99 protein-coding genes, 3 tRNA genes and 1 pseudogene (2 of these 103 only partly in view) are annotated in these 115,343 nt (G+C 72.8%); 59 read left to right on the top strand and 44 right to left on the bottom strand.

The features are described 5' to 3' along the window. Positions 1–151, bottom strand: partial view of a helix-turn-helix domain-containing protein gene (locus tag IE180_RS11645; RefSeq protein WP_190156733.1) — the 5' end (the start) only. Its footprint begins 581 nt before the window's first position; 151 of the gene's 732 nt are visible here — the first part of the coding sequence; its start codon is at positions 149–151; its stop codon lies off the left edge, out of view. A gap of 281 nt (positions 152–432) precedes the next feature. On the opposite strand from IE180_RS11645, the gene IE180_RS11640 reads away from it, so the two are divergent. From IE180_RS11640 to IE180_RS11625, 4 genes are all read left to right on the top strand, one after another. Next, positions 433–1,686: a YfbK domain-containing protein gene (locus IE180_RS11640; RefSeq protein WP_229860452.1), complete on the top strand. Its 1,254-nt coding sequence runs from the start codon at positions 433–435 to the stop codon at positions 1,684–1,686. Positions 1,687–1,719: 33 nt separating this feature from the next. Continuing rightward, the gene (locus IE180_RS11635) at positions 1,720–2,202 is read left to right on the top strand and encodes an anthrone oxygenase family protein (protein WP_190156732.1); all 483 of its coding nucleotides are present in this window, start codon (positions 1,720–1,722) and stop codon (positions 2,200–2,202) included. A gap of 300 nt (positions 2,203–2,502) precedes the next feature. Beyond that, positions 2,503–3,444, top strand: a complete 942-nt coding sequence (locus IE180_RS11630) for an AfsR/SARP family transcriptional regulator (RefSeq protein ID WP_190156731.1) — start codon at positions 2,503–2,505, stop codon at positions 3,442–3,444. Positions 3,445–3,750: 306 nt separating this feature from the next. Next, positions 3,751–5,778: a helix-turn-helix domain-containing protein gene (locus IE180_RS11625; RefSeq protein ID WP_190156730.1), complete on the top strand. Its 2,028-nt coding sequence runs from the start codon at positions 3,751–3,753 to the stop codon at positions 5,776–5,778. A gap of 100 nt (positions 5,779–5,878) precedes the next feature. On the opposite strand, the gene IE180_RS11620 is transcribed toward IE180_RS11625, so the two are convergent. Then, complete coding sequence (locus tag IE180_RS11620) at positions 5,879–7,141, bottom strand: IS701 family transposase (RefSeq protein WP_190156729.1); 1,263 nt, start codon at positions 7,139–7,141, stop codon at positions 5,879–5,881. Between the two features lie 478 nt (positions 7,142–7,619). Here IE180_RS11620 and crcB (IE180_RS11615) point away from each other — a divergent pair, with 478 nt between their 5' ends. Together crcB (IE180_RS11615) and crcB (IE180_RS11610) are read left to right on the top strand one after the other, a co-directional pair. Then, positions 7,620–8,036 carry a fluoride efflux transporter CrcB gene (gene crcB / locus IE180_RS11615; protein WP_190156728.1) on the top strand — a complete coding sequence of 139 codons (417 nt, stop codon included), beginning with the start codon at positions 7,620–7,622 and terminating at the stop codon, positions 8,034–8,036. Beyond that, positions 8,033–8,389, top strand: coding sequence for a fluoride efflux transporter CrcB (gene crcB, locus IE180_RS11610; protein WP_190156727.1), 357 nt, complete (start codon positions 8,033–8,035; stop codon positions 8,387–8,389). The genes crcB (IE180_RS11615) and crcB (IE180_RS11610) overlap by 4 nt, the downstream gene beginning before the upstream one ends. 9 nt (positions 8,390–8,398) lie before the next feature. Here the strand turns inward: crcB (IE180_RS11610) and pucL are convergent, their stop codons facing one another. Both pucL and IE180_RS11600 read right to left on the bottom strand, forming a co-directional pair. Beyond that, on the bottom strand, positions 8,399–9,316 hold the full coding sequence (gene pucL, locus IE180_RS11605) for a factor-independent urate hydroxylase (RefSeq protein WP_190156726.1): 918 nt from the start codon (positions 9,314–9,316) through the stop codon (positions 8,399–8,401). A gap of 202 nt (positions 9,317–9,518) precedes the next feature. Further along, on the bottom strand, positions 9,519–10,664 hold the full coding sequence (locus tag IE180_RS11600) for a winged helix DNA-binding domain-containing protein (RefSeq protein WP_190156725.1): 1,146 nt from the start codon (positions 10,662–10,664) through the stop codon (positions 9,519–9,521). Positions 10,665–10,884: 220 nt separating this feature from the next. Between IE180_RS11600 and IE180_RS11595 the strand changes: the two genes are divergently transcribed. Next, complete coding sequence (locus IE180_RS11595) at positions 10,885–11,751, top strand: hypothetical protein (protein ID WP_190156724.1); 867 nt, start codon at positions 10,885–10,887, stop codon at positions 11,749–11,751. 151 nt (positions 11,752–11,902) lie between these two features. Next, on the top strand, positions 11,903–13,243 hold the full coding sequence (locus IE180_RS11590; protein ID WP_190156723.1) for an esterase-like activity of phytase family protein: 1,341 nt from the start codon (positions 11,903–11,905) through the stop codon (positions 13,241–13,243). Here the strand turns inward: IE180_RS11590 and IE180_RS11585 are convergent. Further along, the gene (locus tag IE180_RS11585) at positions 13,218–14,831 is read right to left on the bottom strand and encodes an IucA/IucC family protein (protein WP_229860432.1); all 1,614 of its coding nucleotides are present in this window, start codon (positions 14,829–14,831) and stop codon (positions 13,218–13,220) included. The genes IE180_RS11590 and IE180_RS11585 overlap by 26 nt on opposite strands. 79 nt (positions 14,832–14,910) lie before the next feature. Between IE180_RS11585 and IE180_RS11580 the strand changes: the two genes are divergently transcribed. Then, on the top strand, positions 14,911–16,872 hold the full coding sequence (locus IE180_RS11580) for an IucA/IucC family protein (RefSeq protein WP_190156721.1): 1,962 nt from the start codon (positions 14,911–14,913) through the stop codon (positions 16,870–16,872). 107 nt (positions 16,873–16,979) lie between these two features. On the opposite strand, the pseudogene IE180_RS36370 reads toward IE180_RS11580, so the two are convergent. Further along, a pseudogene (locus tag IE180_RS36370) lies at positions 16,980–17,279 on the bottom strand (cupin domain-containing protein); the annotation flags it as partial. Between the two features lie 5 nt (positions 17,280–17,284). Between IE180_RS36370 and IE180_RS11570 the strand changes: the two are divergent. Further along, positions 17,285–18,007 carry a LysR substrate-binding domain-containing protein gene (locus tag IE180_RS11570; RefSeq protein ID WP_190156720.1) on the top strand — a complete coding sequence of 241 codons (723 nt, stop codon included), beginning with the start codon at positions 17,285–17,287 and terminating at the stop codon, positions 18,005–18,007. Between the two features lie 12 nt (positions 18,008–18,019). Here IE180_RS11570 and IE180_RS11565 read toward each other — a convergent pair whose 3' ends face one another. Then, a complete protein-coding gene (locus IE180_RS11565) occupies positions 18,020–18,586 on the bottom strand; it encodes a carboxymuconolactone decarboxylase family protein (protein ID WP_190156719.1) in 567 nt (188 codons plus the stop codon). A gap of 206 nt (positions 18,587–18,792) precedes the next feature. On the opposite strand from IE180_RS11565, the gene IE180_RS11560 reads away from it, so the two are divergent. Beyond that, the gene (locus IE180_RS11560; RefSeq protein ID WP_190156864.1) at positions 18,793–19,089 is read left to right on the top strand and encodes a winged helix-turn-helix transcriptional regulator; all 297 of its coding nucleotides are present in this window, start codon (positions 18,793–18,795) and stop codon (positions 19,087–19,089) included. Between the two features lie 112 nt (positions 19,090–19,201). On the opposite strand, the gene IE180_RS37715 is transcribed toward IE180_RS11560, so the two are convergent. The 5 genes from IE180_RS37715 to IE180_RS11540 all read right to left on the bottom strand — a co-directional run bounded on the left by IE180_RS37715 (position 19,202) and on the right by IE180_RS11540 (position 22,438). Then, positions 19,202–19,525: a DUF7919 family protein gene (locus IE180_RS37715; protein WP_229860431.1), complete on the bottom strand. Its 324-nt coding sequence runs from the start codon at positions 19,523–19,525 to the stop codon at positions 19,202–19,204. Beyond that, the gene (locus IE180_RS37710; protein WP_229860430.1) at positions 19,522–19,737 is read right to left on the bottom strand and encodes a DUF7919 family protein; all 216 of its coding nucleotides are present in this window, start codon (positions 19,735–19,737) and stop codon (positions 19,522–19,524) included. The genes IE180_RS37715 and IE180_RS37710 overlap by 4 nt, the downstream gene beginning before the upstream one ends. A gap of 40 nt (positions 19,738–19,777) precedes the next feature. Continuing rightward, complete coding sequence (locus tag IE180_RS11550) at positions 19,778–20,206, bottom strand: Imm21 family immunity protein (protein WP_190156718.1); 429 nt, start codon at positions 20,204–20,206, stop codon at positions 19,778–19,780. Positions 20,207–20,267: 61 nt separating this feature from the next. After that, positions 20,268–22,115, bottom strand: coding sequence for a TerD family protein (locus tag IE180_RS11545; RefSeq protein ID WP_190156717.1), 1,848 nt, complete (start codon positions 22,113–22,115; stop codon positions 20,268–20,270). Between the two features lie 250 nt (positions 22,116–22,365). Then, positions 22,366–22,438, bottom strand: a tRNA-Arg gene (locus IE180_RS11540). Between the two features lie 292 nt (positions 22,439–22,730). Between IE180_RS11540 and IE180_RS11535 the strand changes: the two genes are divergently transcribed. The 8 genes from IE180_RS11535 to IE180_RS11500 all read left to right on the top strand — a co-directional run bounded on the left by IE180_RS11535 (position 22,731) and on the right by IE180_RS11500 (position 31,891). Then, positions 22,731–24,380 (top strand): dynamin family protein, encoded by a 1,650-nt coding sequence (locus IE180_RS11535; RefSeq protein ID WP_190156716.1) that lies wholly within the window; start codon positions 22,731–22,733, stop codon positions 24,378–24,380. Position 24,381: 1 nt separating this feature from the next. Continuing rightward, entirely contained in the window at positions 24,382–26,262 is a 1,881-nt protein-coding gene (locus IE180_RS11530; protein WP_190156715.1) for a GTPase, read from the top strand. Between the two features lie 171 nt (positions 26,263–26,433). Beyond that, positions 26,434–26,883, top strand: coding sequence for a single-stranded DNA-binding protein (locus tag IE180_RS11525; RefSeq protein WP_190156714.1), 450 nt, complete (start codon positions 26,434–26,436; stop codon positions 26,881–26,883). Positions 26,884–27,108: 225 nt separating this feature from the next. After that, complete coding sequence (locus IE180_RS11520) at positions 27,109–28,530, top strand: Cys-Gln thioester bond-forming surface protein (RefSeq protein WP_190156713.1); 1,422 nt, start codon at positions 27,109–27,111, stop codon at positions 28,528–28,530. A gap of 231 nt (positions 28,531–28,761) precedes the next feature. Beyond that, positions 28,762–28,956, top strand: coding sequence for a hypothetical protein (locus IE180_RS11515; protein WP_190156712.1), 195 nt, complete (start codon positions 28,762–28,764; stop codon positions 28,954–28,956). A 178-nt stretch (positions 28,957–29,134) separates the two neighbouring features. Further along, positions 29,135–30,799: an energy-dependent translational throttle protein EttA gene (gene ettA / locus IE180_RS11510; protein ID WP_190156711.1), complete on the top strand. Its 1,665-nt coding sequence runs from the start codon at positions 29,135–29,137 to the stop codon at positions 30,797–30,799. Positions 30,800–30,806: 7 nt separating this feature from the next. Further along, a complete protein-coding gene (locus IE180_RS11505) occupies positions 30,807–31,232 on the top strand; it encodes an acyl-CoA thioesterase (protein ID WP_123452396.1) in 426 nt (141 codons plus the stop codon). Continuing rightward, on the top strand, positions 31,229–31,891 hold the full coding sequence (locus tag IE180_RS11500) for a DUF8010 domain-containing protein (RefSeq protein ID WP_190156710.1): 663 nt from the start codon (positions 31,229–31,231) through the stop codon (positions 31,889–31,891). Before IE180_RS11505 ends, IE180_RS11500 begins: the two co-directional genes overlap by 4 nt. 378 nt (positions 31,892–32,269) lie before the next feature. Here IE180_RS11500 and IE180_RS11495 read toward each other — a convergent pair whose 3' ends face one another. Next, complete coding sequence (locus tag IE180_RS11495; protein WP_190156709.1) at positions 32,270–33,112, bottom strand: hypothetical protein; 843 nt, start codon at positions 33,110–33,112, stop codon at positions 32,270–32,272. 230 nt (positions 33,113–33,342) lie between these two features. Then, entirely contained in the window at positions 33,343–33,747 is a 405-nt protein-coding gene (locus IE180_RS11490; protein WP_190156708.1) for a globin, read from the bottom strand. A 118-nt stretch (positions 33,748–33,865) separates the two neighbouring features. On the opposite strand from IE180_RS11490, the gene IE180_RS11485 reads away from it, so the two are divergent. After that, on the top strand, positions 33,866–34,828 hold the full coding sequence (locus tag IE180_RS11485; RefSeq protein ID WP_190156707.1) for a methyltransferase domain-containing protein: 963 nt from the start codon (positions 33,866–33,868) through the stop codon (positions 34,826–34,828). 3 nt (positions 34,829–34,831) lie between these two features. Here IE180_RS11485 and IE180_RS11480 read toward each other — a convergent pair whose 3' ends face one another. From IE180_RS11480 to IE180_RS11415, 14 genes are all read right to left on the bottom strand, one after another. Continuing rightward, positions 34,832–36,199 carry an FHA domain-containing protein gene (locus IE180_RS11480; RefSeq protein ID WP_190156706.1) on the bottom strand — a complete coding sequence of 456 codons (1,368 nt, stop codon included), beginning with the start codon at positions 36,197–36,199 and terminating at the stop codon, positions 34,832–34,834. 41 nt (positions 36,200–36,240) lie between these two features. Next, the gene (locus tag IE180_RS11475) at positions 36,241–37,569 is read right to left on the bottom strand and encodes a vWA domain-containing protein (protein ID WP_190156705.1); all 1,329 of its coding nucleotides are present in this window, start codon (positions 37,567–37,569) and stop codon (positions 36,241–36,243) included. A gap of 64 nt (positions 37,570–37,633) precedes the next feature. Then, positions 37,634–39,019 carry a PP2C family protein-serine/threonine phosphatase gene (locus IE180_RS11470; protein ID WP_190156704.1) on the bottom strand — a complete coding sequence of 462 codons (1,386 nt, stop codon included), beginning with the start codon at positions 39,017–39,019 and terminating at the stop codon, positions 37,634–37,636. Between the two features lie 2 nt (positions 39,020–39,021). Beyond that, on the bottom strand, positions 39,022–41,589 hold the full coding sequence (locus tag IE180_RS11465; RefSeq protein ID WP_190156863.1) for a serine/threonine-protein kinase: 2,568 nt from the start codon (positions 41,587–41,589) through the stop codon (positions 39,022–39,024). 59 nt (positions 41,590–41,648) lie between these two features. Beyond that, positions 41,649–42,926 (bottom strand): coiled-coil domain-containing protein, encoded by a 1,278-nt coding sequence (locus IE180_RS11460; protein ID WP_190156703.1) that lies wholly within the window; start codon positions 42,924–42,926, stop codon positions 41,649–41,651. 56 nt (positions 42,927–42,982) lie between these two features. Beyond that, positions 42,983–44,095 (bottom strand): glutamate ABC transporter substrate-binding protein, encoded by a 1,113-nt coding sequence (locus IE180_RS11455; RefSeq protein WP_229860429.1) that lies wholly within the window; start codon positions 44,093–44,095, stop codon positions 42,983–42,985. Beyond that, positions 44,092–45,519 (bottom strand): GlnX family signal transduction membrane protein, encoded by a 1,428-nt coding sequence (locus IE180_RS11450; RefSeq protein ID WP_190156702.1) that lies wholly within the window; start codon positions 45,517–45,519, stop codon positions 44,092–44,094. The genes IE180_RS11455 and IE180_RS11450 overlap by 4 nt, the downstream gene beginning before the upstream one ends. 290 nt (positions 45,520–45,809) lie before the next feature. Next, a complete protein-coding gene (locus tag IE180_RS11445; protein WP_190156861.1) occupies positions 45,810–46,784 on the bottom strand; it encodes an N-acetylglucosamine kinase in 975 nt (324 codons plus the stop codon). After that, a complete protein-coding gene (locus tag IE180_RS11440; protein ID WP_190156701.1) occupies positions 46,781–48,046 on the bottom strand; it encodes a 6-phospho-beta-glucosidase in 1,266 nt (421 codons plus the stop codon). Before IE180_RS11440 ends, IE180_RS11445 begins: the two co-directional genes overlap by 4 nt. A 6-nt stretch (positions 48,047–48,052) precedes the next feature. Next, entirely contained in the window at positions 48,053–48,949 is an 897-nt protein-coding gene (locus tag IE180_RS11435; protein WP_190156700.1) for a carbohydrate ABC transporter permease, read from the bottom strand. A 3-nt stretch (positions 48,950–48,952) separates the two neighbouring features. Next, positions 48,953–49,894, bottom strand: a complete 942-nt coding sequence (locus IE180_RS11430; protein WP_190156699.1) for a carbohydrate ABC transporter permease — start codon at positions 49,892–49,894, stop codon at positions 48,953–48,955. A 6-nt stretch (positions 49,895–49,900) separates the two neighbouring features. Next, complete coding sequence (locus IE180_RS11425; RefSeq protein ID WP_190156698.1) at positions 49,901–51,244, bottom strand: ABC transporter substrate-binding protein; 1,344 nt, start codon at positions 51,242–51,244, stop codon at positions 49,901–49,903. Positions 51,245–51,296: 52 nt separating this feature from the next. Beyond that, positions 51,297–52,511: an ROK family transcriptional regulator gene (locus tag IE180_RS11420; protein ID WP_190156697.1), complete on the bottom strand. Its 1,215-nt coding sequence runs from the start codon at positions 52,509–52,511 to the stop codon at positions 51,297–51,299. A 173-nt stretch (positions 52,512–52,684) separates the two neighbouring features. Continuing rightward, positions 52,685–53,761 (bottom strand): mechanosensitive ion channel family protein, encoded by a 1,077-nt coding sequence (locus IE180_RS11415; protein WP_373302728.1) that lies wholly within the window; start codon positions 53,759–53,761, stop codon positions 52,685–52,687. A gap of 238 nt (positions 53,762–53,999) precedes the next feature. On the opposite strand from IE180_RS11415, the gene IE180_RS11410 reads away from it, so the two are divergent. Beyond that, positions 54,000–54,563 carry an HNH endonuclease gene (locus IE180_RS11410; protein ID WP_190156696.1) on the top strand — a complete coding sequence of 188 codons (564 nt, stop codon included), beginning with the start codon at positions 54,000–54,002 and terminating at the stop codon, positions 54,561–54,563. A 58-nt stretch (positions 54,564–54,621) separates the two neighbouring features. On the opposite strand, the gene IE180_RS11405 is transcribed toward IE180_RS11410, so the two are convergent. Further along, positions 54,622–57,780 carry a glycoside hydrolase family 84 protein gene (locus tag IE180_RS11405; protein WP_190156695.1) on the bottom strand — a complete coding sequence of 1,053 codons (3,159 nt, stop codon included), beginning with the start codon at positions 57,778–57,780 and terminating at the stop codon, positions 54,622–54,624. Between the two features lie 318 nt (positions 57,781–58,098). Here IE180_RS11405 and IE180_RS11400 point away from each other — a divergent pair, with 318 nt between their 5' ends. The 3 genes from IE180_RS11400 to IE180_RS11390 all read left to right on the top strand — a co-directional run bounded on the left by IE180_RS11400 (position 58,099) and on the right by IE180_RS11390 (position 60,811). Then, positions 58,099–58,299, top strand: a complete 201-nt coding sequence (locus IE180_RS11400; protein ID WP_190156694.1) for a hypothetical protein — start codon at positions 58,099–58,101, stop codon at positions 58,297–58,299. 1 nt (position 58,300) lies between these two features. After that, on the top strand, positions 58,301–60,361 hold the full coding sequence (gene malQ / locus IE180_RS11395) for a 4-alpha-glucanotransferase (protein ID WP_190156693.1): 2,061 nt from the start codon (positions 58,301–58,303) through the stop codon (positions 60,359–60,361). 222 nt (positions 60,362–60,583) lie between these two features. After that, positions 60,584–60,811 carry a hypothetical protein gene (locus tag IE180_RS11390; RefSeq protein ID WP_030685064.1) on the top strand — a complete coding sequence of 76 codons (228 nt, stop codon included), beginning with the start codon at positions 60,584–60,586 and terminating at the stop codon, positions 60,809–60,811. Positions 60,812–60,936: 125 nt separating this feature from the next. On the opposite strand, the gene IE180_RS11385 is transcribed toward IE180_RS11390, so the two are convergent. Then, a complete protein-coding gene (locus IE180_RS11385) occupies positions 60,937–61,443 on the bottom strand; it encodes a MarR family winged helix-turn-helix transcriptional regulator (RefSeq protein ID WP_190156692.1) in 507 nt (168 codons plus the stop codon). 163 nt (positions 61,444–61,606) lie between these two features. On the opposite strand from IE180_RS11385, the gene IE180_RS11380 reads away from it, so the two are divergent. The 4 genes from IE180_RS11380 (at position 61,607) to alc (ending at position 65,696) form a co-directional block, all read left to right on the top strand. After that, positions 61,607–62,569 (top strand): EamA family transporter, encoded by a 963-nt coding sequence (locus tag IE180_RS11380; protein ID WP_190156691.1) that lies wholly within the window; start codon positions 61,607–61,609, stop codon positions 62,567–62,569. Positions 62,570–62,574: 5 nt separating this feature from the next. Further along, positions 62,575–63,516: a DMT family transporter gene (locus tag IE180_RS11375; protein ID WP_190156690.1), complete on the top strand. Its 942-nt coding sequence runs from the start codon at positions 62,575–62,577 to the stop codon at positions 63,514–63,516. Positions 63,517–63,561: 45 nt separating this feature from the next. Then, entirely contained in the window at positions 63,562–64,488 is a 927-nt protein-coding gene (locus tag IE180_RS11370) for a LysR family transcriptional regulator (protein WP_190156689.1), read from the top strand. 83 nt (positions 64,489–64,571) lie between these two features. Beyond that, positions 64,572–65,696 (top strand): allantoicase, encoded by a 1,125-nt coding sequence (gene alc, locus IE180_RS11365; RefSeq protein WP_190156688.1) that lies wholly within the window; start codon positions 64,572–64,574, stop codon positions 65,694–65,696. Between the two features lie 138 nt (positions 65,697–65,834). Here alc and pepN (IE180_RS11360) read toward each other — a convergent pair whose 3' ends face one another. From pepN (IE180_RS11360) to IE180_RS11350, 3 genes are all read right to left on the bottom strand, one after another. After that, complete coding sequence (gene pepN, locus IE180_RS11360; RefSeq protein WP_190156687.1) at positions 65,835–68,411, bottom strand: aminopeptidase N; 2,577 nt, start codon at positions 68,409–68,411, stop codon at positions 65,835–65,837. Between the two features lie 51 nt (positions 68,412–68,462). Next, on the bottom strand, positions 68,463–69,647 hold the full coding sequence (locus tag IE180_RS11355) for a TerD family protein (RefSeq protein ID WP_190156686.1): 1,185 nt from the start codon (positions 69,645–69,647) through the stop codon (positions 68,463–68,465). Between the two features lie 81 nt (positions 69,648–69,728). Continuing rightward, entirely contained in the window at positions 69,729–70,745 is a 1,017-nt protein-coding gene (locus IE180_RS11350; protein WP_190156685.1) for an aspartate-semialdehyde dehydrogenase, read from the bottom strand. Positions 70,746–70,894: 149 nt separating this feature from the next. Here IE180_RS11350 and IE180_RS11345 point away from each other — a divergent pair, with 149 nt between their 5' ends. The 5 genes from IE180_RS11345 (at position 70,895) to IE180_RS11325 (ending at position 74,008) form a co-directional block, all read left to right on the top strand. Beyond that, positions 70,895–71,422, top strand: a complete 528-nt coding sequence (locus IE180_RS11345; protein WP_190156684.1) for a sigma-70 family RNA polymerase sigma factor — start codon at positions 70,895–70,897, stop codon at positions 71,420–71,422. A 2-nt stretch (positions 71,423–71,424) separates the two neighbouring features. After that, on the top strand, positions 71,425–72,132 hold the full coding sequence (locus IE180_RS11340) for a hypothetical protein (RefSeq protein ID WP_190156683.1): 708 nt from the start codon (positions 71,425–71,427) through the stop codon (positions 72,130–72,132). Between the two features lie 115 nt (positions 72,133–72,247). Next, positions 72,248–73,018 carry a hypothetical protein gene (locus tag IE180_RS11335; protein WP_190156682.1) on the top strand — a complete coding sequence of 257 codons (771 nt, stop codon included), beginning with the start codon at positions 72,248–72,250 and terminating at the stop codon, positions 73,016–73,018. Positions 73,019–73,104: 86 nt separating this feature from the next. Beyond that, positions 73,105–73,629, top strand: a complete 525-nt coding sequence (locus IE180_RS11330; RefSeq protein ID WP_190156681.1) for a hypothetical protein — start codon at positions 73,105–73,107, stop codon at positions 73,627–73,629. Positions 73,630–73,633: 4 nt separating this feature from the next. Further along, the gene (locus IE180_RS11325; protein ID WP_190156680.1) at positions 73,634–74,008 is read left to right on the top strand and encodes a hypothetical protein; all 375 of its coding nucleotides are present in this window, start codon (positions 73,634–73,636) and stop codon (positions 74,006–74,008) included. A 68-nt stretch (positions 74,009–74,076) separates the two neighbouring features. Here IE180_RS11325 and IE180_RS11320 read toward each other — a convergent pair whose 3' ends face one another. Next, entirely contained in the window at positions 74,077–77,397 is a 3,321-nt protein-coding gene (locus IE180_RS11320; protein WP_190156679.1) for a S8 family serine peptidase, read from the bottom strand. A 194-nt stretch (positions 77,398–77,591) separates the two neighbouring features. After that, a complete protein-coding gene (locus tag IE180_RS11315; RefSeq protein WP_190156678.1) occupies positions 77,592–78,134 on the bottom strand; it encodes a CGNR zinc finger domain-containing protein in 543 nt (180 codons plus the stop codon). 129 nt (positions 78,135–78,263) lie between these two features. On the opposite strand from IE180_RS11315, the gene IE180_RS11310 reads away from it, so the two are divergent. The 5 genes from IE180_RS11310 (at position 78,264) to IE180_RS11290 (ending at position 82,096) form a co-directional block, all read left to right on the top strand. Continuing rightward, the gene (locus IE180_RS11310; RefSeq protein ID WP_190156677.1) at positions 78,264–78,719 is read left to right on the top strand and encodes a VOC family protein; all 456 of its coding nucleotides are present in this window, start codon (positions 78,264–78,266) and stop codon (positions 78,717–78,719) included. Positions 78,720–78,822: 103 nt separating this feature from the next. Next, positions 78,823–79,686: a pyridoxamine 5'-phosphate oxidase family protein gene (locus tag IE180_RS11305; protein ID WP_190156676.1), complete on the top strand. Its 864-nt coding sequence runs from the start codon at positions 78,823–78,825 to the stop codon at positions 79,684–79,686. Between the two features lie 176 nt (positions 79,687–79,862). Beyond that, positions 79,863–80,375, top strand: coding sequence for an HPP family protein (locus tag IE180_RS11300; protein WP_190156675.1), 513 nt, complete (start codon positions 79,863–79,865; stop codon positions 80,373–80,375). 9 nt (positions 80,376–80,384) lie between these two features. Then, on the top strand, positions 80,385–80,852 hold the full coding sequence (locus IE180_RS11295; RefSeq protein ID WP_190156674.1) for an NUDIX hydrolase: 468 nt from the start codon (positions 80,385–80,387) through the stop codon (positions 80,850–80,852). Between the two features lie 92 nt (positions 80,853–80,944). Continuing rightward, a complete protein-coding gene (locus tag IE180_RS11290) occupies positions 80,945–82,096 on the top strand; it encodes a serine hydrolase domain-containing protein (RefSeq protein WP_190156673.1) in 1,152 nt (383 codons plus the stop codon). A 10-nt stretch (positions 82,097–82,106) separates the two neighbouring features. Here the strand turns inward: IE180_RS11290 and IE180_RS11285 are convergent, their stop codons facing one another. Both IE180_RS11285 and pepN (IE180_RS11280) read right to left on the bottom strand, forming a co-directional pair. Beyond that, positions 82,107–83,111 carry a hypothetical protein gene (locus tag IE180_RS11285; protein WP_190156672.1) on the bottom strand — a complete coding sequence of 335 codons (1,005 nt, stop codon included), beginning with the start codon at positions 83,109–83,111 and terminating at the stop codon, positions 82,107–82,109. 146 nt (positions 83,112–83,257) lie between these two features. After that, positions 83,258–85,807 (bottom strand): aminopeptidase N, encoded by a 2,550-nt coding sequence (gene pepN, locus IE180_RS11280; protein ID WP_190156671.1) that lies wholly within the window; start codon positions 85,805–85,807, stop codon positions 83,258–83,260. A 159-nt stretch (positions 85,808–85,966) separates the two neighbouring features. On the opposite strand from pepN (IE180_RS11280), the gene IE180_RS11275 reads away from it, so the two are divergent. Further along, a complete protein-coding gene (locus IE180_RS11275; RefSeq protein ID WP_190156670.1) occupies positions 85,967–86,602 on the top strand; it encodes a mycothiol-dependent nitroreductase Rv2466c family protein in 636 nt (211 codons plus the stop codon). Positions 86,603–86,713: 111 nt separating this feature from the next. Here the strand turns inward: IE180_RS11275 and IE180_RS11270 are convergent, their stop codons facing one another. The 3 genes from IE180_RS11270 to IE180_RS11260 all read right to left on the bottom strand — a co-directional run bounded on the left by IE180_RS11270 (position 86,714) and on the right by IE180_RS11260 (position 90,452). Further along, on the bottom strand, positions 86,714–87,358 hold the full coding sequence (locus IE180_RS11270) for a superoxide dismutase (protein WP_190156669.1): 645 nt from the start codon (positions 87,356–87,358) through the stop codon (positions 86,714–86,716). Positions 87,359–87,549: 191 nt separating this feature from the next. Continuing rightward, complete coding sequence (locus IE180_RS11265; protein ID WP_190156668.1) at positions 87,550–88,962, bottom strand: amino acid permease; 1,413 nt, start codon at positions 88,960–88,962, stop codon at positions 87,550–87,552. 116 nt (positions 88,963–89,078) lie between these two features. After that, positions 89,079–90,452, bottom strand: coding sequence for an amino acid permease (locus IE180_RS11260; RefSeq protein WP_190156667.1), 1,374 nt, complete (start codon positions 90,450–90,452; stop codon positions 89,079–89,081). 256 nt (positions 90,453–90,708) lie between these two features. On the opposite strand from IE180_RS11260, the gene IE180_RS11255 reads away from it, so the two are divergent. Continuing rightward, positions 90,709–91,302: a biotin transporter BioY gene (locus IE180_RS11255; protein ID WP_190156666.1), complete on the top strand. Its 594-nt coding sequence runs from the start codon at positions 90,709–90,711 to the stop codon at positions 91,300–91,302. A gap of 80 nt (positions 91,303–91,382) precedes the next feature. On the opposite strand, the gene IE180_RS11250 is transcribed toward IE180_RS11255, so the two are convergent. Continuing rightward, positions 91,383–92,834 (bottom strand): amino acid permease, encoded by a 1,452-nt coding sequence (locus tag IE180_RS11250; RefSeq protein WP_190156665.1) that lies wholly within the window; start codon positions 92,832–92,834, stop codon positions 91,383–91,385. Between the two features lie 196 nt (positions 92,835–93,030). On the opposite strand from IE180_RS11250, the gene IE180_RS11245 reads away from it, so the two are divergent. Both IE180_RS11245 and IE180_RS11240 read left to right on the top strand, forming a co-directional pair. After that, positions 93,031–93,525, top strand: a complete 495-nt coding sequence (locus IE180_RS11245) for a ribose-5-phosphate isomerase (protein WP_123452310.1) — start codon at positions 93,031–93,033, stop codon at positions 93,523–93,525. Beyond that, positions 93,525–94,334, top strand: coding sequence for an Fpg/Nei family DNA glycosylase (locus IE180_RS11240; protein WP_190156664.1), 810 nt, complete (start codon positions 93,525–93,527; stop codon positions 94,332–94,334). The genes IE180_RS11245 and IE180_RS11240 overlap by 1 nt, the downstream gene beginning before the upstream one ends. A 66-nt stretch (positions 94,335–94,400) precedes the next feature. On the opposite strand, the gene IE180_RS11235 is transcribed toward IE180_RS11240, so the two are convergent. Then, on the bottom strand, positions 94,401–95,630 hold the full coding sequence (locus IE180_RS11235; RefSeq protein WP_190156663.1) for a GNAT family N-acetyltransferase: 1,230 nt from the start codon (positions 95,628–95,630) through the stop codon (positions 94,401–94,403). Positions 95,631–95,737: 107 nt separating this feature from the next. On the opposite strand from IE180_RS11235, the gene IE180_RS11230 reads away from it, so the two are divergent. Further along, entirely contained in the window at positions 95,738–96,883 is a 1,146-nt protein-coding gene (locus tag IE180_RS11230; RefSeq protein ID WP_190156662.1) for a PP2C family protein-serine/threonine phosphatase, read from the top strand. A gap of 242 nt (positions 96,884–97,125) precedes the next feature. Next, positions 97,126–97,320, top strand: a complete 195-nt coding sequence (locus IE180_RS11225; RefSeq protein WP_190156661.1) for a hypothetical protein — start codon at positions 97,126–97,128, stop codon at positions 97,318–97,320. 61 nt (positions 97,321–97,381) lie between these two features. On the opposite strand, the gene IE180_RS11220 is transcribed toward IE180_RS11225, so the two are convergent. Continuing rightward, a tRNA-Gly gene (locus IE180_RS11220) sits at positions 97,382–97,455 on the bottom strand. Between the two features lie 132 nt (positions 97,456–97,587). On the opposite strand from IE180_RS11220, the gene IE180_RS11215 reads away from it, so the two are divergent. From IE180_RS11215 to clpX, 5 genes are all read left to right on the top strand, one after another. Next, positions 97,588–97,664 (top strand) — tRNA-Pro (locus IE180_RS11215). 171 nt (positions 97,665–97,835) lie between these two features. Further along, entirely contained in the window at positions 97,836–99,221 is a 1,386-nt protein-coding gene (tig, locus tag IE180_RS11210; protein WP_190156660.1) for a trigger factor, read from the top strand. Positions 99,222–99,460: 239 nt separating this feature from the next. Further along, the gene (locus IE180_RS11205) at positions 99,461–100,078 is read left to right on the top strand and encodes an ATP-dependent Clp protease proteolytic subunit (RefSeq protein ID WP_190156659.1); all 618 of its coding nucleotides are present in this window, start codon (positions 99,461–99,463) and stop codon (positions 100,076–100,078) included. 65 nt (positions 100,079–100,143) lie between these two features. Then, a complete protein-coding gene (locus IE180_RS11200; RefSeq protein WP_190156658.1) occupies positions 100,144–100,806 on the top strand; it encodes an ATP-dependent Clp protease proteolytic subunit in 663 nt (220 codons plus the stop codon). A gap of 174 nt (positions 100,807–100,980) precedes the next feature. After that, a complete protein-coding gene (gene clpX, locus IE180_RS11195) occupies positions 100,981–102,264 on the top strand; it encodes an ATP-dependent Clp protease ATP-binding subunit ClpX (RefSeq protein ID WP_190156657.1) in 1,284 nt (427 codons plus the stop codon). Positions 102,265–102,333: 69 nt separating this feature from the next. Here the strand turns inward: clpX and IE180_RS11190 are convergent, their stop codons facing one another. Next, the gene (locus tag IE180_RS11190) at positions 102,334–103,287 is read right to left on the bottom strand and encodes a hypothetical protein (protein ID WP_190156656.1); all 954 of its coding nucleotides are present in this window, start codon (positions 103,285–103,287) and stop codon (positions 102,334–102,336) included. Between the two features lie 138 nt (positions 103,288–103,425). Here IE180_RS11190 and IE180_RS11185 point away from each other — a divergent pair, with 138 nt between their 5' ends. From IE180_RS11185 to IE180_RS11140, 10 genes are all read left to right on the top strand, one after another. Beyond that, positions 103,426–106,047, top strand: a complete 2,622-nt coding sequence (locus tag IE180_RS11185) for a valine--tRNA ligase (protein WP_190156655.1) — start codon at positions 103,426–103,428, stop codon at positions 106,045–106,047. Positions 106,048–106,331: 284 nt separating this feature from the next. Beyond that, complete coding sequence (gene folC / locus IE180_RS11180; protein WP_190156654.1) at positions 106,332–107,831, top strand: bifunctional tetrahydrofolate synthase/dihydrofolate synthase; 1,500 nt, start codon at positions 106,332–106,334, stop codon at positions 107,829–107,831. Between the two features lie 5 nt (positions 107,832–107,836). Further along, positions 107,837–108,193 (top strand): DUF4233 domain-containing protein, encoded by a 357-nt coding sequence (locus IE180_RS11175; protein ID WP_190156653.1) that lies wholly within the window; start codon positions 107,837–107,839, stop codon positions 108,191–108,193. A gap of 66 nt (positions 108,194–108,259) precedes the next feature. After that, positions 108,260–108,673, top strand: a complete 414-nt coding sequence (gene ndk / locus IE180_RS11170) for a nucleoside-diphosphate kinase (protein ID WP_093876112.1) — start codon at positions 108,260–108,262, stop codon at positions 108,671–108,673. Positions 108,674–108,897: 224 nt separating this feature from the next. Further along, positions 108,898–109,917 (top strand): rod shape-determining protein, encoded by a 1,020-nt coding sequence (locus tag IE180_RS11165; RefSeq protein WP_017239313.1) that lies wholly within the window; start codon positions 108,898–108,900, stop codon positions 109,915–109,917. Between the two features lie 62 nt (positions 109,918–109,979). Beyond that, on the top strand, positions 109,980–110,960 hold the full coding sequence (gene mreC / locus IE180_RS11160) for a rod shape-determining protein MreC (RefSeq protein ID WP_190156652.1): 981 nt from the start codon (positions 109,980–109,982) through the stop codon (positions 110,958–110,960). After that, the gene (mreD, locus tag IE180_RS11155) at positions 110,957–111,625 is read left to right on the top strand and encodes a rod shape-determining protein MreD (RefSeq protein WP_190156651.1); all 669 of its coding nucleotides are present in this window, start codon (positions 110,957–110,959) and stop codon (positions 111,623–111,625) included. The genes mreC and mreD overlap by 4 nt, the downstream gene beginning before the upstream one ends. Positions 111,626–111,682: 57 nt before the next feature. Further along, positions 111,683–113,938, top strand: coding sequence for a penicillin-binding protein 2 (gene mrdA, locus IE180_RS11150; RefSeq protein ID WP_190156650.1), 2,256 nt, complete (start codon positions 111,683–111,685; stop codon positions 113,936–113,938). Between the two features lie 4 nt (positions 113,939–113,942). Then, positions 113,943–115,142: a rod shape-determining protein RodA gene (gene rodA, locus IE180_RS11145; protein ID WP_190156649.1), complete on the top strand. Its 1,200-nt coding sequence runs from the start codon at positions 113,943–113,945 to the stop codon at positions 115,140–115,142. A gap of 36 nt (positions 115,143–115,178) precedes the next feature. Continuing rightward, positions 115,179–115,343 carry the 5' end (the start) of a CYTH and CHAD domain-containing protein gene (locus tag IE180_RS11140; protein ID WP_190156648.1) on the top strand. 1,350 nt of this gene lie beyond the right edge of the window, so 165 of the gene's 1,515 nt are visible here — the first part of the coding sequence; it begins with the start codon at positions 115,179–115,181; the stop codon falls past the right edge of the window.

Below are 115,343 nucleotides of genomic sequence, written 5' to 3'. Positions count from 1 at the left end.
GCTCGTGCCGGGTGGAGGCGGCCAGCCCGGCGAGTGCGGCACTGATCCGCCGCGCACCCCGGACCGGCCGCCCGGCGGGCCGCTGTCCCTCGGTCACGGCCCGGTTCATCGCCGAACGGGCGAGCATCACGGAGCCCGCGCTCTCTGCCACCGCTGACCACCCCCGCCCGATCGATGTCCACTCCATGTACGCATGTGACTGCACACGGTGACAACCCCTGTTGAAAAGGATGGCGAATCCATGCCACGTCACTCCCCCCGTGTCGCCGTTGCCGCATCGAGATCCCTCCGCAACCCCATCGACGGCTCCGCGCGCACCACCCGTTCGTCACATCCACAAGTGGCCGACGACGAGGGGGAGATGAGACGGAACGACAGGACGAGGGCCGGAGCCGGCGGCGGAGGACCCGGTTCCCCGCCGCGGTCGCGGCCCTGCTCGCGGCCGGACTCGCCGTCGGCGGATGCGGCGCGAGCGGCCCCGTCAGGACCGGCGCCCGGGACCTCGGGGAGGGCGGCACGGTCCCCGACGGCGGGCGCGCCGGGACCGCCGCGCCCCGGGAGGGCGAGCGGCGTTCCCCGGTGCCCGCCCCCGATCACCTGTCCACCTTCGCGCTGGACGTGGACACCGCCTCGTACGGCTACGCGCGCCGCACCCTCGCCGAGGGGCGGCTGCCCGCCCCCGCGACCGTGCGCCCCGAGGAGTTCGTCGACAGCTTCCGGCCCGACCACCCGCGCCCGAAGGACCGCGTCCACGAGGTCGTCGACTCGCTCGCGATGAGCTCCTCCACCAACGTGGAGGCGGGCGTCCGCACCGGCCACGACATCGCCGTCGAGGGCCACCGCAAGGGCGCCGCCAACCGGGTGGTGCTGCTCTCCGACGCGCTCGCCGACACCGGTGACACCGAGGCCGACGCGATCCTCGCGCGCGTCGACGAGGAGCGCCGGGAGTACGGCATCACGCTCTTCGGCGTCGGCGTCGGCGCCGGCGTCGGCAGCGAGTGCGGCGACGCGTTCATGGAGCGGCTCGCCGACGAGGGCGACGGGCAGACCGCGTACGTCTCCACCCCGGCGCAGGCCCGGAAGGTCTTCGTTGACCAGCTGCCCTCCCCCGTCGAGCTGCGCGCCCGGGACGCCGAGGCGCAGGTCGCCTTCGACCGGCGGACCGTCGAGGAGTTCCGGCTCGTCGGGTACGAGAACAGGGCGGTCGCCGACGACGACTTCCGGAACGACCGGGTGGACGGCGGCGAGATCGGGGCCGGTCACACGGTCACCGCGCTCTGCGCGGTGAAGACCCGCCCCGGGGCCGCCGGTCCGCTCGCCACCGCGACGGTCCGCCGGCTCGACCCGGCGACCCGGGCCCCGCACGAGCGGTCCGGCACCCTCGGGACGGCCGCGCCGACCGGGGACGTCCGGGACGACGGTCACGACAGCCTGCAGCTGACCGCGATCGCCGCCTGCTTCGCGGACGCCCTGCGCGGCGGCTGCCCGCGCGGCGACGCCCCGCCGGGCGCCCCCGGCCTTGCGGCCCTCGCGCGCCGTGCCGGGGCGATCGCCGGCCGGTCCGGTTCGGCGGTGGTCACCGAGCTGGCCGACGCCATCCGGGAGGCCTCCGGACTGCTCGATTCCGGGGAGGGTGAAGTCCCGTACGGGGAAGGGGGGTCGAAGTCCGGAGATCCCTACAGCTGACGCGCGCGGCGGGCGGCGGGACAGAATGGCCGCATGGCCACCCTGCTGCTCGCCCTCGCCGTCGGAAGCACCGGGCTCTACGCCGGTTTCCTGCTGATCTTCCAGACCGGGATCATGCCCGCGCTCGGCCGTCTGACGGACCCGGAGTTCGTCACGGCGATGCGCCGGATCAACGAGTGCGTGCCGAGGGCCGTGTTCCTCGCGGTCTTCCTCGGCGTGGTCGCCTTCCCCGCCGCCGCGTTCCTCGTCCCCGTCGACGGCCGGACGGACGCGCAGGGGCGGCTGCTCCTCGCGGGACTGGTGGCCGCGGTCCTCAACCACGCGGTGACCATCGGCGGGAACGTCCCGCTCAACACGGCCCTCGCGGCGTCGGAGCAGGCCCCGGCGGGCGGTCCGGCGGGCGATCCGTCCGCGGTCCGGGCCGCCTTCGAGAGGCGCTGGAACGGTTTCCACCGCGTCCGCACGGCTCTGATCACCCTCGCCTTCGGGCTGCTCACCGCCGCGGCGGTGCTCTAGGCGAACCGTACCCCCGTGCCGGTTTCTGGCGTGAACTCGCGGGTGGCGGCCCCCTCCGCATCCGCAGGGACCCTTCGAAAGCGTACCTCCGAGTCCGGAAACAGTCTTTCGGCATGCGCAAGATATGCGCCAGTGACGGAAACTTACTCTTAGATAACCGGACAAAAGTGGTGAATCACCCTGATATCCCAGAGCGTGATTCCGTACCCTCCGGTTTCTTATTGACATGACTACGGGGGTCTTTTCTAATCATCGGGAGTCATCTGCGCGCAGGCACCGCACAGACACTGAGGGGGCAAGGTGGACGTCCGGATTCTGGGGGGACTGTCGGTACGTGAGAACGGGGTGTCGATCACCCCGACGGCGGCCGCGCCCCGGCAGCTGCTCGCCCTGCTCACGGCCAGCGCCGACCAGGTCGTCCCCGTGACGGTCCTGACCGAGGAGCTCTGGCCGTCCGGCGCGCCCCGCGGCGCCCGCGCCGAACTGCAGGCGCACATAGCGGAGCTGCGGACCCTCATCGCGGGCGCCCTGCGCGCCGCCGACCCGGCGGAGCCCCGCCCCGGCTGGTCCGACCGGCGCAGCGCCGACGCGATCCTCGTCTCCCAGCCCGGCGGCTACCGCCTCGACACCGGCGGCGGCCCCAACGACGCCTGGCAGTTCGAGCGCGCGGCCGGCGCCGGCTACCGGGCCATGGAGGCCGGCGACCTGTCCCGGGCCGCCCTCCGCCTCGGCGAGGCACTCGCCCTGTGGCGCGGCGAACCCTACGCGGGCGTGGCCGCGGGCCCCCGCCTCCGCCGGGAGATCGAACGCCTGGAGACCTCCCGCCTCAGCGTCCTCGACCAGTGGCTCGAAGCCCAGCTCGGCCTGGGCCGGCACGCCGAACTCCTCTCCGAACTCACCGGACTCGTCGCCCGCTACCGCACCAACGAGCCCCTCCACGCCCACCTCATGGTCGCCCTGCTGCGCTGCGGCCAGCACGACGAGGCCCTCCTCGTGTACGAGCGGCTGCGCACGGCCCTCAAGAGCGAGAGCGGCATGGAACCCTCGGCACGGCTCCGCCGGCTCCAGCGCTCCGTCCTGGCCGTGCGGGACACGACCGGCCGCCCCGCGTACGGCCCCCGGATCCCCACGCAGTACGCCCCCAGCCGGCACGTCCCGGCCCCGTACGTCCCCGCCCAGTACGGCACGGCGCAGTACGGTCCCGTCCGCCCCCGGCTCGTCCCGGCGGGCTCCGTCGGCTGAGCGACGGGCGCCGCGGATCGGGCGACGACGGGCGCCGCGGATCGGGCGACGACGGGCGCCGCGGATCGGGCGACGACGGGCGCCGCGGATCGGGCGACGACGGGCATCGCGGATCGGGCGACGACGGGCGCCGCGGGCCGAGCAGCGGTGGCGACGCGGCCGCCGCCCGGCGGAGCAACCGCCCGTCAGCGGGAATGAAGTGCGGCAACTCACCGTTGACCGACTCCCGAAGCCGAATTATTTTCGGCGAGCAGTACGGGTTTCCTCCCAGGTGCCCGATTTCGCTCGACCACGGGGGCAGGGGCCATGACAGTGCACGGCGCGGACGGAGCCGGTGGTGCCGACGCGCTGCTCACGGTCCTCGAACTGCTCGCCCGGCAGGCCCCGCCCGCCCACTTCGACACCCTCCTCGACGAGGCCCGGCGGACCGGACTGGCCGGCGAGGAACTCCACCGCCTGGAGCGGGCCGTCGACCTCGCCGGCGCGGTCCACGCCGGACGCGCGCGCGACGCCCGCCGCGAGGCCGGACTCGCCGCCCTCACCGACACCGCCCGCGACCTCACCCTCTCCTACGACCTCGACAGCCTGCTGCGCGTCGTCGTCCGCCGCACCCGGCGCCTCCTCGGCCTCGACCTCGCCTACGTGACCCTGCGCGGCCCGCACGGCGCCAGCTACGTCCACACCTCCGAAGGCTCCCGCCCCGCGACCGGGCCCGGCGCGCGCCTCACCCCCGGGCTCCGGATCGCCGAGGGGTACGGACTCGGCGGCGCCGTCCAGCTCCACGGCGGCCCCGTCTGGACCGCCGACTACCTCGCCGACGAGCGCTTCGCCCCCTCCGGCTCCCTCGACGCGGGCGTCCACGCCCCCGCCTTCGACGAGGCCGCCGAATCCGCCCTGCGCGCCGAGGGCGTCCACGCCATCGTGGCCGCCCCGCTGCGCAGCGGGGACACCGTCGTCGGCACCCTCTACGGAGCGGACCGGCGCGTCCGCCACCACACCCCGGAGGAGATCGGGCTCCTCGCGGGCCTCGCCGACCTCGCCGCCCTCGCCGTCGAGAAGGCCGGCCTCCTCGACCGCACCCGCGCCGAGGTCTCCGAACTGGAACGCGACAGCTCCCGGGTGCGCACCAGCCTCACCCGGATGCGGCACGTCAGCGAGGCCCACGGCCGCATCATGAACCTCGTCCTCGCCGGCGGCGACCTGTGCCACGTGGCCAAGGCCGCCGCCGACGCCCTCGACGCGACCGTGCTGATCCGCGACCCCGGCGGCCGGCCCCTCGCCGCCGCCGGAGACATCCCCGGCCTGGACGAGGAGGCCGTCGCCAAGGCCTCCCTCGACGCCCACGCCCGGCGCCGCCCGGTCCTCACCGACGGCGACACCTGGGTCGCGCCGGTCATCGCGGGCTCCGAGGACCTCGGCGGCCTCGTCATCCGCGCCGCCGGCGGACTCACCGGCGAGGACGAACGCCTCCTCGAACTGGCCGCCCAGTGCGTCGCCTTCCTCCTCCTGATGCGCCGCTCCACCGCCGTCGCCGAAGGACCCGTCCGCGACGAACTCCTCGACGACCTCATCGCCGACCCGCCGCACGCCCCCCAGCAGATCGCCCAGCGGGCCCGCCGCCTCGGCGTCGACCTGGGCCGGCCGCACGTCCTCGTGCTCGCCCGCCCCGAGGGCGGCGAGCAGGGCCGGGCGGTGGTCTGGGCGTCCTCGTACGCGTACCGCCTCTCCGGCCTCAAGACCGTGCAGGGCGGCTGCATCGTGCTGCTGCTCCCCGGCATCGACGCCTCGGCCGCCGCCAAGGCCGTCGCCGCCGAACTGTCCCCGCTGCTCGGACACCCCGTCTCCGTCGCCGCCGCGGGACCCGCCCAGAGCCCGGACGGCGTCGGGCGAATACACCAGGAGGCCCACCGCTGCCTGGACGCGATGAGCGCGCTCGGCGGCACCGGCTCGGCCGCCTCCGCGCAGGACCTCGGCTTCCTGGGGCTGCTGCTCTCCGACGACAACGACGTCGACGGCTTCGTCGAGTCGGCGATCGGGCCCGTGCTGGACTACGACGCCGAGCGGTTCACCGACCTCACCCACACCCTGGAGGCGTACTTCGCCTCCGGCGGCAGCCCCTCGGCCGCGGCCGAGGCGCTCCACGTCCACCCCAACACGGTCTCCCGCCGCCTGGAACGGATCGGCGAACTCCTCGGCCCCGAGTGGCAGAAGCCCGGACAGGTCCTGGAGGTCCAGCTGGCGCTGCGCCTCCAGCGCACCCGGGAGGTCCTGGCCCGCGGACGCCCGACGGCGGACCCGGCCCGACAGCCGGGCCCGCCGGAACGGGGTGCGTGACACCGGGGACACCGTGCCCGCCCGGCCGGGGCCGCGGCGCGGAGGGACCGGGCCTCCCCGACGGAAGGACCCGGCTCCTCACGCGGAGGAACCGGCCCCCTCAGCTCGCCGAGCGCCGCGAGCCGTAGCCCGTGTCGTACCCCGCGTCCCAGCCGCCGGCCATGACCGTCGCCGCGTGGGCCGCCGACGCCAGCGTGATGTGCCGGTGCCAGCCGCGGAACGAACGGCCCACGAAGTCCCGCAGCCCCGCCCCCTCGCCGACCTCCGCGAAGTCCCGCTCCACCCGGCGGCCGAGCTTCGTGATCCGCACCAGCGAACCGACCGGGGAGTTCGTCAGATCGCTGATCCACACCCGGGCCGGGGCCCGGCGCGGGTCGTCCCACTCGCCCAGCAGCACCAGCGGACGCATCCGCTCCCCGCCGGGCGCGGGCAGCGCCACCCGGACGGCCGTCGCGAGCGAGGTCCGCGAGGTCCGCGCGCCCGCCACCGTGTCCACCCAGCTCACCGGCCGGCGCAGCCCCTTGAGCGACTCCAGGATCTGGACGGCGGACAGCGGGCCCGCGCCGAAGCCCGGCAGCGAGCGGTCGGCGATCGCGAGCCGCGAGCCCGGGTTGATCCGGGCCACCACCGGCACGCCCGCCCCGGCGAGCCGCGTCAGGGCGGCCCGCCCCGCACCGCCCCGGATGTCGAGCAGCACCGGCTTGCGGGTGACGTCGGACCAGCGGGCGGTGTCGAGCGCCGCGGCGACCGCGCACTCCTCCATGGTCTCCTCGCCGGCCTCCTGGGGGACCTCCGCGCGGTCGCGCCGCGTGCGGTCGTTCACCCAGGGGTCCGGCAGGAAGAGCCGCCAGTTGACCGGCACGCTCAGTTCGTCGCTCGCGAACCACACGCCGAACGCCTGCTGCCCGTGGAAGACCTGCCCGCGCTCCGGGTCGAAGCGCCGGTCCACGCCCACCGAGTGCTCCCCGGCCTTCGGGATCGGCATCGGCCGCACCACCCACGCCTGCGGGCAGCTGTGCCGCTCCAGGTACCGGGCGAGCGCGGCCCGCATGGGCTGCCAGTCCCAGGTGGAGCTGGACACGAAGTGGTGCAGGCTCTGCTCGGCCGCCGGCCCGCCGATCTGGGCGGCGATGTTGCGGATCGACTTGCGGCCCTGGGCGGTGAGCAGACCGTGCAGGTACTGCTCGGCCTTCAGACGCTGGTCGCGGCGCGGGAAGCCGGAGAACAGCGCGGCACACAGCTCGGCGTAGACGTCCTCGCGGGAGTCGGCCGCGCCGCCGGAGGACCTGACGACGCCCAGGGGCACGGCCGGGGCGAAGGCTCCGGTGGCGGCCCTGTGCTTGGTTGCGACGGATGTACTCACGACACTCCTGCCCTCAGGTTGAGCAGCTCCCTCCCGCTGCTCCACCACCCTCGCGCGGGCCCGCCCCCGGGGACGAGGTGTACCCGGCACCCGAATCGGCCGCCGGATGGTGACCCGGCCACCTCTCGTCGTGTCCCCGCAGGTCAGAGGCGGCGCCATCGCCCGGCCGGGCCCCCGTCCCGGTGCTCCGGAACGCCCCGCGGGGGATCTGACAGATTCGCCGGCCCGGCTTTGACCCGTAGCAGGGCGTGGCCGGACCATCGCAGAGCGAGGCCGCACGGGCCGGATCCCGGTTAATGCCCCAGGCCGGGATCCGGGCCCGTGCGCCTCGCCTTCATCCGCCGCCGTGGCCGTGGCCGCCGCCGTGGCCGTGGCCGCCGTCGTGGTCGTGGCCCCGTGGCCGTGGCCGTCGCCGTCGCCTCCGCCCGCCCCGGCCCCTCGCGGCCGTCCGCGCTCCCCGCTCTCGTAACCTGGGGGCATGGGGCTGCGCAAGGAACTGCCGGTCGTCGCGGTGGTCGCCGCCGGCGGCGCCCTCGGCGCGGCCGCGCGCTACGGCGCCGGACTCGCCCGGCCCACCCCCAGCGGCGCCTTCCCCTGGACGATCCTCACGGTCAACGTCACCGGCTGCCTGCTGCTCGGCGTCCTCATGGTCCTGCTCACCGAGACCACGAGCGCCCCGCACCCGCTGATCCGGCCCTTCCTCGGCACGGGCTTCTGCGGGGGTTTCACCACCTTCTCGACGTACGGCCTCGACACCCAGCGCCTGTTGAGCGCGGGCGACCCTGCGCGCGGTCTGCTCTACCTGGGCGGGACCCTGCTCGCCGCCCTCGCCGCCGTCGGGGCGGGCGTCGCCCTCGCCCGGGCGGTCGTACGGGGCCGGGGGAGGCGCGCGTGAACTGGCTGCTCGTCGTGGTGGGCGCCGCCGTCGGCGCCCCCCTGCGCCACCTCACCGACCGCGCGGTCCAGGCGCGCCACGACTCCGTCTTCCCGTGGGGCACCTTCACCGTCAACGTCGTGGGATCGTTCGTCCTCGGGCTCCTGACCGGCGTCGCCTCGGCGCAGGCGCAACTGCTGCTCGGCACGGGCCTGTGCGGGGCGCTGACGACGTACTCCACCTTCTCGTACGAGACGTTCCGGCTGTACGAGAACGGGGCGAAGGGCTACGCGGCGCTGAACGTGACGGGGAGCCTGGCCGCCGGACTCGGAGCCGTGTGGCTGGGAGTGGAGACGGCGGCCGGGCTCGGCTGATCCGCCGGGTCAGGCGGTGATCCAGTCACTGGTCGCGATCACCGGCTGGACGCCCTGGCGGTGGACGGTGCCCTCGATCAGGCCGTACATCCGGTCGGCCGCGAAGTACACCTCGTTGTCGTTCTTCAGCCCGAACGGCTCCAGGTCCACCAGGAAGTGGTGCTTGTTCGGCAGGTTGAGCCGGACCTCGTTGACCGTGAGGACGTGGTCCAGGACCCGGTCCGCCATCGCGTGCAGGGTCTGCTGGAGCGAGTAGCTGTACGTCTCCGCGAACGCCTCCAGCATGTGGCGCCGCACCTTCGCGTACGAGGCGTCCCAGTCGTGCCCCGCGTCCGCCGCCGCCGAGGCCGAGTTCGCCCAGCGGGCGGTGACCTTGGTGGCCAGGATGCGGTCGTACGCCTCCTGGAGCGTCGTGTACTCGTCCTTGATGAAGCCGTGGAACTCGGAGTTCGTCGAGTTCATCACCGTCAGCTCCTTGAGGCCCGACAGGACCTGCAGCCCGGTGGTGTCCGCATACGTGACCTGCGCCGTGCGGACCTCCTGCCCCTTGCGCGCGAAGGAGTGCTGCTCCTTGCGCGAGGGCACCGAAATCCGCTCCCAGGCGTACTCCTCGATCCTGATCTGCGCCTCGTGGACCACGGCCTGGGAGGACACGAAGTGCCGGGCGAGGAGGATGCCGAAGGCCTCGGGGGAGTCGACGCCGTGCTCCTTGGCGAAGGCGTAGACCGTGTTCTTCGTGGTGTCGGTCGGCAGGCAGTTGCCGTTGTCGCCGGTCAGGTGGACGTCACGGTACTCACCGCGCAGCGCCACCGACACGTTCAGGTCGCGGATCTCGTGCCACGCGCCGTCGTTGCCCTTGCGGGTGACCGTGACGATGCGGTTCTCGGCCTTGCCGTACTGGTTCTGGGCGAGGACGTGCTTGCTCATGTGCTGCTCAGCTCCTGCGGGTACGTGGATACGGATATCCCGTACGCCCGGCGTCCAGCGTCCCCGTCGTCCCCGAGGGTCCGCTCCCCGCCGTCCGGCCCGTGAACGGCGGACCGCCCCGGGACTGACGAGCATCCCGGTCCGTAGGTGTCGGCTCGAAGATATGTGCGTTCCGGGTGGCTGGCAATGGGCGGGGGAGTCCTCAGCAGGACAGCACCCGGGTCTCGGCCGCCGGGAGGCCCTTGACCCACCAGTGGTCGAAGCGGCGGTAGACGTGCGGGTCCCGGGCGGCGAGGAGACGGCCGAGCGCCCCGGCCTCGGCCGCGAGCCCCTCCCAGTCCGCGTCCGCCAGCGGACGGAAGGCGGTCGCCTCGATCCCGCCGTCGACCGGCCGCCACACCCCGGCCACGTACCCGTCGACGAGGAGCGTCGGGAGCGTGTCGCCGTTCACGCGGATGACGTGCCCGCGGTACGCGGGCGGGATGACCCGGCCGCGGTCCGCGTGGGCCAGCAGGACGTTGTCCCACATCGCCATCAGCCGCGGCGGCGCCGGGACGTCCTCGTCGGGCCGCACCGCCCCCGGCACGTCGTACAGCACCGTCCCGTCGGCCCCCTCCAGCCGGTCCAGCTCCCCCTCCAGGGACTCCACCGCCTCCCGCACCAGGCGGCGCGGGGCCGTCGTGAACTGCGCCATGTCCGGTACGGACGCGGGCCCGAAACCCTCCACGTAGCGCCGGACCAGGACGGCGAGACCGGCGGCGGACGCCTCCGGGTCGCCGAGCACCGGCAGTTCGGCGGCCGTGACGAAGGACTGCGCGGTGCCGAACGACCACGGCGGGCCCGTCGGCGCGTGCCACAGCGGCGCGTACTGCCGCACCATCCGCCAGACGACCGCCTCCACCGGCCCGCCCCGGCCCTCCTCGACGTGCCCCCGCAGCTCGGCCCCGGTCCGCGCGCTCCCGGCGTACGCCAGGAGACCGGGGAGCAGCGCGTCGGCGTCGGCGGCCGTGAACCCCGCCTTCGTGAACCGCGGATCGTGCAGCCGCGAACCGCGCAGCGTCGGCTCCATGCCCTCCCGGAAGGCCCGGTAGTCCTCGGCGTGCACCAGGTGCAGCGTGATCCGCATCAGCGTCGACCTGACCAACTCGTAGTCGTTCACGGCCTCGTCGAGACGGACCGGATCGAAGTCCGCGACCCGGTTCCACAGGGCCACGTAGGGCGATCCGGGATGCTGCGCCTGGATCCCCACCACCCGCCGGACGGCGTCCGCGACACCGAGGGGCGCGCGCTCCAGGAGCAACTGCCGGTGCAGGGTCGAGCGGTTGAGGGCGCGCGCGGAGATCACCATGGCGCGATTCTCCCTCCGGGCGCCCCGGGCACGCACCGTACGGTCGTGATCATGGGGAACGCGCCACCGCATCCGTCGATCCGTCCGTCCGGTGCGTCCGACGAGAACACCGGCCTCCTGACGCGTCCGGGGAGCGGCCGTCCGGTTCCGATGCCGCCGGTTCACCGGGGCCACGCCCACGGGTCACACGGTCCTCACCCGCGCTCGTGAGCATCGGCGCATGACCTTCCTGTCCCGGGCCGCGCGCCCCGCCACCGCCGGCCCGGCCGCCGCCCTCGCCGTCGCCGCCGTGCTCCTCGCCCCGACCTCGCCGGCGTACGCCGCGACCAACGCCGTCCCGACGTACGAGGTGAAGATCAACCTCACCACGGCGGCCCTCGACGCGAGCTTCGCGCCGAGCACGGCGGTCAGGTCGGCCTTCGGGATCACCGGCTCCGCCAAGGCCCGCTCGTACAGCTACTACGACACCGACGCGCTCGCGCTCGACGCCGAGGGCTGGAGCGTCCGCCTGCGCCACAAGAGCGGCTCGTCGTTCGAGGAGACGTACAAGAAGCGGTTCCCCGTCACGAACGGCGACATCGACGCGGCGCTCACCACGGCCAACGCCGCCGGCTTCGACAGCGGCGACACCCACTACAAGGCCGAGGTCGACTGGGGCTACGCCAAGCAGACCCTCAGCTTCTCCGACGAGAAGTCCCACAGCTCCAGCGGCTACTCGGGCACCGCGATGCCCACGAGCACGACCGGCCGCACCTGGCTCGTCAACGACGTCCCCGGCAAGCTGGAGAACTGGAACGGCGCCGGCTGGGGCAGGACCGCCCTCCAGGCCTCCCGCGCCCACGGGCCGGTGACCTCCAAGGTGTACGGCGGCGCCTGGGGCCCCTCCGACGACGCGAGCATCGAGGTGCTGCCGGTCGTCGGCGCGAACGGGACCGGCACGGAGTACGTCGTCGAACTGTCCTTCAAGACCGCCTCGTACGCCGACGCGGCCGACCTGCACGCGGACGCCGTCGCCGTCGCCGAGTCCCACGGCTGGCTCTACCACGGGGACATCCTCAAGACGCAGCTGATCCTCGACCGGTACTGACCGGTCCTCCACCGGTGGAGGGGGCGCACGGAGACGCGCGTTCACCCAGGGCTCGCCCCGTCGTCGCGAACACGTCGCCGCGCGTTGCGCGAAGGACTGGACCATGAGGCCGCCCTCACCGGCGACTTTCCATGTGCTCAAGGGAGTTCTGATGAATCCGCGCCTCCTGCGCCGGCCCGCCCTCGTGGTCCTGCCGCTGTCCGCCGCGCTCGCGTTCTCGGTGGTCGTGGGGACGGCCGACGCCACGCCGGCGCACCACGGCGGCCCCGCCGCCCGGGTCGTCTCCACCGCGACCCTGCCCGACCTCCCGCTGGCCGCCTTCAGCAACGGCCTGCTGCCGGGCAGCGTCGCCGACGACCGGGGCGTCGACCTCGGCGGCATCGGCAGCGACCTGTACCCGGCCGGGCGGCGCGGCGAGTACTGGACCGTCACCGACCGGGGCCCCAACGGTCAGATCGCCGTCGGCAAGGACAAGCGGCGCACCTTCCCCGTGCCCGGCTTCGACCCGGCCATGGTGAGGATCCGCGCCGTCGGCGACCGGATCCGGGTCCTGGAGTCGATCCCGCTCACCACCGCCTCCGGCGCCCCCGTCACCGGTCTGCCGAACCAGCCCGGCCGCGACGAGGCCCCGTACTCGTACGACGCCTCCACCCCGCTCGCGTACGACCCGAACGGCCTGGACACGGAGGGACTCGTCCGCGACCGGGACGGCAGCTTCTGGCTGGTCGACGAGTACGGGCCCTCGCTCGTCCACGTCTCCGCGAAGGGCCGGGTCCTCGCCCGCCACGTCCCCCGGGGCCTCGGCCTGACCGGCACCGACTACCCCGTCGTCGAGTCGCTGCCGTCGATCTTCCTCCAGCGCAAGGTCAACCGCGGCTTCGAGGGCCTCGCGCTGCTGCCCGACGGCGACCTCGTCCTCGGGCTGCAGAGCCCGCTGCTCAACCCCGACAAGGTCTCCGGCGAGAACTCCCGCACCACCAGGCTGCTGCGCTTCTCGCCCCGGGAGAACCGGGTCACCGCCGAGTACGCCTACCGCTTCGACGCCGTCGACGTCGTCGAGCCCGGCCAGACCAAGACCTCCGAGCTGAAGCTCTCCGCCCTCGTCGCCGTCGGCGGCGACCGCCTCCTCGTCCAGGAGCGCACCGACAAGGCGGCCCGCCTCTACGAGGTCCGCCTCCGCCGCGGCTCCGACATCCTCGGCACCTCCTGGGACACCGCCGCGGGCCCCACCCTGGAGCAGCTCGACGACACGGCCGCGGCCGGGGTCCCGGTCCTCGGCAAGCGCCTCGTGATCGACCTCAACACCGTCGGGGGCGTTCCCGGCAAGATCGAGGGCGTCGCCGTCGAAGGCTCCTCGACCCTCGTCCTGCTCAACGACAACGACTTCGGCATGACGGACGGCCCCGGGGCCTTCGACGCGAACGGCCGCCTCGTCGACAGCGGCGTGGAGACCACGCTCGTACGGGTCAGGCTGGGCCGCCCGGTGCGCTGAGGTCCCGACGGGAGGGCGGCCGCAGCGGATTGGCCATCGGCACGTAACGGGCGTCGGCGCCGTCCGCGTCGAGCCAGCGCAGCAGGAGGTTGGTCTTCGCGGGCACGTGCGGCGAGTCGAGCAGCGCGGAGACCTCCGCCGGACCGCCGTGCTCCGCCGCGTATCCGGCGAACACCGCCCGGGCCAGGGGCCACAGTGCGCCGGACAGCTCCGGGTGGCGGTCGGTGAGGGCGCCGGCGATCTCGTAGAGGTTGTTCGTCACCAGGCAGTACGCCAGCCGATCCCAGCCGTGCGCCGCGTCCAGGGCCGGCGCGGGCCCCCGCGGCCCGTGCCGGTCCAGGAGCCCCCGGTGCCGTTCGGCGACGATCCGCACCCCCTCGTGGTCGCGGAAGACCATCTGCGCCGGGAGGCCGGTGGCGTCCACGCCCACCAGGACGTTCTGCAGATGGCACTCCAGGACCAGGCCGTGCGCCCGCCAGGCGTGCAGCACCGGCGGCACGAGCAGGTCGAGGTAGCGCCGCCACCACGCGAGCGCCCGTTCCGGCGTCAGCCCGTCGATCGGGTTGCCGGGGAAGCCCTCGCCGATGCCCGCCGCGAGCAGCGGAGTCACCCCCGGCCGCAGATGCGGACGCAGGCCCTCGCGGGCGATCACCGCGAAGCCCTCGTAGGCGTGCTGCCCGCCGAGGTCGGCGGTGCGGTAACCCCGGTCGGCGAGGAACGTCGCGGCGGGGAAGGGGTCGAGGACGGGCGCGAGGAGGTCGGCGACCGTCCGCAGCCACAGCAGGTCGCGCAGCTCCAGACGGCGGTTCCCGTTGGTGATCCGCACGTCCAGGCCGAACTTGCAGAAGAGGTCGGCCTCCGGCAGGTAGACCGTCCGCACGGAGGACGTCGGCACGGCCAGGCCCGCCCGTGGCGCACCGCCGCCGAGCCGCAGCAGCCGCCCGTCACGGAACGCGGGCAGCGAGCTCTCGCGGAGCAGGTCCAGCTCCCAGGGGTGGATGGGCAGGACGACGTAGCCCTCGGGCGCCTCCGTGCCCAGGACGTCCAGGAGCGACGGGTCGCCGTCCTCCGCGACCACGTCGGCCCGGACGCCGAGGAGCTCCAGCGGGAACCGGGCGTACGCCTCCGGCGCGTACGGCAGCCAGCTCTCCGGGGCGCCCGCTCCGCGCGACTTCGGCGCCGGGTGGTACCGGTGCCCCGCGAGCAGCGCCTGCTCCGACCGCAGGTACGGGTCCTCCGGCGGGCACGCGGACGCGCGCGCGTCCTGCAGGGCCGCGACGACGTCCCTGCTGTCGGTCATCTCGCCGACGAGGGTCCTGTTGGTGACGCCGGTGCGCCGGACCAGCTCGTCGGCGGTCAGCGCCACGAGGGCCTCGAAGGTCAGCGGGAGCCAGCCGCCGTCGGTGCGGACGCAGGGGTCGGCGGGCCGTCGGCCGGCCCGCACCCGGAGCAGCCGGCCGGTCGCCGGGAGCCGGTGCACGGCGTGGTCCGGATCCGTGCGCGGCCCGGTCTCGGCCACCTCCCGGATCAGGCAGTTGAGGAGGGCGGTGGCGGAGAGGGCGTCGGCCCGGCCCTTGGCTTCCCTCACGACAGCGCCTTCCCCTTCCACCCGGTCCCCGGCGGACCGCCCGCCGATAAGGACATCCTGTGCGGGGTAGTGAGCCTTCATGCACTTCGCTCCGGATCACGATACGGGCGCAGGACACGCACCGCGCGCCCCCGAGACGGCCGCCGCCGCGCAGGACTCCGCCCCGGGGACGGCCTCCACCGACGGGACCGCCTTTGCGGGCGAGGGGGCTGGGACGGCCGAGGCCGCCGTCGCCGTCGAGCTGGCGGAGGTGGCTCCCCGGCTCCTCCCCGCCTACCGGCAGGAGCTGGCCCCGGCCCGGGCGGCGGTCCTCGCCCGGCTGTGGCGCGCGCTGTTGCACGAGCCGCTGCCGGGGATCGCGGCGCGCGACGGGGAGGCCGGCCGGGTGCGGCTCGCCGACGGGCGCGTCCTGAGCGGCCCGCCCCGGCTCCCGTACGACCTGGTCGTTCCGGGCGAGGACGCGACCGTACGGCTCGACGACCGCGCCCACGACCACCCGGCCGCCCTCCTCGCCGCCCTCGACCTGCCGGGCGCCGCCCCCCTGGTCGCGGACCTGGACCACGGCGTCGCCTCCTTGGCGCTGTCCCGGGCGGGGGCGGCCTCCGGCCGGGGCGGCGACGACCGGCCCGGCGGGACGGGCCCGGCCCCCGGGCGGGGCGGTGCCGGCCCGCCCGGGTGCGCGGCGGGCACGGTCTCCGGCCGGGGCGGCGACGACCGGCTCGACGCGGCGGGCGCGGTGGGCGCGGCCCCCGGCCCGGACGGCGCCGGCCCGTTCGCGGGCGCGGCCGGCCCGGCCCCCGGACCCGGCAGCGTCGACCCGCTCGCGCACGTCGAGCAGGGCATCGTCGACGGGCACCCGTACCACCCCTGCTGCCGCAGCCGCCCCGGACTCTCCGTGACCGAGCAGCTCGCGTACGCCCCCGAGCACCGCCCGGTCGTCCGCCTCGACCTGGTGGCGGTCCCCGTCGACCGGTGCCGGGTCGCGGGCGCGTGGCCGGACCGGCTGCGGGACGGCGACCGGCTGCTGCTGCCCGTGCACCCCTGGCAGAGCGAGCACGTCCTGGCGGGGCTCGGACACCGGCCGTTCGCCACCGGAGCGATCCCCGCCCGGCCGCTGATGAGCGTGCGGACCCTCGCGCCGCTCGACGGCGGACCGCACCTGAAGACGGCGCTGTCCACGCGGATGACCAGCGCGATCCGCGACATCTCGGCGAGCGGGGTCGAGAACAGCGCGCCGCTCTCGGACCTCCTCGCGCACGTCGTGGCCGATCTGGGGGACACGCTGCGGATCACCCGCAACCTCGCCGGCGCCTCCGCGCTCGTGCGCGGCGCGCCCAGCGGCGACCTCGCCGTGCTGCTCCGCGAGTCCCCGTCCGCCGCCGCGGGCCTGCGGGCGGGGGAGGCGGTCGTCCCGGTGGCGGCGCTCGCCGCCCGTCCCGCCGGCGACGGCCCGCCCCTGATCCGTACGCTCCTGGCGTCCGCCGGCGCTCCGGACGCGGGCGCCGACTGGCTGGCCGCCTTCGCCGGCCTCGCGGTCCCGCCGCTCGTCCGCCTCCTGAGCCGGGGCGTCGCCCCCGCCGCCCACGGGCAGAACCTCCTGGTCGTGCTCGACGCGCACGCCCGGCCCCGCCGGCTGGTCTACCGGGACCTCGCCGACGTCCGGCTGAGCCCGGCCCGTCTCGCCCGGCACGGTTTCGACGCCGCGCCGGTCGGCGGCCGGGTGGTCGACGACGACCCGGCCGTGCTCCGCACGATGCTTTTCGGCCACCTCTTCGGGACCACCTTCGGGACCCTGGTCTCCGCCCTCGCCGACCGCGACCGGGCTGTCGGGGCCCGGCTCTGGGCGGTCGTCGCCGCGGCGGCCGACCGCGCCTACGACGACCTGCCGGCGACCCCGGAGAACCGCGCCGACCGGGCGGCCCTCTTCGCCCCGGAGCTCCGGGTCAAGGCCCTCACCCTGATGCGCCTGCGGGGCGTGGACGGGGACGAGTGGGTCCCCCTCCCCAACCCCCTGGTGACTCGGAGGAAGTGCACGTCGTAGCGGTCCTGCGCGGACCGGAGGACGTCGAAGGCCTCCAGGCCGTGCTGGATGCGGCCGAGCGACCGGAAGCGGCCGAAGCGGTCGACGCCGGGGGTCAGGACCACGAGCAGCTCCGCCGTCGATCCGGGAGCCGCGCCGAAGGAGTGCGGCGTCCCGGGCGGCACGGAGACCAGCCCGCCGGCGGCCACGGTCGCCGTACGGCAGTCCAGGACGAACCGCATGACCCCGTCCAGTACGTGGAACAGCTCGGTCGACCGCGCGTGGAAGTGCGGCGGGGCCCCGGCCGCATCCTCGCCGGGGGAGAGACGGCCGGCGCCGAACGCGCCTCCGGTGTCGCGCGCGTCGGCGAGGAGGCGGAGACCGCCGCCGTGGGGGAGGCCGATCCGCTCGGCCTCCCCGGCGTGCACGACCAGTGCCTTCTGGACATCGGACAGGGAACACAGCTCCTCTTCGGGGGCGGGGCCGTGACATCGGAGTCCATTCGATCCGGGGAAGAGGGGCCGCACCACAGGCGGTTGCAGACGGCGGGATCCCGCGCCTGGGCGGCGTCCACGGCCCGGGGGACCGGCTCAACCGGGTCCTGGGCGAACTCGCCGTCGCGGCGCCCCGGTTGCAGGTGCGGCTGCACCGGCTGCCCGTCACCCGTCGCCCGGCGGCCGTACGCGACGGAGAGCTGGACGCGGCCCTCGTACGGGCGCTGCCGGACGAGCCGGGGGCGGCACCCGGCCCGGCGCTGCTCCCGCTGTGGAGCGATCCGCTGTACGCCGCCCTGCCCGAGGGGCACCCGCTCGCGGCCGAGCCGGAACCGCGCCTGGACCGGCTGGCCGGCCTCCCGCTGCGGCTCACTGCCCGGGAGGACAACCCGCCCTTCCCCTCGCTGGTCACCGGCGCGTTCGGGGCGGCCGGGGTCCGGCCGGTCCCGGGCCCGCCGTTCAGCGACCTGCAGGCCACGCTCACGGCGATCGGCACGGCCCGGGAGCCGTCGTGGACCCTCTTCTACGAGGCGCGGGGGCTGCCGAGGATCCCCAGGGTCGCGGTGCGCCCGCTGGCCGGCCTCACCGTCGCCACCTCGCTGGCCGTCCGGCCGGGACCGGCCCCGCGGCACCTGCTGGGGGCCCTGCGCGCCGTCGGCTGAGCCCGGCGCCGGTCACGGGGCGGCGGGGAACGGCTCGGCCCAGGGCTCCTGCTCCAGCAGGAGCCCGTTGGCCAGGTAACTGATGGTCCGGTACCAGCCGGCCAGGACGAGGAGCTCCAGCAGCTGGGCCTCCTCGTAGTGGGCGCGGAGGGCGTCCCAGGCGGGCTCGGAGAGGTGCGCGGTGTCGTGCAGTTCGTCGACGGCGGCGAGAAGGGCGGCATGACGCCCGCTCGGGGAGGCGGGGCCCGCACCCGTGTCCGGGTCCGTGGTGGCGCGGATCCGTTCGGGCCCGAGTCCTGCCTGCGGGGCGAGGGTCGCGGCGTGGACGCCCCACTCGTAGGCGCACCCGCTGCGGGCGGTCACCCGTGCGATGACGAGCTCGCGGTCTGCGGCGGGGAGCAGCCCGTGGCCGAGGAGCCCGGCGCCCAGGGCGAACATGCGGGAGGCCAGCTCGGGGTGGCGGTGCAGGACCCGGAAGAGCAGGAGCGGTTCGTGGGGCACGCCGGGCGGCATCCAGCGGCGCAGCGCCCGGTCGACGGCGGGGGAGTACGGGGGGACGAGGGGTTCGATGCGGGGCATCCGCTGCACCTCCTGCTTCGTTTTCAGAAGCGCCACTATGATGCTTCTGGAAACGAAGCGCAAGGAGGGCGAGGGACGGCGTGGAAGAGACCGGAGCGGCGACACCACGACCCGGCCGGCCCGCACGGCCCGCACAGGGGCGGTCGGCGGCCGGGCGGCCCGTACCCGGCCGGCCCGTACGGGGATCCGCGTCCGGCCGCCCGGTCATGGCCGCGCTCGACCTGCTCGGACGCCGCTGGACCCTGCGCGTCCTGTGGGAACTGAGCCAGGGCCCGGCCGGCTTCCGCGAACTCCAGCGCCGCTGCGAGCGCATGTCCTCCAGCGTGCTCAGCACCCGCCTCGACGAGCTGACCGGGGCCCGGCTGCTCACCCGCGCGGACGACGAGTACCGGCTCGCCCCCCTGGGCACGGAACTCGTCGAGGCGCTGGCCCCGTTGGAGGCGTGGAGCAGCCGGTGGGCGAGGGAGACCGAAGACCCCGCGGACGGTGACCCGGACGCCTGACGGGGACGCCTGACGGGGACGTCACCGCCCGGCCGCACCACCGGGCCGGTCGGACCGGCGCGCGCCGACCGCCGGCGGGCGTTCGCCCCGACGGGGCTCACCGGAGGGGGCGTCACTCGAACCTGGCGTCGTACAGTTCGGCGTCGTCGGGGATCCAGGGAAAGGCGATCGAGGGGTGCGCGGCCGATCTGTCCTGGAGGTCGAAGGCGAGGACGGCGTCGACGAACTCCCTCGGCGGCAGGTAGCCGTGGTCGAGTACGTAGTGCCCGATCAGAGAGGGGGCCGCGTAGGCGGTTCCCGGTTCCCCGGGTACCCGTATCTCTCCTGTGCCGGCGCTCGCGCGCCGATGCCCCGGCCGGGGTTCGTACCAGGGGCGGGCGTTGTCGAGCGGTTCGGGGCACAGGTCGCACTCGTGCACGCCGAGAGCCTGGTTCACGGCCTGCTCCTCCAGCACGTCAGCAGCGTGGACACGAACTCCGTGGGTGCCGGGCCTGCGGTCCAGGGCCGTCCGGCCTCCAGCCAGCCGATGTTGAGCCGGCGGTAGGCATCGCGCACGGTGACGAACCGCACGCAGCTGCCGACCTCGGTGAACACGTCGCCGCCCCCGGTGATGGGGTAGGCGTAGGGGCTGAGATCGGCGTAGTACATGACCGCATCCCACCAGAGGGAGGGCCCGTCGGCTGATCGATTATTCGGGCAGCAGGCGTTCCAGCATGAACTGCGTCTCGGGGTCGGGATCGACGACCAGTGACTGGACGCGATAGCGGCCCGGCGACAGTTCGACGCGGAGCGCCTCCGCCGGCTGCTGTGCATGTCGCAGGGAGCCGAGGATCCTGTCGGCCTCGTAGGCGGCGTCGGCCAGGACGTATCGTCCTCCGAGTCCGAGGGTGAGGACGTCCTTCCAGCCGCCGGATGATCCGGCTGCGTGGACGGCGGGCAGCAGTCCCGTGTCGTCGTCGGCGTAGCACCAGCGCGCGAACGTGAGGGGCTCGGCGAGCCAGGTGACGGACAGGGGCTCGGCGCCGAGCGTCAGGATGTCGCGGCCGGCCAGCCGCAGGGCCGAGACGTACTCGTCGATCACGTCGACGGAGGCGCCCCGTACGGGCAGCGCGACCACGAGCCCTCCCTCTTGCACCCGATGGACTGGGGCACCCCCGCCCTCTGGCAAGCGACGAGGGTTACTCCACGTCGACGCCGTATCCCCGTACGAGGGTCTCCAGACCATGGTCGTAGCCCTGGCCGACGGCGCGGAAGCGCCACCTCGGGCCCCGGCGGTAGATCTCGGCGAGGAGCAGGGTGCGCTCGCTGGTGGCGGCGTCCAGAGTGGCCTGGGCCGTGGCCGGAGCATCGACGCCTGGTGCGAGGGTCATCTGGACCGCTCCGATGTCGCCGAAGGTGGCGGCACCGTCGATGGCGGCGGCGATCGCGATCCTGTGGGCGGCGGGAGGCAGTGCCGCGAGGCCGACGGCGATGCTCTGCTCCGTCGGGCCGTCGCAGAGGAGACGGACGGCTCCGTCGGGGCTTTCCGGCGCGCTGTAGAAGACGAAGTCCCCGTCGCAGGAGACCTGCTCGTCCTCGTCGAGGACGAAGGCGACGACGTCGATCTCGCAGTTCGTCTGTTGCGCCCAGGAGGCACTCACGTGCCAGTGGCCGGCGGTGGAGAGTGTGGGGAGGTCGATGACTCCGCCGCGCGGCAGGACGTCGGTCATCGCACCGTCCTGGGCGGGGACGTCGGCAGGCTCGGAGGCGGGGGATCCGAGCCATCCGTGCGCGTGGACCGGAAGCCCCAACGCGGTGATGCGGGTCATGCGGCGGTCGAGTTCGCCCCCGGGGAAGAGGACGACGTCGGTGACGCCCGCCGAGAGGTTGATGGCGGCGGCCCCACCCAGTTCGACGACCCTGGCCCGGGCGGCGGACGCCTCCTCGTGGGTGCCGCCCAGGATCAGTACCCGCCGACGGCCGAACGGCTTGGCGGAATGCTTGGGCTCGGGTCGCCTGGGCGCCGGCACGTCGGCGACAGCTGCGGTCGCAGCGGGGGGCGGCGTCGGCGTAGTGGGCGGTGCGGCCGGGGCCGCCGCTTCCGGGGTCTTCTTCGGTGCCTGATTCTCGTGCGGTGTTCCGGGACGCACCTCTCCCAGCAGCTTGAGGAACGTGTGCTCGTCGATGACCGTGACGCCTTCGGCGATCGCGCGCCGTGCCTTCGCCGAGCCCGAGGCCGAGTCGTTGGTGACGAGAGCGCTGGTGTGCCGACTGACCGACGACATGATGTTCAGGCCGGCGGCGACGGCCCGGGCCACCAGCTCGGCCCGGGAGGTCGCGGTCTCGCCCGTGATGGCGATCTTCATGCCCTGGACGAGCGGATCGCCGGGTGTCAGACGACCAGGGTTCCGGTAGGTGCACGGGGTCTTCGGCGGATTCGGCGCGAACTGCGGATCCTGCCGGGGAGGACAGGGCACCAGCGGCAGCGGGACGTCCAGCCGTGCGGCTTCGGAGAGGGAGGACCGGAAGATCCCCGCGAGGACGCGCGTGTCGTCCAGCGCGTCATGAGCGCTGGTCTGCGGCACGCCGTAGTGGGCGGCCAGGGACGCCAGGCTGAGGTCGGCGGCGGGCGGTTCCACACGCCGGTTCAGGGCCAGGGTGCACAGGCGCTGGGTGACCGGGAGATGGAGCCGGGTGCGGGCGAACTCATGGGCCAGAAAGTCATAGTCGAACTGTGCGTTGTGGGCCACCATGACGCGGTCCTGCAGGAGCGCTCCGATCCGTCCGGCTACCTGCTCGAAGGCCGGGGCGCCACTCAGCCGCTCCGCGGTCAGGCCGTGGATGTGCACGGGGCCGGGGTCGCAGCCCGGGTTCAGCAGGGTGGAGTACTCGCCGGTCTGAGTCCCGTCCGGCCCGAAAGTCAGCACCGCGATCGAGAGGATTCGGTCACGCCGGGCGATCAGACCGGATGTCTCGACGTCGACCAGAGCCCAGTCGTACGCGTAGTCGGGCAGCTGTGACACGTCGAGCGCGGTGGCGAGGGACATGGCAGCAAGGATGATCCGGACGTGATCGCAGCTTCAACCCGAATGCCTATTTGTCCCCTCGACCCTACCGAGAGACGGTCCCGAAACTCCGGGCCTTTTTCGGGCCGAACGGCCGCCGGAGGCCGCCTCTGGCCGGTCTCGGCCGGACAGATCAAGCCATCCGGGGCCCTTGCTCCGACATGTCCGCCTCCGACCGAAAACCACCCCTGGCCAGCAAAAAGACCCCTCCCGAAGGAGGGGCCTCGCTGTGCGCCCCCGGCAGGACTCGAACCTGCGGCCAAGTGCTTAGAAGGCACCTGCTCTATCCACTGAGCTACGGGGGCCGGGTGGTGGCCGTGTGGCCAGGAGCCCCTGGTGGGTGGGGTGTGCCTGCCGGGACAAGGATAGGGCTCCGATCGCCTTGGCCCGGTTGCTTCACCTGCGTGGCACGATGTGGAGGTTCGGTGAAGCGAACCGATAATCGCAGGCAGGTGCGATTCGCGCAGCGCTTTTCGCGCCACTCGGGGCGGGTGTTGTGCACTCGTTATGCCCGACCTTCCGGTCGCGACCCTTCTCTTCGGCGCGCAGGGTCCTCATACGCTTCAAAAACACTCATAAATTGGGCATTCTTCGCATGTGGTGACCTTGGACGAACGGCCTCAGCTGATCGACGCACTCTCCGCCCTGCGCGACCGAGTCGCCGCCGTGCGTCTCCCACTGCCTCTCCCCGACACCCCCCGTGCCCGCCAGACCCGGACCGAGCTGCTCGCCCAGCTCGACGACTACCTGGTGCCCCGGCTGAAGGACCCCGACGCCCCGCTCCTCGCGGTCGTCGGCGGGTCCACCGGGGCCGGCAAGTCCACCCTCGTCAACTCCCTTGTCGGGCGCCGCGTCAGCGAGGCGGGAGTGCTCAGGCCCACCACCCGGACACCCGTGCTCGTCTGCCACCCCGAGGACCACCACTGGTTCGCCGGACTGCGGGTCCTTCCGCAGCTGACCCGCGTCTGGCTGCCCCAGGCCGACGAGGACCACCCCGTCGACGAACCCGCCCCCGAGGAGAACGCGCTGCGCGTCGAGACGGCCTCCTCGCTGCCCCGGGGGCTCGCCCTGCTCGACGCGCCCGACATCGACTCGCTCGTCGTCGAGAACCGGCTCCTCGCCGCCGAGTTGATCTGCGCCGCCGACGTCTGGGTCATGGTCACCACCGCCTCGCGGTACGCCGACGCCGTGCCGTGGCACCTGCTCCGTACCGCCAAGGAGTACGACGTCACCCTCGTCACCGTCCTCGACCGCGTCCCCCACCAGGTCATCGGCGAGGTCTCCCGGCAGTACGCGGCACTGCTCGACAAGGCCGGCCTCGGCCACGTGCCCCGGTTCACCATCCCCGAACTGCCCGAGTCCGCGTGCGGCGGCAGCGGACTGCTGCCCGAGAGCGCCGTCGCCGAGCTGCGCGGCTGGCTCGCCCACCGGGGCCAGGACCCGGCCGCCCGCCAGCAGGCCGCCGACCGGACCGCCTCCGGGATCATCGACTCCCTCGACACCCGGCTGCCCGAGTTGGCCGGCGCGGTCGCCGCCCAGTACGCCGCCGCCGTCCGCCTCGGCGGCGTCGTCGAGGCCGCGTACCGCGAGCAGGGCAAGCGGGTGCGCAGGGAACTCGGCCGCGGCGCCGTCCTCGCCGGCGACGCCCGCACCCGCTGGCGCGCCTACCCCCGCGACAGCACCTCCGAGGAGCTCCTGGACGCCCTCACCGAGTCCCTCGCCGCCCTCCTCCACTGCGCGGTCTCCGCGGCCGAGGAGCACGTCCGGGACGCCTGGCGCCGCGAACCCGCCTCCGAGCCCCTCGGCCCCCCGGGGGGAGGCGCCGACCGGGAGGCGGTGGAGCGGATCGGCATGGAGGCGCGCCGCTGGCGCCGCGAGCTGGAGGAGCTGGCCGAGGACGAGGTGCGGGGCATCGACCGCCCCTCGGGGTCCCGCCTCTCCGGCTCCCGCTCCTCCCGCTCCTCCGGCGCCGTCCCCGAGCCCGACACCGTCGCCGCGCTCCTCGCCACCTCCCTCCTCGGCGGCCGCCGCGCCCGCGCCGCCGGCGAACGCCTCGCCGAACTCCTCGGCGCCCAGACCGCCCTGCGGCTGCGCGACAAGGGCGGCGAACTCGTCCTCTCGTACGTCGACCGCGTCCTGCACGCCGAGCGCGACCGCCGCCTCGCCCCCCTCGACGCGCTCGACGTGACCCCCGAGCCGCAGGCGGAGCTGATCGCCGCGCTCTCCGTACTGCAGAAGGAGAAGTGACGTGGTGGACGACGACAGGGAGCGCGGCCGTACGCGCTGGAACGACGACGGGGAGCGCGGCCGTACGCGCTGGAACGACGACCGGGAGCGCGACCGTACGCGCTGGGACGACGGGCTGATCGCGCGGCGCGCGGCCGAGAAGGCCGCGGTCGCGGAGGAGAAGGCGCCGGCGGGACCGCGGGAGGAGGACGCCCTGCCGCCCCTCGGCGGCAGCTTCGGCGGACCCCTCCGCAACCGTCTCGACGCCCTCCACGAGCTCGTCGGGCTCTCCCGCACCCGGGTCGAGAGCGAGGCCCTCGCCGAGGCGGGACGCGTCCTCGACGAGGCCGCCGCCCGGCAGCGGCTCTCCTCCCGGCACACCGTGATCGCCGTCGCCGGAGCCACCGGGAGCGGGAAGTCCACCCTCTTCAACGCCCTCGCCGGTGTCCCCGTCTCCGAGACCGGCCTGCGCCGCCCCACCACCTCCGCGCCCATCGCGCTCAGCTGGTCCGACGGCTCCGCCGGACTGCTCGACCGGCTCGCGATCCCCAGCAGGCTGCGCCGCCGCCCCCTCGCGGGCGGTGCCGGCGACGCCGACCTCCAGGGGCTCGTCCTCGTCGACCTGCCCGACCACGACTCCGCCGTCACCGCCCACCGCGACCAGGTCGACCGGGTCCTCGGCCTCGTCGACGCCGTGATCTGGGTCGTCGACCCGGAGAAGTACGCCGACGCGGCCCTCCACGAGCGCTACCTGCGCCCCCTCGCCGGGCACGCCGAGGTCACCTTCGTCGTCCTCAACCAGATCGACCGGCTCGGCACCGAGGCCGCCGACCTCGTCCTCGACGACCTGCGCCGCCTCCTCGACGAGGACGGCGTGGCGCTCGGCGAGCACGGCGAACCCGGCGCGACCGTCCTCGCCGTCTCCGCCCTGACCGGCGAGGGCGTGCCCGAACTGCGCGAGACCGTCGCCCGGTTCGTCCAGGAACGCACCGCTCCCGAACGCCGCCTCGCCGCCGACGTCGACGCCGCCGCAGCCCGGCTGCGCCAGGCGTACGTCGCCGAAGGGCGGCACGGCCTCGACGAACGGGCCCGGGACGCCTTCACGGACCGGCTCGCCGTCGCCGTCGGCGCCCAGGCCGCGGGCGAGGCCGCCGAACGGGTCTGGCGCCGGGGCGCCATCCGTGCCTGCGGCACCCCCTGGCTGCGGCTCTACCGCTGGTACGAGCGGATGCGCGCGCACGGCGCCACCGATCCCCGCCTCGAAGTCCCCGTGGAGGACGAGCTGACGGCCCGCCAGCGCGTCGAGCAGGCCGTACGGATCGTCGCCGACGAGGCCTCCCGGGGCCTTCCGGTGCCCTGGGCCCAGGCGGTGCGCGAGGCGGCGGTGCGCGGGGCCGAGGGACTGCCGGAGGCCCTGGACGAGCTGACGGTCTCCCTGGGGGACCCTGCCGCCCGGCCGCCCCGGCCCGCCTGGTGGCCGGCGGCCGTCCTCGCCCAGGCGGTGATGACGCTCCTGCAGGTCTTCGGCGCGCTGTGGCTGGTGGGGCAGATCCTGGGCGTCGTCGAGCCGGGCCTGCTGCCGCCGGTCCTCGTGATGCTCGGCGGGATCATCGGCGGCCCGCTCGTCGAATGGGCCTGCGAGGGCGCCGTGAAGGGCCCGGCCCGCCGGTACGGGCAGGAGGCCGAACGCCGCCTGCGGGAGGCGGCCGCCGCCTGCGGCCGGGCTCGGGTCCTCGACCCGGTGGCGGCGGAGCTGATGCGCTACCGGGAGGTGCGCGAGCAGTACGCGACGGTGGTGGGCTCGCGTCCGCCGGCGTCCCGGATCATCATCGGCGGCGGAGGCGGCGGCCGCTCCGGTACGAGCCGGCTGGGCGCGACGCGGGCGGGGGCACGGGCGAGGTAGGCGGGGCGGGGACGGGGCGGGCCGGGTGCGGGGCGGTTCCCCCTCCCGGGTGAGGGCGTCGTCCCCAGGCGCGTGGTCGTCCACAGGCCCGAGCGCGGCGCGCGCGGCCGCCCCAGCATGGTTCCCACGGGGTGTCCACGCAGCGGGACACCGGAGGAGTGGGGGAGAACCATGAACGACACGACCGTGACGCTCGTCGGGAACGTGGCGACGGCGGTGGAGTACCGGGACACGGCGGCGGGCGGAGTGGCCCGCTTCCGGTTCGCGGTGACCGCGCGCCGCTGGGACCGGGAGCGGGGACTCTGGTCCGACGGGAACACCAGCTTCTACACGGTGTCGGCCTGGCGCTCGCTCGGTGCCAACCTCGCCGCCTCGGTCTCCGTGGGGGAACCGCTCGTCGTGCACGGGCGGTTGAAGGTCCGTGAGGAGGAGCGCGACGGGCAGCGCAAGACCTTCGTGGACGTGGACGCGACGGCCGTGGGGCACGACCTGAGCAGGGGGACGGCGGCCTTCCGGCGCGCCGTCAGGACGGAGCCCGCACCGCAGCCGGAGCAGGACCCGTGGACGGTGGCGGCGGAGGAGGGAACGGCGGTGCCGCCCCAGTTGGTAACCGCGTCCTGACCTTGTGTTGTGGGGATTTGTCGACCAACTCGCTCTGCCGATAACGATTCTGAGTCGGAATGGTTATCTGATCGCAGGGCAGGGCACCGAGGGGTTTCGCGTCCCTAGGATTCCCGAATACTCATGTGGCACGTGAGCCCATCGAGTCTGTGAGTCTTGCTGGCGTGCGCTCCCCCCACGCGAATCGACCAAGTTCGCGGAGTGTCTCGCCCGGAGGGGAATCCAATGTTTTCAGTTCGTGGGCGTGGCGTTGCCCGCCTCGCCGCCGCGGCCCTGGTCTCCGGCCTCGTCGCGACCGGCGCGATAGCGACCGCCGGTCCGGCCCTGGCCGATGACGCCGCCCCGGCCACCGGTGGTGTCACGGCGAAGCTCGGCCGCATCACCGACGGCGGCGACATCGAGGTCGTGGAGAAGGGCGGCAAGCCCCATACGGTCGGCGGCGGTCTCTTCACCATGCAGGTCGAGGGCGGGGGAACCCTCTCGACCTACTGCATCGACTTCCACACCAACGCGCAGCACGACTTCACCTACAAGGAGGTCGGCTGGGACCAGTCGTCCCTCCACGACAACGAGAACGCGGGCAAGATCCTCTGGATCCTGGAGAACGCCTACCCCAAGCTCTCCACCGAGGCCCTCGGCGAGAAGCTCGGCGTCGACCTCTCCAAGGGCGAGGCCGCCGCGGGCACGCAGGCCGCGATCTGGAAGTACTCGGACGGGGTCGAGGCCACGCCGAAGGACGCCGACGCCAAGAAGCTGACCGATTACCTGCTCGCGAACGTCGGCGAACTCGCGGAGCCCAAGGCCTCCCTGAGCCTCTCCCCGTCCACCGTGTCGGGCAAGGCCGGCGAGAAGTTCGGCCCGATCACCGTCACCACCAACGCCGAGACCGCCAAGCTCGCGACCGCCCCGGGCGCTTCCGCCGGCGTCCGGATCGTCGACAAGGACGGCAAGCCGGTCACCGACGCCAAGAACGGCGACCAGGTCTACGTCGACGTTCCCGCCGGGACCGCCGACGGCACCACCGAGCTGACCGCCGAGGCCACCACCAAGGTCTCCCTCGGCCGTGCCTTCGTCTCCGTCGACGGCCCGTCGCAGACCCTGATCCTGGCCGGCTCCAGCGACTCCACCGCCACCGCCAAGACCTCCGCCACGTGGGCCAAGAAGGGTGCCGTCCCGTCCGTCTCGGTCACCAAGGACTGCGCCAAGGGCGGCCTGGAGGTCATCGCCTCCAACAAGGGCGACGAGCCCTGGACCTTCGACCTGAAGGGCACCTCGTACACGGTCGGCGCCGGTGAGACGAAGAACATCGCCCTCCCGCTCGCCGAGGACGAGGCGTACAAGTTCACGATCACCGGCCCGAACGACTTCGAGGAGACCTTCGAGGGCGTCCTGGACTGCAAGACGGCCACCCCCGGCCCGAAGCCGTCGGAGACCCCCTCCACCCCCTCGGCCACGCCTTCCACCCCGTCGACCACCGGTGGCACGACCGGTGACACCACCGGCACCACCACGACCGGCGGCGGCGACCTCGCCGAGACCGGCAGCTCCAGCGCCACCCCGATGATCGCCGGCATCGCCGCCGCGCTCGTCGTGGTCGGCGGCGGCGCGGTGTTCTTCCTCCGCAAGAAGAAGACCGCCGGCCAGTGAGCCCGGGCCCCGGTGCCGGGCCCATGCCCGGCACCGGGCCGAAGCCCGTCCCCCACGGAGTGAGGCGCTGACGCCGCGGAGCGATCCGCCCCCCGCCCGCCCCGCCCCGTGACCCCGCACGACCCCGGCCGCGCCCGCGCCCGGGGTCGTCGCACGTCCGTCGCACGTCCGACGCACGTCCGACGTCCCCGCGGCCCCGACGAACCCGGGCCCCCGGGGGACGACGGCGGCATGACGTCGACGATCCGGATCGACGCCCGGCAGACACAGCGCTGCGGCGAGGGCTCCGCGCCGGGGGACGTCGCCTCGTGGACGCCGCTGGAGGCCGGTCCGGAGGACTGCGCCGACGCCGTCGGTGGCGAACGCGCGGACGAGACCGACTTCCGCTCTCCGGGAGCCGGTTTCAGGGCTGCACGGCGCAGGTGATCCGTGGGGCACGCCGCCCCTTCCGCTCGTGCGGCTACCGAAAGTCGCGGATCGGCTACGCGAGCGATCCGGGAACGCGCAGGTCAGGAGGGGCCCCGCCCACTGGTTCGCACCCAGGGGTGGCGGTCAGGCAAGATGGGGTGTATCTGCCCACTCACTCTTTGCCGGACGGTTTCTCTTGGCTGAGTACATCTACACGATGCGCAAGACGCGCAAGGCGCACGGCGACAAGGTCATCCTGGATGACGTGACGCTGAGCTTCCTGCCGGGTGCGAAGATCGGTGTGGTCGGCCCGAACGGTGCCGGTAAGTCCACCGTTCTGAAGATCATGGCGGGCCTTGAGCAGCCGTCCAACGGTGACGCGTTCCTGTCGCCCGGCTACTCCGTCGGCATCCTCATGCAGGAGCCGAAGCTCGACGAGTCCAAGACCGTCCTGGAGAACGTCGAGGACGGCGTCGCCGAGATCAAGGGCAAGCTCAACCGGTTCAACGCGATCGCCGAAGAGATGGCGACGAACTACACCGACGAGCTCATGGAGGAGATGGGCAAGCTCCAGGACGACCTGGACCACGCCAACGCGTGGGACCTCGACGCCCAGCTGGAGCAGGCCATGGACGCCCTGGGCTGCCCGCCCGGCGACTGGCCGGTGAACAACCTCTCCGGTGGCGAGAAGCGCCGCGTGGCGCTCTGCAAGCTGCTCCTGGAGGCCCCCGACCTGCTGCTCCTCGACGAGCCCACCAACCACCTCGACGCCGAGTCGGTGAACTGGCTGGAGCAGCACCTCGCCCAGTACAAGGGCACCGTCGTGGCCATCACCCACGACCGGTACTTCCTCGACAACGTCGCCGAGTGGATCCTGGAGCTCGACCGCGGTCGCGCCCACCCCTACGAGGGCAACTACTCGACCTACCTGACGAAGAAGTCCGAGCGCCTCAAGGTCGAGGGCCAGAAGGACGCCAAGCGCGCCAAGCGCCTCAGGGAAGAGCTCGAGTGGGTGCGGTCGAACGCCAAGGGGCGTCAGGCCAAGTCCAAGGCCCGTCTCGCCCGTTACGAGGAGATGGCGGCCGAGGCCGACAAGATGCGGAAGCTGGACTTCGAGGAGATCCAGATCCCGCCGGGCCCGCGTCTGGGCTCCATCGTCGTCGAGGTCGAGAACCTGTCGAAGGCCTTCGGCGACAAGGTCCTCATCGACGACCTGTCCTTCACCCTGCCGCGCAACGGCATCGTCGGCGTCATCGGCCCGAACGGCGCCGGCAAGACCACGCTCTTCAAGATGCTCCAGGGTCTGGAGACCCCGGACTCCGGCTCCGTCAAGGTCGGCGAGACCGTCAAGATCTCGTACGTCGACCAGAGCCGCGCCAACATCGACCCGAAGAAGACGCTGTGGGCCGTCGTCTCCGACGAGCTCGACTACATCAACGTCGGCCACGTCGAGATGCCCTCCCGCGCCTACGTCTCCGCGTTCGGCTTCAAGGGCCCGGACCAGCAGAAGCCAGCCGGCGTGCTCTCCGGCGGTGAGCGCAACCGTCTGAACCTCGCGCTCACCCTCAAGCAGGGCGGCAACCTGCTGCTCCTCGACGAGCCGACCAACGACCTCGACGTCGAGACGCTGTCCTCCCTGGAGAACGCGCTCCTGGAGTTCCCCGGTGCGGCCGTGGTCATCTCCCACGACCGCTGGTTCCTGGACCGGGTGGCCACCCACATCCTCGCGTACGAGGGCGACTCGAAGTGGTTCTGGTTCGAGGGCAACTTCGAGTCGTACGAGAAGAACAAGATCGAGCGCCTCGGTCCGGACGCGGCCCGTCCGCACCGCGCCACCTACAAGAAGCTGACCCGAGGCTGATCACTTCATGGCTCGGCACATCTACAGCTGTCCCCTGCGCTGGTCGGACATGGACGCCTTCGGGCACGTCAACAACGTCGTCTTCCTGCGGTACCTGGAAGAGGCGCGGATCGACTTCATGTTCCGGCTGGCGCCGGGGGACGGCTCCCCCTCGTTCTCCGGCGGGTCCGTCGTGGCCCGGCACGAGATCGACTACGTGCGGCCGCTGGTCCACCGGCACGAGCCGGTGACCATCGAGTCGTGGGTCACGAAGATAGGCGCGGCGTCGCTGACGATCGCGTACGAGATCAAGGACCCGGACGTCACGTACGTACGGGCCTCGACGGTCGTCGTGCCCTTCGACCTGGAGGCGCAGCGGCCCCGGCGGATCTCCGCCGAGGAGCGCGAGTTCCTCCAGGAGTACGTGGACGACGGGATGTCGTCCGCCGCATGACCGTGCTCGCTCCGCTGCACTTCGCCGACGCCAGGGAGGCGGCGGCCCTCGCCGCCTTCCTCACCCGGCTCGTCCACTACGACCGGGCCGCCGCCGTCCGCCTCCAGGCGGGCGGCGGGGCGCTGGCGGTCTTCGGGCGGCCGCCCTCGTTCGAGGTGCTCGCGATCCGCACCGCCCGGCTCGTCGACGCGGTGGACCTCGACGTCACCGTCTCCGCCGGTGAACTCCTCGACGGCATCGAGGAGTCGGCCGGCAAGGCGGTCGTCCCGGACTCCGTGACCGGCCCGCCGTGGACCGGGGTCCTCCCGCCGCGCGGCGGCTGGGAGCCGGTCCCCGGGCTGCCCGGCGTCACGGAGCTGCGGGGGGCGGTCGCCGCCGCCGTCGCCGAGTTCCGCGCGCGGGACGAGGAGCTGCCCGAGGAGCGGCGCACCCGGGCCGAGCGCGACGCCCTCGGCCGCGAGATCTGGTCCCGGACCCTCGGCGCCACCGGGCTGCCGCTGCGCGCCGTGCACGCCGCGCAGTCCCTCGGCTTCCTGCCCCCGGGGGAGGCGCCGACGGCCCTGTTCGCCTCCGGGCCGTGGCTGCGGCTGCGTACCCCGTACGGCTCGATCGCGCTGCGTACCGTGCCGCCGATCTCGCTGGGCGTCGCCCCCCGATGACCGGCGTCCGGGCCGACGGGCCCCTCGACGGGGACGAGCTCGACACCCTCTTCCACGCCGCCGGGCCCGTGGACCTGACCGCCGTCTGAGCCCTGGGCGGTGTCTTCGAACGCTCACCGCCGGCGGATCGTGGTGTCGTGATGCGTCGCCGCGAACTGCCGGATGCCGAGCGGGGATTCGTCCGGCCGCCGCTGCCCGGGTCGTTGCGGGGGACGAAGGAGGCCTTCAGTGCCTCGCTCGACGGCCCGCGGGAGCCCGGGGAGCCGATCGTGGGGCTTTTCGCGGACTCCGGGACCGGACGGTCTTCCGGAGGAGCTGACCGGGGTCCGTGCGACGGCGGTGAGCCCGGTCGGCTTCCTTCTCACCGCTTCGGGCCGGTCAGGGACGTTCGTCGTGCTGGAGGACGCCGCCCACGGAGAAACAGAGGGCACCGGTGAGGGTGCCCCAGTTGGCGATGTCGGCGTTGACCAGGCTGCCGGTGGCGGGGCGCGTGTAGGCGGCGAGCGCCGAGACCATGAAGAGGACGGAGCCCAGCTGGTTCACGGCGACGATCCACCAGCCGAGGTCGCGCTGCCGGACGCACGGCCGGCCGTGGCAGATCTCGACGAACGCGAGGTGTCCGGAGATCAGGAAGAGCGCGCAGCCGATCACGTCGGGTGCCCAGATCAGCCGGTTGACCTGCTGGACGGTCAGGCCTTGGAGGAAGGAGTCGAGCAGGTCGACGGCGAACACCAGGGTGCCGGCGAACAGGACGAAGGCGCTCAGCCAGTCGACCCGCATCGGTTCATAGCTCCACCAACGCCACCGTCGGGAGACCAGGACGCCTTCCCCTCCGGGCACGTGACGCGGGGCGTTGACGACCTGGAGCAGGGACACGTAGCCGCCGGTGTTGAAGAACAGGCCGCCGGCGAAGTAGATCGAGGCGCAGGTGGTGGCGTCGCCGGAGCCGAACTGGGCCACGGCGGCGCCGGCCGCGAAGAGCGCCCCGCCGATGACGAAGGCGGTGGCGGCCGCGGCGTTGAGCCCGCGCAGCCGGGCGAGGGCGGTGTCGTCGGCGTCGGCGCGACGGGCTCCGGCCGCGCCGGGCGGACGGACGGTGATGAGGCCTCGGCGCCGGGCGGGCCGGGATTCCCAGACAGCCGTGCCGCCGCCGGGCGGCTGCCAGGTGAGGCGGGTCGTGAACGGTCCCGCGCCTTCGACGCGCTGTTCGGGCTGTTCCACGGGCCGAGACTAGACGTCCCGCCGGTCGCCGGCCGGGCGCAACGCCGTCGGCGGGGCGGGCCGAGCCCCGGTCCGACGTTCCGGGTGACCCCGCCACCTGCCACGACGCCCGCTGCCGACCGGCGGGAACGGCCGCAGCCGTTCCCGCCCGGCGTCACCCGGAGCACCCCGCCCCGTGCCCACATCCACGGCCTCGACACGGAGTGGTCCCGTGATCGGCCGGACCGGTCCTAGTGCGCGCTGTTCACCATCGAGGCCGCCGCGTACGTCAGGTACCGCCACAGCTCGCTCTCGTGTTCCGGAGCCAGGCCGAGCGAGTCGAGGGCGTCGCGCATGTGGCGCAGCCAGGCGTCGTGGGCGGCCCGGTCCACGGTGAACGGCGCGTGGCGCATCCGGAGGCGGGGGTGGCCGCGGTGGTCGCTGTAGGTGCGGGGGCCGCCCCAGTACTGCATCAGGAAGAGGGCGAGCCGCTCCTCGGCCGGTCCGAGGTCCTCCTCGGGGTACATCGGGCGCAGCAGCGGGTCGGCCGCGACCCCCTCGTAGAAGCGGCGGACCAGGCGGCGGAACGTCTCCTCGCCCCCGACCTGCTCGTAGAAGGTCTGCTCCTGCGTCGTTTCCCCGGGAATCTCGTTCACCGTTCCATCGTCTCAGATGCCCGGCCGAGGACCGGAGGCTTAGGACCGTTCCCCCGGGACGTGACGACCGCCCGTACGGCCGCTCGCCCCGGGCCCCCGGGGGCGGGAGAGTGGACCCATGGACGAGTTCGCCCGGGCCGGCGCGCGGGAGCGGCGCGCGCTCGTGCGGGAGATCGAGGCGGACGGGCTGCTGACCGACCCTGCCTGGCGGGCGGCCTTCGCCGAGGTGCCGCGCCACCTCTTCGTCCCGTACTACTACGTCTCCTCGCCCGGCGGGTACGAGCGGCTCTGGGCCGGCGACCCCGAGCCGGAGCGCCGGGACCGCTGGCTGCGCGGGGCGTACGCCGACACCGCGATCGCCACCCGGGTACGGGACGGGGAGCTGGTCTCCTCCGCCAGCCAGCCCTCCCTGATGGCCCTGATGCTCGGCGCCCTGGACGTACGCGACGGGGACGACGTCCTGGAGATCGGCGCCGGGAGCGGCTACCACGCGGCCCTGCTCTGCCACCGCCTCGGCGAGGAGCACGTCACCACCGTCGACCTCGACGAGGAGATCGCCGAGTCCGCCCGGTCCCACCTCGCCGCCGTCGGGTACCGGCCCGCCGTGCTCGCCGCCGACGGCGCCCGCGGCTGTCCCGAGCACGCCCCGTACGACCGGATCGTGGCGACCTGCGCGGTGCCCTCCGTCCCGTACCCCTGGCTCGCCCAGTGCCGGCCCGGCGCGCTCGTCCTCGCGCCGCTCTCCACCGGGCTGATCCTGCTGCGGGTGCGCGACGCCGCGCACGCGGAGGGACGGTTCCTCGCGACCTCCGCGTACTTCGTGGCGCTCCGGGGCGTCGCCGCCGGGGCGCCGGAGCACGACAACCCGCGCCCCGGCCCGGCCGGGGACGAGCGCTTCCTCTTCCTGTGGGGTCTGGTCGGCGGGACCCTCGACCGGCGCGAAGCGCTCTCGCTCTGGCTGCGCGAGCGGCGGCCGGGGCGGGAGCGCTTCGGGGTGACGGTCAGCGGCGACCGGCAGTGGGCCTGGCTGGACGACCCCGGAGGGCCGTACGCCTGGCCCCTGCCGGGGGCCGCGTCCTGAGGGTCAGGCGAGCCGGATCGTGATCGTGGTCCAGGCGCCGACGTGCACCCGGTCGCCGTCCTGGAGCTGGACGGGGACGTAGGGCTGGATCGGCTCCTCGCCGCCGTTGACCGTGGTGCCGTTGGTGGAGTTCTGGTCCACCACCGCCCACGAGCCGTCCGGCTGCTGCACCAGCACGGCGTGCTGGTGCGAGACGCCCGGGTCCTCCGGCGGCACCGACAGGTCGATGTCGGGGGACTCGCCGGTCGAGTGCCGGCGGCGGCCGATGGAGACCTGGTTGCCCCGGAGCGGCAGGTGCTTGTCCGGCGAGTACGCGGGCAGGTTCAGGCCCGTCGCCTCCGGGCCGCTGCGCTGCATCATCGCCATGAAGTACTCACGGTCGGGGCCGATGACCGCGGTCCAGCTCAGGGGCTGCTGCGGCTGCCTCGGCGGCTGGAACTGCTGCGGAGGCTGCTGCCCCTGGTGCTGCTGTCCCTGGTGCTGCTGGGGAGGCTGCTGTCCCTGGTGTTGCTGTCCCTGGTGCTGCTGGGGAGGCTGCTGTCCCTGGTGCTGGGACGGGGGCCCCTGGTGCGGGGGCGCCTGCTGCGGAGGCCGCGGGGCCTGGTGCTGCGGCGCCTGGTGCTGCGACGGCGGCGACAGGACCCAGTCGTCGTCCGCGCGGGGCTGCGGCGGCGCGGGCGGGGCCGGAGCCTGGGCGGGCGCCTGGAGGTACGCGGGCGGGGCGGGCGGCTGCTGCTGCGCCGACGGGCGCTGCGGCGGGGCCTGGTGGTGCGTGGGCTCGGCGCCCAGCGGCTCGGCCGGCCGGTTCACCTGCGAGGGCCGCGAGCCCTGGTAGCCGAACGGGTCCGGCTGCTGCGGGGGCTGCTGCCGCGGCGGCGCGGGCGGCGAGGACTGGAAGCCCGGCGGCAGGTTCAGGCCGGGCGGCGGCCCGGGCTGCTGCGGCGGGGCGTTGTGGGGCGCGTGGTGCGGGGGCGGCGGCGTGTACGAGGTCGCCGTGTTCGTGAGGAAGTTCCAGCGGCACTCCTCGCAGAACGGCGCCATGTGCTCGCGCGGCGTGCGGCACTGCGGGCACAGCTCCGCCTGGGCCGTCGCGTTCGGGTCGCCGCCGGGGCCGAAGCCGCCGGGGGCCGGGGGCGGAGGCGTGCCGGGACCGCCGTGGCCTCCCGGACCGAAGCCGCCGGGAGCGCCCGGCGGCGGGCCGGGCGGGGCCTGACCGGGACCGGCCGGGCCGGGGTATCCGTAGGCGGGGGGCGGCGGCGGGGGAGGCGGCGGTACGGCACCCGTCGGCGCACCCGCCCCGGCCATGCGATGGCCGCAGACCTCGCACCAGTCGTCGGAGACCGACTGGTGTCCGTTCGGGCAGGTCGGCATGTCGGTGCTTCCCCCTCTCGTCGTCCAGCCCGCTGGCCGGGCTACCTCTTGACGCGAACGGTCTTGGTGGAACGGGTCTCGAGTGTCATCTCGTCCGCTTCCGCGACCTTCGCCTTCAAACGCACAGTACCGGTCGCCGCGTCGACCACGTCGACCACCTTCGAAAGCAGTTTCGCAGTGTCCGCGTTGCCGGAGGCCGCCGCGAGCTGCACGGCACGACCCAGCTTGGCCGTCGCACCGTCCCGATCGCCCGATTTGCGGGCATCCAGACCCTGCTGGATGACGTCCGCGAGCTCGGCCTGACCCGTGTAGTGCGCGACCTGCGGGTTGATCGACGTCGACATCGCGAGGTCGTCCGTCCACACCGCCCGTACCAGTCCTTGAGACAGCGGGCGCGGATCGCCGCCCGCCGGGTCCGGGGCGATCAGGGAGACCCGGGCGGCGAGCATCTCCTGGCCGACCGCCGCCTGCGGCACCCGCACGCTCACGTGGTAGTCGCGGGACTCGTCGCCCCACGAGCCCGTCGGGTAGTCCCCGGCGCGCGGCCCGGCCTCGGTGCGCCGCCCGGTCAGGTCCTCGACCGACGGCGCCACCTGCTTCACGAACACGATCTCGACCCCCACCGGGGTCCACAGGCGCAGCGCGACGTCCGCCACGCCCTTGCCCATCGCGTGCTCCATCATCGCCGTGAAGTCGGAGGCGAGCCCGGCCGGGTCGGCGACGATGTCGGCCGTGCCGAGGAGCGCCGAGGCGATCCCGGTGACCTCCTTGACCTCCCAGTCCGTGCCGACCCCGCGCGCGTCGCAGGTGAACCGGCCCGCGCAGGCGTCGAGCGCGGCCCGCAGCTCCTCCGGCGACTCGTGCTCGTTGCGGCCGTCGGTGAGCAGGATGCCGTGCCGGATGGTGAGCTCGGCGGAGGAGAGCAGCCGGTCGGCGAGGCGCAGCCAGGTGCCGATCGCCGTGCCGCCGCCCGCGGAGAGCCGGCGCAGCGCCTCCTTCGCCTCGGCGCGGGTCCGGGCGTCGGCGACCGCGAGGCCGCCGTTCCCCGGGTAGACCTCCTTCGCGACGTGCGTCCCGGCGACGACGGCGAAGTGCGTGCCGTCGCGCAGGGTGTCGACGGCGGCGGCGGTGGCCTCCCGCGCGCCGCGCATCTTGGTCGCGGGGTAGTCCATCGAGCCGGAGCAGTCGACCATGATCACGACACCGGCCGCGGCCGTGCCGCCGCCGTTCGCGAAGCCTCCGGTGGTGCCGCCCCCGGTCGAGGCGACCGTGACGATCGCGTTGACGTCCCGGCCGCCCTCGGGCAGGAATTCGTTCTGGTAGACGTCCACGGAGAACCGGGGCACGGTCGGCTTGGAGAAGTTCGCCATCTGTTTTCGGCTCCTACGGGACAGACGCAACAACGGTGAGGGGGACGGGGATCGGCGACCGCTCTCAGGCGGATCCTGCCCCTTGCGGCGCGGCGGTGAACGGGACGAGCGCGACCGTGATGTTGTCGTGGCCCCCGCCGTCCAGGGCGTGGCCGACGAGGACCTGCGCGGCGCCCAGCGGGCGGTCCGCGGCGTCCGCCGGGACGACCCGGGCCATGTCCTCCGCGGCCTCCGCGTAGTTCCACAGTCCGTCCGTGCAGACCACCACCACGCCGGAACGGTCCGGCTTGAACGCGGCGGTGTGCGGGTCCAGTTCGTACGAGTCGGCGCCGAGCCAGCCGGTGATCGCGTGGGCGCGCTCGTCCGCGTACGCCTCGGCCTCGTTCATCAGGCCCGCCGCGACCATCTGCGCGGCCCACGAGTCGTCCTCGGTGAGCCGGGCGGGCGGGGCGCTGCGGTCGTCCGGCACCCAGTAGACCCGGCTGTCGCCGACCCAGCCCACGACGAGCAGGCCGGAGGCGACGACGGAGCCCACGATGGTGCAGGCTGGGGCGTTGCGGCGGCGGTGCGGGTCCTGCTCCGCGCCGTCCTGACCGGTCTCCTCCGCCAGGGAGTTGACGGCCTCGGCGGCGGCGACGATCGCCTCGTGCATCGCCTGCTGCGGGTGCGTGCCCCGGGGCAGGGCGGCGAGCAGCGAGGCACCGGCCGCCTCGGCGGCGGCGGCGGAGGCCTCATCGGGGCGGGTGGCCGAGGAGACGCCGTCGCAGACGATCGCGAGGGTGGCGGGGGAGCCGTCGGGCAGGGTGGTCGACGAGACGGCGAACGCGTCCTCGTTGCGGTGGTGGCGCAGCCCGCGGTCACTGACGGCGGCGACGCCGGCGAGCTCCCGCTCCATGTGGTCGCGCTCGCGCGGCTGGGCGTGCCCGCAGTTCTCGCAGTACCCGTCGGCGTCCACCCGCCCGGCCCGGCAGGCCACGCAGATCGCGGCGGCGGGGGCGGCCCCGGGCGCGGGCGCGGGTGCGGGCACGGCCTCGGCGGCCGGGCCCGTGTCGACCCGCACGGCGGCCCGGGGATCGGGCGCGGCCAGTTCGAAGTCCCCACCGGGCGCGGCGGAGCCCCCGCCGGGCGCGGCGGGCGCGGGCTCGGGCGGCGTGGGGCCGTCCGTGCGGACCTCCGTCGTCGGGAGGTCGCGGCCGCCGGAGTCGGTGCCCGGCAGGTCGTTCGGGTGCTGGGTCATGGTCGAGAGCGAACCGGGTTCGCGGGGCGGGGCGTCCGGCCAGGTCACGGGGGTGCCGATCGCCACGGTCGGGCGGTCGGCACCGGCCTCGGCGGACGGCACCGCCGACAGGTCGTAGCCGCACGCCCCGCAGAACCGGTCACCCGACTCCAGCGGCTCCGCGCAGCCCGGGCAGGCGGCGAGTCCGTGCGACGGCTTCGGCTTCTGGGACATCCTCACACCCACGTCCTGGGGCGGAAGCGGTTGGCCCGCTCCACCAGTTCGATCCTCTCCTCGCCCCGCTGGGCGAGCCGGGCCAGCACCCGGTACGAGCGTTCGAGGCCGAAGCGCAGTCCGCGCTCGTCCAGTTCACTTCCGAGCAGCAGCGCGCCGCCGTCCGGTGCCGCACCGGGACTCCCGGAGAGTACCCAGTCGAGGGCCGTCCCGAGGACCTCCGTCGACAACCGCTCCCGGCGCACCGCGTCCAGACCGAAGCCCTGGAGCGCGGAGACCTGCGCCGCGGCCGCCGTGAGATCGGCGCCGAGCGGCTCGTGCGCCGGGCGCCGTCGCAGCCGCGCCCGCACGGCCGCGACCCGCGCCGCCGTGTAGTGGATCGACGCTTCCGGTACGGATTCCAGGGCCTGTACGGCTCCGGTGCGGTCGCCGGCCGCGAGCCGCACCCGGGCGAGTCCGAAGGCCGCGCTGACGAAGCTGGGGTCCGTGGCCCACACCAGGCGGTAGTACTCGGCGGCGTTGTCCAGCTGCCCGAGGACCTCGGCGCAGATCCCGAGGGCCAGCTTCGGCGCCGGCTCGCCCGGGAAGGCGTCGTAGACGGCGTCGAAGGCCAGCGCCGCGTGCTCGTGGTCGCCGGTCACCAGGGAGGCGACGCCCCGGTACCAGACGACCCGCCAGTCGTCCGGGTCCCGCTCCTCCAGGCCCGCGAGGGTCCGCGCGGCGGCGGGCAGGTCGCCCAGCTCCAACTGGGCCCGCAGGGTGCGCAGTCGCAGCTCGACGGAGGGGCCGGGCGCGCCCTGGAGCGCCCCGAGCAGCTCGGCCGGGGCGGCGGCCGCGAGACCGGCGAGGAAACCGGCGTTGGGGTCGCCCGTGTCGACGCGCGGCACGGGCAGCGCGAACGCGGTGGCGGGCGCGTCGAGCGGCGCGAGCAGCCCTCCGAGCCCGGGACCGGCGAACGCGTGCGTCCCGGTGCCCGGTGCCCGCCCCGGAGCGCCCCCGGGCACGGCGCCCGGCGCCTGTCCCGGAACCGCACCGGCCGGCAGCGCTCCCGCACCGGCACCGGCCGGCAGCGCCCCCGCCGCGGTCGTTCCGCGCCGCTTGCGGCCCCGGCGGGCGCCCAGCAGCGACACGTCCTCCGTCAGTTCGGCGAACAGCGTGGTGTCCGTGACCCGCACCTCCGTGCCGAACAGCGTCGAGAGCGCCGGCCGCGGCCGTCCCGACTGGAGCGCCACGACCTCGCGCAGCACGCCCGTCAGCTGCTCCGCCATCTCCTGCGCGGAGGCGAACCGGCGGGCCGGGTCCGGGTCGGTGGCGCGGACCAGGAAGCGGTAGTACGACTCGTACGTCCGGAAGACCTCGATGTGCTCCGGGTCGGGCAGCGAGTCCACGAAGACGTTCGTGTAGCCCTGGAAGTCGAAGGTCATCACGGCGAGCGTGCGCGCCACCGTGTACAGGTCGCTCGCCACCGACGGGCCGACCTCGGCCACCTCCGGGGCCTGGTAGCCGACCGTGCCGTAGATCGCGGACTCGTCGTCGTCCATCCGCCGGACCGCGCCCATGTCGATGAGCTTCAGCTGGTCCTCGGTCTGGATGGCGTTGTCGACCTTGAAGTCGCAGTACAGCAGGTTCCTGCTGTGCAGGTGGCCGAGCGCCTCCAGGGCCTCGATCCCGTACGCGCAGGCCTGCTCCACCGGCAGCGGATCGCGCCGGCCGTCGGGGGTGCGCCGGTCGTTGGCGATCTCCTTGAGCGACTTGCCGCCGACGTACTCCATGACGATGTAGCCGTCCAGGGAGCCGGTGCGCTGGTCGAGGTGCTCGACGAAGTTGTAGATGCGGACGATGTTGGAGTGCTCGATCTCGGCGAGGAAGCGGCGCTCGGAGATCGCCGCGGCCATGGCGTCCTGGTCGCCGGTGTCGAGGAGGCCCTTGAGGACCACCCACCGGTCGGAGACGGCCCGGTCGACGGCGAGGTAGATCCAGCCGAGCCCGCCGTGCGCGAGGCAGCCCGCGACCTCGTACTGGCCGTGGACGATGTCACCGGCGCGCAGCTTCGGCACGAAGGAGTACGGGTGGCCGCACTTGGTGCAGAAGCCCTCCGTGCGACCCGGCCGGTCGCCCCGCGCGCGGCCCACCGGGGCCCCGCAGTCCGAACGGGAGCAGAAACGCTTCCGCTCGGGGACCTCGGCGTTCTCCATCACCGCCGCCCGCGGGTCCGGACGCGGCACCTCGGGGATCGTCACCAGGCCCGCGCCCAGCCGGTTCCGGGCGGACTGACCGCTCGACGAGCCCGAGCTGCGCACCGACACCGAGCGGCCCGTGGAGGTGCCGGAGGCCCCGGAGAGCGAGCGCGAGAGCCGTCCGGAGACCGACCGGCGCGAGGTCGAGGACCGGGAGGAGGCGCGCGAGGAGGCCCGCGAACCGCTCCGCGAGGAGCCGGAGTCCGGCCCGCCGACACCGCCCGCCCCCTTGCCGGGCACGGCCATCCCGGTCGGCGTCGATCCGATCAGCCCCCCCGGCGCGACGACCGGGGCGAGCCCGCAGGTGTCGCAGTACAGCTCGCCGCCGCCCATGTCCTCGTACGAGCCCTCGCACGAAGGGCGCTGACAGCTCCCCACGCCCGTCTCCCCGCTCACCACTGTCGCCCTCCCGCGTCTCCCGGCCCGGACAGCACGTCCGCCGCCGCCTGCTGGTAGCGCAGCACCGCCTGCTCCGCGACCCGCAGGTCGCAGGGCGCGCTCCACAGCATCCGGCGCGCCGCGTCGTACCGCTCGACGAGCAGCGGGTCCTCCGCCGCGCCGAGCCGCGCCACCTTCGCCCTGTACGCGTCGAGCCGGCCGCGCAGCTCGGCCCGGACCGCCAGCGGTGCCGTGACCGCCGTCAACTGCTCGCGGGCCCGCAGCAGTTCGTCCTCCGCCTCCCGCTCCAGGGAGTCCAGGAGCGGGGAGAGCCGGTGCCACTGGGCGTGCCGACGGTACTCGGAGGCGACCGCGAGCCGCTCCTGGAGCACGATCGGCGGCCCGCTGACGGCCGGCACCTCGGAGGCGGCGATCTTCGCGAGGACCTCGCCGCGCGCCGACCGCGCCTCGGCCAGCGTCCGGTCCGCCCGCGAGAGCACGTCCCGCAGCCGGAGCAGCCGGTCCTCGGAGTCCTGCCGGACCGCGAGGACCGCCTCGATCTCGCGCCGGACGTCCTCCAGGGCCAGGGCGGCCCGGTCGTACCGCTCGGTGTCGGGACGGCCGCCGCCCGGCGCCGAACTCCCCGCCGCCGGGCGCCAGAACGCCAGCGGGTCGGTCACGACCTGGGAGCGCAGCGCGGACAGCTCGGCCGTGATCGCCTCCAGCTCGTCCCCCGCCGGGTGCTCCCCGGGCCGCACGCCGACCGAGTGCGCCAGCGAACGCGTCCGGCCCAGCTCGGCGGCGAGCAGGTCTATCCGCGCGGGCAGCGCCGACCAGACGGCGTCGGCGGTGACGACCAGGTCGAGCGAGGAGGCGTACAGCTCGTTCATCCGCCGGACCAGCCCCTCCAGGCTGAACCGCTCGGTGAGCAGGGCGCCCCCGGCGGCCCCGCCCGGGACGAGCACGGTGTCGCCGCGCAGCCGGTCGGTCAGCTCCACGAGCTCCTCCCGGCCGGGCCAGCGGCGCCGCGCGCGCACCTCACGGGCGTCCCGCAGGGCGCCGGTGTACACGTCGAAGCAGGTCCAGAGCAGGGTGATGGTCCGCTCGGCGGCCGCCCACCGGTCCCGGGTCGTCCCGGTCAGCTCGGCCCCCTCGAGCAGCCTGCGGCCCGCGTGGTCCTGGAGCGCGAGGAGCGAGTCCTCGATCGCCTTGTGCTCGGCGCCGAGCCGCGCCAGCGCACGGTCCACCTCGTCCCGGTCCATCACCGGCCCGGGGGGTCCCGTGACGCCCATCGGTCACCTCTTCCGCTTCGTGTACGGGGTTGCTCGTCGGGGCGCGGACAAGGCCGCTACTTGTACAACGGAGCGGGTGGCCCCGGTATCCCGGGGAGGTCCTTCTCCAGCCACTCCTTGTACGCGGCCTGCCAGGGGCCCTGCCGGTAGCCCACCAGGACCTGGTTGACCCGGCGCACCAGGTCGTCGTTGCCCAGCTTGGCCGCCACCCCGTAGTACTCCTTCGTGAACGGCCGGCCCTTGAGCTCGACCGCCGGGTCCTGCGCGGCCTGGCCGGCCGCGAGGGCGTTGTCGGTGACGACGGCGTCGACCTCGCCCATCTGGAGCCGGGCCAGGCAGTCCAGCTGGTTGGGGACGGTCAGCAGGTCCTTGTCGTCCTTGGTGCCGTCGGCCTCGTCCTCGAAGACCGCGCCGAAGGAGTTCTCCGCCAGGGCGTCGTAGGCCGTGGAGCCCTCGGCGGTGCAGATCCGCTTGCCGCGCAGCGAGGAGTCGTAACCGGTGATGCCCTTGTCGAGCTTGGGCGCCAGGACCTGCTGGCCGGCCTGGAAGTAGGCGGTGGAGAAGGCGACCTGCTCGATCCGCTTGCAGTTGATCGTCATGGTGCGCACGACGAGGTCGACCTTGCCGCTGTTCAGTGCGGCGATCCGCTGGTTGGTGGGGATCGCGCGGAAGATGATCGCCTCCGGGTCGCCGAGGAGGTCCTTGGCGACGGCCCGGGCCAGGTCGATGTCGAAGCCCTCCAGGACGCCCTTCTCCGGGTTCCGGTAGCCCCAGCGGTAGCTGGACTGGTCGACGCCGACGATCAGCTTCCCGCGGTCCTTGATCGCCCGGACCGACGGGCCGTCCGCCGACGAGGGCGTGAGGGAGGCCTCGGGGTGCTCGCAGGTGTCGGCCTTGATCTGGACGCCGGTGCCCACGCCGGGGCCGGGCGTCCGGGGTGCGGCCGCCGCACCGTTCCCGTCGTGCGCGAGGGGCAGCAGGGTCAGTGAGGCGGTGAGCCCGCAGGCCAGGGCCATGGTGGCCACCCCGCCCCAGCCCCGCAGCCGCCTGGCGGCCCGCGACACCAGCGGGACCGTGCCACCCGTCGTCCGCGACACCAGCGGGTCCGTGCCGTTCGCCGTCCGCCGCACCAGCGGGTCCGTGCCGTTCGGCATCCCGCCCCCTCTCACCGGTACTCCGACAGTCTGCGGTTGATGCCGAGCACGGCGCCCGCCGCACCCAGGATCCCGAGGGCCGCCGCCCCCAGCGGCAGCGCGGTCAGCGCGTCCCTGGCGGCCCCGGCGGAGCGGGTGAACTCGGACTGCTCGTGCGCGAGGGCCCGCTCCAGGGCCGCGTCGACCTGGTCGAAGGACCGGCCGGTGGAGTCCTCGGCGCCGACGACCCGGACGAGGGCGCCCTCGTAGTCGCCGGCCTCGTCCTTCGCGCGGGCGTCCTTGTGGCGCTCGCGCCAGTCGGCCGCGCGTGCGGCGGAGTCGTCCACCGGGGCGCGCCCGGCGTCGTCGTCGGCGAGCTCGCGCGCCGCGGCGAGCGCCGTCGTCAGGGCGCCCATGCTCGCCGTGTAGTCCGCCTCGTACTTGTCGTTCTTGCCGTCCTCGGTGAGGACCGCGCCCCGGGCGACCAGGGTCAGGTTCTCGTTGGCGCGGGCGGTGAGCGAGCTGATCCGGGCGGTGTTGAGGACCTGGAGGGACTCCTGCCCGTGCGCCCGCGCGCCGTTCAGCTCGGCACGCGTCACGGTGTGCGCGGCGACGAGCCACAGCAGGACGACCGCGGTGGCGGCGGTGGCGGCGAGCAGCCCGTGGTTGAAGACCCGGTGGGTGCGGGCGTAGTTGCGGCGCTGGGCCCAGAGGAGGGCGCCGAGCGCCAGCAGGCCGAGCGCGAGCGACAGGAACGGCCAGGCGCGGGCCGAGTCGTCGTCCCCGTGCAGCCGCGCCGTCTCCGCCGCGTACAGCCGCTCGGCGGCCGGAAGGAGCGCGCTGGTCATCTGCTGGTTGGCGTACCGCAGATAGGCGCCGCCGAGCGGCAGTCCCTGCCGGTTGGCGGCCCGGGCGCGCTCGACGAGGCCCGTGTAGCGGGGGAGCTGCTCGTTGAGGGTGGCGATCTCGCGGGCCGACGCGGACGAACCGTCCGTGTTCGCCGCGGCCTTGACGAGCAGCCGGGAAGCGGTGGTGATGTCCCGGGCGTAGCGCGCGCGGGACTGCGCGGGCTCCAGGGTGCCCGCCAGGAATCCGCTCGCGGCGGTGGTGTCGGCGTCGGCGAGGGAGCGGTAGAGGGCGGCCGCGTCGGCGCTCAGCGGCTGGCTGCGGCTGACGACGTCGTCGGCGGCGGAGGCCCGGCCGGTGACCTCCAGGGCGGTGACGGCCCCGAACGCGACGACGAGCAGCGCCAGTACGGCTCCGAGGATCTGGAGGCGACCGGGCTCGGTGGTCGCGGCCTCCCGCAGCCGCTCCCGTCCCACGGCCCAGGCGCCGCGTCCCGCGGGCGGGCCGGCGACGGGCGCGGGCGACGGCTGCGCGGGCAGGCCGGCGGGGCGCGCGGGCGCCTGGGCCGTGCCCCGCGCCGCCGAGGCGGCGGGCGCGTTCGGCGGGTGTGTCACTTGACCTCCCCCTCGGTCGCTGACGTCGGTCCCTCCGGCCGGCCGGTGAGTCCGGTTCCGGTGGTGGACCACCCGGCCAGCAGTATGGCCGCAGGGGGCCGTCCGCACACCGGGATTGACTGGATCTTGTGCCTACCGTGCCCCATGCCCCCCACGCATCAGCGGGCGAACCCCTCACTTCGAACACGTCACCCGGCCCGGATCGGTTCCGTATCGGCCATCGCTCGAACAGGTGAACATGCGTGCGGGGCGCCCCGCCGCATCCGACGGAACGCCCCGCACCCACCCCCTCAGCCCTCGTACCGCTCCCGCAGCCGGGCCTTCGCCTCCGGGCCCGCCGCCTCCTCGTCCAGGGCGAGGAGGCCCGCGCCGAGGACCGGCGGCGCGGTCACGAAGCCGATCACCGCCTTCGGCGCCCGCGCCGCGAGGAGTTCGCGGATCCGTTCCTCCAGCTGCGGGTGGCGCGCGGCGAGCACGCTGCCGCCCAGCACCACCGGGGCCTCCTCGCGGTGGAGACCGAGCCGGCGCAGCGCGACCGCCGCCATGGCGACGACCTCCTCGGCCTGCCGGTGCACGATCGACAGCGCCACCGGATCGCCCCCGGCCGCGACCGCGAACAGCACCGGTGCCAGCTCGTGCCGCCGCGCCATCGGGATCCCGCCCAGGTGCAGCGCCTCGATCAGCGCGTACATCGACTCCAGGCCGAAGTGCGCGGGCAGCGCGTCGGCGAGGACGGTGGACAGCCCCCGCCCGTCCTCGGCGCGCGCCGCGGACCACAGGGCCTCGTCGGCCAGTCCGCCGCCCCCGCCCCAGTCCCCGGAGATCTTCCCGATCGCGGGGAAGCGCGCGGTCCGCCCGTCCGGGGTCATCCCGACGCAGTTGATCCCGGCCCCGCACACCACGGCCACGCCCCGCGGCTCGTCGAGCCCGGCCCGCAGGATGGCGAAGGTGTCGTTGTGGACCCGGACGGAGCGGCTCAGGCCCCGGCCGAGCAGCTCCTCCCGGAGCGCGGCCTCCTCGACGGGCAGGTCGGCATTGGCGAGACAGGCCGTGACGTGCGCGAACTCCGCGGGGACCCCCGCCTCGGCGCAGGCCCTCCCGACGATCTCCACGAGTCCGTCGACCGCCGCTCCCACCCCCACCACGGGGGGCTGGAACCCGCCGCCGCGCGCCGCCCCCAGGACGGTCCCGTCCCGGGAGACCACCGCGACGTCGGTCTTGCTGTTCCCCGCGTCGACCGCGAGGAGGGCCCCGTTCAGGTTCACGCCCACGCGAGGTGCTCCCGGTTGTGCGCGATCAGCCGGTCGGTGAGCCCGTCGGCGTACGCGTACTGCCCCACCAGGGGGTGGGCGAGCAGCGCCTTGAAGACCCGGTCCCGGCCGCCGCGCAGCGCCGCCTCCAGGGCCAGGTCCTCGTAGGCCGTGACGTTCGCGACGAGACCGGCGTAGAGCGGGTCGACGGGCGCGACCGGCAGCGGCGTGGCGCCGTGGGGGCCGACCGCCGCCTGCGTCTCGATCACGGCGTCGTCCGGCAGGAACGGCAGCGTGCCGTTGTTGTACGCGTTCACCACCTGGTACGGCGAGCCCCCGCCGCCCAGCAGGGAGGCCGCCAGGTCGACGGCCGCCTCCGAGTAGAAGGCGCCGCCGCGCCGGGCGAGCAGGGCCGGCTTCTCGTCGAGCGCCGGGTCCCCGTACATCGCCAGGAGCTCCCGCTCCATCGCCGCGACCTCGGCGGCCCGCGAGGGCTTCGTGCCGAGCTCCCGCACCACCTCGTCGTGCGCGTAGAAGTACCGCAGGTAGTACGAGGGGACGACGCCGAGCCGGTCCAGGACCGCCCGCGGCAGGCGGAGGTCCCCGGCGATCGCGTCGCCGTGCGCGGCGAGCAGCCGGGGCAGCACGTCCTCGCCCTCGGGGCCCCCGAGCCGTACCGCCCGCTCCCAGGTCAGGTGGTTGAGCCCGACGTGGTCGAGGTGGACCTCGGACGGGGTCACGCCGAGGAGCCCCGCGAACTTCCGCTGGAAGCCGATGGCCACGTTGCACAGGCCGACGGCCTTGTGCCCGGCCTGCAGCAGCGCGCGCGTGACGATGCCGACGGGGTTGGTGAAGTCGATGATCCAGGCGTCGGGATTGGCCCGGCGGATCCGCTCGGCGATGTCGAGCACCACCGGCACCGTCCGCAGCGCCTTCGCCAGACCACCGGCACCCGTCGTCTCCTGGCCGACGCAGCCGCACTCCAGCGGCCAGGTCTCGTCCTGCTCGCGGGCGGCCTGGCCGCCGACCCGCAGCTGGAGCAGGACGGCGTCGGCGCCCTCGACCCCGGCGTCGAGGTCGCTCGTGGTGACGACCTCGCCGTCGTGGTCCAGCTTGGCGAAGATCCGCCGGGCCAGGCCGCCGACGAGCTCCAGGCGTTCGGCGGCGGGGTCGACGAGGACGAGTTCGGTGAGGGGCAGGGTGTCGCGCAGGCGCGCGAATCCGTCGATCAGTTCGGGGGTGTAGGTGGAACCGCCCCCCACGACAGCGAGCTTCATCTCGTATCAGCCCTTCACTCCGGTCAGGGTGACTCCCTCGACGAACGCCTTCTGCGCGAAGAAGAACACGAGGATCACGGGGGCCATGACCAGGACGGTCGCGGCCATGGTCAGATTCCAGTCGGTGTGGTGCGCGCCCTTGAAGGACTCCAGGCCGTAACTGAGCGTCCAGGCGGCCGCGTTCTCGGAGGCGTAGATCTGCGGCCCGAAGTAGTCGTTCCAGCAGTAGAAGAACTGGAAGAGGGCGACGGCGGCGATGCCGGGCCTCGCCATCGGGAGCACGACCCGCACCAGGGTGCGCAGTTCGCCGCAGCCGTCGATCCGGGCGGCCTCGACGTACTCGTTCGGGATGGTCAGCAGGAACTGGCGCAGCAGGAAGACGGCGAAGGCGTCGCCGAACGCCATCGGGACGATCAGCGGCCACAGCGTGCCGGAGAGGTCCATCTGCTTCGCCCAGAACAGGTACATGGGGATGATCACGACCTGCGGCGGCAGCATCATCGTGGCGATGACGAGCAGCAGCGACAGGTGCCGGCCCCGGAAGCGGAACTTCGCGAGCGCGTACGCCACGGGGATCGAGGACACCACGACGAGCACGGTGCCGAGTCCCGCGTACAGCAGGGAGTTCCTCCACCAGATCAGGAAGCCGTCCGTCTCGAAGACCCGGACGTAGTTGTCCCAGTGCCAGGAGTTCGGCGTCAGGTCCCGGGTGAGCGCCTGCTCGTCGCCCATCAGGGAGGTCAGGAAGACGAAGACGAACGGGAGGACGAAGAACAGGGCGGCGGCGATGCCGAGCGCGTGCACGGCGATCCAGTGCAGCAGCGCCCTGCGGCGGGCCCGTTTCCCGGCGGGGCTCGCCGCGCTCCGGACGGGGGAGGGGGCGGTGGCGGTTGCGGTCGTCATGGTTCAGTCACCCGAGCCGATCAGGCCGCCGCGCCGCCGCATCAGCAGCGCGGTGAAGGCCATGGAGAAGGCGAAGAGCACGAGCGCCACCACGCAGGCCGCGCCGTAGTTGAACTGGCTGAAGCCGAGGCTGTAGATCAGCTGCGGGAGGGTCAGCGTGGAGTCGTCCGGGTAGCCGGGCTGGAAGGGGGCGCCGGAGCCGCCCATCACCCCCGAGGCGACCTTGGCGGCCACGATCGGCTGGGTGTAGTACTGCATCGCGCCGATGACCCCGGTCACGACCGCGAAGAGCACGATCGGCGAGATGTTCGGCAGCGTGACGTACCGGAACCGCTGCCAGGGGGACGCGCCGTCCAGTTCCGCGGCCTCGTACTGCTCCTTCGGCACGTCGAGCAGGGCGGCCATGAAGATGACCATGAGGTCGCCGACGCCCCACACGGCGAGGACCGTGAGGGCCGGTTTGGCCCAGTCCGCGTCGTTGAACCAGGAGGGGGCGGGGACGCCGACCGCCTCCAGGAACGAGTTGACCGGTCCGGTGCCGGGGTTGAGCAGGAAGACGAAGGCGAGCGTGGCGGCCACCGGCGGCGCCAGGTACGGCAGGTAGAAGAGGGTGCGGTAGATCCCGGCGCCCTGCTTGATCTTGGTGATCAGCATGCCGACGCCGAGGCCGAAGACGACCCGGCAGGTCACCATGACGACCGCCAGCCAGAGGGTGTTCTGCATCGCCGGCCAGAACTTCGGCAGGTCGGAGAAGACGTACGCCCAGTTCTCCGTGCCGCGCCAGGTCGGCGGGTTGAGGCCGTCGTAGCGCATGAACGAGAAGTACACCGTGGAGATCAGCGGATAGGCGAAGAAGAAGCCGAATCCGATCAGCCAGGGCGACATGAACAGTGCGGCGCGCAGCGCGTTGCGCCGCCGCTTCGCGCGGAGCGTGTAGGTGGTCATGGCGGGTTACTTCGCGGCGGCGATGTCGCGGTCGATCTGGGCGGCGGCGTCCGCGAGGCCCTTCTTGAGGTCCGTGATCTTCCCGCTCTCGTACTTGTGGGCGAGGGCGGAGAGGGTCTCCTGGTAGGCGGGGCCGTTCACGGCGCCGTCCGGGGTGGTGGACTCCGGGTGCCGGGCGATGTCCAGGAAGACCTTGAAGCGGTCGTCGAACTTCAGGTCCGGGGACTTCAGGGCCTCGAAGGTGGAGGGCACGTTCCCGATGGCGTTCGCGAAGCCCACCACGGCGTCGGTGTCCGTGGTCATGTACTTGACCAGCTCCCAGGCCGCGTTCTGCTTCTTGCTCTGCGGCGCGATGCCCATGATCGTGCCGGAGAGGTAGCCCTTGCCGTACTCGGCGATCTCGTCGTCCGCGACCGGCAGCGGGGCGACGCCGACGTCGAACTTCACCCCGGCCTGCTCGATGAAGTTCAGCCGCCACTCGCCGTCGAGCTGCATGGCGACCTGACCGGTCTGGAACGGGTGCTTGGTGCCCCACTCGTCGCCGAAGGTGGTGCGGTACCTGTCGAGCTTCTCGAAGCCGCCGAGGGAGTCCACCAGGGACTTCTGGTACGTCATCATCTCGGCGAAGGCCGGGTCCTTGGCGACGTTCGACTTGCCGTTCTCGTCGAAGTACGCGTGGTCCCACTGCGACATGTAGTGCTCGACGACCGTCTCGTAGCCGAGGTAGGTCGGCATGAAGCCGAGCTGCTCGTAGGAGTCGCCCTTGGGCTTGGTGAGCTTCTCGGCGACCTGGGCGAACTGGGACCAGGTCTTCGGCGGGGCCTCGGGGTCGAGGCCGGCCTTCCTGAAGGCGTCCTTGTTGTAGTAGAGGCCGTACGCGTCGGAGAGCAGCGGCATCGCGCACCGCCTGCCCTCGAACTGGGTGTACTCCTGGAGGACCTTCGGGAAGGTCTTGTCCAGGTCCAGCTTCGACTTCGCTATGAAGGGCGCGAGGTCGGCGAGCGCGCCCGAGGAGCAGAACTTGCCGACGTTGGAGGTGGTGAACGAGGACACGACGTCCGGCCCGTTCGAGCCGCCCGCGCGCAGCGCCTGGCCGAGCTTCTCGTCGTTGATGTCGCCGACGACCTTCACCTTGATGTTCGGGTGGGCCTTCTCGAAGCGGGCGACGTCGTCCTCGATCGCCTTGACCTCGGAGGGCGCCGACCAGCCGTGCCAGAACGTGATCGTCGTCCGCGCGTTCGGGTCGTCGGTGGCCGCGTTGTTCGCGGAGCCGGTACAGGCGGAGGCGAAGAGGGCGATCGAGGCGGTGGCGGCGAGCGCGGCGGCGGCTCTGCGCGGACGTACGGGCATGGCGGGTCTCCCTGCGGGACGGGTGTCGGGCTTGGCGGAGAAGCGGGGACGGTCAGCGCGAGGTGTCGAAGACCTCGTCGCGCGTGGTGGCGAGGGCGCTTTCGAGGGCGCCGCGCAGCACGGGGCTCCGGCGCACGGCGGAGAGGACGAGCCGCGGCCGGGAAGGGGCGAGGTCGGCGAGTTCGGACTGCACGCGCGCGCGGAGGGGTTCTCCGCCGGTGACGAGGGCGTCTCCGGAGAGCACGATCAGTTCGGGGTCGAGGACGGCGACGAGGGAGGCGAGTCCGGTGGCGAGGCGTTCGGCGTAGCGGTCGAGCAGCTCCGCGTACCGGGGATCGTCCTCGTGGGTCTCGGCGGCCCGGGACAGCAGCCCGGTCACCACCGGTACGTAGGGGTGGTCGGGCGTCTCGATCCCGGCGGCGCGGGCGAGCCGGGGCACGGCCTGGATGCCCGCGAGCTCCTGGAAGCCGCCGGAGTTGGCCTTGGTGACCTGTCGGACGAGCGGGGTGCCGGGCACGGGCAGGAAGCCGAGCTCGCCGGCGCCCCCGGTGAAGCCGCGGTGCAGCCGTCCGCCGAGGACGAGGGCGGCGCCGAGCCCGCCCTCGTTCCACAGCAGGGCGAAGTCGGTGTGGCCCCGGGCGGCGCCGAGGCGCTGCTCGGCGACGGCGACGAGGTTGACGTCGTTCTCGTACTCGAACGGCATGGGGAGGGCGGCGGCCAGCTCCTCCAGGAGGGTGGGGGAGTGCCAGCCGGGCAGGTGGGAGGCGTACCGCAGGCGCCCGGTGGCGGGGTCGAAGGCGCCCGGGGTGCCGATGACCAGGCGCCGCACGTCCTCGAGGGCGACGCCGGCCTCCGCGACGGCCCCGGCGAGGGCGTCGGTGACCTGGCGGACGACGCCGGAGGCGGAGCGGCCGGGGGTGCGGAGCTCGTACGCGCCGACGATCTCGCCCGTGATGTCGGCGACGGCGGCGTGGACGCGGTGCTGGTCGACGTCGAGCCCGGCGGCGTACGCGGCCCGTGCGTTGACCGCGTAGAGCTGGGCGTTCGGCCCGGGCCGGCCCTCGGTGGTGCCGGTGGCGACGACGAGTCCGGCCGCTTCGAGGCGGCCGAGCAGCTGGGACGCGGTCGGTTTGGACAGGCCGGTGAGCTTGCCGATCCGGGTCCGCGAGAGGGGGCCGTGCTCCAGGAGCAGGTCCAGGGCGGCGCGGTCGTTCATGGCCCGCAGGACGCGGGGCGTGCCGGGGGTTCCCGGGGTCGTAGCGGCCATGGGACTCGCACCTGCCCTCGTACGGTGAAGCACACTGTTAGGAAAGTTTCCTGTCTGGTTGGGAGGAAGGTAAGGCGGCCGTCACCGAGCCGTCAATACCGGGGACGCGACACACCCCCGAAGGCGGCCGAAGCGTTGCCTGCGGGGGCGTGCGGGGCCGGAGCGGCCCGGGACTACTTGGCGAGGTCCTTCGGCAGCGGGGTCGCCGCCGTCGACTGCGGCGAGGTCGTCGAGGCGAACACCGACGGGGCCGCCATCCCGGCCGTCGGATCGGCCGCCGGCTCCTCGGTCTGCGGCGGGATCCCGCCCACGAGCCGGATGCCGGCCTCGTCCAGACCCCGCTTGATGCGCCAGCGCAGCTCACGCTCCACACCCAGCTTCTTGCCCGGCATCGTCTTCACCGAGACCCGGACCGTCATCGAGTCGAGCAGCACCTCGTTCAGGCCGAGCACCTCCACCGGACCCCACAGGCGCTCGTTCCAGGGCTCCTCCTTCGCCATGGCGTCGCCCGCCTCGGCGATCACGGCGCGCACCTTCTCCAGGTCCTCCGTCGGCCGGACGGTCACGTCCACGCCGGCCGTCGCCCAGCCCTGGCTGAGGTTCCCTATCCGCTTGATCTCGCCGTTGCGCACGTACCAGATCTCGCCGTCCACCCCCCGCAGCTTCGTCACCCGCAGGCCCACCTCCACGACCTCGCCGGAGGCCACGCCCGCGTCGATCGAGTCCCCGACGCCGTACTGGTCCTCCAGGATCATGAAGACGCCGGACAGGAAGTCCGTCACCAGGTTCCGCGCGCCGAAACCGATCGCCACACCGGCCACACCCGCCGAGGCGAGCAGCGGTGCCAGGTCGATCTTGAAGGCGCCGAGGACCATCAGCGCGGCCGTGCCCAGGATCAGGAAGGACGCCACCGAGCGGAGCACCGATCCGATCGCCTCCGAGCGCTGCCGCCGCCGCTCGGTGTTGACGAGGAGGCCGCCGAGCGTCGTCCCCTCCACCGCCTGCGCCGAGCGGTTCATCCGCTCGATCAGCTTCGTCAGGGCCCGCCGGACGGCCATCCGGAGCAGCAGCGCGACCACCAGGATCAGCAGGATGCGCAGGCCGGTGTTCAGCCAGGTGGACCAGTTCTCCTCCACCCAGCTGGCCGCGTTCGTGGCCCTCTCCGCGGCCTCGTCCAGGGTCACCGGCATCGGTTCGGGTTCGGTGGCAGCCGCCAGGGCGGACCAGGACACGGGACAACCTCCAGGCATCGCGTACGCAGGCCATCCACAGTAACGGGGCACCGGGCGTGGTCCCGTAGCCCTGTTCGAGGGAGAGACCGACCTCACCTGGGCACATACCAGGGAGAGATGCCGATGTGGTCGAGAACACCCCGGGGCCACCACCCCGATCGCGCCACGTGGTGGCGCAGCGACCTGGCATGAGGAGAGACTGAGAGCAGTTCGTCCCGGCGCGAGCCACGCGCCGCCGGCGTCATAGGAGGCATCCGTGCCGCACGTCCTGGTCCTCAACGCGTCGTACGAGCCGCTCGGCGTCGTACCGCTCCGCCGCGCACTCGTCCTCGTACTGGAGAACAAGGCCCTCTGTCTCGAGGAGTCCGGCGCCTTCCTGCACAGCGAGTCCCAAGTCCTCCCCGCTCCCAGTGTGGTGCGACTGAAGCGTTTCGTGCGGGTCCCCTACCGGGGGCCCGTTCCCTTGACCCGCAGGGCGCTCTTCGCGCGCGACGGCGGGCGCTGCGCGTACTGCGGGGCCGTCGCCACCAGCGTCGACCACGTCATCCCGCGCAGCCGGGGGGGCACGCACGCCTGGGAGAACGTGGTGGCGGCCTGCCGCCGCTGCAACCACGTCAAGGCCGACCGGCACCTGCGCGAGCTGGGCTGGCGGCTGCGGCACCAACCCGCCCCGCCGACCGGCCTGGCCTGGCGGATCATCGGGACCGGCCACCGGGACCCCCGCTGGCTGCCGTACCTGGAGCCGTACGGCGCCGTGGACGTGATGGCCCGGATCGACTCCGTCGCGGACGCCCCCGTGAGGGCGCTGACGACGGGTTGAGCCGGGCCCTTCGCGTACGCGGGGGCTTCCGCCGGCACGGTACGGAGCGGCGCGCGCCTCAGGGGGCGGGCCGCTCCTCCGGCGCGTCCCCGGACGGCGTCTCCGGTGCCTTCGGCGTCGCGGACGCCTCCGGCTCCTTCCGCTCCTCCGGCTCCTTCCGCTCCCCGGCCCCCTTCCGTTCCTTCTGCGGGGCCACCGCGTACGTCTCCACCGACCAGAGCGAGTAGCCGAAGCGGGTCGCCCGCGCCTCCCCCTGGACCCGCAGGAAACGGGTGTCCGCCGCGTCCATCCGGACCGACTCCCGGCCGCCCCTGCCGTCCGCGACGGTCGCCGCCGTCCGCCAGACCCGCCCGTCGGCGGAGACCTGGACCCGGTAACGGGAGGCGTACGCGTCCTGCCAGTGCAGCACCACCTGCCCTATCCGTTCCGGCCGGGGCAGCTCCAGCTGCCACCAGGCGCCGTCCTCCGCCGGCGAGGACCAGCGGGTCGCCGGATCGCCGTCCACCGCCGAGGAGGCCGGGAAGTCCGGGGTCTCGTCGCCCGAGGAGGAGGCCCTCGCCGCCCGCGCCAGGTCCGGGCCCGCCGTCCGGGGGAAGGCCCGGACCGTCAGGATCCGCTCCTCGCCCGCGAAGGACACCGGCACCCGGTACGAACCGGCCGGCACGCCCGCCGCCACCGACACCTCCAGGGGGACGCCGGTCCGCGCGCCGCGCTCCACCACGGCCCGCGCCGGCAGCCGCACCGCGATCCCCTTCGGGGCCCTCGCCGTCAGCGCCCCGCGCACCTCGCCCGCGCGGCGGCCCGTCAGCTCCAGGTCCACCCGCTGCGCCGGGCCGCCGATCTCCGCGTCCGTCTCCGTCCGGGCGAGCGCGAGACCGACCCGCGGCCCGTCCGCGAACCACGGCACCAGCGAGCGGACCCCGGGAGCCGGACCGTCACCGCTCCACACGACCCGCAGCGCCTCCGCCGTCAGCCCCTTCAGCTCGGTCTGCGTCCACCCGGACGACGACAGCGGGCCGAGCGGCCGCCAGCCGCCGCCCGGGACGTACGCCTCCACGCGCGCGTCCCCCCGGCCGCCGGCCCCGCCCGGCTCGGCCATGACCGTCACGGCCTCCACGGGCCGGGCCCGGTCGAGCCGCACGGTGTACGAGCCGGGGGCGCGGTCGACCCGGGCCGCCGGGGCCCGGTCGGCGCCGGTCCAGGCCGCGGACTCCGCCACCGCGCGCGTGAGGAACGGATCGAGGACTCCCGGGCCGACCGTCACCCGGCTCGCCTCCAGCTCCTTCCGCCGCTCCTCCAGGTCCAGCTGCGCCCGCCAGGCCGCCGCGCCGTCGCCGCGCGCCTGGGCGAGGAGCATGTCGACCGCCGCCTCGCCCGCCCGGCCGTACCGGGAGAGCTGCTCCAGCCAGGGGCCCGTCTCGTCGTCGAGGGTGCCGTCGGCCGCGGCCGCGAGCCCCTCGGGGGCGCGGCGCATCGCGGTGAACGCGGCCCGCAGCCCGCGCGCCGCCTCCTCCCGCGCGGCGGCCGTGCCGGTGCCCGTGCGGGACGCCCAGAACGCGGCCAGGAGCGGTTTCAGGTAGGCCGACTCGCCCGACGGGTCGAGGATCGACGAGGCGCCGTTCCCGGCGAGCGCGCGCAGCGCCTCGCGGGCGGCGGGGTCTGGCCCCGCCAGGTCGTCCACCGCGGCCCGCCAGGACTCCCGGGGCCGGTAGCCCCTCGGGTTCCAGGCGTAGTCGGCGGTGGTGAAGAGCGGGACGCGGGAGGCCGCGGGCTGCTCCATGGCGTGCGCGAGGAAGGCGGCGGAGCCGGCGGCCACGGCGGGCTCGCGGCCCGTGGAGGGGCCGAGGAAGAGCCGGTCCTGGGCGTAGTCGTTGACCGGGTAGTTGTCCATGGTGACCAGCGGGTGGTCGCCCAGCGCCGCGCGCGCGCCCGCCAGTTCGCGGCCCGTGATCGTGCGCGGGACGACGCCGACGCCCGTCCACGCCACCCGCACGTCCGCGTCGAGCGCCTCGGCGAGCTTCGTCCGGTACGCGCTCGCGCCGTCCTGGTAGTACTCCGTCGGCATCACGGTGAGCGGCTCGGCGTCCGGGTGCCGCTCGGCGAGCCGCCGGGCGACGGCGTTCGCCACGCGCGCGTGGGCGGTGGCCGCGGCCTCCGGGCCGCGCCCGAACTCGTCGGCGTCCCGGTCGCAGTGCCACTCGTCGTAGGACGCGTCCTGGAACTGGAGCTGGAAGGAGCGCACCCCGAGCTCCCACATCGCGTCCAGCTTCCGCGTCAGCGCCGTCACGTCGCCGTCCGAGGCCAGGCACATGGACTGGGCGGGCGCCACGGCCCAGCCGAGCGTCACGTGGTTCGCGCGGGCCCGCTCGGCGAGCGCGCGGAACCCGTCCCGCTGCGCGGCCGGGTAGGGCTCGCGCCACTGCGCCTGGCGGTACGGGTCGTCCCCGGGCGCGTACAGATAGCGGTTCTGCTTGGTCCGGCCCAGGAAGTCCAGCTGGGCGAGCCGCTGTTCCAGGGTCCAGGGGCGGCCGTAGAAGCCCTCGGTGATGCCGCGCTCGGCGGTGCCGGGCCAGTCGCGGACGACGACGCCGGGGATCTCCCTCCCGGTGCCGAGGAGCTGACGCAGCGTCTGCACGGCGTGGAACAGGCCGTCCTCGCCGACGCCGTCCAGGACGACGGTGTCCCGCCCCTGGAAGCGGCCCGTCGCGAGCCGGTAGCCGCCGCGCGGGAGGTCGAGCCGCTCGGGGACGCGCAGGGCGGTCAGGGCCTCCTCGGCGCCCTCGCCGGAGGGCCCGGCGGCCCGCAGGACCGGGCCCCGCCCCGGCAGGCCGGTGTGGACGGTCCGCACTCCGGCGGCCCGCAGCAGCGCGCGCAGGGCGGCGAGGGCGTACGGATCGGCGTCGGCGTCGGCGAGCAGCGTCACCTCGTCCCCGAGGCGTACGGAGGGCCCGGCGGCGGTCAGGGACTGCGGCCGGGGCCAGACGGCGGCCGGGGCCGAGCCGGTGGTGCCGGCCGGGGGCGGGGCGGGAGCGGCGGGGGAGCCGGGAGCCGTGGGAGCGGCCGGGGAGGCGGGGGCCGTCGGTGTTGCCGGGGCCGTCGGGGTCGCGGGGGTCTTCGGGGCCGCCTGCGCCGCGCCCGGCACCGCGCCGCCGAGGAGACCGCCGATGACGGCGGCGGCGACGGCCGTCGCGGTGCGCTTCCTGCGCCCGAGGTGCACGGACGGTCTCCCTTCGGCCGGGGTGGGGCCTGCCTTCAGGGTCGGGCCGGGCTCGCGGGGCCCGGGCCCCGCTCCCTGATCCGGCCCGATCCGGAAGACAGGCCCCCGGCGACTCCGCCGGTTGGTCACGAGTGGGTCACGAGCCCACCACCCGTCGTACAGGGGTGTCAATGCGCGTGGCCGATGTGTCGGCTTTGCCCGGCGAGCCGTCGGCGAGGTGACGCCATTTCGCCACGTTCCGCCGGTAAAACGAGGTGCGCTGGGTAGGGCTCTGTCATTGCCCAGGCCCAACCTGTCGAGACGAACCGGGAGACCCCCGTGACCACGACCGCCCGTCCCCTCGGACGGATACGCGTCCCCCAGCAGTCGGCACCGGCCGGTGAGCCGCTGACCAGCGAGCCGCCCCTGCCCGACGCCTCCCCCCTCACCAGCGAGCCGCCGCTGGCCGTGGCGGCACCCCTGACCAGCGAACCCACCGCCCCCGGCAGCGCGGGCGGCCCGGAGTCCCCCGGAGTGTGAAGTGACCCTGGCCCGTCTCGCCGCCCGTCACGGCGTCGCCACCGCCTACAGCCCGTCCGAAGGCGTCACCGTGCCCGTGCCGGACGCCACCGTGGTGGCCGTCCTCGCAGCCCTGGGCGTCGACGCGGCCGGTCCCGAGGCGGTCGCCGCCGCCCTCGACGCGGCGGAGCGGGCCGACCGGGAGCGCCTGCTGCCGCCGACCCTGATCCGGTGGCAGGACGGCGAGCCCGCCCGGCCGCCGGCCGACCTGCCGTCCGGCACCCGCCTGCGGGTCACCACCGAGGACGGGTCGGTGATCACCGGCCGGGACTGGTCCGGGCTGCCGCTCGGCGTCCACACGGTCGAGGCCCAGGCCCCCGACGGACGCGCGGCCACCGCCACCCTGATCGTGAGCCCCGCGCGCGTGCCCGGTCCCGGGCGCCGGGCCTACGGACTGCTCGTCCAGCTGTACTCGCTGCTCTCCACCCGCTCCTGGGGCATGGGCGACCTCGGCGACCTGCGGGAGCTCGCCACCTGGGCGGGCCGTGTGCACGGCGCCGGGTTCGTCCAGGTCAACCCGCTCCACGCGGGCGTGCCCGGGGCGCCGAGCGACCCCTCCCCGTACCGGCCGTCCTCGCGCCGCTTCCCGGACCCCGTCCATCTGCGGATCGAGGAGGTCCCCGAGTACGCCCTCGTGGGGCCCGAGCGCCGCGAGGAGCTCGACCGGATCCTCGCCGAGGCTGCCGAACTGCGCGAACAGGTCCTCGACAAGGGCGCCCTGATCGACCGGGACGCCGTCTGGGAGGTCAAGCGGCGGGCCCTGGAGCTGGTGCTCGGCACCGTGGAGCCCGGCCCCGGGCGCCGCGCCGAGTTCCACGACTTCCTCGCCGAGCGCGGCCGGGCCCTGGAGGACCACGCCACCTACCAGGCCCTCGCCGAGCGGCACGGCCCCCACTGGCGGAGCTGGCCCGAGGAGCTGCGCGCGCCGCGCACCGCGGAGGCCGCCGTGTGCGCCGATCCCGACCTGGCCGCCCGGGTCGACTTCCACTGCCGGCTGGCCTGGCTGACGGACCGGCAGCTCGCCGACGCCGCCGCGGCCGCCCGTGAGGCCGGCATGGGGATCGGGATCGTCCACGACCTGGCGGTCGGCGTCCACCCCGAGGGCTCGGACGCCTGGGCCGGGCAGGAGGCCTTCGCGGCCGGCATGTCGGTCGGCGCCCCGCCCGACGCCTTCAACTCCCGGGGCCAGGACTGGGGCCTGCCGCCCTGGCGGCCCGACGCCCTCGCCGCCGCCGGCTACGCCCCGTACCGGGGACTCCTCCGGGAACTCCTCCGCCACGCGGGCGCGCTGCGCATCGACCACGTGATGGGCCTGTTCCGGCTGTGGTGGGTGCCGGAGGGCCGCGAGCCCACCGAGGGCACGTACGTCCGGTACGACGCCGAGGCGATGCTCGCGGTCCTCGTCCTGGAGGCGCACCGCGCCGGTGCCCTCGTCATCGGCGAGGACCTCGGCACGGTCGAGCCGGGCGTGCGCGAGGAGCTGGCCCGGCGCGGGGTGTTCGGGACCTCCGTGCTCTGGTTCGAGCGGGACTGGGAGGGCACCGGCCGGCCGCTGCCCGCGGGGGAGTGGCGCGCGGAGTGCGTCGCCACCGCCACCACCCACGACCTGCCCTCCACCGCCGCCCGGCTCTCCGGCGAGCACATCGGCCTGCGGCACCGGCTCGGGCTGCTCGCCGGCGACCTGGAGCGCGAGCGGGCGGCGGACGCGGCGGAGACCGCCGAGTGGCTGGACGTCTTCGAGCGGAAGGGGCTGCTGCCGGAGGGGCCGGGGGACGAGGAGGCCGAGATCAGGGCCGTCCACCGGTTCCTGCTCGCCACCCCGGCCCGGATGGTCGGCGTCTGGCTGCCGGACGCGGTGGGGGACCGCAGACCGCAGAACCTGCCGGGCACCTGGGACCAGTACCCCAACTGGCGGCTGCCCCTCGCGGGTCCGGACGGCCAGCCGCTCACCCTGGAGCGGCTGGCCGCCTCGCCCCGGGCCCACGGCCTGCTGCGCGAGCTCCGGGCCGGGACGGAGGCCTGAGAACGGACGGAGGCCCGGGAACGGACGGAGGCCCGGGAACGCCGCCGGGAAGGCCCCGGACGCCGGTACGGACGCCCCGGACGTCCGTACGGCGCCCCCCGGCGGCCGCGGACGTCCGTACGGCGCCCCCGGGCGCCCCGTGGACGCCCGGACGGTGCCCCCGGGCGCCCGTACGGCACCCCCGGGCGCGCGGCCCGTTCGGGTGTTCGCTACGTTTGCACCGTGGACAAGAAGAACGCACTGCGCGCCGGCTCGCTCGCGGCCGGTACGACGCTGATGATGCTGCTGATGTCGTCCCCGGCACTCGCGAACGCCCGCGACGACGGCGACGACCCGGCCCCCAAGCTGAGTGTCGTCGAGACCCTCGGCCTGTACGTGGCGGCGCCGCTGGTGCTGTTCCTGGTGATCGCCGGCCTGGTGATGGTGCTCGACAAGTCCAAGAAGGCGTAACCGCCTCCGAGATCTCCACCGAGGGCGCCGCACGGTACGAGGTACCGTGCGGCGCCCTCGCGCGCGTCGGCGCCCTCTTCCGCGGGGGCCCCCGCGCGCGGGGCCCTTCCCGCCGTCCCGTCGCGTCACACGGTGGTCGCGAGCAGCTTGCGCAGCAGTCCTGCCAGCTGGTCCGCCTCCTGGTCGGTGAGCGCGGCCTCCAGGGCGGCCCGCTGTTCCGCGAGGCCGGCCCCGACGGCCTGGTCCACCAGCTCCTTGCCGCGCTCGCTGAGGGTGACGCGCAGCCCGCGCCGGTCGTTCGGATCGGGGCTGCGGGTGAGCAGCCCGGCCTTCTCCAGCTTGTCCAGGCGGCCGGTCATGCCGCCGGTGGTGATCATCAGCGTGGCGGTCAGCTCGCGCGGCGAGAGCGTGTAGGGCTCTCCGGACCTGCGCAGGGTCGCGAGCACGTCGAACTCCCCGAGCGCCATGCCGTAGGGCGCGTACGCCTTGTCCACCCTGCCGCGCATGGCGTTGGACAACCGGTAGATGCGGCCGAAGACGGCCATCGGCAGGGTGTCCAGGTCGGGGCGGACGGCCGCCCACTGGTCGGTGATGGCGTCGACGGCGTCGTGGCCGGGGGTCTGCGTGTTCATGTCCTCAGTGTTCCCCTCTCCCCACCTCGATCGCAAGCAAGTCACTTACGAGAAAGTCTCTTATGAAAAAGCCTCTTGCCAGGAAGTAGCTTAGTGGTAAGTTAATCACCACGAAGCCAGTCGGCGCCCGCCGCTCCGGCGCTCCACCGCAGGGGGAACCGTCATGTCCCGCAAGGCAGCAGTCACCGCGCTCACCGCCCTCGCCCCGATCTCCTGGGGCTCCACCTACTTCGTCACCACCGAGTTCCTGCCGCCCGACCGGCCGCTCTTCACCGGCCTCATGCGCGCCCTGCCCGCCGGCCTCGCCCTCCTCGCCCTCACCCGCAAGCTCCCGCAGGGCGCCTGGTGGTGGAAGTCCGCGGTCCTCGGAGCCCTCAACATCGGCGCCTTCTTCCCGCTGCTCTTCCTCGCCGCCTACCGGCTGCCCGGCGGGGTCGCCGCGGTCGTCGGTTCCGTCGGCCCGCTCTTCGTCGTCGGCCTCGCGGCCCTCTTCCTCGGCGAGAAGCCCACGGTGAAGGCCCTGCTCACCGCCGTCACCGCCGCCTTCGGCGTCAGCCTCGTCGTCCTCAAGGCCGGAGCCGCCTTCGATCTGATCGGCGTGGGGGCCGGACTGCTCTCCTCGCTCTCGATGTCCGCCGGCATCGTCTTCACCAAGCGCTGGGGCCGCCCCGAGGGCGTCGGCGCCCTCGCGGTCACCGGCTGGCAGCTCACCGCAGGCGGCCTGGTCATCCTGCCCATCGCCTTCCTCGTCGAGGGCGCCCCGCCGGCCCTGACCGGCACCAACCTGGCCGGCTACGCCTACCTCGCCTTCGGCAACACCGCGATCTCGTACTTCCTCTGGTTCCGCGGCATCGAGCGGCTCAGCGCCTCCTCGGCCACCCTCCTCGGCCCGCTCTCGCCGATCACCGCGGCCGTCATCGGCTGGGCGGCCCTCGGTCAGGCCCTCGGCCCGGTGCAGGTCCTCGGCATGGTGATCGCCTTCGGCGCCACCCTGGCCGGCCAGCTGGGTCCCCGCGCCCCCAAGGCCCCCGAGAAGGCCGCGGTCGAGACCGAACCGTTCAGCCCTGCTGAAGGAAACGGTCAGGAAGTTTCGATGGACCTGGAGGTTCCGGCGGTGCGACGGTAAGGGGCATGAGCCTGGACACCGCCCGCAACCCCACCGGAGCCACCGCCACGAACAGCGCACCCACCGAGAGGCCGGCACCCGCCAAGGGCGCCGGCCTCGGCGTGCTCCTCGCCCTCCTCGCCACCGTCGTCTGGTCCGGCAGCTTCGTCGTCGCCCGCGCCCTCCACGACACCGTCCCCCCGGTCCAGGCCGCCTTCTGGCGCTGGATCGTCGCCCTCGTGGCCGTCGCCCCCCTCGCCGCCCGCGAGACCTGGCGGCAGCGACACCTGATCCGCCGTCACCTCCGCTTCCTCACCCTCGCCGCCCTGCTCGGCATCACCGTCTACAACACCCTGGTCAACCAGGCCGGGACCGCCACCTCCGCCGGCAACATGGGCATGATCATGGCCGCCTCCCCGGTCCTCATGGCCCTCTTCGCCCGCCTCGGCGGCAACCGCCTCGGCCCGCGCCGCACCACCGGCATGCTCATCGCCTGCGCCGGCGTCGTGCTCCTCGTCAGCAAGGGCTCCCTCGCCCCCGACCTCGCCACCGGCGACCTCTGGGTCATGGCAGCGGCCCTCTGCTTCGCCGCGTACAGCGCACTCCTCAAGCGCCGCCCCGCCGAACTCGGCGGCCTCGCCCTCCTCTTCACCACCTTCGCCCTCGGCGCCCTCATGCTCCTCCCGGCGTACGGGGCCAGCCTCGCCGTCCAGGGCGGCTTCGAGCCCACCACCGGCACCGTCGGTCCGCTCGTGTACGTCGGCGTGCTCTCCTCCGCCGTGGCCTTCTTCGCCTGGAACAAGGCCGTCACCCTGATCGGCGCCGCCCGCGCCGGGATCGTCTACTACCTCCAGCCCGTCTGCGTCGCCCTCCTCTCGTACGCCCTCCTCGGCGAGCGGTTCGGCCTCCTCGGCGGCGCGAGCGCGGTCCTCATCCTCGGCGGTGTCGCCATGAGCTCCACCCGCTAGCTCCCGGCCCCACCCGAACAGGGCGAGCCCGGATAAGTTGCGCCCATGACCGAGTGGGACATCAAGAAGCTCCAGATCCTCCGCACCCTCCGCGACCGCGGCACCGTCACCGCGACCGCGGAGGCACTGCTCATGACCCCCTCGGCCGTCTCCCAGCAGCTCACCAACCTCGCCAAACAGCTCGGCGTGCGGCTCCTGGAGGCCCAGGGGCGCCGGGTCCGCCTCACCGACGCCGCCCATCTGGTGCTGCGCCACGCGGAGGTCGTCTTCGCCCAGCTGGAACGCGCCGACGCCGAACTCGACGGCTACCTGCGGGGCGAGGCCGGCCAGGTGCGGGTCGCGGCCTTCCCGACGTCCGTGCCCGCGCTCCTCGTCCCCGCCGTGCGCCAGCTGCGGACTGCCCACCCCGGGCTCGACGTCCGGATCCGGGAGGCCGAGGCCGCCGAGGCGTACGAGCTGCTCACGGCCGGCGAGGTCGACCTCGCCCTCTCCCTCGCCGCCCACGCGCCCTCCGCGCGCGACCCCAAGTACAGCCGGGTCCCGCTGCTCGCCGACCCCCTCGACGTCGCGCTGCCCGCCGACCACCCGCTCGCCGACGCCCCCGGCCTGCGGCTCGCCGACCTCGCCGCCGAACCCTGGATCTTCGGGGGCTCGGGGCCCTGGTCCGAGATCACCACCGCCGCCTGCGAGGCCGCCGGCTTCGTGCCCGAGCAGGCCCACAGCGCCTCCGGCTGGACCGCGATCCTCGCCATGGTCGAGGCGGGGATGGGGATCGCGCTCGTGCCCCGGATGGCCTCCGCGGACCGCCGGAGCGGGACCGGGGTCGTCATGCGGGTGCTCTCCGCCGACCAGCCGCGCCGCCACGTCGTCGCGGCGGTGCGGAGCGGGGCGGAGGAGGGCCCGGCGGTGGCCCGGGTCCTCGCCGCGCTCCGCCAGGCGGCGGCGGGCCGCGAGACCGTGCAGCAGAACTGACCCGCGACCCTTCAGCAGAACTGAACGGCATCGTCGAAAACATTCGATGGACCGGGACGCGCGAGCGGCGGGAAGCTCGATCCATGAGCAGCCTCGACGCGAACCAGGACCCGCACGCCAACGACGCCGCCCCCTACGCCGGCGGGGACCCCTACGCCGACTACCGCACCGGTGACTTCCCCTTCACCGAGCTCGTCGACCTCGCCGACCGCCGCCTCGGCGCCGGGGTCGTCGCCGCCAACGACGAGTTCTTCGCCGAGCGGGAGAACCTCCTCGTCCGCGAGCGCGCCGCCTTCGACCCGGAGCACTTCGGCCACAAGGGCAAGATCATGGACGGCTGGGAGACCCGCCGCCGCCGCGGGGCCGACGCCGAGAACGTCTTCCCCGCCCCCGAGGACCACGACTGGGCGATCGTCCGCCTCGGCGCCCCCGGCGTGATCCGCGGAATCGTCGTCGACACCGCCCACTTCCGCGGCAACTACCCGCAGAAGGTCAGCATCCAGGCCACCGCCGTCGAGGGCTCGCCCGGCCCCGCCGAGCTGCTCGACGCCAAGTGGGAGGAGCTCGTCCCGCCGACCCCCGTCCGCGGCCACGCCGCCAACGGCTTCGCCGTCGACGCCGAGCGCCGCTTCACCCACGTCCGGCTCTGCCAGCACCCCGACGGCGGCGTCGCCCGGCTCCGCGTCCACGGCGAGGTCGTGCCCGACCCCGAGTGGCTGGAACTCCTCGGCACCCTCGACCTGATCGCCGTGCTCAACGGCGGCTCGTACGAGGACGCCTCGGACAAGTTCTACTCCTCGCCCACCCAGATCATCCTGCCCGGCACCTCCCGCAAGATGGACGACGGCTGGGAGAACCGCCGCCGCCGGGTCCGCGGCACCAACGACTGGGTCCGCTTCAGGCTGGTCGCCCAGGGCGCCGTCCGCGCCGTCGAGATCGACACCGCCTACCTCAAGGGCAACTCGGCCGGCTGGATCGCCCTCCAGGGCCGCAACGGGGACAACGGCGAGTGGTTCGAGATCATCCCGCGCACCCGCCTCCAGCCCGACACCCTGCACCGCTTCAAGCTGCCCGCCCGGGCCGTCGTCACCCACGTCCGGCTCGACGCCTTCCCCGACGGCGGCGTCGCCCGGATGCGGCTCCACGGAACGCTCACGGAACAGGGCGCGGCCGACCTGCGCGCCCGGTACGCGGCCCTCGGCGGCTGAGCCGAAGACCCGCACGCTTCCGCCCGGCGGCACGGCCGCGCGCCGACGCCCGCCCGCCGGGCGGACTCCAAGCGCGGAGAAGGGGCGCCCCCGTGGGGGAGGGCGCCCCTTCTCCGTACGACCGGCACTACACCGGCACTACTTCGCGGCCGCCGCGTCCGCCGCCCGCGCCCTCAGGGCGCGCTCGACGCCCGCGCGGGACTCCGTCACCATGCGCCGCAGCGCCGGGACCGGGTCGTTCGCGGCGATCCACGCGTCCGTCGCGTCCAGCGTCTCCTGCGAGACCTGGAGCCTCGGGTAGAGGCCGACCACGACCTGCTGGATCATCTCGTGGCTGCGGGTCTCCGAGACGTGCTTGATCGACGCGAAGTACTTCTCCGCGTACGGGGCGAGCAGCTCGCGCTGGTCGGCCTGGACGAAGCCGCCGATGACGGCCTCCTGCACGGCGTTCGCCAGCTTGTCGTCCTCGACGACCGAGGCCCAGGCCTCCGCCTTCGCCGCCTCCGTCGGGCGGGCCGCGCGCGCGGTGGCCGCGTGCCGCTCGCCCGCCGCCGTGCGGTCGCGCTCCAGCTCGGCGGCGATCTCCGCCTCGTCGTAGACGCCGGTGGCCGCGAGGCGCTGCACGAAGGCCCAGCGCAGCTCGGTGTCCACCGCCAGGCCCTCGATCGACTGGCGTCCCTCCAGGAGGGACGCCAGCAGGTCCAGCTGCTGCGGGGTGCGGGCGGTCGCCGCGAAGGCCCGCGCCCACGCCAGCTGGTGGTCGCTCGCCGGCTCGGCCGCCTGGAGGTGCGCCAGGGTGGCCTCGGTCCAGCGGGTGAGCCCGGCCTCGCGCCACTCCGGTGCCGCGTACAGGTCGAGCGCGGCCTTCACCTGGCCCTGGAGCGACTGCACCACGCCGATGTCGGACTCCTTGGCGATGCCCGAGAGCACCAGGTCCAGGTAGTCGCGGGTGGCCAGCTCGCCGTCGCGGGTCATGTCCCAGGCCGAGGCCCAGCACAGGGCGCGCGGCAGGGACTCGGCGAAGTCGCCGAGGTGCGCGGTGACGTTCGCCAGGGACTGCGCGTCGAGGCGGACCTTGGCGTACGACAGGTCGTCGTCGTTGAGGAGGACGACCGCCGGGCGGGCCTTGCCGACCAGCTGCTCCACGGCCGTCAGCTCGGCCGCCGCGATGTCCAGCTCCAGGCGGTCGGTGCGGACCAGCTTGCCGGCCGCGTCCAGGTCGTAGAAGCCGATCGCGATGCGGTGCGGGCGGAGCACGGCCCGGCCCTTGGCGCCGGCGGGCAGCGCGGGGGCCTCCTGGCGGACGGCGAAGGCGGTGATGACGCCGTTCCCGTCGGTCTCGATCTCCGGCCGGAGGACGTTGATGCCGGCCGTCTCCAGCCACGCCTTCGACCAGGTCTTCAGGTCACGGCCGGAGGTCTCCTCCAGGGCGCCGAGGAGGTCGGAGAGACGGGTGTTCCCGAAGGCGTGCGCCTGGAAGTAGGCCTGCACGCCCTTGAAGAACTCGTCCTGGCCGACGTACGCCACGAGCTGCTTCAGGACCGAGGCGCCCTTGGCGTACGTGATCCCGTCGAAGTTGACGAGCACGTCCTCCAGGTCGTTGATCTCGGCCATGATCGGGTGCGTCGACGGCAGCTGGTCCTGGCGGTAGGCCCAGGTCTTCTCCGCGTTGGCGAAGGTGGTCCAGGCGTTCGGCCAGCGGGTGCCCGGCACCGCGGCCTGGCAGGCGACCGAGGTGTAGGTGGCGAACGACTCGTTCAGCCACAGGTCGTTCCACCACTCCATGGTGACGAGGTCGCCGAACCACATGTGGGCGAGCTCGTGCAGGATGGTCTCGGCGCGCCGCTCGTACGCCGCGTCCGTCACCTTCGAGCGGAAGACGTACTGGTCGCGGATGGTGACCGCGCCCGCGTTCTCCATCGCGCCCGCGTTGAACTCCGGCACGAACAGCTGGTCGTACTTGGCGAAGGGGTAGTCGTAGGCGAACTTCTCCTGGAACCAGTCGAAGCCCTGGCGGGTCACGTCGAAGATGTGGTCCGCGTCGAGGAACTCGGCCAGGGAGGGACGGCAGTAGATGCCCAGCGGGACGACCTGTCCGTCCTTCTCGTACGTCGAGTGCACCGAGTGGTACGGGCCGACGATCAGGGCCGTGATGTACGTGGAGATGCGCGGGGTCGGCTCGAAGACCCACACGTCGTTCTCGGGCTTCGGCGTCGGCGAGTTCGAGATGACCGACCAGCCGCTCGGCGCCTTCACGGTGAACTGGAAGGTCGCCTTCAGGTCGGGCTGCTCGAACGAGGCGAAGACCCGCCGCGCGTCCGGCACCTCGAACTGGGTGTACAGGTAGGCCTGGTCGTCGACCGGGTCGACGAAGCGGTGCAGGCCCTCACCGGTGTTGGTGTACGCGCAGTCGGCGACGACCTTCAGCTCGTTGCGGCCCAGGGCGAGGCGGTCGAGCGCGATCCGCGAGTCGCGGAAGACGGCGGCGACGTCGAGCGCACGGCCGTTGAGGACGACCTCGTGGACGGCGGGGGCGACGAGGTCGATGAAGGTCCCGGCACCGTCCTCGGCGGAATCGAAGCGGACGGTGGTGACGGACCGGTAGGTGCCGCCCTCCTGCGCACCGGTGAGGTCCAGTTCGACCTCGTACGCGTCCACGGTCAACAGCGCCGCCCGCTGCTGAGCCTCTTCACGGGTCAGGTTTGTCCCAGGCACCCGGCAACTCCTCGGTTTCTTGACGTTTGGGCCATCCTTCCACGGGCCGGCTCAGCGGCGCACGGAACACTTCCACGGTCCGTCACCGCTGATCCGCAGCAGTCCCGGCCCCGGCACCGGGGCGCTCACCCGGACCTCCCCGATCTCGTTCACCAGCAGGTCCTGCTCCTCGTCGTCGTAGAGCGGGTCGAGCGGCGGGGTGTGCTGGTGGACGGTGAAATTGGACTCCCCGTGGTGCGCGAAGTCGAGCACCCCCGCCGGCCCCTCGTAGATCACCAGATCGTGGGCGAGGCCCTCCACGTGGCCGTCGAAACGGCGCGCGTGGGAGAGCGGCAGCACCCGAAGCGTCCAGGGGGTGTCGGCCTCCACCCGCAGGGCCAGCGGGCGGGCGCGCGGGACGAGGGCGACGGTGCGCGCGCGTACGTCGTCCTCGTACGCCGTGAGCAGGTACTCCCCGGCCCGCCCGTACGCGTCGCAGGACTCGATCGTGGTGGACAGCGAGTGGTACGACTCGATCTCCAGGAGCACCCAGTGCCCCGCCGGAAGGTCCGGGTCGCAGTGGACGGTCCTCTTGCCGCGCCCCTGGTACACGGAGGGCCGGAACTCCCCGCCGTAGGGATCGGTCACCGGCACGGGCGGGGCGGCGGGCGGCGGGGGAGGGGGCGGCGGGACGTAGCCGGGGCCCGGGATCGGCGGCGGCGGGTACTCCACCACGATGCCGAAGTCCGTCGCGAGCCCGGCGAGCCCCGAGGCGTACCCCTGGCCGACCACGCGGAACCGCCAGCCGCCGTCCCGCCGGTAGAACTCGCCGAAGACGAAGGCCGTCTCCGTCGTCGCGTCCCCGATCGGGCAGTACGCCACGGGGGTGCCGGCCCCGTCCGTGACCAGCACGTCGAGACCGGGCACCTGCCCGAAGGAGCCCCCGTCGGCGGAGGCGGCGACCACCAGGCGCCCCACCTCGGGCTCCACGCGCGCGAGGTCCAGCCACAGCCAGTCCGCCGCCGGGCTGCCGGGCGCGCCGGGCGCCGACTTCCCCAGGTGCCGGACGGCCCCCGAGGGGTGCTCCGCGTGGTTGTAGAAGACCAGGTCGGCGTCGCCCCGCACCCGCTCCCCGGCGCCGAGGAGCAGCGCGGAGACGTCCACGTCGGGCACCCCGTGCCCGGTGCGCCAGCTGACCGCGACGTGAAGGGCCTGCGGGGGCACCGGGACGTTGGCCCCCTTGGATATCCGGGTCATGGGGGAACTCTGGCACGGCCGGGCACGCCGGAGGGGCGGCTCCCCACAACGGGGAGCCGCCCCTCCGGAGGGTGGCCGGGATCAGCCCTTGAGCTCGGCGGCGACGAGCTCCGCGATCTGCACGGCGTTCAGCGCCGCGCCCTTGCGCAGGTTGTCGTTGGAGAGGAAGAACGCGAGGCCGTTCTCGACGGTCTCGTCCACGCGGACGCGGCCCACGTAGGAGACGTCCTTGCCGGCCGCCTGGAGGGGGGTCGGGATCTCCGAGAGCTCGACGCCCTCGGCGTCCTTGAGCAGCTCGTAGGCGCGCTCGACGCTGATCGGACGCTCGAAGCGGGCGTTGACCTGGAGCGAGTGCCCGGAGAAGACCGGGACGCGGACGCAGGTGCCGGAGACCTTGAGCCCGGGGATCTCCAGGATCTTGCGGGACTCGTTGCGGAGCTTCTGCTCCTCGTCGGTCTCGAAGGTGCCGTCGTCGACGATCGAGCCGGCCAGCGGGACCACGTTGAAGGCGATCGGCCGCTTGTAGACGGCGGGCTCGGGGAACTCGACGGCCTCGCCGTCGAAGGCCAGCTGGTCGGCCTTCTCGGCCACGGCGCACGCCTGCGTGCGCAGCTCCGCGACACCGGCCACGCCCGAGCCGGAGACGGCCTGGTAGGTGGTGGCGACGAGCGCGGTGAGGCCGGCCTCCTGGTGGAGCGGCTTGAGGACCGGCATGGCGGCCATCGTGGTGCAGTTCGGGTTGGCGATGATGCCCTTGGGGCGGTCCTTGACCGCGTGCGGGTTGACCTCGGAGACCACCAGCGGGACCTCGGGGTCGCGGCGCCAGGCGGAGGAGTTGTCGATCACGACGGCGCCCTGCGAGGCGACCTTCTCGGCCAGGGCCTTGGAGGTGGCGCCACCGGCGGAGAAGAGCACGATGTCGAGGCCGGTGTAGTCGGCGGTGGAGGCGTCCTCGATGGTCACGCCGTCGACGACCTTGCCGGCGGAGCGGGCGGACGCGAAGAGCCGCAGCTCGTCGACCGGGAAGTTCCGCTCGGCCAGGATCTTCCGCATGACTGTGCCGACCTGACCGGTGGCTCCGACGATTCCGACCTTCACGGGGACTCCTCCGTACGCATGTGCAGGGTGCTGCCGGTCCATGATGCGTATGTCCCCGCCCACCTTGTCCAATCCATTGTCCAAGGGGCGGGACCGAACGTTTCGCACCGCTGCCGCGTCACAGGGGGGACGCAGAGGGAGGAGGCACGGTGGCGGTAGTGAGGAAGGCCCGGCGCGCCGGTTCGGGCGACCTGTTGGACGCGGCTCTCGTGGATCGGGTGAGGGCGATCCTGGCGCTGGGCGGGGTGCCGCACGCGGACCTTCAGGACGGTGTGCAGCAGGTGCGGCTGAAGCTCCTGGAGGCGCGGGCGGAGGGGCGTGAAGCGCTCAGGTCCCCCGCCGCCTGGTGCGCGGTGGTGGCTTCGAACATCGCCATGGACTGGCACCGGGAGCGCCGCCGCCGGGAGCGGCTCGACGAACGGCTGACGGCGCTGCGGCCGTGGGACACGACGCAGCCGGGCGGCGAGGAGGCCCGGGTCCTGTCCCTGTCGGTCGCCGAGGGACTGGACGAGCTGCCCCTCCCGCAGCGCCAGGTCCTGGTGCTGCGTTTCTACGCGGACCTCCCGGTGGCCGACATCGCGGAGGCGCTGGGAATCCCCGGCGGAACGGTCAAGAGTCGACTGCACGCCGCCGTGCGCGCCCTGCGCGCCCGGCTGCACACGGACGAGGTGGTGTGAGGGTGGAGAGGTACGAGCAAGACCCCGTGCGGCTGGTGGTCTTCGACGAGCCGCTGCCCGAGGGGGCCGAGCGGGACCCGGGGGTACGGGCGGCGTTCGACGACGTGGCGATCCTGCGCGAGCAGCTGGCCTTCATCGGCACGGCGCTGGCGGGAAGCGGAGACGGGGCCGAAACCGCAGCCGTCTCCCCGCCTCCGCGTCCCCGCTCCCGCCGCCGCCGCGTGCTGCGGCCGCTGCTCGCCGGTGCGGCGGCGGTGGCCGTCCTGGGGACGGGAGCGGCCTATCTGGTGGCCCACAACGGTGTGCCGGAGGGCGAGGAGCGGGCCAAGCCCACCGCCGAGAGCGTGGTGGCGTGTGCCACGGACATCGCCGAGGGGACCGTCGCGAAGGTCGAGCAGCTCGGTGGCGACGACGGGGTCCGGGTCGTCCTGACCGTGGAGCACGCGTACAAGCCGACGACCGCACAACCCCGTCTGGTCTTCACGGCCCAGGATTCCGGCGCGTCGTACTTCCGGACGGGCGCGCGCCTGCTCGTCCTCGTCTCCGGCCGTCCGGGAGAGGCGCCGGTCACCTTCCGTGAGGGCGACCGGCCGCCGGGGGATTTCGGAGAGGATGTCGGCAAGGTGCGTGATGGTCTTGAATACGGGCGTAAATGGGTGGAGAAGGCGTTGCCCGGATCCATCGGTATCGACTGCTCGGACCCCGGCTGATTCATTTGTCTGTTATTTGCCACCCCTTGACGTGGAGTTGAAGAGCCCTCTACGTTTCCCCCTGCTTGATCGCGAGTTGAACGAACCATTCTTTTCGGCTTAGGTGGGGGTTTTCGTGAGGAAAAGCAAGATGTCCGTTCCGGGGCGGATCGCGATGGCCTTTTCGGTCGTCGCGGTCGTCGGGGGGATCGCGGCATTCGGGAGTGCCGGCGGCAGTTCCGCCGCGACGGCGCATCGTGACACACACCCCGAGCGCATCATGTCCGGTCGGGAGGTGTTCGACTTCAAGAACCTCGGCGAACTGGTCGCCACCTCGCCGGTCATCGTGCAGGCGGAAGTCGTGGGCATCGCGCCGGGGCGGACCATCGGCAGCGTGGAGGACGGCGGGGTCGACCAGGCCCGGGACGTCACCCTCAAGGTGACCACCTCGTTCAAGCTGTATCCGTCCATTCCCCAGACAATTGTCATGGAGGAATGGGGCTGGGACGGTTCCGGGAACGGCTATCAGGTCGAGAATGTGACCTGGAGCCAGGTGGGCGACAAGGGATTTTATTTCCTGGAGCCCAGTGACGGCGCCGGCCGCTATCAGCTGGTGAACACCCAGGGAAGGGCTCTGGACAAGGGAGGCTGGCTGGAACTCTCGGCCGACCCGAAGTCCGCTTTCGCCACGTCGTTCTATTGGGACCCGCTGGATCTGGTCATGGAGCTGAAGCGGCTCACGGACACGAAGAACCCTCCGGCCGACCTGCCCTCGGCGCAGTCGGAGCCGACGGTCGTGACGGGCGACGCGGCGAACGCGCCGGCGCCTGCGGAGACGGAGGAGCCGATTCCCGGCGACTCCACGGCGGACGGTTCGGAGCCCACTCCCTACCCGTCCCCGAGCTGATGTCCCCGATCGTCCGTGGCGGCCCCGGTCTCCGCGGTGACCTCGGTGCCCGAAGCGACCTCCCCGACCTCAGGAAGCGAACGCCAGTGAAGTTCTCCCTCCCCCGGATCCCGGCCGTGCTCGCCGCCGCGGCCGCTCTCGTCCTCACCGTGCCGATGTCGGCCCAGGCGAGCCACGACGACAAAGGAACGGACCCCGACAACAGGAACCAGGCGGTGAAGGGCTTCAGCCTCACCGCGAACGGTTCCACCGCGATGGGCTACGGCAAGGCAGAGCTGGAGCGCAGTGTCATCACCACATCGTGGGGCGGTGGTGACATCGAGGTGTACGACGGTGCCTACGGTGACACGAAGTGGCACGGGCGGACCGACTGCACGAACTGGAACGCCCTCTGGACCTCGTGCGACATCATCCGGGTGCGTTTCAACACCTCGTACTCCAAGAGCCTGAACCAGTGGAAGAGCCTCGGCTGCCACGAGTTCGGCCACACGGGTGACCTGGGGCACAGGTACTCGTCGACCGACACCGACAACAACTCCTGCATGCGGATCGAGATCTGGCCGATGCATTACGACCAGCACGACCTGAACGCGATCGCGGCGGGGACGTGATCCCGTGCGCAAGGGAATCGTGACGGCGATCGTCACCGTGACCTCCGCGACCCTCGCCCTCACCGGGTTCCTGCTGACCCGGGACTCGGAGGAGGAGGCCTTCCGGAAGTCCGCCGAGGGCACCGCGTTCTGCAGGGAGGCGGCACCGCTCGACCTCCGGAAGACCGAGGAGCTGACCCCGCACAAGCGGCAGCACGTCATCGAGGACCTCGGCGAGCGTGCCCCGGAGGGCGTCGCTCCGGACTTCGAGCGGCTCAGTGCCTGGTACGAGCACGCGGAGCCGGAGCATGAGGAGGCGGCGCGGAAGTCGAGCTACGCCGTGGGTGAGTTCATCGAGAGGGTCTGCCCCGACATCAACATCGGAGGCATTCGCTCCTGAGAAGCGGGCCGAACGGAGGAGGGGCGGGCGCCCGCACGGGCGCCCGCCCCTCCTGTCGTGCCCGGGTGTTACGGGGTGACCGCGCCGATCAGGACGCTGCCGGTGCCCGCGACGGTGCCGCGCGCGTTGAGCAGCTGGACCTCGCCGAAGAACTGGCGTCCCTCGGGGGCCGCGCCCGCGACGACGACCTCGGCCGAGACCGGGGCGGTGGCGCCGTTGGCCAGGGTGACCGGCTTCGACCCGTCGACCTTCACGGAGCCGAGCGCGGACGAGTAGTACACGTCCTTGTAGTCGTACGTGGTGCCGCCCGCGGCCTGGACCGAGTAGCCGTCGATGGTGACGGTGTACGTGCCCGCGGCCGGGTTCGCCAGGGAGACGGATTCCTCCGAGTCGCCGTCCGCCGACTGGGCCACGGTCGCGCCGTTCAGCGTGACCGTGAGGTCGAGGTCGGCGGTCCGGTCGGAGGTGTTGCCGATCCCGATGTCGAGCCGCTCCACGCCCTCACCGATGGTGATGGTCCTGGTCTGCTTCTCGTGGTTCTGGATGGTCGGCGTCTCGCTCTTCTGCGAGCCGAGGGAGCCGCCCTTGAGGGTGCCCGCGATGCCCGCGAAGCGGTTGGTGACCTGCCACTGGACGGCGGCCGGGGTGCCGATCTTCGCCTCCGCGACCGTCTGCACGGCCGGGTCGAAGTCGGCGCCGAGGGCGGTGACGCCCAGGGTGTACGGGTTGTCCAGGTCCGGCGACGTGCGGCGGGACTCGACCTCGATCTCCCAGACGCCGGGCGTCGGGTTCGCGTAGGACCGCAGGTCCGGGCGGCAGGTGTTGGCCGGGTTGTAGTGCGGGTAGCACTGCGTGGTGGCGCTGTCCTCGATGCCCACGCCGTACGGGTGGATCGAGATGAAGCGGGTCTGGCTCTTCTCCTTCAGACCGCCGAGCGCGACCTCCAGCGTCTTGGCGCCCTTCGGCACGGTGACGAAGTAGGACTTGCTGCTGTTGCGCTGCACCGAGCCGGAGGCGGAGAAGCCGTAGCCCGGGGCGACCAGGTCGTCCGCGACGACCGAGGTGGCGAGGATCTGCTTGTCGACGCCCTCGGTGCGCTCGTCGTCGGCCTCCAGGATGACGCTGTGCACGCCGGAGGTGGCGGCGCGGGCCTGGAGCTTGACGGTGACCGGCTTGTTCAGCGGCAGGTCGATCTCGTCGTCGCCGAGGATGCGGAAGGTGCCGTCGTTGTACTTGAGGTCCAGCTCGTGCTCGATCGGCCGGTTCGGGCCGCTCGTGCGCGTGATGGTGACGTCGTAGACCCTCTTCTGGCCGACCTTGAGGCCGCCCTCGCGGTCGTACACGCCGGTGCCGGTGTGCGGGGCCGGGAAGATCACGGTGTCGACCGGGGCCTCGACCTTGTAGTCGTGGGCGGTGGCACCGTCCTTGATCGACTCCCAGGCCTCCTCGATGTCCATGAGGCCCGAGCCCTGCTCGTGCGCGGCGACACCGGGGATGCGCTTCGCGGTGGAGGTCAGCGCGGTCCGCAGGGTGAGCGGGGAGAGCGCGATGCCCTTCTGCTTCGCGGCCGAGATCAGCAGCGCGCTCGCGCCCGTCGCCTGCGGCGAGGACATCGAGGTGCCGTTGAGCATGCCGTAGCCGGCGGGCAGGGTGTAGCCCGCCTCGGCGACGCCGGCGCCCGGCAGCCAGGTCGGGATGGAGTTCACGGCCGAGCCGGGGGCGGTGATGGTCGGGGTGAAGCCGCCGTCCTCACGCGGGCCGCGCGAGGAGAAGGGGAACATGGCGTACTTCTTCTCGACGGCCGAGCCGTAGTTGGCGGCCCAGGTCGCCCGGGAGACGGCCGCGCCGACCGAGATGACCTTGTCGGCCAGGCCGGGGTCGCCGATCGTGTTGATGCCGGGGCCCTCGTTGCCGGCCGAGATGACCAGCTGGACGCCGTAGGTGTCGATGAGGCGCGTGTAGAGGCGCGAGCGGACGTTGTCGCCGTCGTTCTGCTGCGGCAGGCCGCCGATCGACATGTTGACGATGTCGACGCCGCGGTTGACGACGAGGTCCGTCATGCCCTCGGTGAGGGCGGTGTTGGTGCAGCCGCCCGACCAGGTGCACGCGCGCGCGGAGACGATCTTCGCGCCGGGCGCGGCGCCGTTCATCTTCCCGCCGAAGAGGCCGTGGGCGGCGGTGATGCCGGCGACGTGGGTGCCGTGCGCGGACTCGACGAGACCGATGTTGACGAAGTCGGCCTTCTGGCCGATGTAGGCGCCGCCCCACGGGTCGAGCTTGACGTCCTTGCGGATCTCGACGACGAACGGGGTGCGCTCGGCGACCTCCGTGGCCGGGTCGTCGGTACCGAAGTAACCGATCTGGTAGCCGTCCTTGTACGGCTTCATCGGCGCGTTGTCCGTGAAGTCGTTGTTCTGGTCGGTGTCCACGCGGACGGTCCCGGCGGCCGGGTCGTACAGCATGCCGAAGACGTCGGTGGTGTCGCCGTCCCGGTTGATGTCGCCCTTCGGGTCACCGCCCGCGGTCCAGGTCTCCTTGAAGCGGCTGAACTGGTACGAACCCGCGGGGGCCTTCCAGCTCTGCTCGGAGGCCGTGAAGACCGGGCCGGCGACCGGGGTGATCTGGGCGCGCCAGGTGTTGTCGCCCTCGGTCAGCGGGTCGGTGGCGGTCACCCAGTCGACGATCTTGCGCTCGCCGGTGGTGGTCGTCCGCAGGGCCGGGTGGCCGAGGTCGACGCCGGAGTCCAGGATGCCGATGGTCACGCCGCGGCCGTCGGCCTTGGGGTGTTCCTTGACGAAGTCGACCGCGCCCGTCTCGTACGAGGGGTTGTACGGGTTCTTCGCCGGGGTGTCCTTGCCCGGGGCCGGGTACGTCGTCGTGACGGTGGTGCCGGAGACGGCACCCGTCGCGGCGCCCGCGTCCGGCGTCGGGTCGTCCAGCACGATCTCGGCCTGGAGGTCGACGGACTGGACGGAGGAGAGCTGGGTGGCGGCCTTGATGGCGGCCGCGGCCTTGGCGGTCGGCAGGGTCGCGCGGACGTAGCCGAGCGCGTCCTGCTGCTTGCCGATCGAGGCGCCGGCGACGGCGTCGAGCTGGGCGGCGACCTGCTCGGTGGCGCCGGGGGCGGTGGCGACGAGGACGGTGACGTTCTTCTCGCCGCTCGCCTGGGCCTCGGTGAGCCGCTGGGCGTCGATGGCGCCGAGCTTGTCGGCCGGGTTCGAGGACTTGACCGGGGGAGTGGCCGCCGGGGCTTCGGTGGCGAGCACGGGCGCGGCACCGGTCGCGACGAGCGCGGCGACGAGTCCGGCCGCGGCGGCGATGCGGGCCGCGCGTCTGGGCCCGTGCGTCGAGCTTCCGGATATGGAGCTCTGGGTTTCGGGGGTGGTCATTTACATCCCTGTTGGTGAAAGGAGGGCGTCCGGATTCCGATACCGGATGACCGCTCAGCCTTTCGCAAGGGACAGGGGTTTGGGGAGAGTTGCCCCGGACCGGATTGCCGCCGCGGCACAAACCCGCCAGCGCCGTCGACGCGCCACGCGGGACGAACTCGCCCGTACGGGGGCGAGTCGCCGTGACGCGAGGGTCAGTTCTCCTTGGTCCGGGCGTAGTGGCGGGAGGCCTTGGCGCGGTTGCCGCAGGCCGCCATCGAGCACCAGCGGCGGGTGCCGTTCCGCGAGGTGTCGAAGAAGTGCAGGATGCAGGCCTCGTGGGCGCAGGCGCGGATCCGGTCGGGCGCCGTGCGCAGCAGGTCGAGGTAGTCGCGGGCGGCGGTCCAGCCGGGCCCCCGGGCGGGGTCCGCGAACTCCGCCTCCTCGCCGGGGCCCTCGACGGTGAGCGTGGCCCGGATGCGGCCGTGGCCGAGGACGGCGTCGACCCGCGCGACGGCGTCGGGGTCGCCGGGGCGGTCGACGAGCGCGGCGAGGGCGTCCCGGGCGGCGAGGGTGTGCCGGAGGGTGGTCGCGTCGGCGGTGAACCGCTCGGCCAGGCCGTTGGCGGCGAGCCAGACGGTGAGGCCCTCGACCTCCGTCAGCAGGTCGCGGCGGACGCCTTCCTCGTTCCAGCGGGTGTTGAGCAGGTCGAGGGAGACGGGCTCGCCGGTGAGCGGTCGGGGGTCGGTGGCGGTCATGGGGACACCCTCCTCGAGGAACTAACCCCTCAAGAGTACGTGAGCGGTTGACTCCCTCGTCGTCTAACCCTTAAAGTCGAAGTGAGAGGTTAGCCCAAGGGGGGCGGCCGCACCGGAGGAGGAACCCTCGTGTCCACGATCGGCACACTCGCCACCCACCACGTCGGCCTCAACGTCACCGACCTCGGACGCTCGCTCGCCTTCTACGGCGACGTCCTCGGCTTCGACGTCCTCGGCGAGGGCGAGGAGAAGGACAGCCGCTACGCCTTCCTCGGCCGGGACGGCCGCCTGGTCCTCACCCTCTGGCAGCAGGCCGAGGGCACCTACGACCCGGGCCGGCCCGGCCTCCACCACCTCGCCTTCGAGGCCGAGTCCGTCGAGCACGTCCGCGCCGCCGAGGCCGCGCTCACCGCGCGCGGCGCCTCCTTCGCGTACGAGGGCGTCGTCGCCCACCGCGAAGGCGCGGCCTCCGGCGGCATCTTCTTCCACGACCCCGACGGCACCCGCCTGGAGATCTCGGTCCCCAAGGGCACGGAGGGCGCGCAGGCCCCGTCGGAAACGGCCCCGACCTGCGGCTTCTTCTAGCCGACGCACCCCGGTCGCGGGCATCCGCTCCACCGGGGCGGAACAGGGGCGCAACCGGAACGCGCGCCCGCGCCCACTGACCCGGCACCGAACGGAGGCCACCGTGAACACCGCGTACCACCCCGGCTCCCTCGCCGTACAGGCGCGCGAGGGCGTCCAGGACCTCGCCGCCCACGTGGGCCGCTCCATCACCGACGGCATCCGCCCCGTCGCCGCCGCCTTCCTGGAAGCCCAGCCGATGCTGATGATCGGCGCGGCGGACCACGAGGGCCGCGTCTGGTCGAGCCTGCTCACCGGCGCGCCCGGCTTCGCCCGGGCCGTCGGCCCGCACACGGTCTCGGTGGCGGCCGACCTCCCCGGGGGCACGCCCGACGGCGCCCCCGTGGGCACCCTCGCCCTCGACCCCCGCACCCGCCGCCGCATGCGCCTCAACGGCACCGCCCGACGCGGCGGACGCGGCTTCACGATCGAGGCCGAGCAGGTCTTCTCCAACTGCCCCAAGTACCTCCAGAAGCGGGAGTGGTACGGCTCCGAGCCCGCGGGCCCCGAGACGGGCGCCGCGCGGCACGGCGAGGCGCTCACCTCCGGCCAGAGGCGCCTGATCGGCGCCGCGGACACCTTCTTCGTCTCCACCGCCGCCCCCGACGGCGTCGACACCAGCCACCGCGGCGGCAACCCCGGCTTCGTCCGGGTCGACGCGCCGCGGGAGCTCAGCTGGCGCGACTACCCGGGCAACGCGATGTTCCTGACCCTGGGCAACCTGGAGTCGGACGGCCGCGCGGGGCTGCTCTTCCTCGACTGGGAGACGGGCCTGACCCTCCAGCTCAGCGGCGTCGCGCACACCGAGTACGGCCCCGGGGGCCGCGTCACCCGCTTCCACGTGGAGCGCACGACCGAAACCCCGTCGGCCAGCCCCCTCCGCTGGTCACCCCCGGAGTACTCCCCGTCCCACCCGCCCACCCCCTGACCCGGTTGCGGGCACGCGTTCCGCGGGGGCGGGGGGGGTCCCTGATCGAGCGGAGCCGAGAGCCGGGGAGGTCGGGCGAGCCGCCGAACGCGCCCCCGTGCCCAGGGCCACCCCCGTGCTCAGCGCCCCCGCGCCCAGGGCCCCCGCGCCCGCCGACCCCGCACCCTGGAGGCCCCGTGACCACCGCCCCGTCCCGCCCCACCGCCCCGTCCCGCCCCACCGCCCCGTCCCGCCCCCGCCCGGGGCTCGCGCTGGCCTCCACCGCCGCCAGCACGACCGCCCTCCTCCTCCTGGTGGCCCTCGGCACCCTCCTCCACCAGCCCCTCCTCATCCCGCCCCTCGCCGCCAGCATGGCCCTCGTGGCCGGCGCCCCCGACCTGCCGCTCTCCCAGCCGCGCTCGGTCGTCGGAGGCCAGCTGCTCTCGGCCCTCACGGGCTTCGCGGTCCTCGCCGTCGCCGGGCCGGGACCCTGGAGCGCGGCCGTCGCGGGCGGTCTCGCCCTCGGCGTGATGATGTCGGCCCGCACCCCGCACTCGCCCGCCGCGGCAACGGCCGTCATCGTCGCCCTCCAGGCCCCGCCCTTCCGGTCGTTTCTCGGCCTTCTCGCCCTCGCCTCGCTCCTCCTGGTCGCCGTCGGGCTGGGGGCCGCCCGTGCGACGGGGCGGACGTATCCCGCGTACTGGCTCTAACCTCGTTCCATGCAGCAGGAGTTGAGGGTGGCGGCCTACGCCGTGTGCGTCCGCGACGACGAGGTGCTCCTCGCCCGCTGGGTCGCGAAGGACGGTGCCAGGCGGTGGACCCTGCCGGGCGGCGGCATGGACCACGGCGAGGATCCCGTCCACACCGTCGTCCGCGAGGTCGAGGAGGAGACGGGCTATCTGACCGAGCCCACCGCCCTCCTCGGCATCGACTCCATCCGGCGCTCCTGGCTCCGCCGGCTCGGCGGCCCCGGCGCCTGGCAGGGCCTGCGGATCGTCTACGAGGCGCGGATCACCGGCGGCGCCCTGCGGAACGAGGAGGGCGGCTCCACCGACCTCGCCGCCTGGCACCCGCTCGACTCCGTGTCCTCCCTCACCCGCGTCGAACTCGTCGACATCGGCCTCCAGCTCTGGCGCGACCGGCCGCCCCTCGGGCGCTCGCACCTCACGGAGCACGAGAACGGCTGAAAGGCGCCCAACCCCCGAAGACGCGATCAACCCCCGCCCACCTCCCGGGGTCCCTCCCCCCGACCGCACCGCAACGATCAGGGGAGCCCCGCATGTCAGCCGCCCGCACCGCCCGTACCGTCGTCGCCGCCACCCTCGTGGCGGGCCTCGCCGCCACGGCCCTCGCCGCCCCCGCCCTCGCCGCGCAGGCGCCCGCGCCCGTGAAGCCGGGCCACGCGGCCACCCAGCAGGCCCTGGACGCGGCCGTCGCCGACGGCGTGCCCGGCGCCGTCGCCCAGGCCCGCGACGGACACGACCGCTGGACCGGCACCGCCGGTGAGCGCAAGGGCGGCGACCGCTACCGGGTCGGCTCCATCACCAAGACGTTCACCGCCACCGTCCTCCTCCAGCTCCAGGCGGAGGGCCGCGTCGACCTCGACGACCCGGTCGAGAAGTGGCTGCCCGGCGTCGTCCGGGGCCACGGCCACGACGGCCGGAAGATCACCGTCCGTCAACTCCTCAACCACACCAGCGGCATCTACAGCTACACCGGCGACCCCGCCTTCCAGGAGAAGGTCTTCGGCCCCGGCTTCCTGGAGCACCGCTACGACACCTGGACCCCGCGGCAGCTCGTCTCCGTGGCGATGGCCCACGAGCCGGACTTCGCCCCCGGCAGCGGCTGGAACTACTCCAACACCAACTTCGTCCTCGCCGGCATGGTGATCGAGAAGGTCACCGGCCGCCCCTACGGCAAGGCCGTCGAGAACAGGATCATCAAGCCCCTCAAGCTCCGCGCCACCACCGTCCCCGGGACCCGCTCGGCCATGCCGGAGCCCAGCAGCCCGGCGTACTCCAAGCTCTCCCGGGACGTGAACGCCCCCGTCCACGACGTCTCCGACCTCAACCCGAGCATCGCGGGCGCGGCCGGCGAGATCATCTCCGACTCCCGCGACCTGCAGACCTTCTACAGCGCCCTGCTCAAGGGCCGGCTCCTCACGAAGGACGGCCTGAAGGAGATGACCACCACGGTCGCGATCTCCCCCGAGCTCCCGAACGTCGGCTACGGCCTCGGGCTCATGAAGGAGAAGCTCAGCTGCGGGGTGGAGGTCTGGGGCCACGGCGGCGGCATCCACGGCTCCTCCTCCCTGGCCCACGTGACCCGCGACGGCGAGCACTCCCTCGCCGGCAACTTCAACGCCGACTGGACGGGCGACACCCAGAAGGTCGTCGAGGCCGAGTTCTGCGGCACCGCCCCGAAGAAGTAGCCCGGAGCGCTCACCGGGGCAGGACGACGACGTACGCGGCGGGCCGCCGGTCCGCCGCGGCCATCAGGGCCGTACGGACCACGGTGGCCTGCTGGTCCATGGCCTCGCGCAGCTTGCGCGGGGTGAGGTGGACGACCGTGATGCCGAGCCGCTCCAGGTGCTCCCGCTTGCGGGTGCACTCGGTCCACAGCTCGTCGTCGTCCTGCCGCGGCGCCCGGGTGTCCAGCTCCACGGCGACCGCCTGGTCGGGCCAGTAGGCGTCCACCCCGCCCAGGTGGGGGCCGCCCGGCAGCCGCAGGTCGACGTTCCACACCGGGTCCGGCAGCGCGAACTCCCGCACCATCTCGTAGAGCCGCCGCTCCGACAGCGAGCGCCCCTCGGCGAGCAGCGAGTCCACCGCGTCCACCACGTGCGGCCGGGAGAGCAGCCGGGCCCGGCTCAACTCCCGGACCACCGCACCGGGTTCGCAGTGGCCGCCGCGGACGGCCTCGGTGAGCAGCCCGCGCACCGCCTCCGCGTCCGAGAGGCCCGACACCGCGTCGGCGACGGCGCGGGCGACCGGGGCGACGGGAAGGCCCGTGAGCTCCACCGGCTCCGGCGGCTCGGGGGCGCGCACCACCCGCACCCAGCCGGTCGAGCGCAGCCGCCGGGTGCGCGGCACCAGGACGTCGATCCGGTCCAGGGCGGTGAGCGGGGGAGCGGAGGAGAAGCGGTGCAGGGACAGCGCGGCGAGTCCGGTGATCATCGCGTCGGGACCCTGAGGGGGCACGGCCCCGGTCCTGCGGGCGTAGAGCAGCGCGGCCTTCAGCCGGTCCTCGCTGGTGGGCGACCCGGGCCGGAGCAGGAAGACGCCGGGGAGCAGCTGCTGCCAGCCGCCGGGCCGGCAGCGTGCGGCGACCTCGGCGGCGGGGATGCCCTGGGCCCTCAACTGGTCGGCAGAAGCGAGGCGTTGCGCCTGGCCGGTGCGGGAGGAGAGGGGGAGGGGGCGGGGGGTGAGGGGGGCGTTGTGGTTCATGCCGGGGGTCTTCCGCTTCCGAAGGCTCCCCTAACCCCTGTTACACGCTCGTCGACATTCCGGGACAACCTCGCCCTAAAGTACGCACGTTCGAGTGCCGATGGGGTGGCGCCCCCTCACGGGCGCCATCCCCACCGCGTCACGGCCTAGACCACCGCGCGCCCGTCGCACGCCTGCGCCCGCAGCGCCCGCGCCAGGTCGTCGCGCGCCTCCAGGACGAGGCGGCGCAGCGCCGGCGGGGCCGCCTCGTGCTCCGCCAGCCAGGCGTCCGTCGCGGCGAGCGTCGCCTCGTCGTCCTGGAGCCCCGGGAACAGGCCCCGGACCACGTCGATGCCGATCTGGATCGACCGCTCCTGCCACAGCCGCTCGATCGCCGCGAAGTACTTCTCCGCGTACGGCGCGATCAGTTCGCGCTGCGAGGGCTGGACGAAGCCCGCGATGGTCGCCTCGACCAGCGCGTTCGACAGGGCGTCCGACTCGACGACCTGAGCCCAGGCCTGCGCCTTGACCGCCGCCGAGGGCCGCGAGGCGAGGAGGCGGGTCTGGTGGCGCTTGCCCGTGGCCGTGTCGTCCCGGGCCAGCTCCTCGTCGATCCGGGCCCCGTCCGCGCGGCCGTGGACGGCCAGCGGGGAGAGCAGCGCCCAGCGCAGCTCCTGGTCGACGTCGAGGCCGTCGATCTTCGCCGTGCCGTCGAGCAGCCCCTCCAGGAGCTGGAAGTCGGTCTCGGCGGCGGCGGTCGCCGCGAAGAACCGCGCCCAGGTCAGCTGGTGCTCGCTGCCGGGCTCGGCCAGGCGCAGCTCGCGCAGTCCGCCCTCGGCGAGCAGACGGCCGCCCTCCTCGCGCCACGCCGGCGCCGCGTAGAGGGTGACGGCCGACTTCGTCCAGGCGTGGACCATCTGGAGGACGCCGATGTCGGTCTCGCGGCCCGCGAAGGCGAGCGCGACGGAGACGAAGTCCCGGGCGGCCATGAGTCCGTCGCGGGTCAGGTTCCACAGCGCCGACCAGCACAGGGCGCGGGCCAGCGGGTCGGTGATGTCGCCCAGGTGCGCCCGGAGGGTCGCGAGCGAGCCCTCGTCGAAGCGGATCTTGCAGTAGGTCAGGTCGTCGTCGTTGACGAGCACGAGGTCGGGCTTCTCCCGGCCCGCCAGCTCGGTGACGACGGTCCGGGCGCCGGTGATGTCGGCCTCGGCCCGCGCGTACCGCACGAGCTCCCCGCCGGAGAGCCGGTAGAGGCCGACGGCGGCGCGGTGCGGACGCAGCTCGTCGCCCTCCTGGACGACGGCGAGCTCGGCGATCCGGCCCTCCGCGTCGTAGGTGACGGCCGGGGTCAGGCTGTTGACGCCGGAGGTCTGGAGCCAGGACTTCGCCCAGGTCCTCATGTCCCGTCCGGAGGTCTCCTCCAGGATCGAGAGGAGGTCGGCCAGGCGGGTGTTCCCGTAGGCGTGGCGCTTGAAGTAGCGGCGGGCGCCCTCCAGGAACGCGTCCCGCCCGGCGTACGCGACGAGCTGCTTGAGCACCGAGGCGCCCTTGGCGTACGTGATGCCGTCGAAGTTGAGCTTGGCGTCCTCCAGGTCACGGATGTCGGCCGTGATCGGGTGCGTGGACGGCAGCTGGTCGGCGCGGTAGGCCCAGGACTTCCGGTTGTTGGCGAAGGTCACCCAGCTGTTGGTGAAGCGGGTGGCCTCGGCGTTCACGAACGAGCCCATGAAGTCCGCGAAGGACTCCTTCAGCCACAGGTCGTCCCACCACACCATGGTGACCAGGTCGCCGAACCACATGTGCGCCATCTCGTGCAGGATGACGTTGGCCCGGCTCTCGTACGCGGCCTGGGTGACCTTGCCCCGGTAGACGTACTCCTCGCGGAAGGTCACCAGGCCCGGGTTCTCCATCGCGCCGAGGTTGTACTCGGGCACGAAGGCCTGGTCGTACTTCCCGAAGGGGTACGGGTAGTCGAAGTTGTCGTGGAAGAAGTCGAAGCCCTGCTTGGTGATCAGGAAGACGTCGTCCGCGTCGAAGTGCTTCGCGAGCGACTTGCGGCACATCGCGCCGAGCGGGATCTCCAGCTCGCCGCGCGTGTAGCTGTCGGTCACGTAGTGGTAGGGGCCCGCCACGACGCACGTGATGTACGTGGAGATCGGTGCCGTCTCCGCGAACCGCCAGACGCCCTCGGCGTCCTGCTCACCCGCGCCGTTCGACCAGACCGTCCAGCCCTCCGGAGCGGTCACCGCGAAGCGGTAGGGCGCCTTGAGGTCGGGCTGCTCGAAGTTGGCGTACACCCGGCGGGCGTCGGCCGGCTCGTACTGCGTGTAGAGGTAGACCTCGCCGTCCTCCGGGTCGACGAAGCGGTGCATGCCCTCGCCGGTGCGGCTGTAGGCGCACTGCGCGTCCACCACGAGCACGTTCTCGTCGGCGAGGCCGTCGAGCGCGATCCGCGCGCCGTCGAAGACCACGGCCGGGTCGAGGGGGCGGCCGTTGAGCGTGACCGCGTTCACCGAGGGGGCGATCAGGTCGACGAACGTGCTCGTGCCCTCGCCGGTGCGCCGGAACCGGATCGTCGTCCGCGAACGGAAGGTGCGCACCGGCTCGTCGGACTCGCCGACCGCCGACCGCAGGTCGAGGTCGACCTCGTACCCGTCGACGGACAGCAGCGAGGCCCGCTCGTGGGCCTCGTCACGGGACAGGTTCTCACCGGGCACGGTCACTCCTTCGTGGCGCGTTCGAAACAGCACCGATCCTCCCATGTGCCACTGTCGCGCGGCACACGGCGATCCGACGTGGCGGGAATGCGGCCGGGCGTCGAAGGCGTTGGCTCCTTTCGGCGCACCACCTACACCACGGCCTCACCGAGGAGTGACATGTCCGAGAGCAGGACCATCGCCGACTTCTACTTCGACCCGCTGTGCCCGTGGGCCTGGATGACCTCCCGGTGGATGCTGGAGGTGGAGCAGGTGCGCCCGGTCGACGTGCGCTGGAAGGTCATGAGCCTGGCGGTGCTCAACGAGAACAAGCTGGACGAGCTCCCCGTCGAGTACCGCGAGATGCTGGAGACCCAGGCCTGGGGCCCGGTCCGCGTGGTCGTCGCCGCCCAGCAGCTGCACGGCGACGAGGTCGTCGGCAAGCTCTACACGGCGCTCGGCACCCGCTTCCACAACAACGACGAGGGCCCGACGCGCGAGGCGATCGTCGGCGCCCTGAAGGACGTCGGCCTGCCCGAGGACCTGGCGGACTACGCCGACAAGGACACGTACGACGCCGAGCTCCGCGCCTCCCACGAGGAGGGCATCGAGAAGGTCGGCCAGGACGTCGGCACCCCGGTCATCTCGGTGCCGGGCCCGACGGGCGACGAGGTCGCCTTCTTCGGCCCCGTCGTCACCCCGACCCCGCGCGGCGAGGCGGCGGCCCGGCTGTGGGACGGCACGCTGCTCGTGGCGTCGACGCCGGGCTTCTACGAGATCAAGCGCACCCGCACGGCGGCGCCCAGCTTCGAGTAGTCGCCCCCCCGCACGGCGGACGGCCCCCGCGATTCACGTCATCGCGGGGGCCGTCCTCCTTCCGCCTGCCCCGTGAAGGTTGAGAAGACGATCACGAGCAGGAGCCGGGGGTCAGAAGGAGATCAGCGGCACCGAGGCCTTGGCCGACAGGTAGCGCCGGTGCACGTCCTGCCAGTTGACGACCTGCCACATGGCCTCGATGAAGTCGACCTTCTGGTTCTTGTACTGCAGGTAGAAGGCGTGCTCCCAGGCGTCGAAGACCAGGATCGGGACCGAGCCCTGGCCGACGTTGCCCTGGTGGTCGTAGACCTGCTCGACGATGAGCCGGCCGCTGATCGGCTCGTACGCGAGGACGCCCCAGCCGGAGCCCTGGGTGGTCGCGGAGGCCTTGGTCAGCTGGGTCTTGAACGCGGCGAAGGAGCCGAAGGACTCGGTGATCGCGTCCGCGAGCTCACCGACGCCGTCGGCGGCGAGCGGCTCGCCGCCGCCCCCGTCCTTCGGGCTGTTCATGTTGTTCCAGTAGATGGAGTGGAGGACGTGCCCGGAGAGGTGGAACGCGAGGTTCTTCTCCAGGCCGTTGATCGCGCCCCACTGGTCCTTCTCGCGCGCCTCTTCCAGCTGCTCCAGGGTGTCGTTCGCCCCCTTCACGTACGCGGCGTGGTGCTTGTCGTGGTGCAGCTCGATGATCTGCGGATTGATCACCGGCTCCAGCGCCGCGTAGTCGTACGGCAGCTCCGGAAGTGTGTAGATCGCCATGTGCCCGAGCCCTTCGACCTCTTATTGCAACCAATGTGCAAGTGCAGGCTAGCAGTAGGTGCGGGACATGATGATCAGCCCTTCGTCCTGGGTCCCGCGTCCCCGACCTCCCCCGGGCACGACGAGACCCCCGGACCGATCGGCGGTCCGGGGGTCGTCGTACGGGGAAGCGCCGTACCGGGAAGGGGGGATCAGGAGGCCCGGCCCGCCGCCGTCCTCTGGCGTACGAAGCCGACCGCGGCGAGCGCCAGCGTCAGGCCGCCCGTCGAGTACAGCTGCACCCGGGTGCCCTCCTCGCGCGCCATCAGGACGAAGACCGCCGCCATGCCGGCCAGCGCCACCCAGGTCAGCACCGGGAAGGCCCACATCCGCACGACCAGCTTCTCGGGCGCCTCGCGCTCGGTGCGGCGCCGCAGCACCAGCTGGGAGGCGGCGATGAAGAACCAGACGACCAGGATGATCGCGCCGATGGTGTTGAGCAGCCAGATGAACGCCTTGTCCGGCGACCAGTAGCTCAGCAGCACGCAGCCGAAGCCGACGACGGAGGAGACGAGCACGGCCGGGCGGGGCACCCCGCCGTACAGCCTGCCCAGCGCCTTCGGGCCCTGGTCGCGCGCGACCAGGGAGCCGGCCATGCGGGAGGCGCCGTAGATGTTGGCGTTCATCGCCGAGAGCAGGGCGACGAGCACGACCACGTTCATGATCTGGCCGGCCGCCGGGATGCCCAGGTGGTCGAGGGCGGCGACGTACGGGCCCTTCTCGACGACCGCCTTGTCGCTCCACGGGACGAGGGTGACGATGACCGCCATCGAGCCGATGTAGAAGAGCGCGATCCGCCACATCGCCGTGCGGACGGCCTTGGCGACGCCCTGCACCGGGTGCTCCGACTCGGCCGCCGCGATGGTGACCGTCTCCAGCCCGCCGTACGCGAAGACGGAGGCCAGCAGGCCCACGATCAGGCCTTCGGAGCCGTGCGGGAAGAAGCCGCCCTCGCCGCTGAGGTTCGCGGTGCCGGGGGCGTCCGTGCCGGGCAGGGCGCCGACGATGGCGAGGACGCCGATGCCGAGGAAGAGGACGATGGCGCCGACCTTGAGCGCCGCGAACCAGAACTCGAACTCGCCGAAGTTCTTCACCGCCGCCAGGTTGGTGGCGCAGAAGACCACCATGAAGAGCGCGACCCAGGCCCACTCGGGACTGCCCGGGAACCAGCCCGTCATGATCTTCGCGGCACCGATGCCCTCCAGGCCGACGGCGACGCAGAGCAGGAACCAGAAGGCCCAGCCCGAGGTGAAGCCCGCCCAGGAGCCGAAGGCGCGCTCGGCGTGGACGGAGAAGGAGCCGGAGGCCGGGTTCGCGGCCGACATCTCGCCGAGCATCCGCATCACGAGCATGACGAGCACGCCCGAGATCGCGTAGGCGATGACGATCGAGGGCCCGGCGGCGGCGATGCCCGCGCCGGAGCCGACGAAGAGCCCGGCGCCGATGACCCCGCCGAGGGCGATCATCGAGAGATGGCGCTGCTTGAGGCCGTGCGAGAGGCCTTCGGCAGGTGCGGTCGCGCCGTCCTTGCGGTCGGCCGGCGCGGGCGCGGTGGTCCGAGACATGGGCGAACCCTGTTCACTAGCTGAGACGGGGAGGAAGCCCACAGTGTGGGCGGGTGCGCCGCTCAGAGGGAACCGGAGTCCGCTATACGGGCACGACCTTCACACAAGGTGAAGATTCAGTTCCCTTTCGTGCGCGCCTCCCGGGCCCACGCCACCAGCAGGACGGCCCCGGTCGCCCCCGCCGACCACAGCACCTGCGGCCGCGCCCCGTCGTCGCACAGCATCAGGACGACCACCGCGCCCATCGCGGCGAGCGCCACCCACGTCAGCCACGGGAAGCCCCACATCCGCAGGCTCAGCGTCTCCGGCGCCTCCCGCTCGATCCGGCGCCGCAGCCGCAGCTGCGAGACCGCGATGAGCGCCCAGACGAAGAGCAGCACCGCGCCGACCGCGTTCAGCATGGAGAGGAAGACGGAATCCGGCCACTTGAGATTGAGCAGTACGGAGACGAAGCCGAAGGCCACCGAGGCGAGCACCGCCCGGCGCGGCACACCTCCGCGGGAGATCCGCAGCAGCCCCTTCGGGGCCTCCCCGCGCTCCGCCAGCGAGAACACCATCCGGGACGAGCCGTACAGGTTCGCGTTGAGCGCCGAGAGCAGCGCCACGAACACCACCACGTTCATGATCTGCCCCGCCGCCGGCACCCCGATCGCGTCCAGGACCGCCACGTACGGCGACTCGCCCGGCCTCATCGAGGTCCACGGCAGCAGCGTCACGACGACCAGCATCGAGCCCACGTAGAAGAGCAGGATCCGCCAGACCGCGCTGCGCACCGCCCGCGCCACGTTCCGCGCGGGGTCGTCGGACTCGGCCGCCGCGATGGTGACGACCTCCAGGCCGCCGAAGGCGAAGACCACCGCCAGGACCCCGGAGACCACCCCCGACCAGCCGTCGGGCAGGAACCCGCCCTGCCCGGTCAGGTTCGCGAGCCCCACCGGATCCGTGTCGGGCAGCCATCCCGCGATCGCGAGCACTCCGAGCGCCAGGAAGAGGACGATGGCGCCGACCTTGAGCGCCGCGAACCAGAACTCGAACTCGCCGAAGTTCTTCACCGCCGCCAGGTTGGCCAGGGTGAACACGACCATGAAGACCAGCACCCAGCCCCACTGCGGCACCCCCGGCACCCAGCCGTGCGCGATCCGCGCCGCGCCCGTCGCCTCCACGGCGAGGACCACGACCAGCAGGAACCAGTACAGCCAGCCCACCGAGAAGCCCGCCCAGCGGCCGAGCGCCCGCTCCGCGTGCACCGAGAACGCGCCCGAGGCGGGCATCGCCGCCGACATCTCGCCGAGCATCCGCATGACCAGCATCGCGAGCGCGCCGGCGATCAGGTACGAGACCACGATGCCGGGCCCGGCGACGGCGATGCCGGCGCCCGAGCCGACGAAGAGACCGGCGCCGATCACACCGCCGAGCCCCAGCATCGTCAGGTGACGCTGCTTCAGGCCGTGGGAGAGGGGCTCCGGTTCGGGAGCGAGGGGCTCGTGCATGGGGAGGGCTCGTGTTCTCTGACGGTTTATGGAGACCCCACAGTCTCTCCAGGGAACATCCCCTGGCGCAAAAGGGACCTCCGGGGGAGAGTGCCCAGTGACAAGCGTCACGTCGCGCGAGGTGTGATCGACGGTCTTTGTCAGGTCTCCACGAAGTGCTCGACCGCCGCTTTGTCGGCGGCTGACGGTGATCGGCCGTTCACTCCTGGCATACCGTCAACCTGTCCCTCCCACCCTCACCCACCGCGGAGTACCGATGAGCACCGCCGCCGCCCCCGTCCGCACCCTCCGGGCGGGCACCGTCCTCGCCGACCTCGTCCCGTCGAGCCGCGCCCGCGGCATCGCCCTGGTCGTCGGCGGCGCCGCCCTCACCGGCCTCGCCGCGCAGATCTCGGTCCCGGTCCCCGGCTCCCCGGTCCCGGTCTCCGGCCAGACCTTCGCCGCCCTGCTCGTCGGCACCGCGCTCGGAGCCCGCCGCGGCTTCCTCGCCCTCGCCCTGTACGCGGTCGCGGGCATGGCGGGCGTCCCGTGGTTCGCGCAGGCCACCTCCGGCTACGCCATGCCGTCCTTCGGCTACGTCCTCGGCATGCTCCTCGCCTCGACCGTCGTCGGCGCCCTCGCCCGCCGCGGCGCCGACCGCTCCGTGCTCCGCACGGCCGGCGCCATGGTGCTGGGCTCCGCGATCATCTACGCGGTCGGCGTGCCGTACCTGGCCCTCGCCACCGGCATGACCCTCGGTCAGGCCGTCGCCGCCGGTCTGGTCCCGTTCCTCATCGGCGACGCGCTCAAGGCGGCGCTCGCCATGGGCGCCCTGCCGGCCGCCTGGAAGCTGGTCGGCCGCAAGGGCTGAACGACGGCCGGCACGCGCGAAGGGCCCCGCCGCTCGGGGGAGCGGCGGGGCCCTTTCGCGTGCCCGGGGGAGCGAGCGGCCTAGACGCGCTCCAGCTCCTCGGCGGCGGTGTTCCTGCCGAGCCGCTGGCGGACCACGGCGATCGCCATCACGAGCGCGGCCACGAGCAGGGACAGCACGACCTGCTCGCGGTTGCTGCCGCCGTCGTACACCATGTAGCCGAGGACGGCGACGATCATGGCGATGGTCGCCCAGGTCAGGTACGGGAAGAGCCACATCCGGACGACCAGCTTCTCCGGCGTCTCCCGCAGGATGATCCCGCGCATCCGCAGCTGGGTCACGCAGATGACCAGCCAGACGAAGAGCGCGACGGCGCCGGAGGAGTTCAGCAGGAAGGCGAAGACGGTGTCCGGCCACTTGTAGTTGAAGAAGACCGCGACGAAGCCGAAGACCACCGAGGACAGGATCGCGGCCGTCGGCACGCCCCGCGCGTTGGTCTTCGCGAAGGCCTTGGGCGCGTCACCGCGCTGCCCGAGCGAGAACGCCATGCGGGAGGCCGTGTAGAGGCCCGAGTTGAGGCAGGACAGGACGGCCGTCAGGACGATCACGTTCATGATCTGGCCGGCGTGGGGGATGCCGATGGAGTCGAGGGCGGCGACGTACGAGCCCTTCTCGACGATCGACTTGTCGTTCCACGGCAGCAGCGTCAGGACCACGAAGATCGAGCCCAGGTAGAAGACGCCGATCCGCCAGATCACGCTGTTGGTGGCCTTGGTCACGGCGCGCTGCGGGTCCTCGGACTCGCCGGCCGCCAGGGTGACGATCTCGCTGCCCATGAAGGAGAAGACGACCATCAGGACACCGGTGAGGACCGCGCCCGCGCCCATCGGGAAGAAGCCCCCGCTGTCGGTGAGGTGCGCGAATCCGGCGCCCGGGTTGTCCGAGCCGGGCAGCACGCCGAAGACGGCGAGCAGGCCGATGACGACGAAGGCGGAGATGGCGACGACCTTGATGCCGGCGAACCAGAACTCGAACTCGCCGTACGAGGCGACGGAGCCCAGGTTGGTCGCGGTCAGCACCACCATCACGATGAGCGCCCAGCCCCACTGCGGCACGGCCGGGATCCAGCCCTCCAGGATCTTGGCGCCCGCGGTCGCCTCGACGGCGAGGACGACGACCCAGAAGAACCAGTACAGCCAGCCGATCGTGAAACCGGCCCAGCGGCCGAGCGCCCGGTCGGCGTAGGCCGAGAAGGAGCCGGAGGACGGCCGGGCGGCGGCCATCTCGCCCAGCATCCGCATCACGAAGACGACCATGGCGCCGACGAGCGCGTACGAGAGGAGGATGGCGGGACCGGCCGCGGCGATGCCGGAGCCGGAGCCGACGAAGAGACCGGCGCCGATGACGCCGCCGATCGCGATCATCGACAGGTGACGGTTCTTGAGTCCGGCCTTGAGGCCGTCGGAGGACTGCGAGGACCCGGTGGTGCCGGTCTCCTGGCCGTCCTTCGGCAGGGTCGGTTGCGTGTTCATCGACGCTTCCTCGTGTGTGGGGGCTGCTCGGGTCGCGAGCCTGAGCATTGAACCCCGTCAGCAGGGATGATCGGAAGACCTCATTCCGGATCGATGTACGGGCGACCTCGCGAAAGTCGAAGGTCCGTACCGGGTCGGGCGAAGCTCCCGACCCCGCTGCCAGCTACCCGGGCCCCGGCGTGCCACACTCGGCATCATGCGCGTCTATATCGGTTCCGACCACGCCGGCTTTGAACTAAAGAACCACCTCGTCGAGTGGCTCAAGGCCCACGGCCACGAGCCCGTCGACTGCGGCCCCCACATCTACGACGCCCTCGACGACTACCCGCCGTTCTGCCTGCGTGCCGCCGAGAAGACGGCCGCGGACCCGGACAGCCTGGGCATCGTCATCGGTGGCTCCGGCAACGGCGAGCAGATCGCCGCGAACAAGGTGAAGGGGGTGCGCGCCGCCCTCGCCTGGAGCGAGCAGACCGCCGCCCTCGGCCGCGAGCACAACAACGCCAACGTGATCTCCGTCGGCGGCCGGATGCACACCCGGGAAGAGGCGACCAAGTTCGTCGAGATCTTCCTGAACACGCCGTACTCCGGTGACGAGCGTCACACCCGCCGCATCGACATGCTCACCGCGTACGAGAACACCGGCGAGCTCCCCCCGATCCCGGCGCACCACCCGCAGGAGCCGACCGCCTGATGCCCGAAGGGCACACCATCCACCGGCTGGCCGCCGACCACCGCGAACGGTTCGGCGGCCGGCCCGTGCGCGTCTCCAGCCCGCAGGGCAAGTTCGCCGACTCGGCGGCCCTGCTCGACGGCACCGTCCTGGAGACCGCCGAAGCCCACGGCAAGCACCTCTTCCTCGGCTTCGCGGGCGGCGGATGGATCCACGTCCACCTGGGCCTCTTCGGCAAGGTGAACTTCGGCGACGCCCCGGCCCCGCCGCCCACGGACACGGTCCGCCTGCGCATCGCCGACTCCGGGGGACACGTCGATCTGCGCGGCCCGACGACCTGCGCGCTGGTCACGGACGCCGAGAAGCAGGCGATACACGACCGGCTCGGCCCGGACCCGCTCCGGGAGGACGACGACCCGGCGAAGGCCTGGCACCGGATCTCGAAGTCCCGCACGACGATCGCCGCCCTCCTCATGGACCAGAAGGTCATCGCGGGCGTCGGCAACGTCTACCGCGCCGAGGTCCTCTTCCGGCACGGCATCGACCCGTACCGCGCGGGCAGGGACCTCACCGCGGGGGAGTGGACCGCGATCTGGGAGGACCTGGTGGTCCTCATGCGCGAGGGCGTCCGCCTGAACCGCATCGACACGGTCCGCCCCGAGCACACCCCCGAGGCCATGGGCCGCCCGCCCCGCGTGGACGACCACGGCGGCGAGGTCTACGTCTACCGCCGCACGAACCAGCCGTGCCACATCTGCGGAACCGGGATCCGCACCGCCGGCCTGGCCGCCAGGAACCTCTTCTGGTGCCCGACCTGCCAGCAGCACTGATCCCGCTGCGGGCGCGCGTTCCGCAGGGGCGGCGCCGCTCCCGCCCCGCCCGCCCCCGGGGCCGGCTCAGAACCCGTGCGGCAGCCAGGGCGCAACGGGAGACCCGAAGGCCACCGACGCCTCGACGAGCGCTCCCTCCCGAAGCTCCCGCACCCTCCCGGCGGAGGCGAGCGACACCAACGAGGTCCCGCCCAGATAGGCGGCCCCCAACTCCCGCACGGACAGGGCGAGGTCGGGAGCGTCCCCCGTACGGACACAGGTCGCCCCCTTCGCGTCCCCCGTCAACCGCCACCGCCCCTCGTTCCAGGGACAGAACGCGTCCGCGACCTCGAACACCACGTCCACCGGCGCCTGGTACGTCCGCGCCTCCAGCGCCGCGCCCACCTCCACGAGCCGCACGTGCAAGGCGTCCCGCAGCGTCGGCTCGCACCGCCGCACGTCGCTCACCAGGTGCTGCCAGCCGTCGTCCACGGGCCGGCTGCGGAACCGTACCGACGGCGTCAGGTCCACCGAGCAGAGGAACCGCCACAGCGCCGCCTCGGCCGCCGGGTCGAGCCCCATCAACCGGTGGACGTTCACGGACCCGCCGGACCCGGCGGGCGCCCACTCCGGCTTGATCGCGTAGTGCGCGAACCCCACGACCTCCCCGCCCCGTTCCGCGAGCACGCAGAGCAGCCGCGAAGCCCCCTCCCGCTCGCCCGGCGGGTCGAGCAGCGGCTGCCGCTCCCACCCCGGCCGCCGCGCGAGCATGCCGGGCCGCACCGGCACCAGCTTCGCGTAGACCGCCTCGCACGCCGTGGAGGACTCCGTCGGATCGGCCATGCGCAGGGAGACCCCGTCCGTGCCCTCCGGCACCGTGAGCCGCACCCGGGTCGTGTCGATCGTCGCGCGCACCGCGTACGCGCCGACGCCGTAGCCGAACCGCCCGTAGATCTCCGGCTCCGACGCCGTCAGCACGGCCAGCGGCTCGCCCGCCGCCCGCAGGTCGTCCAGCTGCCGCCGCATCATCGACGTCAGGATCCCGCGCCGCCGGTGCGTCCCGGCCACGCTCACCATCGTCACCCCGCCCGCCGGGACCGACGCCCCGCCCGGCACCGTCAGCCGGAACGTGAACGCCCCCGCCGTACCCACGCACAGGTCGCCGTCCCAGGCGCCGAGGAAACGGTCGAACTCGGTCAGATCGCGCCACAGCTGCCGCGCCTCGGGCGCCTCCGGCACACCACCGAACGCGAGATCCAGCACCCCGAACCAGCGATCCCACTCCGACGGGTCGAGAACCCGCAGTTCAGTCGTCATACGCCATCGATATCAGCGGCGCAGGTCCGGGAGCGACCCGATTTCAGGCACATCGTCACAGGGGTACCCCTGCACGATGTCCGACGGGATGGATAGGGTCCAGGCCAATGGGACAGCGCGCCGGAATGAACACGTACGCGGCCCGGACACGCAGGCGCGTGCGCCGGGCCCGCGTCGCGCTGCGCAGATCCGCCGTCGACTACTTCCGCGGCGACGGCGCGGACTGGCTCGCCTTCGCCGGACTCCTCCTGATGATCCCCCTCATCGCGTGCGGGACCATCCTCGACCCCGTCTGGTGCGCGCCCGCCGCGCTCGCCCTGCCCATCGTGGCCGGCGGCCTGCTGCTGCGCCCCGCCAGCCTGCTCGCCCTGTACGCGGCGGCCGCCGGCGCCCTCATCGTCGAGTCCGTCGTCCTCGGCCCGTACACCCGGGGCCCGGCCCGGGTCACCCCCGGCACCGTCCTGGTCGTCGCCGCCTGCGGACTCTTCGGGCTGCTCATCGCCCAGTTCCGCGCCCGGGTCGGCGTGCCCTGGCGGCGCGGCGGCACCATGCTCTTCGACCTGCGCGAACGCATCCGCGTCCAGAGCGCGCTGCCCCGGCTCCCCCAGGGCTGGCACCGCGAGATGGCGCTGCGTCCGGCCGGCGGCCAGTCCTTCTCGGGCGACTTCGTCGTCGCCGCCCGCACCCACGGCGGGCGCACCCTGGAGGTCGTCCTCACCGACGTCTCCGGCAAGGGCATGGACGCGGCCTCCCGCTCCCTGCTGCTCTCCGGCGCCTTCGGCGGACTCCTCGGCTCGCTGCCGCCGCACGGCTTCCTCCCGGCCGCCAACGGCTACCTCCTCCGGCAGAACTGGGACGAGGGCTTCGCCACCTCGATCCACCTCGTCCTCGACCTGGAGTCCGGCGACTACGAACTCTTCTCCGCCGGCCACCTGCCCGCCCTCCAGCTCCACGCCGGCAGCGGCCGCTGGGAGGAGAAGGCCGCCGAGGGCCCCCTCCTCGGCGTGTACGACGGGGCCGAGTTCCATCCGGTCAAGGGCTCGCTGCGCCCCGGCGACGTCCTCATGCTCTTCACCGACGGCCTGGTCGAGGCCGCCGACCGGGACATCGCCGAGGGCATCGACCGCCTCACCGGCGAGGCCGACCGCTGCGTCGCCGAGGGTTTCGAGGGCGTCGCCTGGCACCTGATCGAGGCCGTCGCCAAGGACGTCAACGACGACCGGGCCCTGCTGCTCCTCTCGCGTCCCGCCTGAAGGACCACGCCGTCTCCGGCTGCGCGAGAGGCGGATGGGGCGAAATACCCTGAAACGACGCAAGGACCCCTTGGTCGTACGAGTGGGGCGATCCTCTCGATCCGCGATGCGGGGCCGGGTCACGATTCGTCACCGGGCAGCGAGGGCAAGGGGGTTGATGGCACGATGGAGACAGCGGGGGGTGTTCCGAGACAGGGGCTCCCTGGTGGGCAAGGCGGGACCGACCGAGGGTGTGATCAGTTGTGGCCATTTCACTGTCTGTGGTGTTGCTGTTGGCGATCATCATGGTGGTGCTGATCCGCGGGGGGAGCCTCAAGGGCGGGCCGGCCGTGGTCGCGGTCCTCTTCGGTTTCTTCCTCGCCTCCACCGGCATGGCCGACGACATCCAGCGCTTCCTGGACTCGATAACGCAGACGGTGGCCTCCATCAAGTTCTGACCACCGGAGAAACGATTCAGGGCCGGCCCGGAGAAGCTCTCCGGACCGGCCCTGACCTGTGTGGAGCGGGTGACGGGAATCGAACCCGCGTAGCTAGTTTGGAAGACTAGTGCTCTACCATTGAGCTACACCCGCACAGCGTCGCGCCGCAGGTCACGGGGACCGCGGCACGAGGAGCATGGTAGCCGGTCGGGGGGCTTCCGCGCACACCCGGAAATCGGGGGGCGCCGCACAGTCTCCGTCCATGTACCCTACGTGTCGCACCGACGGGGTGTGGCGCAGCTTGGTAGCGCGTCCGCTTTGGGAGCGGAAGGCCGTGGGTTCAAATCCCGCCACCCCGACCATGACGATCACGCGCCCACCTCGCGCGTCCTTGATCACGTTGTGGGCGTCATCCCGCTTGCGGTTACTATGCAAGCTGCGTGCCCGTGTGTCTTTCTGACCGGGCCGACCCGCCGGTACCGCCGAACGCGGCCCCGACGGATTCCAGGAATCAGCCACAAGGAGACCTAACCGTGAAGAGCGCCGTGGAGACCCTGAACCCGACCCGGGTTCGGCTCACTGTCGAGGTGCCCTTCGAGGAGCTCAAGGACAGCCTCGACGCGGCGTACAAGAAGATCAACCAGCAGGTCACGGTCAAGGGCTTCCGCAAGGGCAAGATCCCGGCTCGCGTGATCGACCAGCGGTTCGGCCGCGGCGCCGTGCTGGAGGAGGCCGTCAACGACGCGCTCCCGAAGTTCTACACCGAGGCCGTCAACGAGGCCGAGGTCAACCCGCTCGGCCAGCCCGAGGTCGACATCACCGAGCTGAAGGACGGCGAGCTGCTGGCCTTCACCGCCGAGGTCGACGTCCGCCCGACGATCGAGATCCCGGACTACTCCGGCATCGAGGTCACCGTCGACGCGGTCGAGGTCACCGACGAGGACGTCGAGAAGTCCGTGGAGCAGCTCCGCGAGCGCTTCGCCTCGACCTCCCCGGTCGAGCGCGCCGCCGCCGAGGGCGACGTCGTCACCATCGACCTGGAGGCCAAGGTCGACGGCGAGGTCCTGCCCGACGGTGTCGCCAAGGACGTCTCGTACACCATCGGTTCCGGCGAGCTGCTCGACGGCATCGACGAGGCCGTCAAGGGCCTGGAGGCCGGCGGCGAGGCCACCTTCACCTCGCAGCTGAAGGGCGGCTCCGCCGAGGGCAAGGACGCGGAGGTCACCGTCAAGGTCCTCACCGTCGCCGCCCGTGAGCTCCCCGAGCTCGACGACGAGTTCGCGCAGATGGCGTCGGAGTTCGACACCCTCGACGAGCTCAAGGCCGACAGCCGCAAGCGCCTCGAGAACATGAAGCAGTTCGACCAGGCCACCCAGGCCCAGGAGCGCGTCCTCGACGAGCTCCTCAAGCTGGTCGAGGTCCCGATGCCCGAGAAGCTCCTCGAGGACGAGATCAACACCCGCAAGCACAACCTGGAGCACCACCAGCTCGGCCAGATGGGCCTCGACCTCGCGAAGTACCTGGAGATCCAGGGCAAGACCGAGGAGGAGTTCCTGGCCGAGACCAAGGAGCAGGCCGAGAAGGGCATCAAGACGCAGTTCATCCTCGATGAGCTCGTCAACAAGGAGAAGCTCGACGTCTCCCGCGAGGAGCTCACCGAGCACCTGTTCCGCCGTGCCGCCTCCTCCGGCATGAGCCCCGACCAGTTCGCCCAGGCCGTGGCCCAGGGCGGCCAGGTGCCGATGCTCGTCGGCGAGGTCGCCCGCGGCAAGGCCCTCGCGGTCGTCGTCGAGGCCGCCAAGGTCGTCGACACCAACGGCGAGGTCGTCGACCTCTCCGACGACGAGGACGAGGTCGAGGCCGCCGTGGAGGCCGTCGAGACCGCCACCGGCGAGGCCGAGGCCTCCGAGGACAAGTAAGGGCCCCGCCCCCGGCGGACCCTGCTCCACGGGCCCGTGCGCACAGCTGTGCGCACGGGCCCGTGGACGTACCCGGACCCGCTTACACGCCTCCAACTACCTTGCGCTCCCAGCGAACAGTTCGGGAACCGGGATGGCGTTGTCCGACCTGCGCGTTAGGGTCCATGAATACGAGGGCACTGCCCTCAGAACAAGACGCTGAGACGGCTTGGGGCCGTCGGAGACGAGCAGGTGGATACGTGACGAATCTGAAGCCTTACGCCGCGGGTGAGCCGTCCATCGGTGGCGGCCTCGGCGACCATGTCTACAACCGGCTGCTCGGCGAGCGGATCATCTTCCTCGGCCAGCAGGTCGACGACGACATCGCCAACAAGATCACCGCGCAGATGCTCCTCCTGGCCGCCGAGCCGGACAAGGACATCTTCCTGTACATCAACAGCCCCGGTGGCTCGGTGACGGCCGGCATGGCCGTCTACGACACCATGCAGTACATCCCGAACGACGTCGTCACCATCGGCATGGGCATGGCGGCCTCCATGGGCCAGTTCCTGCTCACCGGCGGCACCCCCGGCAAGCGCTTCGCGCTGCCGAACACCGACATCCTGATGCACCAGGGATCCGCCGGCATCGGCGGCACCGCCTCCGACATCAAGATCCAGGCCGAGTACCTGCTGCGCACCAAGAAGCGCATGGCCGAGATCACCGCGCACCACTCCGGCCAGACCGTCGAGGCGATCATCCGCGACGGCGACCGCGACCGCTGGTTCACCGCGGAGGAGGCCAAGGACTACGGCCTCATCGACGACATCATCACGCACGCCGCGGGTGTTCCGGGCGGCGGCGGCACGGGCGCCTGAGCGCCGGCAGCCCGCCGAAGAGCCCCAGCCCCCCGCCGAACGCCACCAGGACGGTGAACACCCAGATGCAGAACAACCTCTCCCCGAGCGGCCTCTACACCGGCGCGTCGATCGACAACCGCTACGTCGTGCCGCGCTTCGTCGAGCGCACCTCGCAGGGCGTGCGCGAGTACGACCCGTACGCGAAGCTCTTCGAGGAGCGCGTGATCTTCCTCGGCGTGCAGATCGACGACGCCTCCGCCAACGACGTCATGGCGCAGCTCCTGTGCCTGGAGTCGATGGACCCGGACCGCGACATCTCGATCTACATCAACAGCCCGGGCGGCTCCTTCACCGCCCTCACGGCCATCTACGACACGATGCAGTTCGTGAAGCCTGACATCCAGACGGTCTGCATGGGCCAGGCGGCCTCCGCCGCGGCCGTGCTGCTCGCCGCCGGCACCCCCGGCAAGCGGATGGCCCTGCCGAACGCCCGCGTGCTGATCCACCAGCCCTCCGGCGGCACCGGCCGTGAGCAGCTCTCCGACCTGGAGATCGCGGCCAACGAGATCCTGCGCATGCGCAGCCAGCTGGAGGAGATGCTGGCCAAGCACTCCTCGACGCCGATCGAGAAGATCCGCGACGACATCGAGCGCGACAAGATCCTGACGGCCGAGGACGCCCTGGCGTACGGCCTGATCGACCAGATCGTCTCGACCCGCAAGAGCACGGCCTCCGCGGAGCGCTGACGCCCGACCTTCCCTCGGCACGGTTCGCGCGGCCCCGACGGCCCGTGTGGCCGAATCGCGACCATGCGAACCGTGCCAAGGGGGGCCCGAACGGGGGGCCCGGCAAGGTACCGTCGAATATGAGGCACCAGGAGTCGCTGAACCAAGCACTCCCAGGCGAAGGGGAAGCACCTCGTGGCACGCATCGGTGATGGCGGCGATCTGCTCAAGTGCTCGTTCTGCGGAAAGAGCCAGAAGCAGGTGAAGAAGCTCATCGCGGGACCCGGTGTGTACATCTGCGACGAGTGCATCGACCTCTGCAACGAGATCATCGAGGAAGAACTCGCGGAGACGAGCGAGGTGCGGTGGGAGGAACTCCCCAAGCCCCGCGAGATCTACGAGTTCCTGGAGGGGTACGTCGTCGGGCAGGAGCCCGCGAAGAAGGCCCTTTCGGTCGCGGTGTACAACCACTACAAGCGCGTCCAGGCCGGCGAGAACGGCGGCGCGCAGGGCCGTGACGACGCCATCGAACTGGCGAAGTCCAACATTCTGCTGCTCGGCCCCACGGGCTCGGGCAAGACGCTGCTCGCGCAGACCCTGGCCCGCATGCTCAACGTCCCGTTCGCCATCGCCGACGCGACGGCGCTGACGGAGGCCGGCTACGTCGGCGAGGACGTCGAGAACATCCTGCTCAAGCTGATCCAGGCGGCCGACTACGACGTCAAGAAGGCCGAGACCGGGATCATCTACATCGACGAGATCGACAAGGTCGCCCGTAAGAGCGAAAACCCGTCGATCACGCGTGACGTGAGCGGCGAGGGCGTGCAGCAGGCCCTCCTCAAGATCCTGGAGGGCACCACGGCCTCCGTCCCGCCGCAGGGCGGCCGGAAGCACCCGCACCAGGAGTTCATCCAGATCGACACGACGAACGTGCTCTTCATCGTGGGCGGTGCCTTCGCGGGCCTGGAGAAGATCATCGAGGCGCGGGCGGGTGCCAAGGGCATCGGTTTCGGGGCGACCATCCGCTCCAAGCGCGAGATCGAGGCGAGCGACCAGTTCCAGGAGGTCATGCCGGAAGACCTGGTGAAGTTCGGGATGATCCCCGAGTTCATCGGCCGTCTCCCCGTCCTCACCTCCGTCCACAACCTGGACCGCGAGGCGCTCCTCCAGATCCTGGTCGAGCCGCGCAACGCGCTGGTGAAGCAGTACCAGCGCCTCTTCGAACTCGACGGCGTGGAACTGGACTTCGACCGCCCGGCCCTGGAGGCCATCGCCGACCAGGCGATCCTCCGCGGCACCGGCGCGCGCGGCCTGCGCGCCATCATGGAGGAGGTCCTCCAGTCGGTGATGTACGAGGTCCCGTCCCGCAAGGACGTGGCCCGCGTGGTCATCACGGCCGACGTGGTCCGCAACAACGTCAACCCGACGCTGGTCCCGCGGATCGTGAAGAACGACGGCAGGCACGAGAAGTCGGCCTGAGCGGCACGGACACGGAAGGGGCGCCCCGCCGACCGGCGGGGCGCCCCTTCCGCATGTGCGGGCCGCGGATCAGGACTTGACGCGGACTTCCTTGCGGAGCTTGGCGGTGAGGGCGGCGGCGTCCTCGGCGGAGTCGGACTTGCCCGCCATCATCGAGGCCATGTCGGCCGGGACCACGAGGCCCACGGTGCTGTGGTCGGCCCACACGCACATGTTGATGGTGAACGAGGGCGCGCCGGCGGCGGCGTCGGCCTTCGTCTTGGCCTGCTGGCACTTCAGCACCGCGCCGTCGAGATCGGCCGGCTCGTACTTCTGCGGACTGCCTTCCAGCTGCGGCTCGTCGTCCTTGCCGGCGTCCTTCTCCGCCTCGGCCTTGGCCGTGGCGAAGATGAGGTCGACGACCTTCTCGGGGTCGTCGATCTCGCCGTAGAGACCGTTGAAGGAGAGCATCTTGCTGGCCAGGGGGTTGGCCTTGTTCTCCACCTTGTAGGTGGCCCTGACCTCCTGGGCGTTCTTGACGCCGTTCTTCTCGGCCTCCTTCAGGGAGTCCTTGTCGGAGGACTTCTCGCTGTCCGGCGCCTTCTTGTACTCGCCCAGCACCGTCTCCGGCGTGATCAGCTTGTGGGGGCCGTCGTCCGCGACCGAGGCGCCGCCACCGCCCAGCACGAAGTACGCGCCCACGCCGATCGCCGCGACGACCGCGACCGCGCCGATGATCCAGCCGGCCTTGGACTTCTTCGGGGCCGGGGGGTGGGGCACGTAGCCGCCGGGGCCCTGCGGGGCGCCGTACGGGGGCTGCTGGCCGTAGGGGCCGGGGTGCTGGGGCTGCTGCTGCGGGTAGCCGTAGGGGGGCTGCTGCGGCGGAACGCCCTGCGGGGCCTGCTGGGGGTAGCCGTAACCCGGCTGCGGAGCCTGCGGCTGGCCGTACGGGCCCGGCTGCTGGGGCGGCTGGCCGTACGGACCCGGCTGGCCGTAGGGACCGGGCTGCTGGCCACCGTACGGGCCCGGCTGGTTGTAGCTCATCGACAGGTTCCCCTCACAGGATGTTTATGCGTAGCGAACATCCTGTCGGAACCGAGGAGCCGCAGGTGCGGCGGGGGCCACACCGTTACCGAACAATCGCGTTTCAGGACAGGACCGCGACACCCCTAAACTGGCCCCGTGACCGAGAACACTCAGCAGCAGACAGCGCCCACCACCGAACTGCCGACCCAGTACGCGCCGGCCGAGGTAGAGGGGCCGCTGTACGAGCGCTGGGTGGAGCGCGGGTACTTCGAGGCGGACGCGAAGAGCGAGAAGCCGCCGTACACCATCGTCATCCCGCCGCCGAACGTCACCGGTTCGCTCCACCTGGGCCACGCCTTCGAGCACACGCTGATCGACGCCCTCACCCGCCGCAAGCGCATGCAGGGCTTCGAGACGCTGTGGCAGCCCGGCATGGACCACGCCGGCATCGCCACCCAGAACGTCGTCGAGCGCGAGCTCGCCAAGGAGGGCAAGTCCCGCCACGACCTGGGCCGCGAGGCGTTCGTCGAGCGCGTCTGGCAGTGGAAGGCCGAGTCCGGCGGTCAGATCTCCGGCCAGATGAAGCGCCTGGGCGACGGCGTCGCCTGGTCCCGTGAGCGCTTCACCATGGACGAGGGCCTGTCCCAGGCCGTCCAGACCATCTTCAAGAAGCTCTACGACGACGAGCTGATCTACCGCGCCGAGCGCATCATCAACTGGTGCCCCCGCTGCCTGACGGCCATCTCGGACATCGAGGTCGAGTACCAGGACGACGAGGGCGAGCTCGTCTCCATCCGGTACGGCGAGGGCGAGGACTCCCTGGTCGTCGCCACCACCCGCGCCGAGACGATGCTCGGTGACACGGCCGTCGCCGTCCACCCCGACGACGAGCGCTACAAGCACCTGGTCGGCCGGCGGATCAAGCTGCCGCTGACGGACCGTACGATCCCGGTCGTCGCCGACACCCACGTCGACCCCGAGTTCGGCACCGGCGCCGTCAAGGTGACCCCGGCGCACGACCCGAACGACTTCGAGATCGGCCAGCGCCACGGCCTGCCGAACCTCGCCGTCATGGACGAGCGCGCGGTCATCACCGTCCACGGCCCCTTCCAGGGCCTGGACCGCCTGGAGGCCCGCTCCGCCATCGTCGCCGCCCTGCGCGCCGAGGGCCGGATCGTCGCCGAGAAGCGTCCGTACGTCCACTCCGTCGGCCACTGCTCGCGCTGCAAGACCACCATCGAGCCGCGCCTGTCGATGCAGTGGTGGGTCAAGGTCGGCCCGCTCGCGAAGGCCGCCGGCGACGCGGTCCGCGACGGCAAGGTCAAGATCCACCCCCAGGAGATGGAGAAGCGGTACTTCGACTGGGTCGACAACCTGCACGACTGGTGCATCTCGCGCCAGCTGTGGTGGGGCCACCGCATCCCGGTCTGGTACGGCCCGGACGGCGAGGTCGTCTGCGTCGGACCCGACGAGCAGCCGCCGACGGGCGAGGGCTGGCACCAGGACACGGACGTCCTGGACACCTGGTTCTCCTCCGGCCTGTGGCCGTTCTCCACGCTCGGCTGGCCCGAGCGGACCGAGAGCCTCGAGAAGTTCTACCCGAACTCCGTCCTGGTCACCGGCTACGACATCCTCTTCTTCTGGGTCGCCCGGATGATGATGTTCGGTCTGTACGCGATGGACGGCACCCCGCCGTTCCACACCATCGCCCTGCACGGCATGGTCCGTGACCAGAACGGCAAGAAGATGTCGAAGTCCTTCGGCAACGTCGTCAACCCGCTGGACTGGATGGACCAGTACGGCTCCGACGCCGTCCGCTTCACCCTGGCCAACGGCGCCAACCCGGGCGTCGACGTGCCGATCGGCGAGGACTGGGTCAAGGCCTCCCGGAACTTCGCCAACAAGATCTGGAACGCCACCCGCTTCGCCCTGATGAACGGCGCGACGATCGAGGGCGAACTGCCCCCGGTCGAGCGGTTGTCGGCGACCGACCGCTGGATCCTGTCCCGCCTCAACAAGACCGTCGCCCAGGTCGACGCGTACTACGAGGACTACCAGTTCGCGAAGCTCAGCGACGCGCTCTACCACTTCGCGTGGGACGAGGTCTTCGACTGGTACGTCGAGCTGTCGAAGACCACGTTCTTCGCCGGCGGCGAGCAGGCCGAGGTCTCCGGCCGGGTCCTCGGCGAGGTCCTGGACGTCATGCTGCGCCTGCTGCACCCGATCGTCCCGTTCGTCACCGAGGCCCTGTGGACCACGCTCACCGGGCGCGAGTCCCTCGTGATCGCCGAGTGGCCGACCGACAGCGGCTTCCGCGACGACGCCGCCGAGGCCGAGATCGAGAACCTCCAGCAGGTGGTCACCGAGGTCCGCCGCTTCCGCGCCGACCAGGGCCTCCAGCCCGGCCAGAAGGTCCCCGCCCGCCTGGAGCTCGACGGCACCGCGCTCGCCGCGCACGAGGCCGCCATCCGGCAGCTGCTGCGCCTCCAGCCGGAGGGCGACGGCTTCGCGGCCACCGCGACCCTGCCGGTCGCCGGCGCCACCGTCGCGCTCGACCTCTCGGGCACGATCGACGTCGCCGCCGAGCGCAAGCGCCTCGCGAAGGACCTCGCGGCGGCCGAGAAGGAGAAGGCCCAGGCCCAGGGCAAGCTCGGCAACGAGGCCTTCCTCGCCAAGGCCCCGGACAACGTGGTCGACAAGATCCGCACCCGCCTCGCCAAGGCGGACGAGGACATCGCCCGCATCCAGGCCCAGCTGGCGAACCTGCCGCAGGCCTAGTGCGCGACGAGGGGGCCCGGAACCGCGCGAAGCGGTTCCGGGCCCCCTCGTCTTCCGTCCGCTTGTGGACGGCGTCACGCGGCTTGTGACCGAAGCCCAGGAGCCGGGGACGAAGGACCCGGGACGACGGAGGGCGCGCCCTGCCTCCCGCCCTGCCCGCGCGCCGCCCTCCCCGCCCCCCGCCCCCGTCCTCCGTCGCCGCGCGGACCGGTGGGCCGGTGGACCGAAAGTCCCGAAAGGGGTGGGTCCGCGGTCCTGTCGGCGCCGCTCCGTAGACTGGGCCCGTGAGCGAGCCGAGCGACCCGAATGACCAGTTCGACGACATCGTCGACACCGAGACAGACCGCGACCCCGACCTGGCGGTGATCGAGGCCGGCAGCCGCACCCTGCGCGCCCAGGCCGGACCGCCCCAGGGCGACCCCGTGCCCAGCCGCCCCGAGGACCCCGAGCTGGACAGGGCGCTGCGCGAGGTCGAGACCGAGCTGTCCACCCGCTGGGGCGAGACCAAGCTGGAGCCCTCCGTCAAGCGGATCGCGGCCCTGATGGACGTCCTCGGCGAGCCGCAGCGCGCGTACCCCTCGATCCACATCACCGGCACCAACGGCAAGACGTCGACGGCCCGCATGATCGAGGCCCTGCTCGGCGCCTTCGAGCTGCGCACCGGGCGCTACACCTCGCCGCACGTGCAGACCATCACCGAGCGGATCAGCCTGGACGGCGCCCCGATCTCCGCCGAGCGGTTCATCGAGACGTACCAGGACGTCAAGCCGTACGTGGAACTGGTCGACGCCCGCGAGGAGTACCGGCTCTCCTTCTTCGAGGTCCTCACCGGCATGGCGTACGCCGCCTTCGCGGACGCCCCGGTCGACGCGGCGGTCGTCGAGGTCGGCATGGGCGGCACCTGGGACGCGACGAACGTCATCGACGCCTCCGTCGCCGTCGTCACCCCCATCGACCTCGACCACACCGACCGGCTCGGCGGGACGACCGCCGAGATCGCAACCGAGAAGTCCGGGATCATCAAGCAGGGCGCGACCGTCATCCTCGCCCAGCAGCCGGTCGACGCGGCCCAGGTCCTGCTGAAGAAGGCCGTCGAGGCGGACGCGACCGTGGCCCGCGAGGGCATGGAGTTCGGCATCGCCTCCCGCGAGGTCGCCGTCGGCGGCCAGCTCCTCACCCTGCGGGGCCTGGGCGGCGAGTACGACGAGATCTTCCTGCCGCTGCACGGCGCCTACCAGGCGCACAACGCCGCGGTGGCGCTCGCGGCGGTCGAGGCCTTCTTCGGGATCGGTGCCGAGCACGCCAGGACCCTGGACGTCGACACCGTCCGCCGGGCCTTCGCCCAGGTGGCCTCCCCGGGCCGCCTGGAGATCGTCCGCACCTCCCCGACCGTCATCCTGGACGCCGCGCACAACCCGCACGGCGCGCGGGCGACGGCGGAGGGCATCAGCGAGGCCTTCGGCTTCTCCCGGCTCATCGGCGTGGTCTCCACGAGCGGGGACAAGGACGCCAAGGGCCTCCTGGAGGCCTTCGAGCCGATCTTCGCGGAGGTCGTGGTCACCGCGAACTCCAACCCGCGGGCCACCGACGTGGACGCGCTCGCCGCGATCGCGGTCGAGGTCTTCGGCGAGGACCGGGTCGTCGTCGAGCCGCGGCTGCCCGATGCCATCGAGGCGGCCATCACCCTCGCGGAGGAAGAGGCCGAGTACGGCGGCGCGGGCGTGCTCGTGACCGGTTCGATCTTCACGGTCGGCGACGCCCGGCTGCTGCTGCGAAGGGGCTGAACCCGATGCGCGTGCTCTGTTCCTCGACCCTCATCGGCGAGTTCTTCGTGATCGGCTTCGCCGGGCTCGTCGCCATGAAGGACGACGGCCTCGCGACGTCCACCGTCTGGTGGGTCTGCGGCGTGGCCATGGTCGTCTCGGTGCTGCTGTGCGGGATGATCACCCGGCCGGGTGGAGTGCAGCTCGGCTGGGCCCTGCAGGTCGGGCTCGTCCTCAGCGGCTTCTTCGTCCCCACCATGTTCTTCCTCGGGGCCGTCTTCGCCGGTCTGTGGTGGGCCTCGGTGCACTACGGGCGGCGGATCGACAAGGTCAAGGCCGACTGGGCCGCGGCGCATGCCTCGGCAGGGCCTGACGCTGCGTAATCGCGGGACGTGCGGGCCCTGTAGCCTCGGAGGTCCCGCACACCGCTTTTCCGAAGGAGTTCCCCCGTGAGCCAGCGATCGCTCGTCCTGCTCAAGCCCGACGCCGTCCGCCGTGGCCTGATCGGCGAGATCATCGGCCGCATCGAGCGGAAGGCCGGATGGGCCATCACCGCCCTGGAGCTGCGCGAGCTGGACCAGGACACGCTGGAGCAGCACTACGGCGAGCACAAGGGCAAGCCCTTCTACGAGCCGCTGATGGGGTTCATGCAGTCCGGCCCGGTCGTCGCGCTCGTCGTCGAGGGCGAGCGGGTCATCGAGGGCCTGCGCACGCTCGCCGGGCCGACCGACCCGATCGCCGCCGCGCCGGGTTCGATCCGCGGTGATTTCGGCACCATCGTCCGGGAGAACCTGATCCACGCCTCGGACTCGGAGGAGTCCGCGGCGCGCGAGCTGAAGATCTTCTTCCCGGGTCTTGTCTGAGCCGTCCGCTGACCCGGCGTCAGTCGATCGGCACAACCCTGTGGGGCGACCGAAGGAATTCGGTCGCCCCCAGGCATATGAACGTCAATCCCGGGAACGGATCGCCGCGTCCTACCGTCACCAGATACAGAGGTGGACCAACGCGCGGCATCCGCGCGGGCGGCACTACGATGGAAAACTCCACGCCGCACCACTCTCAGCCATGGGAAATCAAGGGGAACTCAATGTCGTTCATCGGCCGTGACATGGCTGTCGACCTCGGGACCGCCAACACGCTGGTGTACGTCAGGGGTCGAGGCATCGTTCTGAACGAGCCGTCAGTCGTCGCCATCAACACCAACACCGGGGGCATCCTCGCGGTCGGCGCCGAGGCGAAGAAGATGATCGGCCGGACCCCCGGCAACATCGTCGCCGTACGCCCGCTCAAGGACGGTGTGATCGCCGACTTCGAGATCACCGAGCGGATGCTCCGCTACTTCATCCTCAAGATCCACAAGCGCCGCTACCTGGCCCGCCCCCGCGTCGTCGTCTGCGTGCCCTCCGGCATCACCGGAGTGGAGCGCCGCGCCGTCATCGAGGCGTCGACCCAGGCGGGCGCCCGCCAGGTGCACATCATCGAGGAGCCCATGGCGGCGGCCATCGGATCGGGTCTCCCCGTCCACGAGGCCACCGGCAACATGGTCGTCGACATCGGTGGCGGCACCACCGAGGTCGCCGTCATCTCCCTCGGAGGAATCGTCACGGCACAGTCCATCCGGGTCGCCGGCGACGAGCTGGACAACGCGATCATCCAGCACATCAAGAAGGAGTACTCCCTCCTCCTCGGCGAGCGCACCGCGGAGCAGATCAAGATCACCATCGGCTCCGCGTACGACCTCGACAAGGACGAGCACACCGAGATCCGGGGCCGCGACCTCGTCTCCGGCCTGCCCAAGACCGTGGTCATCTCCGCGGCCGAGGTCCGCAAGGCCATCGAGGAGCCGGTCAACGCGATCGTCGACGCCGTGAAGACCACCCTCGACAAGTGCCCGCCGGAGCTCTCCGGTGACGTCATGGACCGCGGCATCGTTCTCACGGGTGGCGGCGCCCTGCTCCGCGGCCTCGACGAGCGCCTCCGGCGCGAGACCGGCATGCCGATCCACATCGCCGAGGACCCGCTGGACTCGGTGGCGCTCGGCTCCGGCAAGTGCGTGGAGGAGTTCGAAGCCCTCCAGCAGGTGCTGGACGCCCAGCCCCGCCGCTAGCGACACCGTTTCACCCGTACAGCCGAACAACCGAACCACGAGGAAAGGCACGGCCGCCGCACGTGAGGGACACACGAGAGAGCCGGCTGCTCCTGGTGCTGCTGATCGCCATCGCGTTCGCACTGATCACGGTGGACATCCGCGGCGGCCAGGAGTCACCCGTCGACGGTGCCCGACAGGCCGCAGCGGCGGTCTTCGGGCCGGTCGAGAACGGTGTGGCGGCCGCCGTCGATCCCGTCGGCAACGCCATAGGCGCGGTACGGGACTCCGGGGAGCGGCACACCCGGATCGCCGCGCTGGAGAAGGAGAACGCCGAACTCAAGGCGAAGCTCGGCAGCGACGACCGCAACCGCAACCGGCTGCGCGAGCTCGACTCCATGCTCAAGACCGCCGGCGCCGGGCAGTACGGCATCAAGGGCGCCCAGGTCATCGCCATAGGAGCGGCCCAGGGCTTCTCCTGGACCGTCACCATCGACGTCGGCGCCCGCGACGGCATCACGCGCGACATGACCGTGCTCAACGGCGCGGGGCTCGTCGGCCGCGTCACCACCGTCGGCCCCTCCACCTCCACCGTCCTCCTCGCCAACGACCCCGACTTCACCGTCGGCACCCGCATGGAGAAGAGCGACGAACTCGGCTTCGCCACCGGCCAGGGCGACAGCCCGCTCCTGGTCCAGCTCCTCAACGGCAAGGCCAAGGTCAAGCCCGGCGACCGGCTCGTCACCTTCGGCTCGCGCGCCGACAAGCCCTTCGTGCCCGGCGTCCCGGTCGGCGAGGTCGTCCGCGTCGACCCGTCGGGCGGCGGCCTGACCCGCAACGTCTACGTCCGCCCGTACGTCGGCTTCACCAAGCTCGACATCGTCGGCGTCGTCGTCCGGGCCCCGCAGTCCGACCCGCGCGACATGGTCCTGCCGCAGAAGCCCAAGCCCGCCCCGACCGTCACCGTCACGGTCACCCCGACGGCACCACCGGACGGACAGCAGAAGCCGAACGACGGTCAGAACCAGCAGACGCAGCAGGACCAGGGGGACGCCACACCGTGAAGCTCAACCGGATCCTCCTCTCCGCCGCCCTGATCGTGGTGGCCCTGGTCGTCCAGGTCTCCGTCCTCGCCCGCCTCCAGCTCCCCGGCGCCGTCCCCGACCTCGTCCTCCTCACCGTCGTCGGCCTCGCCCTCGTGTACGGGCCCGTCAGCGGATCCCTGATCGGCTTCACCGCCGGCCTCCTCTCCGACCTCGCCCCGCCCGCCGACCACGCCGCCGGCCGCTACGCCCTCGTGCTCTGCGTCATCGGCTACCTCGTGGGCCTCGCGAAGCCGGACAACGGCCGGCTCACCTCGGCGACCGGCCCCATGGCCGTCGTCGTCGCCGCGGCCGTCGGCTCCACGCTCCTCTACGCGGGCGTGGGCGCCCTCGTCGGCGACACCGCCGCCCGCCATGTCGGCCTCGGGTTCCTGCTGTTCACCGCGGCCGTGTACGACCTGCTCCTGGCGCCCTTCACGGTGCCGCTCATCATGGCCCTCGCCCGCCGCGCCGAGAACGACCCGCTCGCCGACACCGGCGGCGGCAACGGCGCCGACGTCGCCTCCGGCTGGCTCTCCTCCGGCACCGGCCTGAGCATCGGCACCCAGCGCGGCGGCCTGCGGGTGAAGGCCGCACGGAGCCGCGCCTCACGCGCCGGACGCATCAAGGGAGTCAAGCGACTGTGACCGGGGACGGACGCATCAAGGGAGCCGAGCGACTGTGACCGAGGGGGCACCGGCAGCATGAGCAACATTCCCGAGACCGGGCGGACCCCCCGGGTCCAGATCCGGCTCGTCGTCATCCAGATCCTCGTCTTCTCCCTGCTCCTCACCCTGGGGGGCCGGCTCTGGTACCTCCAGATCCGCAACGGCAAGGAGTACACGGACGAGGCGAAGAACAACCACGTCCAGCAGGTCGTGCAGCCCGCCGTCCGCGGCTCGCTCCTCGACGCCCGCGGCGTCCCGCTCGCCGACAACGAGACCCGGCTCGTGGTCTCCGCGTCCCGCACCGACCTGATGAAGATGAAGGACAAGGGCAAGGCCGTCCTCACCCGGCTCGCCGACGTCCTCGACATGAAGCCCGTCGACGTCATCAACAAGATCCGGCTCTGCGACTCCAAGACGCCCAAGCCCTGCTGGAACGGTTCGCCCTACCAGCCGATCCCCGTCACCGACGAGGCCACCACCCAGCAGGCCCTCCAGATCCGCGAGCGCGCCGAGGACTTCCCCGGCATCACCGCCGAACCCACCGCCGTCCGCCGCTACCCGGCCCCCGGCAAGGCCCGCACCTCCCAGGTCCTCGGCTACCTCTCGCCCGTCACCGACCAGGAGATCGAGAAGGCCAAGGACACCGAGTCGCCGTACCTGCGCTCCGACATGGTGGGCCGCTCCGGCCTGGAGCGCACGTACGACAAGGAACTGCGCGGCAAGGCCGGCGTCACCCGCTACGAGGTCGACAACCTCGGCCGCGTCATCGGCCAGGCCAAGAACGACCCCGCCGTGCCCGGTGCCAACGTCGTCACCTCCATCGACGCCCGCGTACAGGCGGTCGCCGAGTGGGAGCTGCACAACGCGATGGTCGAGGCCCGCAAGACCTTCGACCGGAACACCAACGAGAACTACAAGGCCGACGCCGGCGCCGTCGTCGTCATGGAGGCCAAGACCGGCCGCATCGTCGCCATGGCCTCGCAGCCCGACTACGACCCCAACGCCTGGGTCGGCGGCATCTCCGCCAAGGACTACGCGGCCCTCACCGGCAAGGACTCCAACTTCCCGCTCCTCAACCGGGCCATCCAGGGCCAGGCCGCCCCCGGCTCCATCTTCAAGGTCGTCTCGACCGCCGCCGCCGTCCAGGCGGGCTACGACTTCGACGGCCGCTACCCGTGCACCAGCTCGTACTCCATCGGCAACCAGGTCTTCAAGAACTTCGAATCGCAGAACCACGGCCCCATCAGCCTCGGCCGCGCCCTCGAAGTCTCCTGCGACACCGTCTTCTACGCCCTCGCCCACCAGCAGTGGATCAAGGACGGCGGGATGAAGCCGAAGAAGAACCCGGGGGACTGGTTCTACAAGACCGCCCACCAGTTCGGCCTCGGCGCCGAGACCGGCATCGACCTCCCCAACGAGGTCTCCGGCCGCGTCCCCGACCGCCAGTGGAAGCAGAAGTTCTGGGAGGCCAACAAGGACTGGTGGTGCAAGTACGGCAAGAAGGGCGGCACCTACGTCCAGCAGCTCTCGTACGAGAACTGCCTGGAGGGCAACCTGATGCGCGCCGGCGACTCCGTCAACTACTCCATCGGACAGGGCGACACCCTCGTCACCCCCATCCAGATGGCCACCATCTACGCCGCCATCTCCAACGGCGGCACCCTGTGGAACCCCACCGTCGGCAAGGCCGTCATCAGCCCCGACGGCAAGAGGGTGAAGGAGATCGCGCCCAAGTCGCACGGCAGGCTCCCCTTCGACGCCGCCACCCGCGACTTGATAGACGAAGCCCTCGCGGGAGTCGCCACCCGCGGTACCGCCGCCTGGCGCTTCGCCCAGGTCGGCTGGCCGCAGGACAAGATCCCGATGCACGCCAAGACGGGTACCGCCGAGGTCTACGGCAAGCAGACGACCTCCTGGTTCGCCACGTACACCAAGGACTACGCGATCGTCATGACGATCTCCCAGGGTGGTACCGGCTCCGGCGCCTCCGGCCCCGCCGTGCGCAACATCTACGACGCGCTCTACGGACTCGACGACGCCGGCAACCAGGACCTCAAGCGGGCCCTGCTGCCGCAGCCGCAGAAGTCCCTCCCCAGGATCGAGGCCGACGGCTCCATCGACGCGCCGAAGATCAAGCCGTACGACCCGGAGGCGCAGAAGGTCGACGAGACGAAGCAGAAGGTCGACGACACCCAGCCGCCGGCCCCGCCGGCCGACCCCGTGACGCCCACCAGGAAGCCGGACGACGACCAGCAGCTGGCGGGCCCGCCCGCCGCCCGCGGGAGGCTCTGAACAGATGACCGCGCCCCACGGCTTCTCCGTCTCCCGGTACGCACCCGAGCGCGGCACCCTCGCCAGGCTGACCGCCCGCGACTCGGTGCTCCGCCGGCTCGACTGGCCGATACTGCTCTCGGCGCTCGCCCTCTCCGGCGTCGGCTCGCTGCTCGTCTGGTCCGCCACCCGCGGCCGCACCGAGCTCAACCAGGGCGACCCGTACTACTTCCTCTTCCGGCACCTGCTCAACACCGGCATCGGCCTCGCCCTGATGATCGGCACGATCTGGCTCGGCCACCGCACCCTGCGCGGCGCGGTGCCGATGCTCTACGGCCTCTCGATCGTGCTGATCCTCGCCGTCCTCACCCCGCTCGGCGCCACCATCAACGGCGCCCACGCGTGGATCGTCATCGGCGGCGGCTTCTCCCTCCAGCCCAGCGAGTTCGTGAAGATCACGATCATCCTGATCATGGCGATGCTCCTCGCCGCCAAGGTCGACGCCGGCGACCAGCTCCACCCCGACCACCGCACCGTCGCCAAGGCCCTCGCCCTGGCCGCCCTCCCCATGGGCATCGTCATGCTGATGCCCGACCTCGGCTCGGTCATGGTCATGGCGGTCATCGTGCTGGGCGTGCTGCTCGCCTCCGGCGCCTCCAACCGCTGGGTCCTCGGCCTCATCGGCGCCGGCGTCGTCGGCGCGTTCCTCGTCACCGCGCTCGGCATGCTCGACGAGTACCAGATCAACCGCTTCGCCGCCTTCGCCAACCCCGACCTCGACCCCGCCGGCGTCGGCTACAACACCAACCAGGCCCGCATCGCCATCGGCTCCGGCGGCCTCCTCGGCGCCGGCCTCTTCAAGGGCTCGCAGACCACCGGCCAGTTCGTCCCCGAACAGCAGACCGACTTCGTCTTCACGGTGGCCGGAGAGGAACTCGGCTTCGTCGGCGCCGGCCTGATCCTCGTCCTCCTCGGCGTCATCCTCTGGCGCTCCTGCCGGATCGCCCGCGAGACCACCGAGCTCTACGGCACGATCGTCACGGCCGGCATCATCGCCTGGTTCGCCTTCCAGTCCTTCGAGAACATCGGCATGACGCTCGGCATCATGCCGGTCGCCGGCCTCCCGCTGCCGTTCGTCTCCTACGGCGGCTCGTCGATGTTCGCCGTGTGGGTGGCCATCGGACTGCTCCAGTCGATCCGCGTGCAACGCCCGATGACGGCATGACGGCATGACGGCGGCGGACGCGGTTAGATGCGAGGTATGGCCGAGACGAAACGCGAGATCGAGCGGAAGTACGAAGCCACCGGAGGGACTCCGGTACCGGACCTCTCCCGCGTCCCCGGAGTCTCCGAGGTCGTGGACCGGGGCGTCGTGGAACTCGACGCCGTCTACTACGACACCCCGGACCTCCGGCTGGCGGCCGAC

Origin of the sequence: Streptomyces litmocidini (genome assembly GCF_014649755.1) — a bacterium.
GTDB classification, from domain to species: Bacteria; Actinomycetota; Actinomycetes; order Streptomycetales; family Streptomycetaceae; genus Streptomyces; species Streptomyces litmocidini.
This window is presented reverse-complemented; position numbering and strand designations above follow the sequence as displayed.

Bases quoted from the DNA above. Each gene is read 5' to 3' on its own strand.
- IE180_RS11635 (WP_190156732.1), top strand. From the start codon at position 1,720: ATGGCCACCCTGCTGCTCGCCCTCGCCGTCGGAAGCACCGGGCTCTAC.
- IE180_RS11625 (WP_190156730.1), top strand. From the start codon at position 3,751: ATGACAGTGCACGGCGCGGACGGAGCCGGTGGTGCCGACGCGCTGCTC.
- crcB (WP_190156728.1), top strand. From the start codon at position 7,620: ATGGGGCTGCGCAAGGAACTGCCGGTCGTCGCGGTGGTCGCCGCCGGC.
- pucL (WP_190156726.1), bottom strand. From the start codon at position 9,316: ATGAGCAAGCACGTCCTCGCCCAGAACCAGTACGGCAAGGCCGAGAAC.
- IE180_RS11600 (WP_190156725.1), bottom strand. From the start codon at position 10,664: ATGGTGATCTCCGCGCGCGCCCTCAACCGCTCGACCCTGCACCGGCAG.
- IE180_RS11595 (WP_190156724.1), top strand. From the start codon at position 10,885: ATGACCTTCCTGTCCCGGGCCGCGCGCCCCGCCACCGCCGGCCCGGCC.
- IE180_RS11590 (WP_190156723.1), top strand. From the start codon at position 11,903: ATGAATCCGCGCCTCCTGCGCCGGCCCGCCCTCGTGGTCCTGCCGCTG.
- IE180_RS11580 (WP_190156721.1), top strand. From the start codon at position 14,911: ATGCACTTCGCTCCGGATCACGATACGGGCGCAGGACACGCACCGCGC.
- IE180_RS11565 (WP_190156719.1), bottom strand. From the start codon at position 18,586: ATGCCCCGCATCGAACCCCTCGTCCCCCCGTACTCCCCCGCCGTCGAC.
- IE180_RS11560 (WP_190156864.1), top strand. From the start codon at position 18,793: ATGGCCGCGCTCGACCTGCTCGGACGCCGCTGGACCCTGCGCGTCCTG.
- IE180_RS37710 (WP_229860430.1), bottom strand. From the start codon at position 19,737: ATGTACTACGCCGATCTCAGCCCCTACGCCTACCCCATCACCGGGGGC.
- IE180_RS11545 (WP_190156717.1), bottom strand. From the start codon at position 22,115: ATGTCCCTCGCCACCGCGCTCGACGTGTCACAGCTGCCCGACTACGCG.
- IE180_RS11525 (WP_190156714.1), top strand. From the start codon at position 26,434: ATGAACGACACGACCGTGACGCTCGTCGGGAACGTGGCGACGGCGGTG.
- IE180_RS11520 (WP_190156713.1), top strand. From the start codon at position 27,109: ATGTTTTCAGTTCGTGGGCGTGGCGTTGCCCGCCTCGCCGCCGCGGCC.
- IE180_RS11515 (WP_190156712.1), top strand. From the start codon at position 28,762: ATGACGTCGACGATCCGGATCGACGCCCGGCAGACACAGCGCTGCGGC.
- IE180_RS11505 (WP_123452396.1), top strand. From the start codon at position 30,807: ATGGCTCGGCACATCTACAGCTGTCCCCTGCGCTGGTCGGACATGGAC.
- IE180_RS11500 (WP_190156710.1), top strand. From the start codon at position 31,229: ATGACCGTGCTCGCTCCGCTGCACTTCGCCGACGCCAGGGAGGCGGCG.
- IE180_RS11485 (WP_190156707.1), top strand. From the start codon at position 33,866: ATGGACGAGTTCGCCCGGGCCGGCGCGCGGGAGCGGCGCGCGCTCGTG.
- IE180_RS11480 (WP_190156706.1), bottom strand. From the start codon at position 36,199: ATGCCGACCTGCCCGAACGGACACCAGTCGGTCTCCGACGACTGGTGC.
- IE180_RS11475 (WP_190156705.1), bottom strand. From the start codon at position 37,569: ATGGCGAACTTCTCCAAGCCGACCGTGCCCCGGTTCTCCGTGGACGTC.
- IE180_RS11470 (WP_190156704.1), bottom strand. From the start codon at position 39,019: ATGTCCCAGAAGCCGAAGCCGTCGCACGGACTCGCCGCCTGCCCGGGC.
- IE180_RS11465 (WP_190156863.1), bottom strand. From the start codon at position 41,589: ATGGGCGGCGGCGAGCTGTACTGCGACACCTGCGGGCTCGCCCCGGTC.
- IE180_RS11460 (WP_190156703.1), bottom strand. From the start codon at position 42,926: ATGGGCGTCACGGGACCCCCCGGGCCGGTGATGGACCGGGACGAGGTG.
- IE180_RS11440 (WP_190156701.1), bottom strand. From the start codon at position 48,046: ATGAAGCTCGCTGTCGTGGGGGGCGGTTCCACCTACACCCCCGAACTG.
- IE180_RS11435 (WP_190156700.1), bottom strand. From the start codon at position 48,949: ATGACGACCGCAACCGCCACCGCCCCCTCCCCCGTCCGGAGCGCGGCG.
- IE180_RS11430 (WP_190156699.1), bottom strand. From the start codon at position 49,894: ATGACCACCTACACGCTCCGCGCGAAGCGGCGGCGCAACGCGCTGCGC.
- IE180_RS11425 (WP_190156698.1), bottom strand. From the start codon at position 51,244: ATGCCCGTACGTCCGCGCAGAGCCGCCGCCGCGCTCGCCGCCACCGCC.
- IE180_RS11420 (WP_190156697.1), bottom strand. From the start codon at position 52,511: ATGGCCGCTACGACCCCGGGAACCCCCGGCACGCCCCGCGTCCTGCGG.
- IE180_RS11415 (WP_373302728.1), bottom strand. From the start codon at position 53,761: ATGCCTGGAGGTTGTCCCGTGTCCTGGTCCGCCCTGGCGGCTGCCACC.
- IE180_RS11385 (WP_190156692.1), bottom strand. From the start codon at position 61,443: ATGAACACGCAGACCCCCGGCCACGACGCCGTCGACGCCATCACCGAC.
- IE180_RS11380 (WP_190156691.1), top strand. From the start codon at position 61,607: ATGTCCCGCAAGGCAGCAGTCACCGCGCTCACCGCCCTCGCCCCGATC.
- IE180_RS11375 (WP_190156690.1), top strand. From the start codon at position 62,575: ATGAGCCTGGACACCGCCCGCAACCCCACCGGAGCCACCGCCACGAAC.
- IE180_RS11370 (WP_190156689.1), top strand. From the start codon at position 63,562: ATGACCGAGTGGGACATCAAGAAGCTCCAGATCCTCCGCACCCTCCGC.
- alc (WP_190156688.1), top strand. From the start codon at position 64,572: ATGAGCAGCCTCGACGCGAACCAGGACCCGCACGCCAACGACGCCGCC.
- IE180_RS11355 (WP_190156686.1), bottom strand. From the start codon at position 69,647: ATGACCCGGATATCCAAGGGGGCCAACGTCCCGGTGCCCCCGCAGGCC.
- IE180_RS11320 (WP_190156679.1), bottom strand. From the start codon at position 77,397: ATGACCACCCCCGAAACCCAGAGCTCCATATCCGGAAGCTCGACGCAC.
- IE180_RS11315 (WP_190156678.1), bottom strand. From the start codon at position 78,134: ATGACCGCCACCGACCCCCGACCGCTCACCGGCGAGCCCGTCTCCCTC.
- IE180_RS11295 (WP_190156674.1), top strand. From the start codon at position 80,385: ATGCAGCAGGAGTTGAGGGTGGCGGCCTACGCCGTGTGCGTCCGCGAC.
- IE180_RS11290 (WP_190156673.1), top strand. From the start codon at position 80,945: ATGTCAGCCGCCCGCACCGCCCGTACCGTCGTCGCCGCCACCCTCGTG.
- IE180_RS11285 (WP_190156672.1), bottom strand. From the start codon at position 83,111: ATGAACCACAACGCCCCCCTCACCCCCCGCCCCCTCCCCCTCTCCTCC.
- IE180_RS11275 (WP_190156670.1), top strand. From the start codon at position 85,967: ATGTCCGAGAGCAGGACCATCGCCGACTTCTACTTCGACCCGCTGTGC.
- IE180_RS11270 (WP_190156669.1), bottom strand. From the start codon at position 87,358: ATGGCGATCTACACACTTCCGGAGCTGCCGTACGACTACGCGGCGCTG.
- IE180_RS11265 (WP_190156668.1), bottom strand. From the start codon at position 88,962: ATGTCTCGGACCACCGCGCCCGCGCCGGCCGACCGCAAGGACGGCGCG.
- IE180_RS11260 (WP_190156667.1), bottom strand. From the start codon at position 90,452: ATGCACGAGCCCCTCGCTCCCGAACCGGAGCCCCTCTCCCACGGCCTG.
- IE180_RS11255 (WP_190156666.1), top strand. From the start codon at position 90,709: ATGAGCACCGCCGCCGCCCCCGTCCGCACCCTCCGGGCGGGCACCGTC.
- IE180_RS11250 (WP_190156665.1), bottom strand. From the start codon at position 92,834: ATGAACACGCAACCGACCCTGCCGAAGGACGGCCAGGAGACCGGCACC.
- IE180_RS11245 (WP_123452310.1), top strand. From the start codon at position 93,031: ATGCGCGTCTATATCGGTTCCGACCACGCCGGCTTTGAACTAAAGAAC.
- IE180_RS11240 (WP_190156664.1), top strand. From the start codon at position 93,525: ATGCCCGAAGGGCACACCATCCACCGGCTGGCCGCCGACCACCGCGAA.
- IE180_RS11235 (WP_190156663.1), bottom strand. From the start codon at position 95,630: ATGACGACTGAACTGCGGGTTCTCGACCCGTCGGAGTGGGATCGCTGG.
- IE180_RS11230 (WP_190156662.1), top strand. From the start codon at position 95,738: ATGGGACAGCGCGCCGGAATGAACACGTACGCGGCCCGGACACGCAGG.
- IE180_RS11200 (WP_190156658.1), top strand. From the start codon at position 100,144: ATGCAGAACAACCTCTCCCCGAGCGGCCTCTACACCGGCGCGTCGATC.
- IE180_RS11190 (WP_190156656.1), bottom strand. From the start codon at position 103,287: ATGAGCTACAACCAGCCGGGCCCGTACGGTGGCCAGCAGCCCGGTCCC.
- IE180_RS11175 (WP_190156653.1), top strand. From the start codon at position 107,837: ATGCGCGTGCTCTGTTCCTCGACCCTCATCGGCGAGTTCTTCGTGATC.
- IE180_RS11165 (WP_017239313.1), top strand. From the start codon at position 108,898: ATGTCGTTCATCGGCCGTGACATGGCTGTCGACCTCGGGACCGCCAAC.
- mrdA (WP_190156650.1), top strand. From the start codon at position 111,683: ATGAGCAACATTCCCGAGACCGGGCGGACCCCCCGGGTCCAGATCCGG.
- rodA (WP_190156649.1), top strand. From the start codon at position 113,943: ATGACCGCGCCCCACGGCTTCTCCGTCTCCCGGTACGCACCCGAGCGC.